92 protein-coding genes (2 of these 92 cut by a window edge) are annotated in these 115,343 nt (G+C 65.3%); 37 read left to right on the forward strand and 55 right to left on the reverse strand.

Features of this window, described 5'->3' with window-relative positions:
* The 7 genes from N0B28_RS24105 to bioB form a co-directional block, all read right to left on the reverse strand.
* A protein-coding gene (locus tag N0B28_RS24105; protein WP_043863684.1) for a phenylacyl-CoA dehydrogenase crosses the window boundary here: on the reverse strand, positions 1-1,341 show its 5' portion. The gene continues 465 nt to the left of window position 1, outside the view; only the first 1,341 of its 1,806 coding nucleotides appear in the window; its start codon is at positions 1,339-1,341; the stop codon falls past the left edge of the window.
* 268 nt (positions 1,342-1,609) lie between these two features.
* Entirely contained in the window at positions 1,610-1,906 is a 297-nt protein-coding gene (locus N0B28_RS24110) for a hypothetical protein (RefSeq protein WP_043863683.1), read from the reverse strand.
* Between the two features lie 119 nt (positions 1,907-2,025).
* Complete coding sequence (bioD, locus tag N0B28_RS24115; RefSeq protein WP_275729249.1) at positions 2,026-2,706, reverse strand: dethiobiotin synthase; 681 nt, start codon at positions 2,704-2,706, stop codon at positions 2,026-2,028.
* Position 2,707: 1 nt separating this feature from the next.
* The gene (gene bioC, locus N0B28_RS24120; protein ID WP_078480862.1) at positions 2,708-3,532 is read right to left on the reverse strand and encodes a malonyl-ACP O-methyltransferase BioC; all 825 of its coding nucleotides are present in this window, start codon (positions 3,530-3,532) and stop codon (positions 2,708-2,710) included.
* A complete protein-coding gene (locus N0B28_RS24125; protein WP_213606426.1) occupies positions 3,525-4,256 on the reverse strand; it encodes an alpha/beta fold hydrolase in 732 nt (243 codons plus the stop codon). The genes bioC and N0B28_RS24125 overlap by 8 nt, the downstream gene beginning before the upstream one ends.
* On the reverse strand, positions 4,249-5,421 hold the full coding sequence (bioF, locus tag N0B28_RS24130) for an 8-amino-7-oxononanoate synthase (RefSeq protein WP_275729257.1): 1,173 nt from the start codon (positions 5,419-5,421) through the stop codon (positions 4,249-4,251). Before bioF ends, N0B28_RS24125 begins: the two co-directional genes overlap by 8 nt.
* A 7-nt stretch (positions 5,422-5,428) precedes the next feature.
* Entirely contained in the window at positions 5,429-6,487 is a 1,059-nt protein-coding gene (gene bioB / locus N0B28_RS24135) for a biotin synthase BioB (protein WP_043863678.1), read from the reverse strand.
* Positions 6,488-6,576: 89 nt separating this feature from the next.
* Between bioB and N0B28_RS24140 the strand changes: the two genes are divergently transcribed.
* The 4 genes from N0B28_RS24140 to rarD all read left to right on the forward strand — a co-directional run bounded on the left by N0B28_RS24140 (position 6,577) and on the right by rarD (position 10,221).
* Positions 6,577-7,314, forward strand: a complete 738-nt coding sequence (locus tag N0B28_RS24140) for a ComF family protein (protein ID WP_058541819.1) — start codon at positions 6,577-6,579, stop codon at positions 7,312-7,314.
* 59 nt (positions 7,315-7,373) lie between these two features.
* Positions 7,374-8,129: a TOBE domain-containing protein gene (locus tag N0B28_RS24145; protein ID WP_043863676.1), complete on the forward strand. Its 756-nt coding sequence runs from the start codon at positions 7,374-7,376 to the stop codon at positions 8,127-8,129.
* Between the two features lie 166 nt (positions 8,130-8,295).
* A complete protein-coding gene (locus N0B28_RS24150; RefSeq protein WP_100634789.1) occupies positions 8,296-9,270 on the forward strand; it encodes a serine/threonine protein kinase in 975 nt (324 codons plus the stop codon).
* A 63-nt stretch (positions 9,271-9,333) separates the two neighbouring features.
* Positions 9,334-10,221, forward strand: coding sequence for an EamA family transporter RarD (gene rarD / locus N0B28_RS24155; RefSeq protein WP_054915981.1), 888 nt, complete (start codon positions 9,334-9,336; stop codon positions 10,219-10,221).
* A gap of 15 nt (positions 10,222-10,236) precedes the next feature.
* On the opposite strand, the gene N0B28_RS24160 is transcribed toward rarD, so the two are convergent.
* The gene (locus N0B28_RS24160) at positions 10,237-10,761 is read right to left on the reverse strand and encodes an ACT domain-containing protein (RefSeq protein ID WP_058541817.1); all 525 of its coding nucleotides are present in this window, start codon (positions 10,759-10,761) and stop codon (positions 10,237-10,239) included.
* A gap of 302 nt (positions 10,762-11,063) precedes the next feature.
* Here N0B28_RS24160 and N0B28_RS24165 point away from each other — a divergent pair, with 302 nt between their 5' ends.
* Positions 11,064-13,241, forward strand: coding sequence for a malate synthase G (locus N0B28_RS24165; protein WP_043863672.1), 2,178 nt, complete (start codon positions 11,064-11,066; stop codon positions 13,239-13,241).
* Positions 13,242-13,295: 54 nt separating this feature from the next.
* Here N0B28_RS24165 and N0B28_RS24170 read toward each other — a convergent pair whose 3' ends face one another.
* On the reverse strand, positions 13,296-13,748 hold the full coding sequence (locus tag N0B28_RS24170) for a response regulator (RefSeq protein WP_054915983.1): 453 nt from the start codon (positions 13,746-13,748) through the stop codon (positions 13,296-13,298).
* Positions 13,749-13,950: 202 nt separating this feature from the next.
* On the opposite strand from N0B28_RS24170, the gene N0B28_RS24175 reads away from it, so the two are divergent.
* From N0B28_RS24175 to N0B28_RS24205, 7 genes are all read left to right on the forward strand, one after another.
* Entirely contained in the window at positions 13,951-15,885 is a 1,935-nt protein-coding gene (locus N0B28_RS24175) for a DUF294 nucleotidyltransferase-like domain-containing protein (protein ID WP_258660269.1), read from the forward strand.
* Between the two features lie 10 nt (positions 15,886-15,895).
* Positions 15,896-16,606: a 3'-5' exonuclease gene (locus N0B28_RS24180; protein ID WP_275729276.1), complete on the forward strand. Its 711-nt coding sequence runs from the start codon at positions 15,896-15,898 to the stop codon at positions 16,604-16,606.
* 108 nt (positions 16,607-16,714) lie between these two features.
* Positions 16,715-17,233, forward strand: coding sequence for an RNA polymerase sigma factor (locus N0B28_RS24185; protein ID WP_043863668.1), 519 nt, complete (start codon positions 16,715-16,717; stop codon positions 17,231-17,233).
* Complete coding sequence (locus N0B28_RS24190; RefSeq protein ID WP_275729279.1) at positions 17,230-18,198, forward strand: FecR family protein; 969 nt, start codon at positions 17,230-17,232, stop codon at positions 18,196-18,198. The genes N0B28_RS24185 and N0B28_RS24190 overlap by 4 nt, the downstream gene beginning before the upstream one ends.
* A gap of 144 nt (positions 18,199-18,342) precedes the next feature.
* On the forward strand, positions 18,343-20,778 hold the full coding sequence (locus tag N0B28_RS24195; RefSeq protein WP_213606433.1) for a TonB-dependent siderophore receptor: 2,436 nt from the start codon (positions 18,343-18,345) through the stop codon (positions 20,776-20,778).
* Between the two features lie 8 nt (positions 20,779-20,786).
* The gene (locus N0B28_RS24200) at positions 20,787-21,890 is read left to right on the forward strand and encodes a PepSY-associated TM helix domain-containing protein (protein ID WP_054915987.1); all 1,104 of its coding nucleotides are present in this window, start codon (positions 20,787-20,789) and stop codon (positions 21,888-21,890) included.
* Positions 21,877-22,059, forward strand: coding sequence for a hypothetical protein (locus tag N0B28_RS24205; protein ID WP_088514279.1), 183 nt, complete (start codon positions 21,877-21,879; stop codon positions 22,057-22,059). The genes N0B28_RS24200 and N0B28_RS24205 overlap by 14 nt, the downstream gene beginning before the upstream one ends.
* A gap of 75 nt (positions 22,060-22,134) precedes the next feature.
* Here N0B28_RS24205 and N0B28_RS24210 read toward each other — a convergent pair whose 3' ends face one another.
* The 8 genes from N0B28_RS24210 to glnE all read right to left on the reverse strand — a co-directional run bounded on the left by N0B28_RS24210 (position 22,135) and on the right by glnE (position 32,196).
* Positions 22,135-23,577: a lipopolysaccharide kinase InaA family protein gene (locus tag N0B28_RS24210; protein WP_275729287.1), complete on the reverse strand. Its 1,443-nt coding sequence runs from the start codon at positions 23,575-23,577 to the stop codon at positions 22,135-22,137.
* Positions 23,577-24,329, reverse strand: a complete 753-nt coding sequence (locus N0B28_RS24215) for a lipopolysaccharide kinase InaA family protein (RefSeq protein ID WP_275729290.1) — start codon at positions 24,327-24,329, stop codon at positions 23,577-23,579. The genes N0B28_RS24210 and N0B28_RS24215 overlap by 1 nt, the downstream gene beginning before the upstream one ends.
* Positions 24,326-25,060, reverse strand: a complete 735-nt coding sequence (locus N0B28_RS24220) for a lipopolysaccharide kinase InaA family protein (protein ID WP_043863661.1) — start codon at positions 25,058-25,060, stop codon at positions 24,326-24,328. Before N0B28_RS24220 ends, N0B28_RS24215 begins: the two co-directional genes overlap by 4 nt.
* Positions 25,060-25,866: a lipopolysaccharide core heptose(I) kinase RfaP gene (gene rfaP / locus N0B28_RS24225; protein WP_043863660.1), complete on the reverse strand. Its 807-nt coding sequence runs from the start codon at positions 25,864-25,866 to the stop codon at positions 25,060-25,062. The genes N0B28_RS24220 and rfaP overlap by 1 nt, the downstream gene beginning before the upstream one ends.
* Entirely contained in the window at positions 25,863-26,987 is a 1,125-nt protein-coding gene (locus N0B28_RS24230) for a glycosyltransferase family 4 protein (protein ID WP_058541814.1), read from the reverse strand. The genes rfaP and N0B28_RS24230 overlap by 4 nt, the downstream gene beginning before the upstream one ends.
* A complete protein-coding gene (gene waaC / locus N0B28_RS24235; RefSeq protein ID WP_054915991.1) occupies positions 26,987-28,045 on the reverse strand; it encodes a lipopolysaccharide heptosyltransferase I in 1,059 nt (352 codons plus the stop codon). Before waaC ends, N0B28_RS24230 begins: the two co-directional genes overlap by 1 nt.
* Before the next feature lies 1 nt (position 28,046).
* The gene (gene waaF, locus N0B28_RS24240; protein WP_043863657.1) at positions 28,047-29,096 is read right to left on the reverse strand and encodes a lipopolysaccharide heptosyltransferase II; all 1,050 of its coding nucleotides are present in this window, start codon (positions 29,094-29,096) and stop codon (positions 28,047-28,049) included.
* A gap of 163 nt (positions 29,097-29,259) precedes the next feature.
* On the reverse strand, positions 29,260-32,196 hold the full coding sequence (glnE, locus tag N0B28_RS24245) for a bifunctional [glutamate--ammonia ligase]-adenylyl-L-tyrosine phosphorylase/[glutamate--ammonia-ligase] adenylyltransferase (RefSeq protein WP_229588945.1): 2,937 nt from the start codon (positions 32,194-32,196) through the stop codon (positions 29,260-29,262).
* Positions 32,197-32,579: 383 nt separating this feature from the next.
* Between glnE and aceE the strand changes: the two genes are divergently transcribed.
* The 5 genes from aceE to N0B28_RS24270 all read left to right on the forward strand — a co-directional run bounded on the left by aceE (position 32,580) and on the right by N0B28_RS24270 (position 41,264).
* Positions 32,580-35,225, forward strand: a complete 2,646-nt coding sequence (aceE, locus tag N0B28_RS24250) for a pyruvate dehydrogenase (acetyl-transferring), homodimeric type (protein ID WP_043863655.1) — start codon at positions 32,580-32,582, stop codon at positions 35,223-35,225.
* A 13-nt stretch (positions 35,226-35,238) separates the two neighbouring features.
* The gene (aceF, locus tag N0B28_RS24255; protein WP_275729303.1) at positions 35,239-36,876 is read left to right on the forward strand and encodes a dihydrolipoyllysine-residue acetyltransferase; all 1,638 of its coding nucleotides are present in this window, start codon (positions 35,239-35,241) and stop codon (positions 36,874-36,876) included.
* A 317-nt stretch (positions 36,877-37,193) separates the two neighbouring features.
* On the forward strand, positions 37,194-39,887 hold the full coding sequence (locus N0B28_RS24260) for a GGDEF and EAL domain-containing protein (RefSeq protein ID WP_043863653.1): 2,694 nt from the start codon (positions 37,194-37,196) through the stop codon (positions 39,885-39,887).
* 69 nt (positions 39,888-39,956) lie between these two features.
* On the forward strand, positions 39,957-40,622 hold the full coding sequence (msrA, locus tag N0B28_RS24265; protein WP_043863652.1) for a peptide-methionine (S)-S-oxide reductase MsrA: 666 nt from the start codon (positions 39,957-39,959) through the stop codon (positions 40,620-40,622).
* Between the two features lie 9 nt (positions 40,623-40,631).
* The gene (locus tag N0B28_RS24270) at positions 40,632-41,264 is read left to right on the forward strand and encodes a glutathione S-transferase (protein WP_054915994.1); all 633 of its coding nucleotides are present in this window, start codon (positions 40,632-40,634) and stop codon (positions 41,262-41,264) included.
* Between the two features lie 179 nt (positions 41,265-41,443).
* Here N0B28_RS24270 and creD read toward each other — a convergent pair whose 3' ends face one another.
* The 4 genes from creD to N0B28_RS24290 form a co-directional block, all read right to left on the reverse strand.
* Positions 41,444-42,778: a cell envelope integrity protein CreD gene (gene creD, locus N0B28_RS24275; protein ID WP_054915995.1), complete on the reverse strand. Its 1,335-nt coding sequence runs from the start codon at positions 42,776-42,778 to the stop codon at positions 41,444-41,446.
* Between the two features lie 94 nt (positions 42,779-42,872).
* On the reverse strand, positions 42,873-44,306 hold the full coding sequence (creC, locus tag N0B28_RS24280) for a two-component system sensor histidine kinase CreC (RefSeq protein WP_043863649.1): 1,434 nt from the start codon (positions 44,304-44,306) through the stop codon (positions 42,873-42,875).
* Positions 44,306-44,986, reverse strand: coding sequence for a two-component system response regulator CreB (gene creB, locus N0B28_RS24285; protein ID WP_123753443.1), 681 nt, complete (start codon positions 44,984-44,986; stop codon positions 44,306-44,308). The genes creC and creB overlap by 1 nt, the downstream gene beginning before the upstream one ends.
* 141 nt (positions 44,987-45,127) lie before the next feature.
* Complete coding sequence (locus N0B28_RS24290; protein WP_043863647.1) at positions 45,128-45,628, reverse strand: ATP-dependent zinc protease; 501 nt, start codon at positions 45,626-45,628, stop codon at positions 45,128-45,130.
* 180 nt (positions 45,629-45,808) lie between these two features.
* Here N0B28_RS24290 and N0B28_RS24295 point away from each other — a divergent pair, with 180 nt between their 5' ends.
* A complete protein-coding gene (locus N0B28_RS24295; protein WP_043863646.1) occupies positions 45,809-46,699 on the forward strand; it encodes an acyltransferase in 891 nt (296 codons plus the stop codon).
* On the opposite strand, the gene N0B28_RS24300 is transcribed toward N0B28_RS24295, so the two are convergent.
* The 12 genes from N0B28_RS24300 to glyA all read right to left on the reverse strand — a co-directional run bounded on the left by N0B28_RS24300 (position 46,696) and on the right by glyA (position 61,181).
* Positions 46,696-47,853: a glutathionylspermidine synthase family protein gene (locus tag N0B28_RS24300; RefSeq protein WP_043863645.1), complete on the reverse strand. Its 1,158-nt coding sequence runs from the start codon at positions 47,851-47,853 to the stop codon at positions 46,696-46,698. The genes N0B28_RS24295 and N0B28_RS24300 overlap by 4 nt on opposite strands.
* A gap of 9 nt (positions 47,854-47,862) precedes the next feature.
* Positions 47,863-48,558: a DUF1190 domain-containing protein gene (locus tag N0B28_RS24305; protein WP_275729313.1), complete on the reverse strand. Its 696-nt coding sequence runs from the start codon at positions 48,556-48,558 to the stop codon at positions 47,863-47,865.
* Positions 48,559-48,573: 15 nt separating this feature from the next.
* Positions 48,574-49,002, reverse strand: coding sequence for a DUF350 domain-containing protein (locus N0B28_RS24310; protein ID WP_043863643.1), 429 nt, complete (start codon positions 49,000-49,002; stop codon positions 48,574-48,576).
* 71 nt (positions 49,003-49,073) lie between these two features.
* Positions 49,074-49,640, reverse strand: coding sequence for a DUF2780 domain-containing protein (locus N0B28_RS24315; RefSeq protein ID WP_043863642.1), 567 nt, complete (start codon positions 49,638-49,640; stop codon positions 49,074-49,076).
* A gap of 173 nt (positions 49,641-49,813) precedes the next feature.
* Entirely contained in the window at positions 49,814-52,168 is a 2,355-nt protein-coding gene (locus tag N0B28_RS24320; protein WP_058541809.1) for a glucose/quinate/shikimate family membrane-bound PQQ-dependent dehydrogenase, read from the reverse strand.
* Positions 52,169-52,363: 195 nt separating this feature from the next.
* Positions 52,364-53,563 (reverse strand): formaldehyde dehydrogenase, glutathione-independent, encoded by a 1,200-nt coding sequence (gene fdhA / locus N0B28_RS24325; RefSeq protein WP_043863640.1) that lies wholly within the window; start codon positions 53,561-53,563, stop codon positions 52,364-52,366.
* Between the two features lie 124 nt (positions 53,564-53,687).
* Positions 53,688-54,545, reverse strand: a complete 858-nt coding sequence (gene purU / locus N0B28_RS24330; RefSeq protein ID WP_043863639.1) for a formyltetrahydrofolate deformylase — start codon at positions 54,543-54,545, stop codon at positions 53,688-53,690.
* Positions 54,542-55,174: a sarcosine oxidase subunit gamma family protein gene (gene soxG / locus N0B28_RS24335; protein ID WP_043863638.1), complete on the reverse strand. Its 633-nt coding sequence runs from the start codon at positions 55,172-55,174 to the stop codon at positions 54,542-54,544. Before soxG ends, purU begins: the two co-directional genes overlap by 4 nt.
* A 130-nt stretch (positions 55,175-55,304) precedes the next feature.
* Positions 55,305-58,322, reverse strand: coding sequence for a sarcosine oxidase subunit alpha (locus tag N0B28_RS24340; RefSeq protein WP_275729322.1), 3,018 nt, complete (start codon positions 58,320-58,322; stop codon positions 55,305-55,307).
* Complete coding sequence (locus N0B28_RS24345; RefSeq protein WP_043863636.1) at positions 58,319-58,648, reverse strand: sarcosine oxidase subunit delta; 330 nt, start codon at positions 58,646-58,648, stop codon at positions 58,319-58,321. The genes N0B28_RS24340 and N0B28_RS24345 overlap by 4 nt, the downstream gene beginning before the upstream one ends.
* 13 nt (positions 58,649-58,661) lie before the next feature.
* Complete coding sequence (locus tag N0B28_RS24350) at positions 58,662-59,912, reverse strand: sarcosine oxidase subunit beta family protein (RefSeq protein ID WP_043863635.1); 1,251 nt, start codon at positions 59,910-59,912, stop codon at positions 58,662-58,664.
* Positions 59,913-59,927: 15 nt separating this feature from the next.
* Positions 59,928-61,181 (reverse strand): serine hydroxymethyltransferase, encoded by a 1,254-nt coding sequence (gene glyA / locus N0B28_RS24355; RefSeq protein WP_054916001.1) that lies wholly within the window; start codon positions 61,179-61,181, stop codon positions 59,928-59,930.
* A 177-nt stretch (positions 61,182-61,358) separates the two neighbouring features.
* Here glyA and N0B28_RS24360 point away from each other — a divergent pair, with 177 nt between their 5' ends.
* The gene (locus N0B28_RS24360) at positions 61,359-62,402 is read left to right on the forward strand and encodes a low specificity L-threonine aldolase (protein ID WP_043863633.1); all 1,044 of its coding nucleotides are present in this window, start codon (positions 61,359-61,361) and stop codon (positions 62,400-62,402) included.
* Between the two features lie 84 nt (positions 62,403-62,486).
* Here N0B28_RS24360 and N0B28_RS24365 read toward each other — a convergent pair whose 3' ends face one another.
* The 3 genes from N0B28_RS24365 to N0B28_RS24375 form a co-directional block, all read right to left on the reverse strand.
* On the reverse strand, positions 62,487-64,424 hold the full coding sequence (locus tag N0B28_RS24365; RefSeq protein WP_275729329.1) for a methyl-accepting chemotaxis protein: 1,938 nt from the start codon (positions 64,422-64,424) through the stop codon (positions 62,487-62,489).
* Between the two features lie 159 nt (positions 64,425-64,583).
* Positions 64,584-64,886, reverse strand: a complete 303-nt coding sequence (locus tag N0B28_RS24370; RefSeq protein ID WP_043863631.1) for a cell division protein ZapA — start codon at positions 64,884-64,886, stop codon at positions 64,584-64,586.
* The gene (locus tag N0B28_RS24375) at positions 64,883-65,113 is read right to left on the reverse strand and encodes a hypothetical protein (RefSeq protein WP_043863630.1); all 231 of its coding nucleotides are present in this window, start codon (positions 65,111-65,113) and stop codon (positions 64,883-64,885) included. Before N0B28_RS24375 ends, N0B28_RS24370 begins: the two co-directional genes overlap by 4 nt.
* 278 nt (positions 65,114-65,391) lie before the next feature.
* Between N0B28_RS24375 and N0B28_RS24380 the strand changes: the two genes are divergently transcribed.
* The 3 genes from N0B28_RS24380 to N0B28_RS24390 all read left to right on the forward strand — a co-directional run bounded on the left by N0B28_RS24380 (position 65,392) and on the right by N0B28_RS24390 (position 69,663).
* The gene (locus N0B28_RS24380) at positions 65,392-67,017 is read left to right on the forward strand and encodes a methyl-accepting chemotaxis protein (RefSeq protein ID WP_043863629.1); all 1,626 of its coding nucleotides are present in this window, start codon (positions 65,392-65,394) and stop codon (positions 67,015-67,017) included.
* A gap of 382 nt (positions 67,018-67,399) precedes the next feature.
* Positions 67,400-68,821 (forward strand): cytosine permease, encoded by a 1,422-nt coding sequence (locus N0B28_RS24385; protein ID WP_275729335.1) that lies wholly within the window; start codon positions 67,400-67,402, stop codon positions 68,819-68,821.
* Positions 68,818-69,663, forward strand: a complete 846-nt coding sequence (locus N0B28_RS24390; RefSeq protein ID WP_078480831.1) for a nitrilase-related carbon-nitrogen hydrolase — start codon at positions 68,818-68,820, stop codon at positions 69,661-69,663. Before N0B28_RS24385 ends, N0B28_RS24390 begins: the two co-directional genes overlap by 4 nt.
* Here the strand turns inward: N0B28_RS24390 and gbcB are convergent.
* Positions 69,660-70,760: a glycine-betaine demethylase subunit GbcB gene (gene gbcB, locus N0B28_RS24395; RefSeq protein WP_043863626.1), complete on the reverse strand. Its 1,101-nt coding sequence runs from the start codon at positions 70,758-70,760 to the stop codon at positions 69,660-69,662. The two genes, N0B28_RS24390 and gbcB, sit on opposite strands and share 4 nt — an antisense overlap.
* A gap of 282 nt (positions 70,761-71,042) precedes the next feature.
* Between gbcB and gbcA the strand changes: the two genes are divergently transcribed.
* Positions 71,043-72,335: a glycine-betaine demethylase subunit GbcA gene (gbcA, locus tag N0B28_RS24400; RefSeq protein WP_043863625.1), complete on the forward strand. Its 1,293-nt coding sequence runs from the start codon at positions 71,043-71,045 to the stop codon at positions 72,333-72,335.
* A gap of 684 nt (positions 72,336-73,019) precedes the next feature.
* Here the strand turns inward: gbcA and N0B28_RS24405 are convergent.
* The 6 genes from N0B28_RS24405 to N0B28_RS24430 form a co-directional block, all read right to left on the reverse strand.
* The gene (locus N0B28_RS24405) at positions 73,020-73,790 is read right to left on the reverse strand and encodes an electron transfer flavoprotein subunit beta (protein WP_258660289.1); all 771 of its coding nucleotides are present in this window, start codon (positions 73,788-73,790) and stop codon (positions 73,020-73,022) included.
* A gap of 10 nt (positions 73,791-73,800) precedes the next feature.
* The gene (locus N0B28_RS24410; protein WP_054916006.1) at positions 73,801-75,021 is read right to left on the reverse strand and encodes an electron transfer flavoprotein subunit alpha/FixB family protein; all 1,221 of its coding nucleotides are present in this window, start codon (positions 75,019-75,021) and stop codon (positions 73,801-73,803) included.
* Complete coding sequence (gene dgcB, locus N0B28_RS24415; RefSeq protein ID WP_275729345.1) at positions 75,018-76,967, reverse strand: dimethylglycine demethylation protein DgcB; 1,950 nt, start codon at positions 76,965-76,967, stop codon at positions 75,018-75,020. Before dgcB ends, N0B28_RS24410 begins: the two co-directional genes overlap by 4 nt.
* Positions 76,968-77,125: 158 nt before the next feature.
* Complete coding sequence (gene dgcA / locus N0B28_RS24420) at positions 77,126-79,186, reverse strand: dimethylglycine demethylation protein DgcA (RefSeq protein WP_043860357.1); 2,061 nt, start codon at positions 79,184-79,186, stop codon at positions 77,126-77,128.
* 15 nt (positions 79,187-79,201) lie between these two features.
* On the reverse strand, positions 79,202-79,732 hold the full coding sequence (locus N0B28_RS24425; RefSeq protein ID WP_100634823.1) for a 4-vinyl reductase: 531 nt from the start codon (positions 79,730-79,732) through the stop codon (positions 79,202-79,204).
* Positions 79,733-79,783: 51 nt separating this feature from the next.
* Complete coding sequence (locus N0B28_RS24430; RefSeq protein WP_043860376.1) at positions 79,784-80,761, reverse strand: dipeptidase; 978 nt, start codon at positions 80,759-80,761, stop codon at positions 79,784-79,786.
* A 266-nt stretch (positions 80,762-81,027) separates the two neighbouring features.
* On the opposite strand from N0B28_RS24430, the gene N0B28_RS24435 reads away from it, so the two are divergent.
* From N0B28_RS24435 to N0B28_RS24445, 3 genes are all read left to right on the forward strand, one after another.
* Entirely contained in the window at positions 81,028-81,438 is a 411-nt protein-coding gene (locus tag N0B28_RS24435) for a lysozyme inhibitor LprI family protein (RefSeq protein WP_043860359.1), read from the forward strand.
* An 8-nt stretch (positions 81,439-81,446) separates the two neighbouring features.
* Positions 81,447-81,866: a DUF3010 family protein gene (locus N0B28_RS24440; protein WP_043860360.1), complete on the forward strand. Its 420-nt coding sequence runs from the start codon at positions 81,447-81,449 to the stop codon at positions 81,864-81,866.
* A gap of 130 nt (positions 81,867-81,996) precedes the next feature.
* Positions 81,997-82,257 carry a hypothetical protein gene (locus tag N0B28_RS24445; RefSeq protein WP_043860361.1) on the forward strand — a complete coding sequence of 87 codons (261 nt, stop codon included), beginning with the start codon at positions 81,997-81,999 and terminating at the stop codon, positions 82,255-82,257.
* A gap of 102 nt (positions 82,258-82,359) precedes the next feature.
* On the opposite strand, the gene N0B28_RS24450 is transcribed toward N0B28_RS24445, so the two are convergent.
* Both N0B28_RS24450 and N0B28_RS24455 read right to left on the reverse strand, forming a co-directional pair.
* Positions 82,360-83,463: a GlxA family transcriptional regulator gene (locus tag N0B28_RS24450; protein WP_043860362.1), complete on the reverse strand. Its 1,104-nt coding sequence runs from the start codon at positions 83,461-83,463 to the stop codon at positions 82,360-82,362.
* A gap of 393 nt (positions 83,464-83,856) precedes the next feature.
* Entirely contained in the window at positions 83,857-85,233 is a 1,377-nt protein-coding gene (locus tag N0B28_RS24455; RefSeq protein WP_275729352.1) for an L-serine ammonia-lyase, read from the reverse strand.
* A gap of 350 nt (positions 85,234-85,583) precedes the next feature.
* On the opposite strand from N0B28_RS24455, the gene N0B28_RS24460 reads away from it, so the two are divergent.
* The 3 genes from N0B28_RS24460 (at position 85,584) to choV (ending at position 88,625) form a co-directional block, all read left to right on the forward strand.
* The gene (locus tag N0B28_RS24460) at positions 85,584-86,531 is read left to right on the forward strand and encodes a choline ABC transporter substrate-binding protein (protein ID WP_043860364.1); all 948 of its coding nucleotides are present in this window, start codon (positions 85,584-85,586) and stop codon (positions 86,529-86,531) included.
* A 70-nt stretch (positions 86,532-86,601) separates the two neighbouring features.
* A complete protein-coding gene (gene choW / locus N0B28_RS24465; protein ID WP_275732114.1) occupies positions 86,602-87,450 on the forward strand; it encodes a choline ABC transporter permease subunit in 849 nt (282 codons plus the stop codon).
* Complete coding sequence (gene choV / locus N0B28_RS24470; protein ID WP_043860366.1) at positions 87,447-88,625, forward strand: choline ABC transporter ATP-binding protein; 1,179 nt, start codon at positions 87,447-87,449, stop codon at positions 88,623-88,625. Before choW ends, choV begins: the two co-directional genes overlap by 4 nt.
* A gap of 143 nt (positions 88,626-88,768) precedes the next feature.
* On the opposite strand, the gene N0B28_RS24475 is transcribed toward choV, so the two are convergent.
* Positions 88,769-90,715 carry a BCCT family transporter gene (locus N0B28_RS24475; RefSeq protein ID WP_229589013.1) on the reverse strand — a complete coding sequence of 649 codons (1,947 nt, stop codon included), beginning with the start codon at positions 90,713-90,715 and terminating at the stop codon, positions 88,769-88,771.
* Positions 90,716-91,195: 480 nt separating this feature from the next.
* On the opposite strand from N0B28_RS24475, the gene betI reads away from it, so the two are divergent.
* The 6 genes from betI (at position 91,196) to N0B28_RS24505 (ending at position 101,971) form a co-directional block, all read left to right on the forward strand.
* Entirely contained in the window at positions 91,196-91,861 is a 666-nt protein-coding gene (gene betI, locus N0B28_RS24480) for a transcriptional regulator BetI (protein ID WP_043860369.1), read from the forward strand.
* A 29-nt stretch (positions 91,862-91,890) separates the two neighbouring features.
* Positions 91,891-93,363, forward strand: a complete 1,473-nt coding sequence (gene betB, locus N0B28_RS24485; RefSeq protein ID WP_043860370.1) for a betaine-aldehyde dehydrogenase — start codon at positions 91,891-91,893, stop codon at positions 93,361-93,363.
* An 81-nt stretch (positions 93,364-93,444) separates the two neighbouring features.
* Positions 93,445-95,142, forward strand: a complete 1,698-nt coding sequence (betA, locus tag N0B28_RS24490; protein ID WP_043860371.1) for a choline dehydrogenase — start codon at positions 93,445-93,447, stop codon at positions 95,140-95,142.
* A 260-nt stretch (positions 95,143-95,402) separates the two neighbouring features.
* The gene (locus tag N0B28_RS24495; protein WP_043860372.1) at positions 95,403-97,145 is read left to right on the forward strand and encodes a potassium/proton antiporter; all 1,743 of its coding nucleotides are present in this window, start codon (positions 95,403-95,405) and stop codon (positions 97,143-97,145) included.
* A gap of 36 nt (positions 97,146-97,181) precedes the next feature.
* Complete coding sequence (mscK, locus tag N0B28_RS24500; protein ID WP_043860373.1) at positions 97,182-100,514, forward strand: mechanosensitive channel MscK; 3,333 nt, start codon at positions 97,182-97,184, stop codon at positions 100,512-100,514.
* A complete protein-coding gene (locus N0B28_RS24505) occupies positions 100,511-101,971 on the forward strand; it encodes a protein adenylyltransferase SelO (protein WP_275729357.1) in 1,461 nt (486 codons plus the stop codon). Before mscK ends, N0B28_RS24505 begins: the two co-directional genes overlap by 4 nt.
* Before the next feature lie 87 nt (positions 101,972-102,058).
* Here N0B28_RS24505 and N0B28_RS24510 read toward each other — a convergent pair whose 3' ends face one another.
* The gene (locus N0B28_RS24510) at positions 102,059-102,538 is read right to left on the reverse strand and encodes a DUF4265 domain-containing protein (protein ID WP_229588960.1); all 480 of its coding nucleotides are present in this window, start codon (positions 102,536-102,538) and stop codon (positions 102,059-102,061) included.
* A gap of 155 nt (positions 102,539-102,693) precedes the next feature.
* Here N0B28_RS24510 and trxC point away from each other — a divergent pair, with 155 nt between their 5' ends.
* Positions 102,694-103,128: a thioredoxin TrxC gene (gene trxC / locus N0B28_RS24515; protein ID WP_054915555.1), complete on the forward strand. Its 435-nt coding sequence runs from the start codon at positions 102,694-102,696 to the stop codon at positions 103,126-103,128.
* On the opposite strand, the gene N0B28_RS24520 is transcribed toward trxC, so the two are convergent.
* The gene (locus N0B28_RS24520) at positions 103,125-103,895 is read right to left on the reverse strand and encodes a ParA family protein (protein WP_043859929.1); all 771 of its coding nucleotides are present in this window, start codon (positions 103,893-103,895) and stop codon (positions 103,125-103,127) included. The genes trxC and N0B28_RS24520 overlap by 4 nt on opposite strands.
* Before the next feature lie 66 nt (positions 103,896-103,961).
* Positions 103,962-104,861 carry a LysR family transcriptional regulator gene (locus N0B28_RS24525; RefSeq protein WP_253086233.1) on the reverse strand — a complete coding sequence of 300 codons (900 nt, stop codon included), beginning with the start codon at positions 104,859-104,861 and terminating at the stop codon, positions 103,962-103,964.
* A 215-nt stretch (positions 104,862-105,076) separates the two neighbouring features.
* Between N0B28_RS24525 and N0B28_RS24530 the strand changes: the two genes are divergently transcribed.
* The gene (locus tag N0B28_RS24530; RefSeq protein ID WP_168186837.1) at positions 105,077-106,246 is read left to right on the forward strand and encodes an MFS transporter; all 1,170 of its coding nucleotides are present in this window, start codon (positions 105,077-105,079) and stop codon (positions 106,244-106,246) included.
* Between the two features lie 57 nt (positions 106,247-106,303).
* On the opposite strand, the gene N0B28_RS24535 is transcribed toward N0B28_RS24530, so the two are convergent.
* The 6 genes from N0B28_RS24535 to N0B28_RS24560 all read right to left on the reverse strand — a co-directional run.
* Positions 106,304-106,651 carry a NirD/YgiW/YdeI family stress tolerance protein gene (locus tag N0B28_RS24535; protein WP_043859932.1) on the reverse strand — a complete coding sequence of 116 codons (348 nt, stop codon included), beginning with the start codon at positions 106,649-106,651 and terminating at the stop codon, positions 106,304-106,306.
* A gap of 87 nt (positions 106,652-106,738) precedes the next feature.
* Positions 106,739-107,239 (reverse strand): hypothetical protein, encoded by a 501-nt coding sequence (locus N0B28_RS24540; RefSeq protein WP_116052377.1) that lies wholly within the window; start codon positions 107,237-107,239, stop codon positions 106,739-106,741.
* A 147-nt stretch (positions 107,240-107,386) separates the two neighbouring features.
* Complete coding sequence (gene hemE / locus N0B28_RS24545; RefSeq protein WP_043859934.1) at positions 107,387-108,451, reverse strand: uroporphyrinogen decarboxylase; 1,065 nt, start codon at positions 108,449-108,451, stop codon at positions 107,387-107,389.
* Positions 108,452-108,631: 180 nt separating this feature from the next.
* Complete coding sequence (locus N0B28_RS24550) at positions 108,632-110,050, reverse strand: FAD-dependent oxidoreductase (RefSeq protein ID WP_043859935.1); 1,419 nt, start codon at positions 110,048-110,050, stop codon at positions 108,632-108,634.
* A gap of 33 nt (positions 110,051-110,083) precedes the next feature.
* The gene (gltB, locus tag N0B28_RS24555; protein ID WP_275729362.1) at positions 110,084-114,529 is read right to left on the reverse strand and encodes a glutamate synthase large subunit; all 4,446 of its coding nucleotides are present in this window, start codon (positions 114,527-114,529) and stop codon (positions 110,084-110,086) included.
* Between the two features lie 367 nt (positions 114,530-114,896).
* Positions 114,897-115,343, reverse strand: the 3' portion of a protein-coding gene (locus N0B28_RS24560; protein WP_043859937.1) for an AAA family ATPase. 1,149 nt of this gene lie beyond the right edge of the window; 447 of the gene's 1,596 nt are visible here — the last part of the coding sequence; its start codon lies beyond the right edge, outside the window; the stop codon is at positions 114,897-114,899.

Genomic DNA, 115,343 nt, shown 5'->3' on the forward strand with positions numbered 1-115,343 from the left:
CTGGATGCCGGTGGTGCCTTCGTACAGCATCGAGATGCGGCTGTCGCGAACGTTCTGCTCCATGCCCCACTCGGCGATGAAGCCGTGGCCGCCGTAGATCTGCACGCCGTGGTTGGCCGACTCGAAGCCGACTTCGGTCATGAACGCCTTGGCGATCGGGGTCATGAAGGCCAGCAGTGCGTCGGCCTTCTTCTTCTCTTCTTCGTCCTGGCTGTACTTGACGATGTCGACCTGCTTGGCGGTGAAGTACACCATCGCGCGGTTGCCTTCGGCGAAGGCTTTCATGGTCAGCAGCATGCGACGCACGTCCGGGTGGACGATGATCGGGTCAGCCGCCTTGTCCGGCGCCTTGGGGCCGGTCAGCGAACGCATCTGCAGGCGGTCGCGGGCATACTTCAGGCCACCCTGGAACGCCACTTCGGCGTGGGCCAGGCCTTGCAGCGCGGTACCCAGGCGAGCGGTGTTCATGAAGGTGAACATGCAGTTCAGGCCCTTGTTGGCCGGGCCGATCAGGTAGCCGGTGGCGGCGTCGAAGTTCATCACGCAGGTGGCGTTGCCGTGGATGCCCATCTTGTGTTCGATGGAGCCACAGGAAACGGCGTTGCGCTCGCCCACACCGCCTTCGGCGGTCGGCAGGAACTTGGGCACGATGAACAGCGAGATGCCTTTGGTGCCGGCCGGTGCATCGGGCAGGCGCGCCAGCACGATGTGCACGATGTTGTCGGCCATGTCGTGTTCACCGGCCGAGATGAAGATCTTGGTGCCGGTGACCTTGTAGGAACCGTCGGCCTGAGGTTCGGCCTTGGTGCGCAGCATGCCCAGGTCGGTACCGCAATGCGGTTCGGTCAGGCACATGGTGCCGGTCCATTCGCCGGATACCAGCTTGGTCAGGTAGGTGTTCTGCTGCTCGGCGGTGCCGTGCTCGGAGATGGTGTTCATCGCGCCGTGCGACAGGCCCGGGTACATGCCCCACGACCAGTTCGACTCGCCGACCATTTCGCTGACCGCCAGGCCCAGCGACTCGGGCAGACCCTGGCCGCCGTGATCGACGTCATGGGCCAGGCTCGGCCAGCCGCCTTCGACGAACTGCTTGTAGGCTTCCTTGAAGCCGGTGGGGGTCTTAACGCCCGACTCGCTCCAGGTGCAGCCTTCCAGGTCGCCCACACGGTTCAGCGGGGCCAGTACCTGTTCACAAAACTTGGCGCCTTCCTCGAGGATCGCATCGACCATGTCGGGGGTGGCGTCCTGGCAAGCCGGCAGGCTCTGATAGTGCGCTTCGTAGCCCAGCAGTTCATCGCGAACGAAACGAATATCACGCAAGGGGGCTTTGTAATCAGGCATAGCGATGAACCTCTGCTGATGGATCCTTGAATAGGGAGACCGCGACATACACCGACCAGCTCTAGGCGGCTTTCGGTCAAACAGTTGTTTGAAACATACGTTTACGCTGAAACCTTGTCAAGCACCCCCATGAGGGCATTTCTGCCATGGCAGGCTACGCTCCGGCCCCGCTCGCCAGAACGCAGGCACGACAAGGCGCCCGGCCTTGGGCCAGGGCGTCGAGTCAGGATGTAGGGGTAAAACCGGGAAGATGCGAGGGCCGGCTGGCTCAGGCGTAGGTATCGATCAGCGTGCCGAGCATTTCGTCGGAGGCCTTGGCCACTTTGACACCCAGCTCGACCTGATGCTTGCCCAGGGCAAGTTCGACGGTGCTGGTGGCCAGGTCCATCTGCTGGCTGCGGTCGACCGAGCGCAGGCGTTCGGCCTGGTAGTCGCTGGACTGGCTGGTGGCAGCACGTTCGACAGTGGTGTTGGCGATCTGGCTGGCGGCCTGATCGACGCGGTTCTGGCCGCTCTGAATGGCGCCCAGGCCGGCATAGAATGCGGAACTGCCCGAGATTTCCATTTCAAACTCTCCAGGTGACGGAAGGCACAGATGATATCAACGGCCCCTATTGAAGCAGACAACCCGGCAAAAGGCCCGTCAAAAACACTAATGGCACAGTGCCCTTCAATAGACTCAGCCTAGTCGAACAAATCCAGCTGCAGGTATGCGGCCACCGCCTCGGCACTGGCCACCTTGAGTTTTGGCACCCGGCCCAGGCAGGGGGCCGGCAGGCGTTCGGCAAGCGAAGCCAGGTTCTCCTCCAGGCGCGAGGTGCGCGGCTCGATGATGTTCGCCACCCAGCCGGCCAGTTGCAGGCCATCGCGGGCAATCGCCTCGGCACTGAGCAGCGCATGGTTGATGCAACCCAGGCGCACGCCTACCACCAGGATCACCGGCAGCTTGAGCGCAATCGCCAGGTCCGACAGATTGGCCTGATCGGACAACGGCACCCGCCAGCCACCCGCCCCTTCGATCAGGGTGAAATCGGCGTTGTGCGCCAGCACCGCGCGCATCGGCGCCAGCAACGCCTGCACGCTCAGCGCAACACCCGCCTCGCGGGCCGCCAGGTGCGGGGCGATGGCGGGCTCGAAGGCAAACGGGTTGAGCTGCGCATAGGGCAGCGTGAGGCTGCTTTGCGCGATCAGGGCCAGTGCATCGGCGTTGCGCAGGCCCTTGGGGGTCACCTCGCAGCCCGACGCTACAGGCTTGGCCCCAAGGGTACTCAGGCCGGCAAGACGTGCCGCATGCAGCAGGCCGGCGGCAATGGTGGTCTTGCCCACATCGGTATCGGTGCCGGCGATGAAATAGGCAGCATGCATCTCAATCCCCCTGGTGCTGCGGCTTGTGCAGTACCGCATAGACTACCTGATAGGTGGCGGGCAGTCCCTGCGGCTGGCGAAAGCGCTCGTAGGCCTGCAGCAGGCCCTGCATGCGTGCCCTGCCGGTCAGGCCGGCGGGGCGACCGGGGTTGAGGTTGTGTGCGCCCAGCGCCTTGAGCTCATGGGTCAGGCTGCGCACATCGGGGTAATGCAGTACATGGGGCCGGGCCTCCAGCCCGAGCACCTGCAGCCCGCTGTCGGCACACAGACGCTGGTAGTCCGCCAGAGGGCGGAAGCGATTGACGTGCACCAGCCCGTCCACCGCCTGCCAGCTTTCACGCAACTCGAACAGCGTGCCCACGCACAGGCTGGCGAACGCCAGCACGCCCCCAGGCTGCAGAACCCGCTGCGCTTCACGCAGCACCGCAGCCAGGTCGGCGCACCACTGCACCGCCAGGCTGGAGAAGATCAGCCCGGCGCTGCCATCACGCAGCGGCAGACGCTCGGCATCGCCCGCCACATGGTAATGCGCGCCCCCCAGCTCACGGGCATGCAGCAGCATGCCTTCGGCGATATCCACCGCTACACCCAGCCCTTGTGGATAACGTTGCTGCAAGTGCCGGCTGAAATGCCCGGTGCCACTGCCCAGATCGATCCAGCAACGCGGTTGCAAATCGGCGGGCAGCTGCGCCAGCAGATGAGCGCCCACCGCCCGCTGCAACGCGGCGACACTGTCGTAGCTGGCTGCAGCACGGGAAAACGAGGCCGCCACCTGGCGCTTGTCGGGCAAGGCGCCGGGCAGCCTGGGCAGGGAAAGATCAGTCATCGCCACTCTCGTGCAGGAAGGTCTTGATAAAGGTCGCCAACGCCTGGGCGTGCTCCAGCAGGAAGGCGTGGGCGCTGTCCTCGACAATGCCCACCTCGACGTCCTGCAGCAGTTCGAACAGCGCCTTGGCCGCCTCGACCGGCACCAGCGCGTCGCTGCCTGCGAACAGGTGCAACTGCGGGCCGCCGAAGTTGCTCAGCGCAGCCCGGGTATCGAGTTTCCGCAATACCTCCAGGCCCGTGGCCAGGTACAGCGGGTCGGTTGCCGGCACCCCCACCTCCAGCAACCGCGCCAGGCTGCGCGGCGCCTGGGCGCCCTGGCTGCACAGCGACTTGAAGCGCTTGAGCGTCACTTGCGTATGGCTACGGCAACCGTCGAGAAAGGTATTGAAGGTGTCGGTCGGCATGCCATGGGGCCAGTCCGCACGGGCCACGAAGCTGGCGTTGCTGCCCATCGTCACCAGCCCGCAGCAGTGATCGCCGCGTCGCGCCGCCAGCTCGGCGGCGAGCATGCCGCCCAGCGACCAGCCTCCCAGCCAGGTGTCGGTAGGCAGCGTGCGGTCCAGGTGATCCAGCCATACAGGCACGTCACTGCCATCCAGCTCCGGCAGAGGCATCAGCTCCACGTGCAGCTTGGCATCCAGGGCGCGCAAGCTCGCGGCCAGCGGCTCCAGTGCAGCGGTACCCAGGCCCCAGCCCGGCAACAGAATCAGTCGATCACGCATCAGCAGGCTCCAGCAGCGAATGACACTCGGCCAATGCATTCAACAATAGCTGTACCTGCGAGGCGCTGTGGGCGGCGGTCAGGGTCACGCGCAGCCGGGCACTGCCGGCCGGCACCGTCGGTGGACGGATCGCCGTGACCATCAGCCCGCGTTCGCGCAACATCGCCGACAGCCGCATGGCCCTTGCGGCATCGCCGATCAGAATCGGCTGGATCGGCGTGAAACTGTCCATCAGGTGCAGGCCGATCTGCTCGGCGCCCTGACGGAACTGGCGGATCAGCGCAGCCAGGTGCTCGCGGCGCCAGTGCTCGTCACGCAGCAGTTGCAGGCTCCTGAGCGTGGCGCAGGCCAGGGCCGGTGGCTGGCTGGTGGTATAGATGTACGGGCGGGCGAACTGGATCAGGCACTCGATCAATTCCTCACTGCCGGCGACGAACGCACCGGCGGTACCGAAGGCCTTGCCCAGGGTGCCGACCAGCACCGGTACCTGCCCCATGTCCAGGCCGAAATGCTCCACCACGCCACCGCCGTGGCGGCCCAGGGTGCCGAAGCCGTGGGCATCGTCGACCATCACCCAGGCGCCCCTGGCCTGCGCCTGGGCAGCCAGTGCCGGCAGGTCGGCGATGTCGCCGTCCATGCTGAACACGCCATCGGTGACCACCAGCGCATTGCCGGTGGCCTTGTCCAGGCGCTTGCCGAGGCTGTCGGCATCGTTGTGCAGGTAGCGGCTGAAGCGCGCGCCACTGAGCAACCCGCCATCCAGCAGCGAAGCATGGTTGAGGCGATCCTGCAGCACGCTGTCGCCCTGCCCCACCAGCGCGGTCAACGCACCCAGGTTGGCCAGGTAGCCGGTGGTGAACAGCAGCGCGCGCGGGCGACCGGTAAACTCGGCCAGGGCCAGTTCCAGTTCATGGTGCGGCGAGCTGTGGCCGATCACCAGGTGCGACGCCCCGCCGCCCACGCCCCAACGCTCAGCGCCGGCACGCCAGGCGTCGATCACCTCGGGGTGGTTGGCCAGGCCCAGGTAGTCGTTGCTGCAAAACGCCAGCAACGGCGTGCCGTCCACCATCACCTGCGGCCCCTGCGGGCTCTGCAGCAGGGGGCGCTGGCGATACAGCGCCGCAGCGCGCCGTTGTTCCAGGCGCGCACTCAGATCAAAGCTCATGGCGACCTCAGGCGGAGGCGGCGTCGTAGAACAGCTCGCTGCTCTTCTGCTCGATCAGCGCCTGCTCGATGGCCGCCTGGTGCACCTCGTCGGCGTGCTCTTCGCGCGCTTCAGGCTGGATGCCCAGGCGCGCGAACAGTTGCATGTCCTTGTCGGCCTGCGGGTTGGCGGTGGTCAGCAGCTTCTCGCCGTAGAAGATCGAGTTGGCCCCGGCGAAGAAGGCCAGTGCCTGCATCTGTTCGTTCATCGCCTCGCGCCCGGCCGACAGGCGCACATGGGACTGCGGCATGAGGATACGCGCCACTGCCAGCATGCGGATGAAGTCGAACGGGTCGACGTCTTCGGCATTTTCGAGCGGCGTGCCCGCCACCTTCACCAGCATGTTGATCGGTACCGATTCGGGGTGCTCCGGGAGGTTGGCCAGCTGGATCAGCAGCCCGGCGCGGTCGTCCAGCGATTCGCCCATGCCCAGGATCCCCCCCGAACAGATCTTCATCCCGGCATCGCGCACATAAGCCAGGGTCTGCAGGCGCTCGCCGTAGGTGCGGGTGGTGATGATGCTGCCGTAGAACTCCGGCGAGGTGTCCAGGTTGTGGTTGTAGTAGTCCAGGCCGGCCTGGGCCAGGGCCACGGTCTGCTCCTGGTCGAGCTTGCCCAGGGTCATGCAGGTTTCCAGGCCCAGGGCCTTGACCCCTTTGACCATCTGCAGCACGTAGGGCATGTCCTTGGCCGACGGGTGCTTCCATGCCGCGCCCATGCAGAATCGCGTGGAGCCGATGGCCTTGGCCCGGGCGGCCTCCTCCAGCACCTTCTGCACCTCCATCAGCTTCTGTTTTTCCAGGCCGGTGTTGTAGTGGCCGGACTGCGGACAATATTTGCAATCTTCCGGGCAGGCGCCGGTCTTGATCGACAGCAGGGTCGAGACCTGAACGCGGTTGGCGTCGAAATGCGCGCGGTGAACGGTCTGCGCCTGAAACAGCAGGTCGTTGAACGGTAGCTGGAACAGTGCTTTGACTTCGGCCAGGGACCAGTCGTGACGAAGCGTTGCAGTTGTGCTGGCGCTCATGGGTGTTTCCTTGTTTAGGCTTGTACTGGCGCCGGGACAGGAAAGCCCGCCAGCGCATCACGGATAGCTCGCATAGTTAAGGAAGCGCCATGCACTGTCAACCACACCTTAAACAACTGGTTTACAACTGGCTAAATATCAACCAAACGTGTTTGCTGTGCGATGAACCTGCCCAGCAGTCACACCCCATTTGCGTGGCCTGCGAGGCCGAACTGCCCTGGCTGGAAGAATGCTGTCGAACCTGCGCGTTGCCCTTGCCGATGCGGGGCCTGACTTGCGGCCAGTGCAGCCGCCGCCCACCCGCCTTCACCCGGGTCGAGGCGCCCTGGCACTACGGCTTCCCCGTGGATGCACTGATCACCCGCTTCAAGCACCAGCGCCAGTGGCCGCTGGGCCGATTGCTGGCGCAACTGCTGGGCAACTGGCTTGCCTACCGCTTTGCCGAAGACCTGCCCCGGCCCGGCCTGCTGTTGCCGGTACCGCTGGCGCGCCGGCGCCTGCGCGAACGCGGCTTCAACCAGGCTGCGATGCTTGCCCAGTGGCTGGCCGGGCAGTTGGAGATAGCCTGCGAGCCACGTCTACTCCAACGCCCGCAAGAAACAGCGGCCCAGCAGGGGCTGACGGCCAAGGCGCGCAAGCGCAACCTGCGCCACGCCTTTGCCCTGGCCGATTCGGCGGCGATCAGGGGGCAGCATGTGGCGATCGTCGACGATGTGCTCACCACCGGCGCCACTGCGCAGGCGTTGGCCAGCCTGTTGCGGGCGGCGGGTGCCACGCGGGTGGACGTATACTGCCTGGCACGCACGCCCAAGCCCGGCGGCGCTTGACTTGCGCCGGGGCGGCGGGCACTTTCTGGGCCATCCCTGCCCCGACTGCGTGCCCGCCCATGTCCCTGCCTGCCCTGTTGACCCAACATATCGTCCGTCGCCCGCAACGCATCGCCCTGCTTGCCCACATCGCCGAGCAGGGGTCGATCACCCGGGCGGCCAAGAGCGCCGGCATCAGCTACAAGGCCGCGTGGGATGCCATCGACGAGCTCAACAACCTGGCCGCCAGCCCGCTGGTGGAACGCAGCGTGGGCGGGCGCGGGGGCGGTGGGGCGAAACTGTCGCTGGAGGGGCAGCGGGTATTGCGCCTGTACCAGAAGCTGCAACTGTTGCAGGCGCAGGTACTGGAAGCGGCCGAAGACTCCGACGATCTCGACCTGCTCGGGCGCCTGATGCTGCGCACCAGTGCGCGCAATCAGCTGCATGGGCGGGTCAGCGCCATTCGCGCGCAGGGCCGCATCGACACCGTGGAGCTGACCCTGGCCGGGGGGCTGCGCATCGAGGCGCAGATCACCCATGACAGCACCTTGCGCCTGGAGCTGGAACCGGGCACGCCGGTGGTGGCGCTGATCAAGGCCGGCTGGCTGGAGGTGGCGATGCCCGGGCCGGCGCAGGTCAACCAGTTGAGCGCCGTGGTACAGGAACTGATCGATGACCCGCAAGGGACTACCGAGGTGCGCCTGAGCCTGAGCAACGGCCAGACGCTGTGCGCATTTGCCGAGCCGCAGTGGCTGCTGGACAATCGGGTGGCGGTAGGCAGTGAAGTGGCAGTGCGGTTCTCGCCGGCGTATGTGCTGCTGGGTACGCCGCTCTAGATTATTGGGGCTGCAGCACAGCCCATCGCGGGTCAAGCCCGCTCCCACAGGTTCAGCGATTTCCTTGTGGGAGCGGGCTTGACCCGCGATGGGGCATGCAGCGTCCCCGGGGTGCTGTACCATGGCTCTCATACGCCCGGCCACCCGTCGCGCTGCAGGAGTTCCCATGTCACACCCCTTCGATACCCTTACCCCCGACCTGGTCCTGGACGCTGTCGAAAGCATCGGCTTTCTCAGCGACGCTCGTGTTCTGGCACTCAACAGCTACGAGAACCGTGTCTACCAGGTGGGCATCGAAGACGCCGAACCGCTGATCGCCAAGTTCTATCGCCCCGGCCGCTGGAGCAACGCGGCGATTCTCGAGGAGCACGCCTTCACCGCCGAACTGGCCGACTGCGAAGTCCCCGTGGTCGCCCCGCTGGTGCACAACGACCAGAGCCTGTTCGAGCATGCAGGCTTTCGCTTCACACTGTTCCCGCGCCGTGGCGGCCGCGCGCCGGAGCCGGGCAACCTCGACCAGCTGTACCGCCTCGGCCAGTTGCTCGGTCGCCTGCACGCGGTCGGCGCCACGCGCCCGTTCGAACACCGTGAAGCGCTGGGCGTGGCCAACTTCGGTCACGCCTCCCTCGCCACCCTGCTCGAAGGCAACTTCGTGCCGCGCAGCCTGCTGCCGGCCTACGAGTCGGTGGCCCGCGACCTGCTCAAGCGCGTGGAGGACGCCTACGCCCGCACCCCGTACAAGAGCATCCGCCTGCACGGCGACTGCCACCCCGGCAACATGATGTGCCGCGACGAGGTGTTCCACATCGTCGACCTGGACGACTGCCGCATGGGCCCCGCCGTGCAGGACCTGTGGATGATGCTCGCCGGCGATCGTCACGAGCGCCTGGGCCAGCTGGCCGAACTGATGGATGGCTACAACGAGTTCCATGATTTCGACCCCCGCGAACTGGCCCTGATCGAACCGCTGCGCGCCCTGCGCCAGTTGCACTACAGCGCCTGGCTGGCGCGCCGCTGGGACGACCCGGCGTTCCCGCGCAGCTTCCCGTGGTTTGGCAGCGAACGCTACTGGGGCGACCAGGTCCTGGCCCTGCGTGAGCAGACCGCCGCACTGGCCGAAGAGCCGCTGAAATTGTTCTAGAACCTGCTGCCAGTCTGTCTACAATAGCCGGGTTTTAGATAGCTGCCTAAGCAAGGAATCAGCATGCAAGCCGCCAACCCGCGCCGCGGGTACATACTGGGCCTGACCGCCTACATCATCTGGGGCTTGTTCCCCATCTATTTCAAAGCCCTGCAGAACGTGCCCGCCGTGGAAATCATCGTGCATCGGGTGCTGTGGTCGGCCCTGTTCGGCTCGATCCTGCTGCTGTTCTGGAAGCACCCGGGCTGGTGGCGCGAACTGCGCGACAACCCGCGGCGCCTGGCAATCCTGGCCCTGAGCGGATCGCTGATCGCGGGCAACTGGCTGACCTATGTGTGGTCGGTGAACAACGGGCGCATGCTCGAGGCGAGCCTGGGTTACTACATCAACCCGCTGGTCAACGTGCTGCTGGGCATGTTGCTGCTGGGCGAGCGTCTGCGCCGCCTGCAGTGGGTGGCGGTAGGCCTGGCGGCAGTGGGGGTGGCGCAGCAGGTGTGGCAGGTGGGCAGCCTGCCATGGGTGTCGCTGGTACTGGCGCTGAGCTTCGGCTTCTACGGGCTGATCCGCAAGCAGGCGCCAGTGGCGGCGTTGCCGGGACTGGTGGTGGAAACCTGGATGCTGGTACCGCTGGCCATCGGCTGGCTGCTGCTCAACCCCATGGCCCACAGCGCCCAGGCCAGCTTCTACAGCACCAGCGACGCGCTGTGGCTGGCCGCCGCCGGGCCCGTCACGCTGATACCGCTGGTGTGCTTCAACGCCGCCGCGCGGCATCTGCCTTACACCACTCTGGGCTTTCTGCAGTACCTGGCGCCGACCCTGGTGCTGCTGCAGGCGGTGCTGCTGTTCGACGAACATCTGTCGAGCAGCACACTGGTGGCGTTCATGTTCATCTGGGCCGGCCTGGCACTGTACAGCGTGGATGCCTGGCTGAGCATTCGCCGGCGCACCTGAGCGCTACGCCACCCCCTACGCCGACTCTTCGGGGCGCAGCTTGAGCTCCACCATCAGGTCGTCGGCCAGGGCCTCCAGGCGCTTTTGCAGGTCATCCAGCGACAGCGTCAGCGGCAGGGCCAGCAGCGCATCGGCGTGAAACAGCGGCTCGCTGCTCATCGGCGCGGGCCGCACGTCGGTACTGAAGCGCTCCAGGTTCACCCCCTGTTCGGCCAGCAGCCGGGTGATGTCGCGCACGATGCCGGGGCGATCGTTGCCCACCAGCTCCATCGCGATCGGCTTCCAGGTGCACGACGGCTCGATGCCGCTTTCGGCGATCAGCACGCGAATCCCGTGCTTGCCCAGCGCCTGCAACGCCTCCACCAGTTCGTCATAGGATTCGGCCGGTACCGCGACGCGCAGGATGCCGGCGAATTGCCCTGCCATGCGCGACATGCGACTCTCCAGCCAGTTGCCGTTATGCTCGGCGATGCATTCGGCCACCCGCTCCACCTGGCCGGCGCGGTCAGGGGCAATCACGGTCAAGACAAGATGATCCACGCGCCAGTCCTCTCTCCAGCCCCCGAATACCGGGGGCGCCGATCAAGTATAGGCAAGGCGCGGCAACCTGCCGCAGCGGGCTCGAACAACAAATCGTGTACTGTTTTTAGATTTATCTGGAACAATTCACTCGATTTTTGAGAACATGCCCGCTCCCAGAACGACGTTTTGCGACCAAATGGTCGCAAAACGGCGTATTTAGTCTGATTTTCCCAAGCGCAGCGCTTCATGTAGTATGCCGCGACGCGCACTACAAAAATGTTGAAACAAGAGCTGAATAGCTGAGCAGAGTGAGGCAAGCAATGACTGAACACGTTCAAGTCGGTGGCCTTCAGGTCGCCAAAGTCCTGTTCGACTTCGTGAACAACGAAGCCATTCCCGGAACCGGCGTCAACGCCGAGCAGTTCTGGATCGGGGCAGAGAAGATCATCAACGACCTCGCTCCAAAGAACAAAGCCCTGCTGGCCAAGCGTGACACCCTGCAGGCGCAGATCGACGCCTGGCACCAGGCGCGCAAGGGCCAGGCCCACGATGCTCCGGCTTACAAGGCCTTCCTCCAGGAGATCGGCTACCTGCTGCCAGAAGCGGCGGACTTCCAGGCCTCCACCCAGAATGTCGATGACGAGATCGCTCGCATGGCCGGCCCGCAGCTGGTAGTGCCGGTGATGAACGCACGCTTCGCCCTCAACGCCTCCAACGCCCGCTGGGGCTCGCTGTACGACGCGCTGTACGGCACCGACGCCATCAGCGAAGCCGGTGGCGCCGAGAAGGGCAAGGGCTACAACAAGGTACGCGGCGACAAGGTCATCGCCTTCGCCCGCGCCTTCCTCGACGAGTCTGCGCCACTGGCGGCCGGCTCCCACGTCGATGCCACCCGTTACAGCATTGCCGATGGCAAGCTGGTGGTCACCCTCAAGGGTGGCAGCAACAGCGGCCTGCGCGACGACGCGCAACTGGTCGGCTACCAGGGTGATGCCACGGCCCCTGTCGCCGTGCTGCTGAAAAACAACGGCCTGCACTTCGAAATCCAGATCGATGCCAGCACCCCGGTCGGCCAGACCGACGCCGCTGGGGTCAAGGACGTGCTGATGGAAGCCGCCCTGACCACCATCATGGACTGCGAAGACTCCGTGGCCGCGGTGGATGCCGACGACAAGGTGGTGATCTACCGCAACTGGCTGGGCCTGATGAAGGGCGACCTGGCCGAAAGCGTGAGCAAGGCCGGCCAGACCTTCACCCGCACCATGAACCCGGACCGCGAGTACACCGCGCCCAATGGCGGCTCGCTGAGCCTGCATGGCCGTTCGCTGCTGTTCGTGCGCAACGTCGGTCACCTGATGACCATCGACGCGATCCTCGACAAGGATGGCAACGAAGTGCCCGAAGGCATCCTCGATGCGCTGGTCACCAACCTGGCTGCGGTGCACAACCTCAATGGCAACACCACCCGCAAGAACAGCCGCACCGGCTCGGTGTACATCGTCAAGCCGAAGATGCACGGCCCTGAAGAAGCCGCCTTCACCAACGAGCTGTTCGGTCGCGTCGAAGACGTGCTGGGCCTCAAGCGCAACACCCTGAAGGTCGGCATCATGGACGAGGAGCGCCGTACCACGGTCAACCTCAAGGCTTGCATCCAGGCCGCCAGCGAGCGCGTGGTGTTCATCAACACCGGCTTCCTCGACCGTACCGGCGACGAGATCCACACCTCCATGGAAGCGGGCGCCGTGGTGCGCAAGGGCGCCATGAAAACCCAGAAGTGGATCGGTGCCTACGAGAACAACAACGTCGACGTGGGCCTTGCCACCGGCCTGCAGGGCCGCGCGCAGATCGGCAAGGGCATGTGGGCCATGCCTGATCTGATGGCCGACATGCTCGAGCAGAAGATCGCCCACCCACTGGCCGGTGCCAACACCGCCTGGGTGCCGTCGCCGACCGCCGCCGCGCTGCACGCGCTGCACTATCACAAGGTCGACGTGTTCGCCCGCCAGGCGGAGCTTGCCAAGCGTGCGCCGGCCTCGGTCGACGATATCCTGACCATTCCGCTGGCCACCGACACCAACTGGTCGGACGAAGAGATCCGCAACGAACTGGACAACAATGCCCAGGGCATTCTTGGCTATGTAGTGCGCTGGATCGACCAGGGCGTGGGTTGCTCGAAAGTGCCGGACATCAACGATGTGGGCCTGATGGAAGACCGCGCCACCCTGCGGATTTCCGCGCAGTTGCTGGCCAATTGGCTGCGTCACGGCATCATCAGCGAGGCGCAGGTGATCGAAGGCCTCAAGCGCATGGCGCCGGTGGTCGACAAGCAGAACGCCAACGACCCGCTGTACCGCCCGATGGCACCGGACTTCGACAGCAACATCGCCTTCCAGGCGGCGGTCGAGCTGGTGATCGAGGGTGCGAAGCAGCCGAACGGTTATACCGAGCCGGTACTGCATCGCCGTCGTCGCGAGTTCAAGGCGCGCAACGGGCTGTAAGCTCGTTACAGCGCTGCCTGACGCACCCCTTCGCTGGCAAGCCAGCGAAGGGGTTCAGCCGATGCCCAGCTCATGCCTCACCAGCTTCACCAGCTTTTCCAGCTTCTCCTGGTCGAGCGGCTTGAGCAGAAAGTCGACCACGCTCAGGTGCATTGCCGCAATCGCGTCCTGCACCTTGGCATCGCCCGACACGATGATGATCGGCAACGCGGCCTGGTCCGACTCACGAATCTGCTCGATGAACTCGATGCCCCCCACCGGCTGCATGCGCAGGTCGGTAATCAGCAGCCCGATCCTGGGTTCGCGCTTGAGGTAGTCGAACGCCACCGTGGTGTTTTCTGCGGCAAGGCAACGAATGCCATGGGCCTTCAAGTAACTCGCCAGCGCTTCGCGCGACCCTTTGTCGTCTTCGACGATCAGCACCTTGGGCAGCGCGGTCCCGCGCGCAGTCACGCTCGCCAGCGCCTTGCGCTCGGCTTCGCTCAGTATGTCGTCGGCTTCGGGCATGGCTGTTCCATCGTAAAAATATCCGTTGAATCAAGTTCAGACCGCAAACGCATGTGCCGCAACCCGCCTTTCGTCGGATAATTGACGCTTACCCACTTTAGACAAACGTCCAATGGGCACTGCGCACCCCGCGGCCGACCATGCAGCACGATAAAAACAAATGCTCGGCCCTCGGCGCCGACGCACAGATGCGGTAAAGCTCATGAGCAAGATGGACGCCTTCGACCAGGCCGGCAAAACCGCAGTACTGCAGAATATTCACGGCACCATGCAGTTCCTGCAACGCTTTCCTCCCTTCAACCAGATGGAAAACGCCCACCTGGCGTACCTGGTGGAACAATGCCAGCTGCGCTTCTACGCCAGCGGTGAGAGCATCATCAAGCCTGCCGACGGACCCGTCGAGCACTTCTACATCGTCAAGCAGGGACGCGTGGTGGGCGAGCGCAACCATGCCGCCACCGGCACCGAGACCACCTTCGAGATCACCGGAGGCGAGTGCTTCCCGCTGGCCGCCCTGCTGGGCGAGCGCGCCACCCGTACCGAACACCTGGCCGCCGAAGACACCTTCTGCCTGCAACTGAACAAGGCGGCGTTCATCCGCCTGTTCGCACTCTCAGAAGTGTTTCGGGATTTTGCCCTGCGGGGTGTCAGCAGCCTGCTCGACCAGGTCAACCAGCAGGTCCAGCGCCGCGCAGTTGAAACCCTTGGCAACCAGTATTCGCTCAATACCCGCCTGGGTGAGCTGGCCATGCGTCATCCGGTCACCTGCGCCCCAGATACGCCCGTACGCGAGGCCGTACGCCTGATGCACGAGCAGCAGGTGGGCAGCATCGTGATCGTCGACGAGCAGCGCGCACCGGTCGGCATCTTCACCCTGCGCGACCTGCGCCAGGTGGTGGCCGATGCCAGTGCCGACTTCGCCGCGCCGATCGCCGCGCACATGACCGCCGCGCCTTTCTACCTCAGCCCCCAGGCCAGCGCCTTCGACGCCGCCATCGCGATGACCGAGCGCCATATCGCCCATGTGTGCCTGGTACAGGACCAGCGTCTGTGCGGGGTGGTCTCCGAGCGCGACCTGTTCTCGCTGCAGCGGGTCGACCTGGTACACCTGGCACGCACCATCCGTCACGCCGCGCGGGTCGAGAACCTGGTGTCGCTGCGCGGCGAGATCGGCCAGCTGGTCGAGCGCATGCTCGCCCATGGCGCCTCGTCCACCCAGATCACCCACATCATCACCCTGCTCAACGACCACACCGTGTGCCGGGTGATCGAACTGGCGATCCAGGACAAGGGCAACCCCGGCGTGCCGTTCAGCTGGCTGTGCTTCGGCAGCGAAGGCCGCCGCGAACAGACCCTGCACACCGACCAGGACAACGGCATCCTGTTCGAGGCACGCGACGCGGCCCAGGCTGCCGAAATTCGCGCCCGCCTGCTGCCGCTGGCGCAGCACATCAACCAGGGCCTGGCGCAGTGCGGCTTCACCCTGTGCAAGGGCAACATCATGGCCGGCAACCCCGAGCTGTGTCTGTCGAGGGCCGAGTGGGCACGGCGCTTTGCCGCGTTCATCCGCGAAGCCACCCCCGAGAACCTGCTGGCCTCGAGCATCTATTTCGACCTGCGCGTGGTGTGGGGCGACGAACAGGCGTGCGAACAACTGCGCCAGGGCATCCTCGACCAGGTCGCCGACAACCGCCTGTTCCAGCGCATGATGGCCGCCAACGCCCTGCGCCAGCGCCCGCCCGTGGGGCGCTTTCGCGAGTTCGTGCTGACCCGCAGCGGCAACGACAAGGCCGCCACCCTCGACCTCAAGGTGCAAGGCCTCACGCCCTTCGTCGACGGCGCGCGCCTGCTGGCGCTGGCCAATGGCGTGCACGCCAACAACACCCTGGAGCGCCTGCGCCAGCTGGTAGGCAAGGAAGTGATCGACCCGCTCGATGGCGGCGCCTATGAAGAGGCCTACCACTTCATCCAGCAGACCCGCATGCAGCAGCACCAGTTGCAGACCCGCCAGAACCTGCCCTACTCCAACCGCGTCGACCCCGACAGCCTCAACGACCTGGACCGGCGCATCCTGCGCGAATCGCTGCGCCAGGCCCAGCGTCTGCAAAGCAGCCTGGCCCTGCGCTACCAACTATGAGCGACCTGTCATGAGCCTGTTCGCCTGGCTGCGCCCCAGCCAACCCCCACTGGACGCCGCCCAGCAGCAGCGTCTGGCCCAACTGCCCGGCCCCGCCCCGCTACAGGACCACACCCTGCGCGCCCAGCGCTGGGTGGTGCTGGACCTGGAAACCACCGGCCTGAACCTGAACCGCGACCAGGTGCTGTCGATTGGCGCGGTGGTGATCGAGGACGGCGCCATCGACTTCAGCCAGCAGTTCGAGCGCACCCTGCACCGGCATGACCACAAGCCAGGCCCCAGCGTGCTGATCCATGGCCTGGGGCCCAGTGCGATTGCCGCCGGCTGCGTGCCGGCCGATGCACTGCTCGACCTCATGGCGTTCATCGGCGACAGCCCGCTGCTGGCGTTTCACGCCGGCTTCGACCAGCGCATGCTCAGCCGCGCCCTGAAGGACAGCCTGGGCTACCGCCTGCAGCACCCGTTCATCGACGTGGCCGAGCTGGCCCCGCTGCTCAACCCCGACGTGGTGTTGCGCGACGCCGGGCTCGACGACTGGACCGCGCACTTCGGCCTGCAGGCCGGTGAACGCCACCACGCCAGCGCCGATGCACAGGTCACTGCCGAACTGGCACTGATCCTGTTCAGCCAGGCGCGACGCCAGCACATCGACAGCCCGCTGCTGCTGGAGCATCGCCTGCAAGGCTGGCGCCGGCGACGGCAACACAGCCACGGCTTCTGACCAGCCCCCGGATACGACATCCGATGAGCGTTAATTGCACAGTGCCAGCGGCTCTGACACAATCGCGAATAATTCTCGTTAGTTAACGCATCTATTCCGGGGAACACCTTGTCGTCAGTGCAAAGCCCACACGGTGAGCTGGTTGGTGCGCTGTACCGTGACCATCGCGGCTGGCTGCTGGGCTGGCTGCGGCGCAACGTCGCCTGTGCCGAGCGCGCCGAAGACCTGAGCCAGGACACCTTCGTGCGCCTGCTCGGGCGCGAGCAGCTGCCCGCACCACGCGAGCCGCGGGCGTTCCTGGCCGCGGTGGCGCGCGGCCTGCTGTTCGACCATTTTCGCCGGGCGGCACTGGAGCAGGCATACCTCGCCGAACTGATGCTGATCCCCGAAGCCGAGCAGCCGTCACCGGAAGAACAGCACCTGATCCTCGAAGACCTCAAGGCCATCGACCGCCTGCTGGGCAAGCTGTCGAGCAAGGCGCGCGCCGCGTTCCTGTACAACCGCCTCGACGGCATGGGCCATGCCGAGATCGCCGAGCGCCTGGGCGTGTCGGTGTCGCGGGTGCGCCAGTACCTGGCCCAGGGCATGCGCCAGTGCTATGTGGCGCTGTACGGCGAGCCGACATGAACGGCTTCAGTAGCAGGCCGGTATCGGCCAAGGTGCTTGATGCCGCCATCGCCTGGCAGCTGTGCCTGGATGCGGGCAGCGCCGAGGAACGTGCCGATTTCGAGCGCTGGCACGCGGCAGACGAAGAACATGCGCGGGCCTGGATGCAGCTGGGCATGCTCAACCAGCGCTTCGCCGCAGCGGCCGGCCCGGCGCGCAAGGCCCTGGGCGAAACCCGGGCCGGCCTGCGCCAGCGCGTGCGCAAGCTGGGCAGCGGGCTGGCCAGCATCCTGCTGGTGGGCGGCCTGCTCGGCTGGCTGAGTACCCACCAGAGCCTGGACTACTGGCTGGCCGACCAGCGCACGGCCACCGGCGAGCAGCGCAGCCTGCGCCTGGAGGACGGCACCCTGCTCAGCCTCAACACCCATTCGGCGGTGGATGTTCGCTTCGATGGCCAGCAGCGCCTGATCGTGCTGCGCGAAGGCGAGATTTCCATCGAGACCGGGCACAAGGATGACCGTCCGTTCATCGTCGCCACGGCCGACGGGCGCCTGCGTGCACTGGGCACACGCTTCCTGGTGCGCCTGGAAGACCAGGGCACGCGCCTGAGCGTGTTGCAGTCGGCGGTGGCAGCCAAGCCGCAGGACAGCGGCGACGAGCAGATCGTGCGCGAAGGCCAGCAGGTGATGATGAGTCACGACCAGCTGGGCAGCATCGATCCGCTGGCCCTGGGCGCCGACGCCTGGACCCACGGCATGCTGGTGGTCGACAACGTGCGCCTGGATGCGCTGGTGCAGGAGCTGGGGCGTTACCGCAGCGGCTACCTGGGGGTGTCGCCGGAGGTGGCCGGGTTGCGCATTACCGGCAGCTTCCCGCTGCACGATACCGACCTTGCGCTGCAGTCGCTGCTGCCGACCTTGCCGGTGCAGGTGCAAAAGCGCACGCCATGGTGGGTGACGATCGTGGCCAAGGGCGAGACCCCGTAAAACGCCTTCGCCTGCAACGCCCTCCTGCAGGAGCGGGCGTTGCCGGCGAAGGCCTCAACATTATTTTTTACCCACCCCCTGACACTTTTCCCTTTTCACTCGGCATGGAAGCTAGTTAGCACTATTGCGCCGAGGAACCGCTGCATGTCCCGTCCCCTTGAAAAGCTGTTGCGTCATTGCCTGCTGACCCTGGCCCTGACCAGCACCGCCGCCATCGCCGCCGAATCGAGCGCCGCGCGCAGCTACAGCCTGCCCGCCGGGCCGTTGTCGACCACCCTCAACCTGATCGCCAGCCAGGCCGGCATTGCCCTGACCCTGGACCCGAGCCTGGCCAGCGGACGCACCTCGGCGCCGGTCAGCGGCCAGTACGACGGCCTCGGCGCCCTGCAGGCCGCCCTGCGCGGCACCGGCCTGCAACTGCAGCAGAGCAGCGCCGGCACCTACAGCCTGATCGCCGCCCCCGAAGGCAGCCTGGCCCTGCCGGAAACCAGCATCAACGCCGCCGGCGACTACGAGAGCGCCTGGGGCCCGGCCACCGGCTACGTCGCCACCCGCACCGCCGCCGGCACCAAGACCGACACTCCGATCGTCGAGGCGCCACGCTCGATGTCGGTGATCACCCGCGAACAGCTCGACCAGCGCCAGGTGCTCAACCTCAACGACGCGCTGCGTTACACCGCGGGCGTGCAAAGCAGCGGCTATGGCTCGGACTCGCGCGCCGACTGGCTGCGCGTGCGCGGCTTCGACCCCACCCAGTTTCTCGACGGCCTGCCGCTGCCCAAGGGTTCGTTCGCCAACCCCAAGGTCGAACCCTGGAACCTGGAACGCATCACCGTACTGCGCGGCCCGGCCTCTTCGGTGTATGGCCAGACCCCGCCCGGCGGCATGCTCGACATGCTCAGCCGACGCCCGCAGGCCGAAAGCGTGCACCAGATCGAAGCCCAGGTCGGCAGCAACGAACACCGCCAGATCAACTTCGACAGCACCGGCAAGATCGACGACGCCGGCCAGTTTCTGTACCGCGTCAGCGGCGTGGTACGCGACAGCAACGCACCGGTCGACCATATTCCCGACAAGCGCTACAACCTCGCCCCCAGCCTGACCTGGAACGTCGACGACGACACCAGCCTGACCTTCATCTCGCAGTTCACCCGCGACGATACCGGCATCACCGGGCAGTTCCTGCCCTTGCAGGGCACCCGGCTGGCCTCGCCTGCCGGGGCAAAGATTTCCCACCACAAGAACCTCGGTGAGCCGGGCTGGGATTTCTACGACCGCACCTACTACGCCCTGGGCTACGCCTTCGAGCACCGCCTCGACGACGTATGGCAGCTGCGCCAGAACCTGCGCTACACCAAGAGCGACCTGTCGTTTCGCGCGGTCAACGTGGCCACCTTCAACACCGTAGAACCCGACGGCACGGTCAACCGCGAGGCCGGCATCGTCAACGAAGACATCAGCCAGTTCGCCGTCGACAACAACCTGCAGGCCAACTTCAGCACCGGCGCGCTGGAGCACACCCTGCTGCTGGGCCTGGACCACCAGCGCTCCAACACCAACTACCAGTGGCTGTATGGCGGCTCGTACAACTACGACGCCAACGGCAACATCAGCGGTATCAACGTGCCGCCGATCAGCGTGATCCGGCCGGTGTATGGCGCCGACATGTCCAACGTGAACTATTTCGCGCTGCAGGACTACGGCCAGAAAACCCGCCAGACCGGCGTCTACGTGCAGGACCAGATCGCCCTGGACAACTGGCGCCTGACCCTGGGCGGGCGTGAGGACTGGATTCACACCGGCACCACCTTCCACAACAAGGGCGACGCCACCAGCACCCAGCGCGACAAGGCCTTCACCGGCAACGTGGGCCTGAGCTACGTGTTCGACAACGGCCTCACCCCGTACCTGTCCTATACCGAGTCGTTCCAGCCGACCACCGGCGCCAACGTGGATGCGGCGCAGTCGTTCAAGCCCACCGAAGGCCGCCAGTACGAAGTGGGCGTCAAGTTCCAGCCGGTGGGCAGCAACACCCTGCTGACCGCTGCCGCCTACGACCTGCGCCAGAGCAACGTGAAGGTCACCGAAGGCAGCATCTCTCGCAGTGTCGGTGAATTGCAGGTGCGCGGCATCGAGCTGGAAGCCACCAGCGCCGTCACCGACAACCTCAAACTGGTCGGCTCCTACACCTACACCGATACCGAGATCCGCAAGGGCGTGCCTGGCGAAGTCGGCAACCGCATGGCGCTGATCCCGCGCAACCAGGCCACCCTGTGGGCCGACTACACCTGGCACGCCGGCCCGCTGGACGGCTTCGGCATGGGCGCCGGGGTTCGCTATGTCGGCGATACCTACGGCAACACCGCCAACACCGAGGTGGCGCATGTAGGCTCCTACACCGTGTACGACGCTGCCGTGCACTACGACCTGGGTCGCCTGGACAGCAGCATGAAGGGGCTGAGCGTGGCGGTGGAAGCCAAGAACCTGTTCAACAAGGACTACCTGGCCAACTGCGACGGGTTCTGGTGCTACTACGGCGACCAGCGCAACGTGGTCGCCAGCGTGAACTACACGTTCTAGGGCCAACGATGAAGAGCCAAACCATACGTCGCTGGTCGTGGGTGCATACCTGGAGCAGCCTGGTGTGCACGCTGTTTCTGCTGTTGCTGGCGCTGACCGGGCTGCCGCTGATCTTCCACCACGAGATCGACCACCTGCTGGGCGATGCGCCCGAGCTCAAGGTAATGCCCGCCGACACACCCAGACTCGACCTGCAGGCCCTGGTGCTCAAGGCCCAGGCCCATCGCCCGGGCGAGGTGATGCAGTACTTCGGCTGGGACGAGGACGACAGCAACGGCGTGATCGCGATCATGGCCGCCACCGCCGGTACCGAGCCCAACTCGTCGCACACCTTCATGCTCGACGGGCGTACTGGCGAGGTGGTGGAGATGCCCTCGGCCAACGGCGGCTTCATGCTGACCATGCTGCGCCTGCATGTGGACATGTTCGCCGGCTTGCCGGGCAAGCTGCTGCTGGCCTTCATGGGCCTGCTGTTCGTGGTGGCGATCATCTCCGGGGTGGTGCTGTACGCGCCATTCATGCGCAGGCTGAAGTTCGCCACGGTACGCCACGACAAATCGCGGCGCCTGCGCTGGCTCGACCTGCACAACCTGATCGGCATCGTGACCCTGACCTGGGCGCTGGTGGTGGGCGTGACCGGGGTGATCAGCGCGCTGTCCGACCTGGTCATCGCGGCCTGGCGCAACGACAGCCTCAGCGCGATGATCGCACCGTACCGCGATGCACCGCCGCTGACCGCACTGGCCCCGGCCAGCCGTCTGCTGGACATTGCCGCCGAGGCGGCGCCGGGCATGCAGCCGGACTTCATCGCCTTCCCCGGCACGCGCTTTTCCAGCGAGCACCACTATGCGGTGTTCATGAAGGGCAGCACCCACCTGACCGCTCACCTGCTGACCCCGGTACTGATCGATGCCAGCACCTTGCAGGTGACGGCGATTGGCGAGCGGCCGTGGTACATGGACGCGATGGGCCTGTCGCAGCCGCTGCACTTTGGCGACTACGGCGGCCGGCCGATGCAGATTCTATGGGCGCTGCTGGATGTGCTGACGATCATCGTGCTCGGCAGCGGCGTGTATTTGTGGTGGGTGCGCAGGCGACGTGATGAAGCGTGAATCGAGGTTCTGGAAGGTGTTCGGCATGCCGGGCCTGATTGCCCTGCTGGGCGCAGTGGGGCTGTTCGCGGCGCTACTGGGGGATGGCCCGTGGGATGTGCTGGCGTGGGTGGGGCTGGCCCTGCCGGTGGGGTACAGCCTGCGAGGTTTTTGGCCGGCCGCGCGATAGTCTTGGCCGGCAAGGCCGGCGCCTGCAAGGTTTCACGTCGTCTACAGGAGCCGGCCTTGTCGGCGAAGGCGCAGGTCAGTCAGCCAGTTTCGGCAGGCACTCATCCAGCCGCTGGTGCAACGCACTGTCCGCCGGCCAGTTGCGCAACAACCGCGCCCGGTCACGGGCGAAGGCCTTGGCGAAACTGAGCTGGGTGGCGTGCTGGCACATCGCATCAAGGTCGATCAGCGACCATTGACCGTCCTGCCAGAACAGGTTGTGGCCCTTCAGGTCGCCGTGGCTGATGCGTTCGCCCATCAGCTGCTGCAACAGGGTCTGCAGCGCTTGCAGTTGCTCCTCTGGCACCTCGGCGCTGTCGACGTAGGGCGCAAAGCTCTCGATCAGGTCCGGCCCGTCGGCGTACTCGGTCACCAGGTACGCACGGCTGCGCAGCCCCAGCACGCGCTGCTCCAGCACCGCCACCGGCCTGGGCGTGGCGATGCCGAGGAACTCCAGGCGATGCCCTTCGATCCACGAATGCCAGGCCCGGCTGGGGCGCCAGAAGCGCTTGAACCAGTGGGCGGTGTTCTTGATGTTGTAGCGCTTGAGCACCAGGCTGCGACCGCCCGCCTCGACCCGTGCCACGCTCGCCGCGCCGCCAGTCTTGTACAGGTGGCCCTGGTCGATCAGCGCGTCGGCCTGCTCCAGCACCGGCAGCATGGCCGCCACCTCCGATCGACGGATCGCGCGCAGGCCCGAGGCCCCGCGCTGCACGCTGAACAGCGTGCACTCGCGACCAGCCTTGTCCAGGTAGTCCTTCAGACGCCAGCTGCGCACCTTGTCGATCTGCTTCTGCAAGGCTTCCAGCGGCAGCGCATGCTCGCCGTTGACCAGCACGTAGTGCACCAGCAGTTCCTCGACGAAGGGCTCCAGGCGCTTGGGCAACTGCGCAAAGAATACCCCCAGGTTCTGCAGCACCTGCTGACGCGACAGCGGCTGGCCCGGGGTTTCGGCCTTCACCCCCGCGCCATCGATCAGGTACAGCTCCCCGCCATGGCGCAGCAGGTTGTCCAAGTGCAGGTCAGCCTGCCACAGGCCCTTGGCATGCATCTGCGCCACGGCGCGCAGGGCTTCGCCCAGCACTTCCTGCTGGGCATCGGCAAGCACCGGCAGGCCCTCGACCGCCGCCCAGGCATCCGCCAGGCTGTGGGCGTGCTCAAGAAATTCGAACAGCAGCCAGCCGCCCTCGCCTTCACGCAGGCCGTCGGCCAGCAGCAACGGCGTGGTCAGCCCCTGGCTGGCCAGCAGGCGCGCACCGTCCAGTTCGCGCTGGAAGTGGCGGGCGGCGCTGCTGCCCACCAGCAGCTTGGCCAGCACCGGCTTGCCACGCCAGATCCCGGCACCGACATACCGCTGCCCCGGCAGCACCCGCAGCAGGCTGAGCAGTTGCAGCTCGGCCGGCCCGGCGGCGTCGGCCAGGGCAATGCTCAATGGCAGTTGCGGGCTGCGCCCGGCGTCCTTGAGTTCAGACAAACGCATCAGCGGGCCTCTTTTTCACGACGGCGATGCAGCAGGCGCTGCAGCCAGGTATCCACCAGCGTACTGTCGGCCGGTTGCTCCAGGTAGGCGGCCAGCATCAGCCGTACATCGCTCTCGCTCCATGCGCCGGCACGACGCAGCAGCGGCTCCAGGTCCTTGAGGCGATCACGCTGGCCCAGCAGCAGCGGCCGGGTTTTCTCCAGGTCGATCAACTGCGCCTGCCAGCCTTCGCTGCGCTCGCGCAAAAAGATGTGCTTGGGGTAGAAGCAGCCATGCACCTGCCCCGCCGCGTGCACCGTGCGGGCCAGTTCGCCACAGGCGCGCAGGATGCCCTGGCGTTGCTCCAGGGCCAGTTGCGGCCACTGCCCGAGCAGGTGGTCAAGATCGCTCCAGTCATCCAGCGCACGGGTCATCAGGATCGCGCGGCGCTCGCCGTCGACCCTGCGCTCGGCGTAGAACAACGCCTGCAAGGCCGGGATCTGCAGCTTCTGGTAGCGCTTGATGTTGCGAAACTCGCGGGCGAAGGTCGGCTCGCCGAAGGGGCTGTGCAGGGTGCGCGTGAGGTAGTCGCTCTGGCGCTTGAGGTAGAACCCCTTGCCCTCCAGCTCCAGGCGGTACACGCGGCTCCAGCCGCCGCGCCCGGTGTTGGGCTCGTCCACGGCGTCCAGCTGCAGCGCCCACAGCGCCTCGAAGCTGTTCAGGCCGTGGCGTTCAAGCAGTGCAGCTTCGGCACTGGCCAGGAAATCACTCATTCGCGCCCCTCGAAAAACGTCACGACGTGCCGCACGCGGCGCTTGTCCGACGCGTTCAGGCGATCGCGACGGCGATATTGCAGGTAGAACCGCAGGCGCTGGGTGGCCGACAGGTGATACTTGGCCACCTTGTCCAGGCAGGCCAGATCCTTGGTGATGCGATAGCGCAGCATGAAGCCGACCCAGAACGCACCGGTCGGGCAGTCGATGAAGAACAGCATGCCCTTGTCATCGACCAGCAGGTTGCGCCACTTGAGGTCGTTGTGGGTGAAGTGATGGTCGTGCATCACCCGCGTGTGGCGGGCCAGCTGTCGGCTGACATGGTCGACCCAGCCGGCATCTGCCAGGCGCGGGTCGTTGCGCTTGGCCAGCGCCGAGAGGTCCTCGGTGCGCGGCAGCTCGCGGGTGATCATGGCGCCCCGGTGGAAGGCGAAGCCGCGCCGTTCCAGGCCGCAGGCCACCACCTCGGCGGTGGGGATGTCCCACTTGGCGAACTGCTTGAGGTTCTGCCACTCGGCCTTGATCCGCGGGCGCCCCAGGTAGCGGCGCAGGCCCTTGCCGGCGCCGGTGTAACGCTTGACGTAGTAGTTCACCCCGCCGCGCTCCACGCGAATCACTTCGCTGAGCGGGTCGTGGGTGAGGCGTTCGCCCTTGAGCGCGAACACCGCGTCGATGCTGCCGAAATCCTGTGCCAGGGCCGCGTAGGCCGGCTCCAGTGTCCAACCCGCCATCAGAGCGCGTCCCCATACCGTTGTTTACGCTCGTAGAGCTTGTTTGCCTTGCCCTCCAGCCAGCGCAGCAAGGTTGCGTGCTCGGCCAGGATCTGGCGCAGCGGCTGCTGGAAGTAGCCGCGCAGAAAGCGCAGCTTGTCGCGTCGGGTCAGGCCGATGTCCAGCGCCGAGAAGTACAGCGCGGCCAGGTCCTTGTCGCGCCAGCGTCGGGAAATGCTGGCGCGGGTCTGGGCCCGGTGCAGGTCGATCACCGACAGCCTGAAGTCGTCCGGGGTTACCGGGCGGTCGGTGTGCAGCAGAAAGTGGCAGATGTAGCAGTCGCGGTGGTTGACCCCGGCGCGGTGCATCATGCCGGTCATGCGCGCCACCTCGGCGATCAGCGCACGCTTGAGACGCGGCGCCGGCGGCGTCCTGACCCAGTCGAGGCTGAAGTCCTCGAGGCTGACGGTGGGCGCCAGCTCCTCGGTGACGATGAACGAATGCTGGGTCGCCGGGTTGCTGCCGCGTTCGCCGTAGGCCACCGCGGTCATGGTCGGCACCCCGACTTGGTGCAGGCGCTGGATGGCCTGCCATTCCTGGCCGGCACCGAGCACCGGCAGCTTGGCGGTGAACAGGTTCTTGAAGATCTCGCCCCAGCCGATGCCGCGGTGGATCTTGACGAAATAACCGTTGCCCTCGACCTCGGTGCGCAGCGTGCGCCGGCCTTCCAGCTCGCGGTACACCTCGCCTTGCAGGGCCTCGACGGCGTCGAAGGCATCGCGCCCGGCCCACAGGCGCTTGAAGGGTTCAGCCAGTATCAGTTTCATGCGCGCTCCTGCGCCAGGATCACGTCGGCCGCATGCTGCGGCATGCTGTACAGGTCGGCGGTGTCGGCGAATGCCAGGCCGTTGCGGCCCCAGTCGGCACGCGCCGCATCGTCTTCGAGCATACGTTGCAGGTAGCGGTTGAGTTGCTCCTGCTCGAACGGCTCGTCGAGCACCAGGCCGGCATCGGCCTCAGCGATGTAATGGGCATAGCCGCACACTGCCGAAACCAGTACCGGCAACCCGGCCACCACGGCTTCGAGCAGCACGGTGCCGGTGTTCTCGTTGTAGGCCGGGTGGATCAGTGCGTCGGCCCCGAGCAGAAAGCGCGGGATATCGCTGCGGCCCTTGAGGAACTGCACCTGCTCGGTCAGCCCCAGGGTCGCGCTCTGCAGCTGGAACACCTTGGGGTCGTCCTGGCCGATGACCATCAGCCGGGTGCGCTTGCGCAGGCTGTTGGGCAAGGCGGCCAGCGCCTTGAGGCTGCGGTCCACGCCCTTGGTCTTGAAGCCCGAGCCGATCTGCACCAGCAGGCGCTCGTCGTCCGCCAGGTTGAACTCGCGGCGAAACTCGGCGCGGATCTCGGCGGCATTGGCCGGCGCCCGGCGGTCCTGGCTGATGCCCGGAGGCAGCAGGTGGAAGCGCTCGGCGGGGGTGCCGTAGTGCTTGACGAACAGCGGCTGCTGGACCTCGGAGATCATCAGGATCTGGGTCTTGGCGTCCTTGCCGAACACCGCACGCTCGTACTCGGCAAAGTGGCGGTAGCGGCCCCAGCGGCGGTACAGCGAGTGGCGCAGGTTCTGCGCCTTGTCCTCGAAGCAGCCGTCGGCGGCGTAGTACACGTCCAGCCCCGGCATCTTGTTGAAGCCGATCAGGCGGTCGACCGGGCGCCTGGCCAGGTCGGCCTGCATCCAGTCGGTGAGCTTCTCGTTGCGCCGATGGTTGAACAGCGCCTTGACCGGCGCCACCAGCACTTCGAAGCCCTCGGGCACGTCGCCCTCCCAGATCAGGGTATACACCCGGATCTGGTGGCCACGGCGCTGGCACTCCAGGGCGATGCGCATGAAGTCACGCTGCAGTCCGCCGAAGGGGAAATACTTGTAGAGCACAAAGGCCAGTTGCATCAACGCACATCCTCTGCCCGCAGCAACGCGCTCAACTGGCTCGCCACACGCTCGGGGTTCAGGCGAGTGAAGCACAGCGGCCACTCGCGTTTGAGATCGAACCGGCGCCGGTCGTCGGCGCTCGGCTTGTAGGTGCACTTCTTCTGCAGGCACGGGGCGCAGGGGAAGTCACTGCCCAGGTGCACCTGGGCCTTGCCGTAGGCCCCGGTCAGGCCCGGGTTGGTAGGGCCGAACAGCGACAGGGTAGGCACATCGAGTGCCGCCGCCAGGTGCCCAAGGCCGGTGTCGACGGCCACGCAGGCCTTGGCGGCAGCCAGCACCCGGGCGACCCCGGCCAGGTTCAGCCTGGGCAGCACCTGGGCGTTCTTCAGGCCCTGGGCGATGCGCTCGGCGCGGGCCTTTTCGGCCGGGTTGCCCCATGGCAGGCAGATATGCAGGCCGGCACGCCCCAGGCGTTCGGCCAACTGGCGCCAGTACAGTTCGGGCCAGTGCTTGGTGTCCCAGGTGGTGCCATGCAGGAACACCACGTAGGGCTTGGTGGGTATCTCTTCCAGGCGCGAGCGATCCAGGCCGTAGTCACCCAGCCCCGAGGGCAGGTCGTAGCCCAGCGCCAGGGCGAACAGCTGGCGCACCCGCTCCACCGCATGCTGCCCGCGGGCCACCGACAGGCGCCGGTCGTAGAAGCGGCTGGCCAGCCCCTCGCGTGCCGAGTAGCGGTCCAGCCCGGCCACCGGCGCCTTGACGTAGCGGGTCAGCCAGGCGCTTTTCACCAGGCCCTGGGCGTCGATCACCAGGTCGTACTTGCGCTCGCGCAGGCGCTTCTTGAACTGGCGCCATTCGCCGTTCTTCAAGGTTTGCCAGAGGTTCTTGCGCCAGCGACGGATGGCCACCGGGATCACGTGATCGACCGCAGGGTGCCAGGTGGGGATTTCGGCGAAGCCTTCCTCGACCACCCAGTCGAAGCGGATGCCGGGAATGGCGTGCGCCGCGTCGGTCAGTGCCGGCAGCGCGTGGATGACATCCCCCAGCGAGGAGGTCTTGATCAGCAGTACCCGCAACTTAATCGACCTCGACCGTGACGTCGACCAGCGACGGACCGTTGAGCCGCTGCAACGCCGAGGCCACCGCCTCCGGTTCCAGCAGACGCAGGCAATTGTAGTGGCCGAAGCGGCAGGTGCGGTCGAAGCACGGGCTGCATTCCAGCCCCAGGCGCACCACCTCGACCTGGTCGGCCAACGGTGGGGTGAAGCCCGGCGAGGTCGACCCGTACACCGCCACCAGCGGGCGATTGAGCGCTGCGGCCACGTGCATCAGCCCCGAATCGTTGGACACCACCGCATCGCTGCACGACAGCAGGTCGATCGCCTCGGCGAGCGAGGTCTCGCCGCTGAGGTTCACCGACTCTTCACGCAGGCCCGGGATCAGCCACTCGCGGATCGATTCACCCACCGCATGGTCGTTTTTGGAGCCGAACAGCCACACCTGCCAGCCTTCGCGAATCTTGATTTCCGCGACCTTGGCGTAATGCTCCGAGGGCCAGCGCTTGGCCTCGCCGAACTCGGCGCCGGGGCACAGCGCCAGCACCGGGCGGTCCAGGCTCAGGCCGAACTTGGCCAGCGCCGCATCGCGGCTGGCGGTCTCGATCTGCAGGCTGGGGCGCGGGTAGGGTTTGGGCAGCTCGGCACCGGCGGGGTAGCCCAGGGCCATGAAGCGCTCGATCATCAGCGGGTAGCGCGCCTTGTCGAGGGTGCGCACATCGTTGAGCAGGCCGTAGCGCAGCTCGCCACGCCAGCCGGTGCGCTGCGCGATACCGGCAAAGAACGGCACCAGCGCAGACTTGAGCGAATTGGGCAGCAGGATCGCCTGGTCGTACTGACCGGCCAGCGACTTGCCGATGCGCCGGCGCGTGGCCAGTTCCAGCGCGCCGTGGCCGAGCGGGAAGCTCAAGGCCTGGCGCACTTCGGGCATGCGCTCGAGGATCGGGCGGCTCCATTCGGGTGCCAGCACATCGATCACGCACGCAGGGTGACGCTGCTTCAGCACATGGAACAGCGTCTGCGCCATTACCATGTCGCCCACCCAACTGGGCCCAATGATCAAAATTCTCATGCTTTATCCAGAAACGATCAGGGAGGCTACAGCCTGTTTTCCAACAGCCTGGCCTCCCCTCTTTATAATCAGGCGTGGTGCGACCAGTGTACGCCACTCAGTGTAGGACGTGGTCGCCGCCGCTTCATTGCGCCGTATCGCCTGGTGGCTGTTCAGCCCGCGTTCAGGTCAACCCCAGCTCGCCCCAGATGCGCCGTACCTGCCGGCGCTCGTCGACGAACTGCCCGGCGTCGATCACCCCGGCCTGCTTCTGCAAGGCCTGGCGGTGCGCGGCGGAGCGGAAGGCCTTGTACACTTCACGCAACAAAATTGCATCGCTGGCCGGCATCAGCCCGACCTCCTCCAGCCCTTCGAGAATGCGGATGTTGTCGGTGTAGCGCAGCAGTGCCGGGTGCGTGTGGGACCAGGCCAGGGCCGCGTATTGCACCATAAATTCAATATCGACGATACCACCGGCATCCTGCTTGATATCGAAGGCAACCCCGCTGTCGAAGGCGTTGGGCCCAAGCCCGGCCTGGGTCGCCCGGGTGCCGAGGTTGTCGCGCATCTTGGCGCGCATGTCGCTGACTTCGGCCCGCAGCTTGTCCAGGTCGCGGGCCTGTCCCAGCACCTGCGCCCGCACCCCCTCGAAGGCCGCCCCCACCTGCGGGCAGCCCACCAGCACCCGCGCACGCACCAGTGCCTGGTGTTCCCAGGTCCAGGCCTCGTTGCGCTGGTAGCGCTCGAAGGCGCCCAGCGAACTCACCAGCAAACCCGAAGCGCCGGACGGGCGCAGGCGCATGTCCACGTCATACAGCTGGCCGGAGTTGGTCTGGGTGGTCAGCAGGTGAATGATGCGCTGACCCAGGCGGGTGAAGAACTGCGCACTGTCGATGGGCTTGGCGCCATCGGTCTCGGCCTGGGGGTCACCGTCGTGGATGAACACCAGGTCCAGGTCCGAGCCGTGGCCCAGCTCGATGCCGCCGACCTTGCCGTAGCCGACGATGATGAAGCCGGGGTCGCACAGGCTGCCATCGCTGCGCCTTGGCTGGCCATGACGCGCCACGGTCTGGCGCCAGGCCAGGGCCAGCACCTGGTTGAGAATGGCTTCGGCCAGCCAGGTCAGGTAGTCGCTGACCTTCATCAGCGGCAGGTTGCCGGCGATTTCCGAGGCGGCCACGCGCAGGCTGTGGGCCAGCTTGAAGTGACGCAGCGCTTCCATCTGCTGTTCAAGGTCATCCTCGGGGATGCGCGTGAGACGCTCGCGCAGCTCGGCGGCCAGCTCCGGTGCTTGGGGCGGGCTGAACAGGCGGCCTTCGTTGAGCAGTTCATCGAGCAGCAGCGGGAAGCGCGTGATCTGCTCGGCGATCCACGGGCTGGCGGCGCACAGGGTCAGCAGGCGGCGCAACGCACCGGGGTTTTCGGTCAGCAGCACCAGGTAGGCCGAGCGCCGCGCCACGGCCTCCACCAGCGGCAGCACGCGTTCGAGCACCAGGTCCGGGTCGGCGTGCTCCACCGCCTGCGCCAGCAGGCGCGGTATAAAGGCATCGAGGCGTTCGCGGCCCAGGCGCTGCATGGCACGCAACTGCGGGCTGGCGCGCAGGCTGGCCAGCTGCTTGAGCGCCCTGGCCGCATCGGCGAAGCCGGCGTCGGTCAACTGGCGGCAGGCGGCCTCTTCGTCCTGGGCTTCTTCCCACAGCGGCAGCCACTCGCCACCGACCACCACTTCGCCCTCTTCGCCTTCCTCTTCATCGGGGTCGGCGATCACCTGGCGGAAGTGCCAGTCGATGCGCCCGCGCCAGTGCATCAGTTGCGCGTGGAAGCTCGCCCAGTCGGCAAAACCGAGCATGAAGGCGATACGTGCGCGGTCCAGTTCGTCGTCGGGCAGCATCTGGGTCTGGCGGTCGGCGATGGCCTGGATGGCGTGTTCGGTATAACGCAGGAACTCATAGCCCTCGCGCAGCTCGCTCACCACCGCCGGCGGCAGGTAGCCCTGGCCTTCGAGCGTCGCCAGCACCTTGAGCAGCGGTCGCTGCTGCAGGCTCAGGTCGCGCCCGCCGTGGATCAGCTGGAACGCCTGGGCGATGAACTCCACCTCGCGGATGCCACCGGCGCCCAGCTTGATGTTCTCGGCCATGCCCTTGCGCCGCACCTCCTGCTGGATCAGCTGCTTCATGGTGCGCAGCGCCTCGATCGCCGAGAAGTCCAGGTAGCGCCGGTACACGAACGGGCGCAGCAGGTCCTGCAGCTGCGCGCCGGCCTGCTGGTCGCCGGCCACCACACGGGCCTTGATCATGGCGTAGCGTTCCCAGTCGCGGCCCTGGTCCTGGTAGTACTGCTCCAGTGCATTGAAGCTGAGCACCAGCGCGCCGGACGAGCCGTAGGGGCGCAGGCGCATGTCGACGCGGAACACGAAGCCGTCGACGGTGATCGGGTCCAGTGCCTTGATCAGGCGCTGGCCCAGCCGGGTGAAGAACTCCTGGTTGTCCAGCGGGCGCTTCACGCCCACGGTTTCGCCGCCCTCGGGGTAGGCGAAGATCAGGTCGATGTCCGACGACAGGTTCAGTTCCACCGCCCCCAGCTTGCCCATGCCCAGCACCACCATCTGCTGGGGCAGGCCGCTGCGATTGCCGGTGGGGGTCCCGAACTGCGCACACAGGCGCGGGTACAGCCATTGATACGCCTGGTCGATGGCGGCATCGGCCAGGTCGGACAGGTCGCGGCAGGTCTGCACCAGGTCGGCCTGGCGGGTCAGGTCGCGCCAGATGATGCGCACCTGCTGGCGGGTGCGCTGGCGGCGCAGGTTGCGCGCCAGTTCGTCTTCGCTGCCGGCGGCCTGCGCCGCACCGGCCACCTGGGCACACAACTCGCCGGCGGCGAAGGCGCGGTCGAGCTCGCCGCTGGCGGCCAGGGCCAGCAGCATCGCCGGGTCGCGCACGCTCTGTTCAAGCACGAAATCGCTGGCCGCCGCCACGCGGGCGAACTCGGTCCAGCGCTGCTCGTTCCAGTCGTCCAGGCTCAGCCCGTCGACGGCCGCGACGGCGTTGCGCAAAGAGGTGGCATTACGGCTGACCAGCGGTTGCAGGGCAGCGGGCAGTTCGGCCAGCAGGGGCAGGCTCATGGTCTATCCTTGATCGGCGTGAAAGGGTTGGTGGCACTTGGGCAAGGGAACTCGGCGTACGGTTCGACTGTCGTACAAAGGTCATAAATAGCTGAAAAACGTAATTCTTTGATAGAAATCATCGCAAACAACCGCATGCCGACCAGTTTTTAACCACCGGTATCGTTTTATCCCACAACCCGAACAGGGGCCACGAGCCTTATCCGTGTAGTTTTACTACTGCTTTTTTACTGTCAACGCATGTAATGAGGATCGATTTGTAGTAAAACTACACGCCGCCGGTACAACGCCCGGTAATCCAAGAATTTCATGTCGTCTGCCCAAAAGGCCAGTCGCAAACTCAGGCAACCGATTCTGGAAGCCTTTCCGCCCTGGAGCAAGCCATGCAAGACCTCGATCCCGTCGAAACCCAGGAATGGCTGGACGCCCTGGAGTCGGTTCTCGACAAAGAAGGCGAAGACCGCGCTCACTATCTGATGACCCGTATGGGCGAGCTGGCCACCCGTAGTGGCTCCCAGCTGCCGTATGCCATCACCACGCCATACCGCAACACGATTCCCGTCACCCACGAAGCACGCATGCCTGGCGACCTGTTCATGGAACGCCGCATTCGCTCGTTGGTCCGCTGGAACGCGCTGGCCATGGTAATGCGCACCAACCTGAAAGACTCGGACCTGGGCGGCCACATCTCCAGCTTCGCCTCCAGCGCCACGCTGTACGACATCGGCTTCAACTACTTCTTCCAGGCCCCGACCGACGAGCACGGCGGCGACCTGATCTACTTCCAGGGCCATGCCTCGCCGGGCGTCTACGCCCGTGCCTTCATGGAAGGCCGCATCAGCGAAGACCAGATGAACAACTTCCGTCAGGAAGTCGATGGTCAAGGCCTGTCGTCCTACCCGCACCCGTGGCTGATGCCTGACTTCTGGCAGTTCCCGACCGTGTCGATGGGCCTGGGCCCGATCCAGGCGATCTACCAGGCACGTTTCATGAAGTACATGGAAAGCCGCGGCTACATCCCTGCCGGCAAGCAGAAGATCTGGTGCTTCATGGGCGACGGCGAGTGCGACGAGCCGGAATCCCTGGGTGCGATCTCCCTGGCAGGCCGCGAGAAGCTGGACAACCTGATCTTCGTCATCAACTGCAACCTGCAGCGCCTCGACGGCCCGGTTCGCGGCAACGGCAAGATCATCCAGGAACTCGAAGGCGTGTTCCGTGGTGGTGGCTGGAACGTCAACAAGGTGGTCTGGGGCCGTTTCTGGGACCCACTGCTGGCCAAGGACGTCGACGGCATCCTGCAGCGGCGCATGGACGAAGTCATCGACGGCGAGTACCAGAACTACAAGGCCAAGGACGGCGCGTTCGTCCGTGAGCACTTCTTCAACACCCCGGAACTCAAGGCCATGGTCGCCGACCTGTCCGACGACGAGATCTGGAAGCTCAACCGTGGTGGCCACGACCCGTACAAGGTCTATGCAGCCTACCACCAGGCGGTCAACCACAAGGACCAGCCTACGGTCATCCTGGCCAAGACCATCAAGGGTTACGGCACCGGTGCTGGCGAAGCCAAGAACACCGCGCACAACACCAAGAAGGTCGACGTCGACAGCCTGCGTCACTTCCGCGATCGTTTCGACATCCCGGTCAAGGACGAAGACCTGGAGAACCTGCCGTTCTTCAAGCCTGAAGAAGGCAGCGCCGAAGCCCGTTACCTGAGCGAGCGCCGTTCTGCCCTGGGCGGTTTCGTGCCACAGCGCCGGGCCAAGAGCTTCAGCATCCCGACCCCGCCACTGGAAACCCTCAAGGCGATCCTGGACGGCTCGGGCGACCGTGAAATCTCCACCACCATGGCCTTCGTGCGCATCCTCGCGCAGCTGGTCAAGGACAAGGAAATCGGCCAGCGCATCGTCCCGATCATCCCGGACGAAGCGCGTACCTTCGGTATGGAAGGCATGTTCCGCCAGCTGGGCATCTACTCGTCCGTCGGTCAGCTCTACGAGCCCGTCGACAAGGACCAGGTGATGTTCTACCGCGAGGACAAGAAGGGCCAGATCCTCGAGGAAGGCATCAACGAAGCCGGCGCCATGTCGTCGTTCATCGCCGCCGGTACCTCGTACTCGAACCACAACCAGCCGATGCTGCCGTTCTACATCTTCTACTCGATGTTCGGCTTCCAGCGTATCGGCGACCTGGCCTGGGCCGCTGGCGACAGCCGCACCCGTGGCTTCCTGATCGGCGGTACTGCCGGGCGTACCACCCTCAACGGTGAAGGCCTGCAGCACGAAGACGGTCACAGCCACATGCTGGCCGCGACCATCCCGAACTGCCGCACCTATGATCCGACCTACGGCTACGAGCTGGCGGTGATCATCCAGGACGGCATGAAGAAGATGACCGAAGAGCAACAGGACGTCTTCTACTACATCACCGTGATGAACGAGTCCTACCAGCAGCCTGCCATTCCGGCCGGTGTCGAGGAAGGCATCATCAAGGGCATGTACCTGCTCGAGGAAGATACCAAGGACGCAGCGCACCACGTCCAGCTGATGGGCTCCGGCACCATCCTGCGCGAAGTGCGTGAAGCGGCGAAGATCCTGCGTGAAGAGTTCAACGTCGGTGCCGACGTGTGGAGCGTCACCAGCTTCAACGAACTGCGTCGCGACGGCCTGGCCGTGGAGCGCAGCAACCGCCTGCACCCTGGCCAGAAGCCCAAGCAGACCTACATCGAGGAGTGCCTGGGCGGCCGCAAGGGCCCGGTCATCGCCTCTACCGACTACATGAAGCTGTTCGCCGAGCAGATTCGTCAGTGGGTACCGAGCAAGGAATTCAAGGTCCTGGGTACCGATGGCTTCGGTCGCAGCGACAGCCGCAAGAAGCTGCGTCACTTCTTCGAAGTCGACCGTCACTTCGTGGTGCTGGCTGCCCTGGAAGCCCTGGCTGACCGTGGCGAGATCGAACCGAAGGTCGTGGCCGATGCCATCACCAAGTTCGGCATCGACCCGGACAAGCGCAACCCACTGGACTGCTGAGGAGTATTTTTAAGTGAGCGAACTCATTCGCGTACCTGACATCGGCAGCGGTGAAGGTGAAATCATCGAGCTGTTCGTCAAAGTCGGCGACCGTATCGAAGCCGACCAGAGCCTGCTGACCCTGGAGTCGGACAAGGCCTCCATGGAGATCCCGGCCCCCAAGGCCGGTGTGATCAAGGCCCTGAAGGTCAAGCTGGGCGACCGCCTGAAAGAAGGCGACGAACTGCTGGAACTGGAAGTCGAGGGCGCCGCTGCGGCGCCCCAGGCACCGGCTGACGCTGCGCCTGCCGCCGAACAAAAGCCTGCTGCCGCCCCGGCTGCAGAGGCTGCCCCGGCACCGGCCGCTGCACCTGCGGCTGCCACTGTGCAGGACATCCACGTGCCGGACATCGGCTCGTCGGGCAAGGCCAAGATCATCGAGCTGCTGGTCAAGGTCGGCGACAGCGTCGAAGCCGACCAGTCGCTGATTACCCTGGAGTCCGACAAGGCCTCGATGGAAATCCCGTCGCCGGCTGCCGGCGTGGTGGAAAGCATCGGCGTCAAGCTCGAAGACGAAGTCGGCACTGGCGACTTCATCCTCAAGCTCAAGGTCCAGGGCGCCGCCGCGCCAGCAGCGCCTGCCGCTGCTGCACCGGCTGCCAAGGCTGAAGCGGCCCCGGCTGCTGCGCCTGCCGCCGCACCGGCTGCCAAGGCCGAAGCCGCACCGGCCCCGGCCGCTGCGCCAGCGCCAAGCGGTGCCAAGGTTCACGCCGGCCCTGCCGTGCGTCAGCTGGCCCGCGAGTTCGGCGTCGAGCTGAGCGCCGTGGCTGCCAGCGGCCCGCACGGCCGCGTGCTCAAGGAAGACGTGCAGGTGTACGTCAAGGCCATGATGCAGAAGGCCAAGGAAGCACCGGCTGCCGGCGCGACCGGTGGTGCGGGCATCCCGCCGATCCCGGCAGTCGACTTCAGCCGCTTCGGTGAAACCGAAGAAGTGCCGATGACCCGCCTGATGCAGGCTGGCGCCACCAACCTGCACCGCAGCTGGCTGAACGTGCCGCACGTGACCCAGTTCGACAGCGCCGACATCACCGAGCTGGAAGCCTTCCGCGTTGCGCAGAAGGCCGTGGCCGAGAAAGCCGGCGTCAAGCTGACCGTGCTGCCCTTGCTGCTCAAGGCCTGTGCGCACCTGCTCAAGGAACTGCCGGACTTCAACGCGTCGCTGGCCCCTAGCGGCAAGGCGATCATTCGCAAGAAGTACGTCAACGTCGGTTTCGCCGTGGATACGCCAGACGGCCTGCTGGTCCCCGTGATCAAGAACGTCGACCAGAAGAGCCTGCTGCAGCTGGCTGCAGAAGCGGCGGCCCTGGCTGAAAAGGCCCGCACCAAGAAGCTTTCTGCCGACGACATGCAGGGCGCCTGCTTCACCATCTCCAGCCTCGGTCACATTGGCGGCACCGGCTTCACGCCGATCGTCAACGCACCGGAAGTGGCGATCCTGGGTGTATCCAAGGCCACCATCCAGCCGGTGTGGGATGGCAAGGCGTTCCAGCCCAAGCTGATGCTGCCGCTGTCGCTGTCGTACGATCACCGCGTGATCAACGGTGCCGCTGCCGCGCGCTTCACCAAGCGCCTGGGCGAGCTGCTGACCGACATCCGCACCATGCTGCTGTAACTGCTGCCCGCCGTGCTCCCCTGCCGGGGAGCACGGACACTGTTTTCGAGCTGCCACGCTCGTACCTCAACCCCGCCATCTGGCGGGGCTTTTTTTGCCTGCGATTCATGCCGTGCCGCTCAACGCCCCACCTTGAGCGGCACCGCCAGACGCAATCCGTCGCGGCATTACTGAAGAATTTGTACCTGTCAGCCGATACAGATCAAGCCAGGCCACTCTATTGCTTGTCAGCCTCAAGCACATGATGCAACCTTGCTCAAACGCGTAGCAGCACTTCGCCCAGCCCGCGCCAACAGCCTTCTTGAAGCGAGCTTCCCATGAAAAGCCAACCTGATGCCGCCAGCCGTACGGTGGCCGAGGTAGTGACGCAGTTGCCGGTGCCTTCGCGGCTCGGCATGCTGCGTTTCGAGCGGCTGAATGAGGCCAGCTGGGCCATGCTGTTCCTCGACCCGGGCTGCGAGCGTCAGTTCGGCCAGGCGGCCGTCGACCTGTGTGCGCTGATCGGCTCGCCCTATGCCAGCCTGATGGAGCCCGAGGCACGCTACAAGCTGCACGACACCATCGAGCTGCAACTGGCGCAGCGTCCGTACTACCTGGTGCGTTATACCCTGCACACCAGCCTGGGCCCGCTCAATATGCTGGAGCTGGGCGAAGCTTACCGGCAGCACAACCGCCAGTTGCTGCGCGGCTATCTGCTGGTGCTCGATGCCCAGCCCAACGACACACCCGACCTTTCGGCGGCAGAACTCGAAACCCGCAACAACCGCCTGCAGATCGCCCTGCAGCTCAACCAGCAGGCGCAGCAGGAACAGCTCGAGCACCTGGAGCGGGTACGCGCCCAGCAGGACCTGATCCTGCGCCTGGCGCGCCAGCGCTACAGCGCCGACAACTCGCTGCAGGAAGCCGCCGAGCTGATCACCCGCAGTGCCTGCGAAATCTACAGCATCGACTGCGCCAGCATCTGGTACCTGGAAGGCCAGCAACTGGAACCGATCTCGGCGTTCTACCGCGCCACCCAGGAGTACCGCCTGCCCGAGGCGATCGATGCCGGGCGATTTCCCGACTACCTCGAGGCGCTGCACACCAGCCGCGCCATCGATGCGCACAACGCGGCGCGCGACCCACGCACCCGCGAAATCTCCGAGAGCCTGCGCCAGCGCGGTATCCACGCCATGCTCGATGCCAGCATCCGCATCGACGGCCAGGTGGTCGGCGTGCTCTGCCTGGAACACAGCGGCTCGACCCGGGCCTGGCAATCGGATGAAATCGCCTTTGCCGGTGAGCTGGCCGACCAGTTCGCCCAGGTCATCAACAACCACAACCGGCGCACCGCCACCAGCGCCCTGCACCTGTTCCAGCGCGCGGTGGAACAAAGCGCCAACGCCTTTCTGCTGGTCAACCGCGATGGCGTGGTGGAATACGTCAACCCCAGCTTCACCGAGATCACCCAGTACACACCCGAAGAGGTGCATGGCCACCGCCTGTCCGAGCTCACCGCACTGGAGAACCTCAGCGAGCTGCTGTTCGACTCGCCGTCGAGCCTGGCCATGGGCAACAGCTGGCAGGGCGAATTCAAGAGCCGGCGCAAGAACCTCGAGCCCTACTGGGGCCAACTGTCGATCTCCAAGGTGTATGGCGACAACCGCGAGTTGACCCACTACATCGGCATCTACGAAGACATCACCCAGAGCAAGCTGGCCCAGCAGCGCATCGAACGCCTGGCCTACACCGACAACCTCACCAGCCTGGGCAACCGCCCGGCGTTCATCCGCAGCCTCGACGAGCGCTTCGAGCGCGACAGCGACAGCCCCATCTGCCTGCTGCTGGTGGACATCGACAACTTCAAGCGCATCAACGACAGCCTCGGCCACCAGACCGGCGACAAGCTGCTGATCAGCCTGGCCCGGCGCCTGCGCAACAGCCTGAGCCCCGGTGGCAGCCTGGCGCGTTTTGCCAGCAACGAGTTCGCCGTGCTGCTGGAGGACAGCAGCCTGGATGCCGGCCAGCAGGTGGCCCAGCAGTTGCTCAACACCCTCGACAAGCCGATGTTCGTCGACAACCAGCTGATCAGCGTGACCGGCTCGGTGGGCCTGGCGTGTGCGCCGCTGCACGGGCGCGACCCGCAGACCCTGATGAAGAACGCCGGCCTGGCCCTGCACAAGGCCAAGGCCAACGGCAAGCACCAGGTGCAGGTGTTCACCGAGGCGCTCAACGCCGAGGCCAGCTACAAGCTGTTCGTGGAAAACAACCTGCGCCGCGCCCTGACCCAGAACGAACTGGACGTGTTCTACCAGCCCAAGCTGTGCCTGCGCAGCGGTCGCCTGCTCGGCCTGGAGGCCCTGCTACGCTGGAACCACCCGGAGCGGGGCATGATCCGCCCCGACCAGTTCATCAGCGTGGCCGAGGAAACCGGGCTGATCATCCCCATCGGCAAGTGGATCGCGCGCCAGGCCTGCCGCATGAGCCAGCTGCTGAGCACCGAGGGCATGGGCAACCTGCAGGTGGCGATCAACCTGTCGCCCAAGCAGTTCTCCGACCCGGAGCTGGTCAGCTCGATCGCCAACATCCTCAAGGAAGAAGCCCTGCCGCCACACCTGCTGGAACTGGAACTGACCGAGGGCCTGCTGCTCGAAGCCACCGAGGATACCCACCGCCAGCTCGACGAGCTCAAGCAACTGGGCCTGACCCTGGCCATGGACGACTTCGGCACCGGCTACTCCTCGCTCAGCTACCTGAAGAAATTCCCGATCGACATCATCAAGATCGACCGCAGCTTCATCCACGAGATCCCGGACAACCAAGACGATATGGAAATCACCTCGGCAGTGGTGGCCATGGCTCACAACCTCAAGCTCAAGGTGGTGGCCGAAGGCATCGAGACCGCCGAACAGCTGGCGTTCCTGCGCCGCCACCGCTGCGACGTCGGCCAGGGCTACCTGTTCGACCGGCCGATCCCCGGCAGCGAGCTGATCGAAAAACTCAAGCGCTATCCGCGTGGCCCAATCGCCTGACAGCGGCGAAACACTCGGGCACACTACGGGTCTACCCCCTACACATCCTGCCTTGAAGAGGAACCGCCCATGGTCCTGCGCTCGGAGATTCTGGTGAACAAAAACGTACTGCCTGCCGCCGAACAGGCGCTGCCGGGTCGCGAGACCCCGATGACGCTGCCCGAGAAGCATTTCGTGTTCGAAGACACCCCGCTGCTGGGCCCGTTCTTCGAAGACGTCGATTTCGCGATCTTTGGCCTGGGCTGCTTCTGGGGTGCCGAGCGACGCTTCTGGCAGCGTGAAGGTGTGGTCAGCACCGTGGTCGGCTACGCCGGCGGTTTCACCCCCAACCCCACCTACGAAGAAGTCTGCTCGGGCCTGACCGGCCACACCGAAGTGGTGCTGGTGGTGTTCGACAAGGCCAAGGTCAGCTACCAGGACCTGCTGACCATGTTCTGGGAGCTGCACAACCCCACCCAGGGCATGCGCCAGGGCAACGACGTCGGCACCCAGTACCGTTCGGCCATCTACTGCACCAGCCCCGAACAGCTGGAACTGGCCGAGGCCAGCAGGCAGGCCTACCAGGCCGAGCTGAACAAGGCCGGTTTCGGCCAGATCACCACCGAGATCGCCCAGGCACCGACCGTGTACTTCGCCGAGGCCTATCACCAGCAGTACCTGGCCAAGAACCCGAATGGCTACTGCGGCATCGGCGGCACTGGCGTGTGCCTGCCACCCAGCCTGCAAGGCAACTGAGGCCACGCCATGAGCACACCGAGCATGACCCTGTTCCATGCCGCCGCCTCGCCGTTCGTGCGCAAGGTTCGCGTGCTGCTGCACGAAACCGGGCAGGCCGAGCGGGTAGCCCTGCATCCCGTCGACCTGAGCCCGATCAAGACCGATGCCGAGCTGAACCTGGGCAACCCGGCGGGCAAGATCCCGGCGTTGCGCCTGGAGGACGGCACGGTGCTGCATGACAGCCGCGTGATCGTCGAGTTTCTCGACCATCAGCATGTGGGCAACCCGCTGATCCCGCGCGAGGGCCCGGCGCGCTGGCGGCGCCTGACCCTGGCGTCGCTGGCCGATGCGATCATGGACGCGGCGGTGGTGGCGCGCTACGAGACCTTCCTGCGCCCTGAGGACAAGCGCTGGACGCCGTGGGTCGACGCCCAGCAGGACAAGATCCGGCGCGCGCTGGCGCACCTGGAAGACGAGCACCTGGCCGAACTGGCCTCGGTGTTCGACGTAGCGGCAATCGGGGTGGCCTGCGCGCTGGGCTACATCGACCTGCGCCTGCCGGACCTTGGCTGGCGCGAGCGCCAGCCGAACCTGGCAGCCTGGTATGCCGAGGTGAGTCAGCGCGAATCGATGCTAAAGACCGCCCCTTCTGTGGCCTGATCGGGCCTCATCACGGGTCAAGCTCACCCCCACAGATCTGCTGCTGCCCTTGAGGCTTGTACCGGACCTGTGGGAGCGGGCTTGACCCGCGATGAAGTCGACGCTGATCTCGGCAGCCCAGATCAACCTGATTTCCCCCACCATCACAGCCCCCAGCGTGCGTTCCTCTCTCAATCCGCTCATTTCAAGATCCCCTGCCCAACCTGATACCAGTCCAGGCGGCGTGTCAGCACCATGAACACCCCAAGCAGGCCGAACAGCAGCAACGAGCCCATCAGCAGCGCGTAGTCCTCGGCGCCCAGCAGCCCGTAGAGCATCGCGTACAGCACCAGCAAGCCCGCCGCAAACCCCAGCCCGCGCGCCAGGCTGCGCAGCACGTGGCACAGGTAGAAGCCGATCAGCAGCACGCAGCCGCCCGCCGACAGCGCATACGCCAACCCGAACCCCAGGTGCTCCGACAACGACAGCAACAGCAGGTAGAAGAACGCCAGGGCCACACCCACCAGCGCGTACTGGATCGGGTGCACGCTGAGGTTCTTGAGAATCTCGAACAGGAAGAACCCGGCAAAGGTCAGCGCAATGAACAGCAGCGCATACTTGATCGCCCGCTCGCTCTTGAGGTACTGGTCCACCGGGTCGACGAAGCTCACGCCGAAACTGCGCCCGTGAAAGTCGTCGCAGGCGTTGTTGACCACGCACTGGGTCAGCGCATCCTCCAGGTTGGTGGAGAAGAACGAGGTCTGCCAGCGCGCGCTGAAGCCGTGGGCGTCGATCTCGCGGCTGATGGGCAGGTAGTTGCCGATGAAGCTTGGATGCGGCCAGTTCGCCGCCATGTTCACCGTGGTGCTGCGCCCTACCGGCAGCACATGCAGGCGCCCGGTGCCCTGCAGGCTCAGGTCGAAGGCGTAGTCCAGGCGGGTCTCGGCGCGGCCGTCGAGGTCGGGCAGCGCCACGTGCACACCGCCGCCCAGCCAGCCCAGCCCCGTGCCCGCGGCGAAGGCCAGCGACTGGCCATTCACGTTCAGTTCCAGGCTCTTCTCGATACCGCGGATATCGCTGATGCCCACGGCCAGAAACGCCGGGTCGAAGCGGTAATCGTCGAAGTCTTCGGTGATGCCCCACTGCGCCGGCACCTTGAATTGCCCGCTGATGCGGTTGTCGGCGTGGAACAGGCGCGCCTGGTAGATGCCCCGCGAACGCAACTCGGTGTCGACCTTGGCGTCGACCTCCAGGGTTTCGGGCAGAAAGTACAGATGCCCGGCCACCGTGCTGGTCTGCTGCTGGGTGCTGCCATCCACGGTTTTCCAGGTGCGCTGGATCTTGCGGTACGGCACCACCAGCAGCGGCCCGCTGATCTGCTGGCTGTAGCTGGAGCTCTGGGCGATGTCCTCGACCACACTGTCGCGCTGCTGCTGGCGGTCCTGGATCAGGCCGCCGATCATCAGCAGGGGTATCAGCAGCAACACGATCAGAAAGGCGATGGCGCCCAGTTTGATGCTCAGGGTTCGGTTCATGGGCAATGGCTCCGGTTTCGATGGAGCCAGTCTGCCCGCCGTACATGGAGGGGGTTGGGCGCTTGTGTGGAGTTATGTGGAGAGTGCGTGGAGCTCAGCCCAGCCGCTCGTTGGGCAGCCACAGGCGCACCCGCACGCCGTCCTCGACGTTGGCCACCTCCAGCGAGCCGCCATGCAGCTGCATCACTTCCTCGACGAAGTTCAGCCCAAGGCCTGTGCTCTTGCGCCCCGTGCCCGGGCGCGGCAGCGAGTAGAAGCGCTCGCTGAGCCGGCCCAGGGCATAGTCCGGGATCGCCGCCCCCTGGTTGTACAGGCTCAGCGCCAGCCGTGGGCCCCGTGTCTCCAGGTCGACCACCAGCAGGCCGCCCGGCGGGGTGAAGTCCAGGGCGTTCTCCAGCAGGTTGCCGATGGCCTGGCGCAGCAGAAACGGCTCGCACAGCAGCCGCACGCTGGCCGGTACCCGCTGGCGCACCTGCAGGCCGGCGCTTTCGATGCGCGCGCTCTGGGCCAGCAGCACCTCGTCCACCAGCGCCGCCAGCGGCACCTGCTGCTGGTCTTCCAGGCCCTGGCGCTGCTCGACCTGGGCCAGGTCCAGCAGCCGCTCGATCAACTGCTGCATGCGCGCGCTCTCGCTTTCGATATTGCTGGCAAAGCGTTGACGCTGCTCGTCGCTCATCGGCCCCTGCAGCAGCTCGCTGGCCCCGCGAATCGCCGCCAGCGGGCTTTTCAGCTCGTGGGTCAGGGTATGCACGTAGCGCTCCACATACGCCCTGCCCTCCAGCTGCGTGCGCATGCGCTCCACCGCACCGGCCAGTTGCGCCAGCTCGCCGCCGCGGTAATGCGGCAAGGCCACGCGTTCACCCTCGCTGACCGCCTGTGCATAGCGCGTCAGCCGACGTAGCGAGCGCGCCAGCCACCACGACAGCCCGGCGCCCACCAGCAGGCCCAGCACGATCAGGCCAAGGCCCAGGTTGAACAGGCGCCGCTCGGAGCGATCGATATACGGCTGCAACGACTTGTTCGGCTTGGCCACGGTGACCACGCCGATGATCTTGCCGGCATCGATGATCGGCGCCGCCACGTGCATCACCGACGACTCCGGGTCGTCCGGATCGCTGCGGGTGGAGCGGGCGCCATACTCGCCGCGCAGGGTCAGGTACACGTCGTTCCAGCGCGAATAGTCCTGGCCCAGGGCTTCGCCGCTGGAGTCGAGCAACACCTTGCCGTTGGCGTCGGTGACGTAGATGCGGTGGTTGACCTCGTTCTTGGCCAGGCCCCAGATATCGGCCCTGGGCTGGCGCTTGCCGTAAGCCTTGAGCAGCTCGGGCAGCCGGCCCTGGCCGAGGGTGCCGGCCTTGACCTCGTCGCGCAGAATCTCGGCCAGCAGGTTGGCGGTGTCCACCAGGGTTTCCTCGGTGGACTGGCGCACACCCGGGCGCACCTGTTCGCGCACGGTGTTGAGGATGAAGTAGCCGGTCAGCCCGACGAACAGGAAGTACACCAGGAAGATGCGGATGCCCAGGCGCATCAGCTGTGCCCGGGGCTGTAGCTGTAGCCCAGGCCGCGGTGGGTCTGGATAGGTTCGGCGTCGGCCTGCACGGTGCGCAGCTTGGCGCGCAGGCTCTTGATGTGGCTGTCGACGTTGCGCTCGTAGCCGGCCTCGGCCGGCACGCCGGTGGCATCCAGCAGTTGTTCGCGGCTGAACACCCGTTCGGGTTGTTCGAGCAGGCATTGCAGCAGGCGAAATTCGTGCCGGGTGAGGTTGAGCGATTGACCGCGATAGCTGATCTGCAGGCGCTGGGAGTCGATGCTGAAGGGCGTTTCGGGGGCCTCGGGTTCGCTGCGCGGGGTCATGCGCTTGAGGATGGCGCGTACCCGCGCCGCCACTTCACGCGGGCTGAAGGGTTTGACCACATAGTCGTCGGCACCGATCTCCAGGCCCACCACGCGGTCGATCTCCCCATCGCGGGCGCTGAGGAACATCACCGGCACCTCGCTGAAGCGGCGCAGCTGGCGGCAGGTTTCGAAGCCGTTGATATCCGGCAGGCCGATATCGAGAATGATCAGGTCAGCCGGGCGCTGACGCTGCTGTTCCAGCGCGGCGCTGCCCAGGGTCACCCATTCGGTGCTGTGACCGTCGCCTTGCAGGGCAAAGATCAGGGTGTCGGCGATGGCCGCTTCGTCTTCGACAATCAGTATGTGGGGCATGAGCGGTGCAGGCCTGGCAGGTTTGGGTGCACTTGTAGGGGATTATCCCTCGACTGACAAGGCCCTGTCGCGGCTCAAGCCCGCTCCCACGGGAGAACGACGGCCCTTGTGGGAGCGGGCTTGAGCCGCGATGGATTCAACTCAGCATTCAGGCTTGCCCGCCGTAAACCGGCGCGCCGGGTTCACCGCCGCGCCGAACTCGCGCAGCGCCTTGGCCCCGATCAGCAGCGGGTAGTTGAAGCTGCTGCGGTCGGTCAGGTTGACCTCCACCGTGCGCTTGACGTCGCCCAGGCACAACTCCAGCTCCACCACCGGACGCTTGGCCGGGTCGGGTGCTTCGCCGTCCTCGTCTTCATCGGCGCGGCTCTTGATCTTGCTGATGCGCGCCACCTTGTGTTCATACACCTTGCCGTCGGCATCCTTGGTCGCCAGGCGGAACCGCACCCAGTCCTCACCATCACGCTTGAAGCGCTCGATGTCCTTGGCCGACAGCGACGCGGTCAGCGCGCCGGTGTCCATCTTGGCCTTGAACGTCTGGTCGAGGTCCGCCACGCCAATGTATTCATAACGGCCATACAGGGTCGGCTCGGCGGCCATCACCGGCAAGGCCAGCAGGGAAAGCAGTGCAAGTACGGATTTCACCGGGTCAGCTTCCTTGAGAAAAGTCTGTGTTTAGACTGCCGCAGCAGCATAGGTTCGTCGCCTTAGGGTATTCAACACAATGTGAAACATTTGTCCGCGCCGTGGGCTGCCCAGAATTTGGCCTGAACCGAATCCCTGCTTATCATGGCCGACCGCCTAACCGAAAATCAGAGTTTTCTTATGCGCCGCCTGCTTACCGGCAGTCTTGTGACCCTGCTGCTCTTGCTCAACACCCTGGTGCTGATCGGCCCGTTGCTGGTCTTCGCCCTGCTCAAGCTGGTACTGCCCGGCCGCTACCGCGACTACGCCTCGTGGGCGGTGATGTGGATCGCCGAGACCTGGGCCGAGATCGACAAGCTGATCTTCGCCCTGTGCATCCCCACCCGCTGGGACGTGCGCGGCGCCGCCGACCTGCGCCTGGACACCTCCTACCTGATGGTCAGCAACCACCAGAGCTGGGTGGATATTCCCGCGCTGATCCAGGTGTTCAACCGGCGCATTCCGTTCTTCAAGTTCTTCCTGAAAAAGGAACTGATCTGGGTGCCGTTCCTGGGCCTGGCCTGGTGGGCGCTGGACTACCCGTTCATGAAGCGCTACAGCAAGGCCTTCCTCGAACGCCACCCGCACCTCAAGGGCCAGGACCTGGAGATCACCAAGGCCGCCTGCGAGCTGTTCAAGCGCCAGCCGGTGACCGTGGTCAACTACCTCGAAGGTACCCGCTTCACCCCGGCCAAGCGCGATGCCCAGGGCTCGCCGTTCCGTCACCTGCTAAAGCCCAAGGCCGGCGGCGTGGCGTTCGTGCTCGCCGCGCTGGGCGAACAGCTCGACGCCCTGCTCGACGTGACCCTGGTGTACCCCGGCGACACCGCGCCGGGGTTCTGGGACCTGGTCAGCGGTGCAGTGCCGCGGGTGATCGTGGACATCCAGGTGCGCGCACTGGACCCGGCCCTGTGGCGCGGCGACTACGAGAACGACCCGCAATTCCGGCGCAGCGTACAGGACTGGGTCAACCAGCTGTGGCACGACAAGGACGCGCGCATCGAGCAACTGCGCCAGGAGCTGCGCCGCTAGCCGATGATCGCGTGGGGCACGAAGCGGCTGCTGTCCTTGGTGATCAGCGAGTTGTCCTCGCGAATGCCGATGCCTGCCGGCTGATCGCCAACCACCCAGCTGCCGATCACCGTGTGGCTGCCGGCAAACCGTGGCAAGGCATGAAACTGCTGGATCACGTGGGGGCCACTGCCATACGGCCCCTCCTCCTTCACCCGCTGCCCGTCAGGGGTATGAATCTCCACATTCGCCCCCTCCCGCGAGAAGAACGGCTTGCGCACCCACCCCGGCGCCAGCGGCCGTTCGGGCGTGGCGTCGATGAATGCGGGCAGCAGGTTCGGGTGCCCTTCGTGCTGCTCCCACAGCAGCGCCAGCATGCCCTTGTTCGACAGCAGCGCCTTCCAGGGCGGCTCGACGAACAGCGTGCCGCTGCCGGCAATCGCCGGGCCGTAGCGGTCGTGGAACATGTCTTCCCACGGGTAGAGCTTGAACAGGCTGGGGATCGGCGCCCCACTGCGGTCGATGAAACGCCCGGCCGGGTTCAGGCCGATGTCTTCCACATCGATCAGGCGTGTATCGAGCCCGGCAGCGGTGGCAATGTCGCACAGGTACTGCACCGTGCCACGATCCTCCAGCGAGTCCCTGACCGAGGCAAAGTAGAACGGCGTGGCAAAGGTGTTGGCGCCGAACACCTGGCCGAGTTTCTCTTCAAGGCTGTTGAACTGGTCGGCATCGGCCGGCAGTACGCCGCGCTGCATCTGCTGCTCAAGCCACAGGTACTGGAAGAAGCCGGCCTCGTACAGCGAGGTGGGTGTGTCGTAGTTGGCTTCCAGCAGCTTGGCCGGGCCATGGCCGTCGTAGCTCAGGTCCATGCGCCCGTAGAAATGCGGGTGCCCGTCGCGCCATGAGCGGCGGATCAGGTCGCGGTAGTCACGCGGGATGGCCAGGCGGTCGAGCAGCTCTTCGCTGTCCACTGCCCGCGCCACCAGGTCCATGCACAGCTCGTGCAACTGGCGGGTGGGTTCTTCGAGGTCGTCCTCGATCTGGCGCAGGGTGAACTGGTAGCACGCCGACTCGTCCCAGTACGGCTCGTCGCCGAAGGTGTGGAACCTGAAGCCGTAGTGTTCGGCGGTGGCTTTCCAGTCCGCGCGCGGGGTGCAGGCAATACGTTTCATCGCCCGCCCTCAGGAACCGAAACCGAAGCCGCCACGGCCTGGTACATGGGCCGCGAAGCCGGGGTGGCTGCCCACCGTCCAGGGCCGTGCCGAGGCCATGAAGCGCGCCGGCAGCACCGACGCATGGGCATCGGCACCAGCCCCGCCGTTGAAACGGCTGGATGGCGCGTGGTCCTCGACCAGCCCGGCATACTGGTTGCCGCTGTTGACCTGGTCGGTCAGCGAGCTGGCCCTGAACCCTTCGCGACCTTCACGCTCGTGGTAGATCGCCTCCGACAGGTAGCGCGGCTCGACATTGACGTAGTCGTAGCGGCCACCGCCGCCGCCATACGCGGCCGACGAGGTGGTGCTGGAGGTCTGGTTCAGCCCGTCGTCATACACCTGGCGCTCGGTGGTCAGAGCGAAGCCTTGCATGCGCGGCATGTGAAAGCTCGCGCCCTGACCTGGCTCGCACTGCTCGAAGCTGGCCAGGCAGTCTTCCAGGCGGGTGAAGCGTGGGGCGTTGGCATCGTGGTGCTGGCGGGCGACGTTCCAGGCGTTGTCGCACACCGAACGGCTTACCCCGGCCAGGGCGCAGCTGTCGACGTCCTGGTAACGCTTGACCTCGCTGACCACGCGGGTGGCGCTGCGATCACTGTCACAGGCGGCCAGCGCCAGCGGCAGGCTGCCCAGGGCAATCAGCCGAATGCTCGTGCTGCGTTTCATGGCTGTGCTCCGCTGTCAGGCCGCTGGGGTCATGCACGCGGCATTGAGCATGCCGATGCCGATGGCCACGGCGGCCAGCAAGATGGCGGCCGCGTTTTCCTGACGGCGGATACGCTCGTCCATGCCCTTGACCACCACGCTGACCACCACGAACGCGAGCAACTGCACGGCGCCGGCGATCACCGACCACAGCAGGAAGTCGAGCAGCGAGATCGAATGGGAGATGGCCCCGGACACGGGGATGGCGAAACCCAGCAGCGCACCGCCCAGGGCGATGGCGGCAGCGCTGTTGCCTTCGCGGATCAGGGCAAATTCGTTGTAGGGGGTCAGGCGGGTATAGATGAACGCATAGAGCGCGAACAGCACGGCGGCGCCGGCCATGTAGAACAGAAAACCCAGCACGGCATCGGCCGGCAGGGACATCTTCAGGGCATCCATGAACATCGGGGTCGCACTTCCTTGCTTGAACGGGGCGGGACATATACCACACCGCCCCGCCTCGGCAAACCGCCGGCTTACACCGAAGGCACGGCGGCCGGGGTGCCCCAGATGCCGCCCAGGCTCTGCAGCAGCGAACCGGCCACGCCCTGCTGGCCCAGGTACTGCAGGATCAGCGGGGCGAACTGGGCGATCATGCCGGTGTTCATGCCCAGGGCGCCGAAGGCGTTGTTCAGGTCGTCGGTGTCCTTGACGTTGCCCAGTGCGTTGCTCAGGGCCGAGGAATTGCCGCTCTTGCCGAGCAACTCGCCCAGGCCGCTGAGGCCGCCCAGGGCATTGTCGCCGGATAGCAGGTCAAGGCCGGGCACGGCCTTGCTCAGTTGCGAGTAGTCGCTGCTGCTGAGCTGATGCCTGGCCAGGCCCAGCAGCGCGCCGGTGCCGCCAATGGCCTGTTCGGGGGTGATATCGAGTTGGTCGCCCAGGGTATTGAGCAGGTTGGCCGAGGGGGCCGGGGCTTGAACGGCAGCGTCCTGCTGTTTGTTGCCTTGCATGGCAGACACGGCGTTGGCGGCATCGTTGAGATTGAAGGCCAGGGCCGAGGTGGTGGCGAGTGCCAGCAGGGAGAGCAGTGCGAAACGTTTCATGGGGCGGACCTCGTAGGAAAGCGAGGTTTCGACCCGTATCTGCGGCGAATGTTCCGCCGTCATCGCCTGTAGGAGCCGGCCTTGCCGGCGAAAGCAGCACCGCGATATCCAGAGGTACGCGGTGGCCGCTTTCGCCAGCAAGGCTGGCTCCTGCAACAGAATGGCAACCCGCCCTACGGCAAGGCGTACGCAATCACGTAATCACCCCGATCCGGCGACTGACGCGCACCGCCAGCACTGATCAGGATGTATTGCTTGCCGGTCTTGGGCGACACGTAGGTCATCGGCCCCGACTGGCTGCCCACCGGCAGACGCGCCTTCCAGATCTCGTTGCCGTTGCCCGAGTCGAACGCACGCAGGTAGAAGTCCTGGGTGCCGGCAAAGAACAGCAGGCCCGACTGGGTCGACAGCGAAGCGCCCAGGGTCGGCATGCCGATCGGGATCGGCAGGTGCATGCGGATGCCCAGCGGCCCGGTGTCCTGCACGGTACCGACCGGCACCTGCCACATCAGTTTCCTGGTCTTCAGGTCGATGGCCGACATGGTGCCGAACGGCGGCTTCTGGCACGGAATACCGGCCGCGGACAGGAAGCGCTGGCGCATTGCGCCATACGGCGTACCGTCCTGCGGCACCACACCCATCTCGATGCCGCTGGCACCTTTGGGAATGTCTGCACGCGGGATCATGTAGTTGGCCAGGCCCAGACGCATGTCGTTGACGAACATGTAGTTGCTGGTCGGGTCGACCGACACGCTACCCCAGTTCATGCCACCCAGCGACCCGGGGAACTGCAACGCCGGGTCCAGCCCTGGCGGGGTGTACACACCCTCGTGGCGCATGCCCTTGAACGAGATGCGGCACAGCAGTTGGTCGAACGGGGTCGCGCCCCACATGTCCGACTCTTTCAGGGTCTGGTTGCCGATCGACGGCATCTCTACCGAGAACGGCTGGGTCGGCGAATAACGCTCGCCCGGCACGTTGCCCTGGGGCACCGGCTTCTCTTCGACCTTGGCAATCGGCACGCCGGTTTCACGGTTGATCACGAAGATCTCGCCCTGCTTGGTCACCTGGGCCAGCGCCGGTTGCACGCCACCCTTGTCATCCGGGATGTCGTACAGCAGCGGCTGGGCCGGCAGGTCGAAGTCCCACAGGTCGTGGTGGGTGGTCTGGAAGTGCCAGCGCACCTGGCCGTTCTTCACGTCCAGCGCCACGATCGAGGAGCTGTACTTGTCGTCCAGTTCGGTACGGGTGCCGGCGAAGAAGTCCGGGGTGGCGTTGCCGGTCGGCAGGTACACCAGGCCCAGCTTGGCGTCATAGGACATCGCCGACCACACGTTGGGCGTGCCACGGGTGTAGGTCTGGCCTTCGGGCGGACGCTTGGTGATGTTCGGGTTGCCCGGGTCCCAGGCCCAGGCCAGCTCGCCGGTACGCACGTCATAGGCACGCACCACGCCCGGCGGTTCGCCGGTGGAGAAGTTGTCGGCCACGCGGCCACCGACGATCACCACATCGCCGGCCACCAGCGGGGTGGAGGTCTGCTGGTAATAGCCCGGCTTGATCTCGCCCATGTCGACGCTCAGGTCGACCACGCCGTTATCGCCAAAGTCGGCACATGCTTCGCCGTTTTCGGCGTTGATCGCGATCAGGCGGGCATCGCCGGTGGGCAGGAACAGGCGCTTGGCGCAGGCCTGCGGGCCGGCATCGGCGGCCAGCGGGGTTTCGGAGTAGCCCAGGCCACGGCAACGCTGCCAGTTCGGCGCGCTGCCCTTGGGGTCGAACATCCAGCGCTGCTTGCCGGTGTCCACGTCCAGGGCGAAGACCTTGCCGTAGGCGGTGCAGGAATACAGGGTGTCGCCGATCTGCAGCGGCGTGTTCTGGTCTTCGGCACCGGCGCCGGTGCTTTGCGGCACGTCACCGGTATGGAAGGTCCAGGCCACCTGCAGCTTGTCGACGTTGCCCTTGTTGATCTGGTCCAGCGCGGCAAAGCGGTTGCCGGCGGTGGTGTTGCCCCAGTGCGCCCAGTCCTTCTGCTCGGTGCCCGGCTTGACCGGCTGCACCGCAGGCTCGCTGCTGGCGGTGACCACGTGGGTGGGCACGAACATGTAGCCCAGGGTGGCGACCACGCCAACGGCCAGCACACCGGCCACCGCGAACGCGCCACGCCCGGCCGCACGACCGTCGGCGCGTTGCAGGCTCGGGAACACCAGCGCGATGACCAGGCCGATCACGGCAAAGGTCAGTACCCGCGAGACCAGCGGCCAGAAGTCCAGGCCGGCATCCCACACCGCCCAGATCGCGGTGAGTACCAGGGCCACCGCGTACAGCCAGGCGCCCGACGGCTTGCGCCGCGCGATCAGCACACCGCTGACCAGCATCGCCAGGCCCATCAGAAGGAAGTACCAGCTACCACCGAGGCTGCTCAGGTACGCACCGCCCCCTGCCAGCACCAGGCCGATCAGGGCGATCAGGATGCCCAGACCTCCCAGCAGCCACTTTGCGGTGCCCGGAGCACCTGCCTGTTCGTTCATGTGATTACCGTCCTAAACGTAGTGAAAAACCACCGTCAACAGTTGGCCGACCCAATCCCGAGCATAGTCGGCGCATTTAGGTAGCTTGCTTGTTAACCAGTTAGTACGTTTAAGGGTAACAAAAAATTGCGGGCTACTGCGACAATTTGTCTGTCAGCCCGGCTTCAGGGGCCTGAAACCGGGTAGACATTGGTCTTACGCTGCGCTGAACAGCGTGTGCGGGTCGATCACGAATTTCTTCGGCACGCCGGCATCGAACTCGCCGTAGCCCTCGGGCGCCTGATCCAGGCTGATGACCTGCACGCCGACCACCTCGGCGATGTTGATGCGGTCCCACATGATGGCCTGCATCAGGGCGCGGTTGTACTTCATCACCGGGGTCTGCCCGGTGTGGAAGCTGTGGGACTTGGCCCAGCCCAGGCCGAAACGGATGCTCAGGCTGCCCATCTTGGCTGCGGCGTCCACCGCGCCCGGGTCTTCGGTCACGTACAGGCCGGGGATGCCGATCTTGCCGGCGACCCGCACCACCCCCATCAGCGAGTTGAGCACCGTGGCCGGCGCCTCGTGCTGGGCCCCGGCATGCCCGTGGCCACGGGCCTCGAAGCCCACCGCATCGACCGCACAGTCCACCTCCGGCTCTCCCAGCAGGTTGGCGATCTGTTCGTGCAGCGGGGTGTCCTGGGACAGGTCGGCGACCTCGAAGCCCTGGGCCTTGGCATGGGCCAGACGTACCGGGTTCACATCACCGATGATCACCACCGCCGCGCCCAGCAGCCGCGCCGAGGCGGCAGCGGCCAGGCCGACCGGGCCGGCACCGGCCACGTACACCGTGCTGCCGGGGCCGACACCTGCGGTGACCGCACCGTGGTAGCCGGTGGGCAGGATGTCGGAGAGGCAGGTCAGGTCGCGGATCTTCTCCATGGCCTTGTCGCGGTCGGGCAGCTTGAGCAGGTTGAAGTCGGCGTAGGGCACCAGCACATACTCGGCCTGCCCGCCGGTCCAGTCGCCCATGTCGACATAGCCGTAGGCGCCGCCGGCGCGGGCCGGGTTGACGCTCAGGCACACGCCGGTGTGTTGTTCCTTGCACGAGCGGCAGCGCCCGCAGGCCACGTTGAACGGCACCGAGACCAGGTCGCCCAGTTGCAGGTTCTCGACGTCACGGCCTTTCTCGATGACCTCGCCGGTGATTTCGTGCCCCAGCACCAGGCCGGTCTGGGCGGTGGTACGACCGCGCACCATGTGCTGGTCGGAGCCGCAGATATTGGTGGAGACCACCCGCAGGATCACGCCGTGTTCGATCTTGCGCCCACGTGGGTCCTGCATTTTGGGATAGGGGATTGTTTGCACCTCGACCTTGCCTGCGCCCAGGTACACCACACCACGATTGCCAGACATGCTTTCACCTCGCTCGATTGTTGTTATGTCGCGCTGAATGTTCTGTCCGTCTTTCGGGCCTCATCGCGGGTCAAGCCCGCTCCCACAGTCCCTGTGGGTGCGGGCTTGACCCGCGATACGCCCGCTACAGCACCACCGTGCGATTGGCGTTCAAAAACACCCGCCGCTCGATGTGATACCCCACCGCCCGCGCCAACGTCAGGCACTCGATATCGCGCCCGCGGGCAATCAGGTCTTCAGGGTAGTGGCTGTGATCCACGGCTTCCACGCCCTGGGCAATGATCGGGCCCTCGTCCAGGTCGTTGTTGATGTAATGCGCCGTGGCCCCCACCAGCTTCACGCCCTTGTTGTAGGCCTGGTGATACGGCTTGGCGCCCTTGAACCCCGGCAGCAGCGAGTGATGGATGTTGATCGCCCAGCCATCCAGGCGTCGGCACAGCTCCGGCGACAGCACCTGCATGTAGCGCGCAAGGATCACCAGCTCGGCGCCGGACGCCTCGATCACCTGCAGCACCTTGCGCTCCTGCGCCGGCTTGTCCTGCGGGTCGAGGGCAAAGTGGTAATAGGGGATGCGGTGCCAGTGCGCCAGCGGCTCCAGGTCCGGGTGGTTGGAAATCACCGCCACCACGTCCATCGCCAGCTGGCCGATGCGCTGGCGGTACAGCAGGTCGTTGAGGCAATGATCGGCCTTGGACACCATGATCACCACCTTGGGCCGGTGCCTGGGCGCAGTCAGCTCGAAGGTCATGCCGAACGCTTCGCCACGGGCGGCCAGGCCTGCGCGAAAAGCCTGCTCGTCGAATGCCTCGGGCTGGCGAAACTCCACCCGTATGAAGAACCGCGCCGACAGCCGGTCATCGAACGAATGATGCTCGGTGACGTAGCACTGCTGCTCGTACAAGTAGCGCGTCACCGCGTCCACCGTACCCAGCAGGCTGGGGCAGTCGGCGGTAAGGATCCAGGTGTCCGGCGCACGGCTCATGAGGCGATGCTCAGGCCATGTTCGGCGCAGGCATCCTGCAGCCACAGCCACCAGTAGTCGCTGAAGCTGCGCCGGATCAGCAGCTCCCAGGTGTCCTCGCCGGTGCGCCGGATCACCAGCTGGGACTTGGCGAACACCGTGCCCACCGCCTTGCCCACCGGGAAGTTGTTGGGGTGCACGTCGTAGCTGGTGGACTTCATCAGCACCTCGCGCACCCTGGGCCCGCTCAGTTCGAGCAGGGTCTGTCCGCCGCTGACGTTGACCACCTGGATGTGTTGCCCGTCGAGGGCTTCGCGCAGCTTCTGCTCGGCGGCCAGCTCCTCGCCACCGGGCACGATCAGCAGCCACTCGTCGGGGCCCATCCACTGCAGCGAGGTCTCGCCGCTGGCGACCACGGTGAGTGCGACCGGCAGTTCCAGGCCCAACGCCTGTTGCACGCCGCTGACGAAAGCCGGGTCGTGGGCGTTGCCGCGCAGGGTCAGGTGGCCGAGGAACTTCTTCTCGCGCAGGGTCACGCCGGGGTTCTTGCGGCCCTTGCCGACCAGGCTGGGCAGGTCGGCGTGATGCAGGGGTGATTCGGCCCTGGCGTCAGTCTCGGGGCGTTGCGGGTAGACGTTGATTGCGCTCATTACATACCTGCCTTGAATTCAGTAGTGCTGTGATCTCTTTGTAGGAGCCGGCCTTGCCGGCGAAGCCCGCGACCCGGTTGCAACCCGGTGCGCGGTGGTCGCTTCGCCAGCAAGGCTGCTCCTGCAACCATCAGATGTTCTGCCGCTCACCCTTCGGATCAAAGAACACCGAGGCGCAGATCTCGGCCTCGATCACGCTGCCATCGGCCTGCGGCGAAAACACCCGCTCGCCCATGCGTTTGAGCCCGCCCTTGACCACCCCCATGGCAAACGAATAGCCCAGCGAGTTGCTCGCGTAGCTCGAGGTCACGTGCCCCACCATGTCCATCGGAATCGGCTGTTTGGGGTCCAGCACCAGCTGCGCGCCCTCGGGCAACCACTGGCTCGGGTCCACCGGCTTGAGCCCCACCAGCTGCTTGCGGTTCTCGCGCACGCAGTCTTCCCGGTTCATGCCGCGCCAGCCGATCCACGAGAACGGCTTGGTGCGCCCCACGCACCAACCCATGTTCAGGTCGTCCGGGGTCATCGAGCCGTCGGTGTCCTGGCCGACAATGATGAAACCCTTCTCGGCGCGCAGCACGTGCATGGTCTCGGTGCCATAGGGGGTGAGGTTGTACGGCTTGCCGGCGGCGACGATCTGCTCCAGCACGCCCATCGCGTAATTGGCCTGCACGTTCACTTCATACGACAGCTCGCCGGTGAACGAGATGCGGAACACCCGCGCCGGCACCCCGCCCACCAGGCCCTCCTTCCAGCTCATGAACGGGAAGGCGTCCCTGTCCAGGTCGATGTCAGTCACTTCAGCCAGCAGCTTGCGGCTGTTGGGCCCCGACAGGGTCAGCGTGGCCCAGTGGTCGGTGACGGAGGTGAAGTACACCTTCAGCTCTGGCCATTCGGTCTGCTGGTAGATCTCCAGCCATTGCAGCACCCGCGCCGCGCCGCCGGTGGTGGTGGTCATCAGGAAGTGGTTGTCGCCCAGGCACGCGGTCACGCCATCGTCGAAGACCATGCCGTCTTCCTTGCACATCAGGCCGTAGCGCGCCTTGCCCACGTCGAGCTTGGTCCAGGCGTTGGTGTAGATGCGGTTGAGGAACTCACGGGCGTCCGGGCCCTGGATGTCGATCTTGCCCAGGGTCGAGGCATCCAGCAGGCCGACGCTGTCGCGCACCGCCTTGCATTCGCGGGCCACCGCCGCCTGCAGGTCTTCGCCGCCGCGGGGGAAATACCACGGGCGCTTCCACTGGCCGACGTCCTCGAACTCGGCGCCGTTCTTCACATGCCAGGCATGCAGCGCGGTGAAGCGCACCGGCTCGAACAGGTGGCCGCAATGGCGCCCGGCCACCGCGCCGAAGGTCACCGGCGTGTAGTTGGGGCGAAACATGGTGGTGCCCATCTGCGCAATGCCGATGCCCAGCGAGCGTGCGGCGATCGCCAGCCCGTTGATGTTGCCCAGCTTGCCCTGGTCGGTGCCGAACCCCAGCGCGGTGTAGCGCTTGACGTGCTCCACCGACTCGAAGCCTTCGCGGGTGGCCAGTTCGATGGCGGCCGCAGTCACATCGTTCTGTTGGTCGACGAACTGCTTGGGTGCCCGCGCGGTGTTGCGGTCATGGGGTACCTGGAACAGCGCCACGGTGGGCTCCTCCGGACGCACCAGCACCTTGGGCAGGACGCCCTCCACTGCCTTGAAACCGGCCTCGGTGGCCGCACGCACGCCGCCTTCGAAACCGTCGGCCAGCGCATCGCCCAGGGCGAACACGCCATTGACGCCACCCACGCACACGCGCTTCTGCGGCGCGTCGCCGGGCACGAAGCCGAGAATGTCGTCGCGCCACAGCGGCTTGCCGCCCAGGTGCGAAGCCAGGTGCACCACCGGGCTGTAGCCGCCCGATGTCGTCACCAGGTCGCAGTCCAGCCATTCGCCGGGGCTGGTGACCTGGTGTGCGGCCACGTCGATGGCCGCCACCCGCGCTGCCGTCACATGCTTGCTGCCGCGCGCCTCGATCACCGCGCTGGAGGTGAGGATGCGAATGCCCTTGGCACGTGCCTCCTCCACCAGCGAGCCACGGGGGTTGTGCCGCGCATCGGCGACCGCGACCACCTTGAGCCCGGCGTCGTGCCAGTCCAGCACCACGCGATAGGCGTGATCGTTGTTGGTCGACAGCACCAGCTTGCGCCCCGGCGCCACGCCATAACGGCGCACGTAGGTAGATACCGCGCCGGCGAGCATGTTGCCCGGCACATCGTTGTTGCCGTACACCAGCGGCCGCTCGTGGGCGCCGGTGGCCAGCACCACACGCCCGGCGCGCACACGGTGCATGCGCTGGCGCACCTGGCCGATGGGTGCGCGGTCGCCCAGGTGATCGGTGAGGCGCTGGTGGATCGTGAGGAAGTTGTGGTCGTGGTAGCCGTTGACCGTGGCCCGCGCCAGCAAGGTGACCTCGGGCATGCCCTGCAGCTCGTCGATCACCTTGGCCACCCACTCGGCGGCGGGCTGGCCGTCGAGGGTTTCGCGGGTATCGAGCAGGCTGCCGCCGAACTCCTCCTGCTCGTCGGCCAGGATCACCCGCGCCCCGCTGCGCCCGGCTGCCAGTGCCGCAGCCAGCCCGGCGGGGCCTGCGCCCACCACCAGCACATCGCAGTGGTGGTTCATGTAGTCGTAGCTGTCCGGGTCGTTTTCCAGCGGCGAACGGCCCAGGCCCGCAGCCTTGCGGATGTACTTCTCGTAGGTCATCCAGAACGACTGCGGGTACATGAACGTCTTGTAGTAGAACCCCGGCGGCATCAGCTTGCCGCCGACCTTGCCGAGGATGCCCATCACGTCGGTGTTCACGCTGGGCCAGCCGTTGGTGCTGGTGGCCACCAGGCCGGCGTACAGCGCCTGCTGGGTAGCGCGCACGTTGGGTACCTGGGTGGCCTCGCTGGCACCGATCTGCAGGATCGCGTTGGGCTCTTCGCTGCCGGCGGCGATGATGCCGCGTGGGCGCGAGTACTTGAAGCTGCGCCCCACGATGTCGACGCCATTGGCCAGCAGCGCGGCGGCCAGGGTGTCGCCCTGGTAGCCCTGGTAGCGCTGGCCGTTGAAGGTGAAGTCGAGGACCTGGCTGCGGTCGATACGACCGCCGTTGGGCAGACGATAGCGCTGGCTCATACCTTTTCTCCCTGGCCGGTGACAGCCAGCTGCGGGACGTTTTCCTGGGCGCGCGCCTGGGGCCTGGCACCAATCGGATAGGTTTCGAGAATCTCGTAGGTCACGGTGTCGCGGGTGGCGTTGAAGTACTGGCGGCAGCCCGCGGCATGGATCCACAGCTCGTGGTGCAGGCCGCGCGGGTTGTCACGAAAGAACAGGTAGTCGCCCCACTGCTCGTCGGTGCAGGCATTCGGGTCCAGCGGGCGCGGAATGTGGGCCTGGCCGGCGGCATGGAATTCTTCCTCGGAGCGCAGTTCGCCGCAGTGGGGACAGAAGATGTGCAACATGGAGTGTCTCCTGTTAGTGGGCGACAGCGGCAGCGCCGTGCTCGTCGATCAGGGCGCCGTTATGGAAACGGTCGATGGAAAACGGCTTGGCCAGTGCATGCATCTCGCCGGTGGCCAGGCTCGCGGCGAACACGTGGCCCGAGCCAGGCGTGGCCTTGAAACCGCCGGTACCCCAGCCGCAGTTGAAGAACATGTTCGCCACCGGGGTCTTGGAGATGATCGGGCAGGCGTCCGGGGTGGTGTCGACGATGCCGCCCCACTGGCGGTTCATGCGCACCCGCGACAGGATCGGGAACATCTCGACGATGGCCTGCAGGGTATGTTCGATCACCGGGTACGAACCGCGCTGGCCGTAACCCACCCAGCCGTCGATGCCGGCGCCGATCACCAGGTCGCCCTTGTCCGACTGGCTGATGTAGCCGTGCACCGCGTTGGACATGATCACGCTGTCGATGATCGGCTTGAGCGGCTCGGACACCAGTGCCTGCAGCGGGTGCGACTCGATGGGCAGGCGAAAGCCGGCCAGCCTGGCCATGTGCCCGGAGTTGCCGGCGGTGACCACGCCCACGCGCCGCGCACCGATGAAGCCCTTGTTGGTCTCGACGCCGACCACCGCGCCGTTTTCCTTGCGAAAGCCGATCACCTCGGTCTGCTGGATCAGGTCCACGCCCAGGGCATCGGCGGCACGCGCATACCCCCAGGCCACGGCATCGTGACGCGCCACGCCGCCGCGCCGCTGCACGGTGGCGCCGAGCACCGGATAACGGGTGTTCCTGGAGCAGTCCAGATGCGGAATCTCGTCGGCCACCTGCTTGCTGTTCAGCAGTTCCCCGTCCACGCCGTTGAGCCGGTTGGCGCTGACCCGGCGCTCGGAGTCGCGCATGTCCTGCAGGGTGTGGCACAGGTTGTAGACCCCGCGCTGGGAGAACATGACGTTGTAGTTGATGTCCTGGGACAACCCCTCCCAGAGCTTCATCGCGTGCTCATAGAGGTGCGCCGACTCGTCCCACAGGTAGTTGGAGCGCACGATGGTGGTGTTGCGCGCGGTGTTGCCGCCGCCCAGCCAGCCCTTCTCGACCACCGCCACATTGGTGATGCCGTGCACCTTGGCCAGGTAGTAGGCGGTGGCCAGGCCGTGCCCGCCGCCGCCGACGATGACCACGTCGTAGACCTTCTTCGGGGTGGGCGTGCGCCACATGCGCTGCCAGTTCTCGTGGTGGCTGAGCGAGTGCTTGAAAAGGCCGAAGCCCGAATAGCGTTGCATGGTCTGTTACTCCACTCAGCGGTAAACCGGAAAATCCGCACACAGTGCCGACACGCTCCTGGCCACGTCGGCCTCGACATCGGCATCGCCCAGGTGGTCGAGGATGTCGCAGATCCAGCCGGCCAGCTCCGTGCACTGGGCCACCTTGAAGCCACGGCTGGTGACGGCCGGGGTGCCGATGCGCAGGCCCGAGGTGACGAACGGCGACTGCGGGTCGTTGGGCACGGCGTTCTTGTTGACGGTGATGTGGGCGCGCCCCAGGGCGGCATCGGCGTCCTTGCCGGTCAGGCCCTGACGGATCAGGCTGACCAGGAACAGGTGGTTGTCGGTGCCACCGGACACCACGTCGAAACCACGCTCGATGAACACCGCAGCCATCGCCCGGGCGTTGTCGATCACCTGTTGCTGGTAGGCCTTGAAGCCGGGCTCCAGGGCCTCCTTGAAGCACACCGCCTTGGCCGCGATCACATGCATCAGCGGGCCGCCCTGCCCGCCGGGGAACACCGCGGCGTTGAGTTTCTTTTCCAGCGCTTCGTTGGCCCTGGCCAGGATCAGCCCGCCACGCGGGCCACGCAGGGTCTTGTGGGTGGTGGTGGTGACCACGTCGGCATAGGGCAGCGGGTTGGGATACAGGCCCGCCGCGACCAGCCCGGCGACGTGGGCCATGTCGACGAACAGGTAGGCGCCGACCTTGTCGGCGATCTGGCGAAAGCGTGGGAAATCGAGGGTTTTGCTGTAGGCCGAAAACCCGGCAATGATCATCTTCGGCTGGTGCTCGACGGCCAGGCGCTCGACCTCGTCGTAGTCGATCAGGCCGGTGCGGGTATCGATGCCGTATTGCACGGCGTTGTACAGCTTGCCGCTGAAACTGACCTTGGCACCGTGGGTGAGGTGGCCGCCGTGGGCCAGGCTCATGCCCAGCACGGTGTCGCCGGCCTGCAGCAGGGCCAGGTACACCGCGGCGTTGGCCTGGCTGCCGGAGTGCGGCTGGACGTTGGCATAGTCGGCGCCGAACAGCTGCCTGGCACGATCGATGGCCAGTTGCTCGACCTTGTCCACGTGCTCGCAGCCACCGTAGTAGCGCTTGCCCGGGTAGCCTTCGGCGTACTTGTTGGTCAGGCCGCTGCCCTGGGCCTGCATCACGCGCTTGCTGGTGTAGTTTTCCGAGGCGATCAGTTCGATGTGGTCTTCCTGGCGCTGTTCCTCGGCGTTGATCGCCGCCAGCAGTGCATCGTCGTAACCCTGGATCTGGTCGTGCTTGGTGAACATCGCATCTCTCCCGGCAGTGGCATGGACAGCGCCCTTTGGCTGCGATGGTAGGGCTGGCGCGGGCCGTCCAGATGCCTGCGCACGCCACGCAAAGGTGCGTTTACGACATGGCCCTTGTAGTCGGCGATTTGATAGTTGGTTTAGAGTGCTTGCCTGCGTCGACCACAGGACAGTGCAATGACAGAACAAAGCCAGCAATTTGCCAGCGACAACTATTCCGGCATCTGCCCCGAAGCCTGGGCGGCGATGGACAAGGCCAACCAGGGCCACGAACGCGCCTACGGCGACGACCAGTGGACCGCCAAGGCCTCCGACCACTTTCGCAAACTGTTCGAGACCGACTGCGAGGTGTTCTTCGCCTTCAACGGCACCGCCGCCAACTCCCTGGCCCTGTCGTCCCTGTGCCAGAGCTACCACAGCGTGATCTGCTCCGAGACCGCCCACGTCGAGACCGACGAATGCGGCGCGCCGGAGTTCTTCTCCAACGGCTCCAAGCTGCTCACCGCCCGCAGCGAAAACGGCAAGCTCACGCCGGAGTCCATCCGCGAAGTGGCGCTCAAGCGCCAGGACATCCACTACCCCAAGCCACGTGTGGTGACCATCACCCAGGCCACCGAAGTGGGCAGCGTGTATCGGCCCGAAGAGCTCAAGGCGATCAGCGCCACCTGCAAGGAACTGGGCCTTAACCTGCACATGGACGGCGCGCGCTTCAGCAATGCCTGCGCGTTCCTGGGCTGCTCGCCGGCCGAACTGACCTGGAAGGCCGGCATCGACGTGCTGTGCTTTGGCGGCACCAAGAACGGCATGGCGGTGGGCGAGGCGATCCTGTTCTTCAACCGCAAGCTGGCCGAAGATTTCGACTACCGCTGCAAGCAGGCCGGGCAGCTGGCGTCGAAGATGCGCTTTCTGTCGGCGCCGTGGGTGGGGTTGCTCGAAGACGGTGCGTGGCTGCGCCATGCGCAGCACGCCAACCACTGCGCGCAGTTGCTCAGCGGGCTGGTGGCGGACATCCCGGCGGTGCAGTTGATGTTCCCGGTAGAAGCCAACGGGGTGTTTCTGCAGATGCCGGAGCCGGCACTGGAAGCGCTGCGCGCCAAGGGCTGGCGGTTCTACACCTTCATCGGCAGCGGCGGCGCACGGTTCATGTGCTCGTGGGACACCGACGAGGCACGGGTGCGCGAGCTGGCGGCGGATATTCGTGCGGTAACGCTGGGTCGCTGATGGCCCCTTCGCCGGCAAGGCCGGCTCCTACAGACACCGCCAACCTGTAGGAGCCGGCCTTGCCGGCGAAGCAGTCACCCTGATCTAGAGCCTGAACCCACCCATCTGCCGCGCCAGGTCATCGGCCAGCCCGCGCAACGCCTGGCAATCCACCCGACACGCCTCCACCTGCGCCACCGTCTGGCGCGCCAGGTCGGAAATCCCCTGCACGTTGCGGTTGATCTCCTCGGTCACCGCCGACTGCTCCTCGGTGGCCGTGGCCACCTGCAGGTTCATGTCGGTGATGTGTTCCACCTGCCCGGTAATGGTGGTCAACGACGCTCCGGTCTGCTGGCTCGACGCCACGCCGGTGCCGGTCGCCGCCTGCCCCGCCTGCATCGACGCCACCGCGCTGCCCGCCCCCTGCTTGAGGCGCTGGATCATCTGCTGCACCTCGTCGGTGGACACCTGGGTTCGCTGGGCCAGGGTACGTACCTCGTCGGCCACCACAGCGAAGCCACGGCCCATCTCCCCGGCCCGCGCCGCCTCGATCGCCGCGTTCAACGCCAGCAGGTTGGTCTGCTCGGAAATGCTGCGGATCACCGCCAGCACCTCGTCGATGGACGCCACCTCCTGTGCCAGTTGGCCAACCGCACTGGCCGCCACGCCGATCTCGCCCGACATGCCTTCGATGTGCGCAATCGAGCGCTGCACCACCTCGCGCGCCTGCAACGCTTCGGTGCGCGCGGTCTGCGAGGCGTGCGCGGCCTGGCCGGCATTCTGCGCGATGTCCTGCACGGTGAGGCCCATCTGGTGCACGGCAGTGGCCACCATCTCGGTCATCTCCTGCTGGCGATGGGAGCGCGCGGCGGTGTCCTCCACCACCGCGCTCACCTGCCCCACGGCGCTGCGCAGGTGCTCGGTGGTGCGCAGCACCTCGCCGATCAGGTCGCGCTGGCTGTCCAGAAAACGGTTGAAACCCCGGGCCAGGTCGCCCAGTTCATCGGCCCGCGACTCGTCCAGGCGCTGGGTCAGGTCGCCACCGCCCTGGGCAATCGCGGTCAGCGCACCGGTCACCCGGCGCAGCGGGCGCACGATGCCGCGCGCCAGCCATACCACCAGCAGCAGCGACAGCAACGCCACCGCCGCGCCGATCAGGCTGGTGAGCCACACGGCCTGGTTCACCTGGGCGTAGATCTGCGCCTCGGGCACCTCGGCCACCAGGGTCCAGTTCAGGTCGCGCAGCGGCAGGCTCAGGGCCAGGTAGGTCTCGCCATCGCGCTCGAAGCGGCTCTGCTGCAGGCCCTCGTGCGGGGTCAACGCACGCTGGGCGGCGCCTTCGCCGATCTGCTCGGCCAACTGGCGCTTGCCGCTGAACTCGGACTGCGGGTGCACCTGGATCAGTCCATCGCCGCGCACCAGGAACACCCGGCCGCGCTCACCGAAACTGAAGTCGTGGATCAGTTGGGACAACTCGGTCATGCGCAGGCCCAGCCCGGCAATGCCCACCAGCTGGCCGGCTTTTTCCACCCGAAAGTCGATGAACAGCGCCAGGTCGCCACTGCTGATGTCCGTGTCGATATTGAGCAGGCGCGGCTTGCCACTGTCGATGAACCCGAAGAACCACGAGTCCTTCGGGTTGTCGCGGCTCAAGGTGCGGTCCAGCCCGCCCTGGTTGTAGTAGTGATTGCTGCCCGTGGCGGCGAACAGCGCGGTGAACGCCTGGTTGTGCACACGCACCGACTCCAGGTACTCGACGAACGCACCGGCCTGTTCGGGGGGCTCCCCCGCTGCCAGCCAGTCGCGCAACAGGGTGTTGTTGGCAATGTCGGCCGCCGCCGTCAGAGGCCGGCCCAACATGCGCTCGATATCGTTGCGCATGGCCTCGATGCTCGCCGGCAGCGCCGTCTCCACCAGGTAGCGCTCGGTCAGTCGATTGACCGCCACGGTGTAGATACCAACCACGATCAGAATGCTCGCCACCAGGGCCGCGCCCATGCTTGCGATCAATTGCCACTGGATACTGCGCCGCCAGAACTGCATGAATTTCCCCTGAGTTAAACCAGCCGTGTACCGCGAACACCAGGTCAATTGTATACAACAGAAAATACAATGCTAGCAGTCAGCCACACTCGGGCCGCTCACTGCCCCCAGGGGTCAGTGAGCCAGCACAGTAAAGAGGGAATGCACGCGAGGGGGAAATCAGCTGTTGCCGATTGTCCGGGCAATGACGTCGACCGTGGCGCTGACTTGCTCTTGATAACGGTCGAGGGCTTCCTGATGTGCCTGTTGCAGTTCGATCTGCTGCGAGCACAGGTTCAGGGCGGCCAGCACCAGCAACTTGTCGCCGATCAGCGACGGGTACTTGCGCTTGGTATCGGCCAGGGAGGCCTTGAGCATCTGCACCGCCTGCGCCAGGGTCTGCTCCTGACCTTCAGGGGCCTTGATCGAATAGTCATTGCCCATTATCGACACGACATTGATCGACTGCGCGGTGGTCTTCATGCGGTAACGGCGCCGCCACCGGCACGTTCAACCAGCGCCTGGATACGCGCGGCGGTTGCACCTTGCTTCTCTTCCTGCTCCATCAGGCTCAGTTGCAGGCTTTCGTTCTCGTCCTTGGCCTGGGCCAGTTCGTCGCTCAGCTGCGCGTTGCGCTCGGCCAGGTCGAGGTTCTTCTGCACCAGGTCGTTGACCAGTTGCTCCAGTTGACTCAGGGATGTTTCCAGCATGATTGCGTTCTCACGGTTTTTCAGGGGGCGCACACGATAAAGAAATCTCACCGCACTCGCCAGGGATATCGGGGCCAGAGCCTCGACCGGGTGCAGATTGACCCGTCGATCGGCAACCGGTTCCAGCGCTTGGTCGAATGCCGGGGTAAAAAAAATGACCGGTGGTTCACATTTAGTTACATGCCCCCTCAAGTCTGCCCTGCTTTGACCGATAGGCAATAAGAGTTGCCCCACGACGCATGGACCGCGCGCATTCCTATTCCCTGCCGGATAAAACCATGTCATTACGTAACATGAACATCGCCCCGCGCGCACTTCTGGGGTTTTCGCTGATCGGCGCCCTGATGCTTGCATTGGGCATCTTTGCCCTCAACCAGATGGGGCAGATACGCAAGGCCGGCGAAGCCATCGAACAGATCAGCGTGCCCAGCATCACCAACCTCGACCAGCTCACCCAACTCACCCTGCGCCTGCGCACGTTGTCCTACCGCCTGCTGCTCAACCGCGAAGCCGCCACCCTGCAGGACACCGTGCAACTGCTGGCCAAGCGCAATGCCCAGATCGACGAAGCGCGCCGGGCCTACGAGCCACTGATCGAAGGCGACGAGGAACGGGGCGCGTACAACCAGTACGTGCAGCTGCTCAACCAGTACCGCCAGCTCGAAAACCGCATGGTAAGCCTGTCGCAGGCCGGTGATGTGGAAGCACTGCGCAGCCTGATCAACCACGACCTGCTCGACAACTCCGAGCAGATCAGCGCAGTCACCGATCGCCTGGTCAAGATCAACACCGATCAGACCCGTGTGACCAACCAGACCGCCGCCACGCAATACGACACGGCCTTCACCCTGGTGATCGTGCTGCTGGTGGCCGCCACCGCACTGACCCTGCTGTGCGCGCTGCTGCTCACCCGCAGCATCGTCAAGCCGATCGACGAAGCGCTGCAGGCGGCCGAGCTGATCGCCGATGGCAACCTGACCAAACCGATCAACACCACCGGTACCGACGAAGCGGCGCGCCTGCTGCACGCCATGGGCAAGATGCAGCACAAGCTGCGCGACACCCTGCAGCAGATTGCCGGCTCCGCCACCCAGCTGGCCTCGGCTGCCGAAGAGCTGAATGCAGTCACCGACGAAAGCGCACGCGGCCTGCAGCAGCAGAACAACGAGATCCAGCAGGCCGCCACTGCCGTCACCGAGATGACCAGCGCGGTGGAAGAAGTGGCACGCAACGCGGTGAGCACATCCGAGGCGTCCAAGCAGGCCACCCGCTCGGCCGGCGACGGTCGCGACCTGGTCATGGAGACCGTCAGCGCCATCGAGCGCATGAGTGCCGACGTGCAGGGTACTGCCGAGCTGATCGGCAACCTGGCCGGCGAGTCGCGTGACATCGGCAAGGTGCTCGATGTGATCCGCGGCCTGGCCGACCAGACCAACCTGCTGGCCCTCAACGCCGCCATCGAGGCGGCGCGTGCCGGTGAAGCCGGGCGCGGCTTCGCCGTGGTCGCCGACGAAGTGCGCGCTCTGGCCCACCGGACCCAGCAGTCGACCAGCGAAATCGAGCGCATGATCGGCAGCATCCAGGGCGGTACCGAACAGGCGGTGAACTCGATGCGCCACAGCACCGAACGCGCCGAGTCGACCCTGAGCATCGCCCGCGGCGCCGGCCTGTCGCTGGAGACCATCACCACCGCGGTGGCCGAAATCAACGAACGCAACCTGGTGATCGCCAGCGCCGCCGAAGAGCAGGCCCAGGTGGCCCGCGAAGTGGACCGCAACCTGGTGAACATCAACGACCTGTCGGTGCAGTCGGCCACCGGGGCGCACCAGACCAGCGCCGCGAGTGCCGAACTGTCTCGCCTGGCGGTGGGCCTGAACGGTCTGGTCGCACGCTTCAGCGTGTAGGTCGCCACCGGGCCCCGGCGCAGTGCGCGCCGGGCGCCCGGTTTTTTTCGATCGGCCCCCGCTCGCCGTCGAAAACACTATCTCGTCAGACTTATCTAAAGTTGCTCACAAACTATTCCTAATATTAAGTAGGAATATTCACTGCACTTTAACTTCGGCATCAAAAACCTCACGCCGCACGATAACTTTTCGCAATAACCTCCCCGCATTGCAGACTGGCATAAATACCAGTTTACAAATCAGAATGGCTCTACATCGGACATTACAGACACTTTCAGGCAAGTACCTGCGCGCTCGCTGAAAGTGTGTCGTTGTTCCGTTAGTTGCAGCTTCATCTAACCTCATCAGCATTGAAACTTTCGCCCGAATGCCTGGGAACGCCATGAACAATGCGGCACCTGCACCTGAAACGTCAGGCCTGAAGATAGAAACCCGTACCATCCACCCGGTGCCCCTTGACGAGCGTCACGGCAAGGCCTGGCACCTGGGCCCCTTCTGGTTCACCGGCAACTTCGTACTCACCACCATGGTCACCGGCTTCGTCGGGCCCGCCCTGGGTCTGGCCGCCTGGCAGGCGGTGCTGGCGATCCTGCTCGGGGTGGCCCTGGGCACCCTGTGCATGGCCCTGCATGCCAACCAGGGCCCGCGCCTTGGCCTGCCACAGATGATCCAGTCCCGTGCCCAGTTCGGCCTGCGGGGCGCCGTGCTGCCGTTCATGGCGGTGGTGTGCGTGTACATCGGCTTCAACGTGTTCAACGTGATCCTGGCCACCGATGCACTGACCACTGTGCTGCCGGGTAGCGATGCCTTCTGGTACGCACTGCTGATCGCGGTGGCCGTGGTGATCGCCGTGGTCGGGCACGACCTGCTGCACACCGTGCAGCGCTGGCTCACCTACCTGCTGATCGGCGTGTTCGGCCTGCTCACCCTGGCAGCGCTGCTGTTGCTGGAGGCCGACACCGTTCAGCGCCAGCTGCAGTTTTCCTGGTCGGGCTTTCTCATCCAGCTGTCGGCCGCCGCAGGCTACCAGATCAGCTACTCGGTGTATGTCTCGGACTACTCGCGCTACCTGCCGCCCAGCACCTCGGCGCGCAAGGTGGTGCTATGGACCTATCTGGGCGCCGCAGGCTCTGCGGTGTGGCTAATGTCGCTGGGCGCACTGGTAGCCTCGGCAGTGGTGGCGCCCGAAGCCATCAGCAGCCTGCAACACCTGGGCAACCGCTTCCTGCCCGGCTTCGGCACCTTCGCGATCCTGATGGCGGTGCCGGCGCTGGTGGGCATCATGGCCGTCAACTGCTACGGCGCGCTGCTGACCGGCATCAGCGCGATCACCGCGTTTCGCCCGCTGGCGCCGGGGCTGGCCGGGCGTGCCCTGGGCCTGGGCGGCATTGGCGCGGTGGTGTACCTCACCGCCATCGCGTTGCCCGACAGCTACCTCGACAGCTTCAACCTGTTCCTGCAACTGATGCTGTATGTGCTGGTGCCCTGGAGCGCAATCAACCTCACCGACTACTACCTGTTGCGCAAAGGCAACTACGTGATCCCGGCCATGTTCGACCCGGCGGGCGAATACGGCCAGTGGGCCTGGGCCGGCATCCTGGCCTACCTGGGGGGGCTGCTGGCGATGCTGCCCTTCGTGTCGCTGGCCGGCGTGCAAGGGCCGGTGGCGGTGGCGTTGTCCGGCGCCGACCTGGCCTTCGTTCCCGGCTTCATCATTTCGGCCCTGCTGTACTGGCTCCTGATGCGCCACCTGCCCGGCACCCCGCCGCCCCCGGTCGCCGCCCCCAAGGCGCCGCAGCCATGACCCCATCCCCGCAAACCGTGCGTGTCGGGTGCTACCAGTTGGCGCCCACCATTGCCAATCCAAGCTACAACCTCGACCGTACCCGGGTGGCCATCGCCGAGGCCGCCGAGCGCGGCGCGCAACTGCTGGTACTGCCCGAGCTGGCGCAGAGCGGCTACGCGTTCTACGACCGCGAAGAGGCCCACGCGCTGTCCGAGCCCCGTGACGGGCCGACCCTCGAGGCCTGGGCCCGGCAGGCCGCCAAGTACCAGATCATCGTGGTGGGCGGCTTCTGCGAGCGCCTGCCCGACGGCCAGGTGGCCAACAGCTCGGTGCTGATCGAGCCCGACGGCCGACGCACCTTCTACCGCAAGGCCCACCTGTGGGACCGCGAAACGCAGATCTTCACCCCCGGCAGCGAGCCGCCGCCGGTGGTGGACACCCACCTTGGGCGCATCGGCATGATGATCTGCTACGACCTGGAGTTTCCCGAATGGGTGCGCCTGGCGGCGCTGCGCGGTGCTCAGCTGCTGTGCGCACCGGTGAACTGGCCGGACACCTCCCGGCCCGGCTTCCAGCGCCCGGCCGAGGTCATCCGGGTTCAGGCCAGCGCCTCGGTCAACCGGCTGTTCGTCATTGCCTGCGACCGCTGTGGCGAGGAGCGCGGGGTTGGCTGGGTGGGCGGTTCGACCCTCACCGATGCCGACGGCTATGTGCTCAAGGGCGGCAAGCGTGTCGGCAAGAAGCAGCTGCTGCTGGCCGACATCAGGCTGGGCCAGGCACTGGACAAGCAGATCAGCGACCACAACCACGTGCTGGCCGACCGGCGCCCTGCGCTGTACCACGAGCTGCTGCGCGACTAGAACTCGATGCGCACGTCACCGCGCGGCACGCTGCAGCACGACAGGATGTAACCTTCGGCCTCGTCGTCCTCGGTGATGCCGCCGTTGTGCTCCATGTCCACCTCGCCCCCCAGCTTGAGCACCTTGCAGGTGCCGCAGATGCCCATGCCGCAGGCCTTGGGGATCATCAGCCCGAGCTTGGCGGCTGCCGCATGCACCGTCTCGCCCGGCGCCACGCGGATACTCTTGCCGCTGGCGGTGAACTCCACCTGGTGCTGGTCGGCCACGTCCACTTCGGCGGCCTCGGCGGCCTGCTCGGCGTTCTCTACCGCATCGGCCTTGGCCTCGGGCGGCGTGGCGCCGAACGACTCCTCATGGTAGCGCTGCATGTCATAGCCGCTGGCTTCGAGCATGCGCTTGACCGCGTTCATGTAGGGCGTAGGCCCGCAGCAGAAGATCTCGCGTTCCAGGTAATCGGGCGCGATCAGCTCCATCAGCTTCTGGTTCAGGTAGCCGCGATAACCGGCCCATGCCTCGCCCAGGCCATGCTTCTCGCAGATGATGTGCAGGCTGAAGTTGTCGATCCGCGAGGCCATGTGCTCCAGCTCGCGGTGGTAGATGATGTCCTTGGGCGAACGCGCGCTGTGCACGAACACCATGTCGACATTGGCATTGGTGTCATAGAACCAGCGCGCCATGGACATCACCGGGGTGATGCCCACCCCGCCGCTCAGGTACAGCACCCTGGGGCTGGGGAAGTCCATCGCGTTGAACAACCCCACCGGCCCGTGCACGGCCAGCTCCTGGCCTTCATGCAGGGTGTCGTGCAGCCAGTTGGAAACCTTGCCGCCGGGTACGCGCTTGATGGTCACCGAAAAGCTGTAGGGCACCGAGGGCGAGCTGGAGATGGTGTACGAGCGCATGATCGGCTGACCGTCGATTTCCAGCTCCAGGGTCACGAACTGCCCCGGCTTGAAGAAGAACAGGATCGGCTGGTCGGCCATGAAGCAGAAGGTGCGCACATCCCAGGTTTCCTGAATGACCTTGACGCAGCGCACGGTATGCCGGCCGTTGGCCCAGGTCTGAGTGGTCACCGGGTTGAGGAAGTTGTTCGACATGCTCGTCTCCGCGGCCGATCGGGGCCTGTTATGGCGACGATGATGCGCAAGGTGCAGGCGGCGCACATTCCTGTTCGCGACATCGGCGTACTTATCGCGACCAGCCCCCGCCCACAAGGGCTCGCGCGTCGGGAACGGATCTGGCCATGTCGCCCATGGGCATGGTTGCCGGCGCGGGCGAACGCACACTCCATCGCACATCAACCTGCTGTCTGAGCCCTGCGTCGCCACACGAACGATTAGCCACTTTCGCGGCCCGCACGGGCCATGAGGACCTGAACGATGGACGTCACCGCAACCTTGAGCCTGGGCGACCCACTGGACGCTGCACGCAAGGCCACCGCCGACATGCTGCAGACCCGCGAGCGCACCTTTTCGCTGCCGCAACCCTTCTACACCGATGAGCGGTTGTTCCAGATCGACATGCAGGAGATTTTCCACAAGGAATGGCTGATTGCAGGCATGACCTGCGAGATCCCGGCCAAGGGCAACTACCTGACCCTGCAGATCGGCAAGAACCCGATCATCGTGATCCGCGGTGCCGAGGGCAAGGTGCATGCCTTCCACAACGTGTGCCGCCACCGTGGCTCGCGCCTGTGTACCAGCGACAAGGGCAAGGTGGCCAAGCTGGTGTGCCACTACCACCAGTGGACCTACGAGCTGGACGGGCGGCTGCTGTTCGCCGGCACCGAGATGGGCGACGACTTCGACATGCAGCAGTACGGTCTCAAGCCGGTGAACGTGAAGACCGCCGGTGGCTACATCTTCGTCAGCCTGGCCGACAACCCGCCGGCCATCGATGACTTCCTCGCCACCCTGGCCCATTACATGGAGCCCTACGACATGGAGAACACCAAGGTGGCGGTGCAGACCACCCTGATGGAAAAGGCCAACTGGAAGCTGGTGCTGGAGAACAATCGCGAGTGCTACCACTGCAACGCCTCGCACCCGGAGCTGCTCAAGACCCTGCTCGAATGGGACGACGTCACCGACCCGCGCGCCGACCAGGCGTTCAAGGATCACGTGGCGGCCAGCGCTGCGGCGTGGGACGCGGAGAAGATCCCCTATGCGCATGCCAGCTTCGGCCTGCGCAACCGTATCGTGCGCATGCCCCTGCTCAAGGGCACGCTGTCGATGACCCTGGACGGCAAGCTGGGCTGCCAGAAACTGATGGGGCGCATCCAGAACCCCGACCTGGGCTCGATGCGCATCCTGCACCTGCCGCATTCGTGGAACCACTGCATGGGTGATCACATCATCGTGTTCACGGTATGGCCGATCAGTGCCCAGGAGAGCATGGTCACCACCAAGTGGCTGGTGCACAAGGATGCGGTTGAGGGCGTGGACTACGACCCGGCGCGCATGCGCCAGGTGTGGGACGCAACCAACGACCAGGACCGGCGCCTGGCCGAAGAGAACCAGCGCGGCATCAACTCGACGGCGTATCAGCCGGGGCCGTATTCGAAAACCTACGAGTTTGGCGTGGTGAATTTCGTGGACTGGTACAGCGAGCGGATGCTGAGCAACCTGGGCGCGGCGCCGGCGCCTTACCTGAAGGGCGTGGCGGCGCAGTAGTCCCATTCGCCGGCAAGGCCGGCTCCTACGCATCAACTGTAGGAGCCGGCCTTGCCGGCGAAGAACCCCATAACCTGTACAAATTTTGACCAACCCCCGCAAACCCCAGCCCCTACTGCCCCATACCTACTCCACCAACACTTTATCCACAGCCACACCCACAGCAATTGTGGGCAACCCTTGTGGAAAACTTCCGCCCAGCGCCCTTCAATCCACAGCGTGCAATAGATCAAAAAGTGATCAAACCTCTGTAAGCCTTTGAATACGTGCCCACCAGCACTGCACGAACACCTTATCCACAAAGCCGCCAACAGACTTTGTGTGCAAGTATCCCTCTTTGCAAAACCCATGTGGATAAACCGCCGAAACCCCCGATTTTCGCTGCCGCGTGAGTATTTCGCGGTGGATTGACGAGGTTTTGTGCGTTTTTTGATCAAATAGCTGAACACCTTTAACCACGTGGCCTGCAGCCATGTCCGAACAGATTATCCACAGAGCCGCCAACAAGGATTGTGAGCAAAACTGCCGTCTCGCTGGACGACGGGCATGAAAAAACCGCGAAAAATTCGCGGCGTGTATTGATCACTATTTGAACAATAGCCTGCAGGCCACGGTTTACGTGGCCTGCAGCCATAGGCAAACACTTTATCCACAGAACCGCCAACAGACTTTGTGCACAACCCTTCAGCGCAGCACACCCTCCTCCACCAACAGCTTCAGGATCGCCTCGGCGCCTTCGCTCGGGGTCACGCCCTTGAGTACCTGTCCACCGCCGCCACTGGCCTTCGCCGTGGCGGCTTTCATGCGGTCGGCACCGCTCTTGGCCTTGATTACCTTGAGGCGTTTGGGCCGGGGTCTGGCCGGCTGCAATACAGCATCTGTGAATAACTCGTCCTCCACCACCGCCACCTTATGGGCCGCCAACAGCCCGCGTTGCGCCGGCCCATAGGCGCTCTGGCGCGGCACCGGCGCGGCGTTATCCACAGTGGCGAGCATCGGCAGGCGCACGCTCAGGCGACGCCGCTGCCCCCGTGGCAGGGCCTGCAGCACCTGGGCCACGCCATTGTGGATGGATTCCACCTGCGCCAGCCCCACCACCAGCGGCCAACCCAGGCGCTCGGCCAGCAGAAACGGCAGCATGCCCGAGCCTTCGCCGGTTTCGGCCTGGCTGCCGCTCAGCACCAACTGCGCCCCCGCCTCGCGCAGGTAGTCGCCGAGCACGCCCAGCACATCGGCTCCTGCGGGCTGCTGCAACACGTCCAGCTGCGCCAGCCCCATGCCCAGGTACGCGCGCAGCGCAGGCTCGTGCGGGTCGCCGGCATGCAGCACCTGCAGGTTATCCCCAGCCAGTTGCAACCCCAGCTCCACGGCCCGCGCATCCTGTTCGGCGCGGCGCATGCGCCCCGAGGTGGGGTGGGCGCCGATCGAGACCAGGCTGATGACCTTGATGTTCATGAATGCCCCCTCAGGCCGCATCGCGCCGGGCGCCGTTGCGATAGTTGTCCACAGCCTCGATCAGCGCCTGCAAAATCGCCGCGCTGTCGCCGATGACCGCCAGGTCGGCACGCTTGATCATGTCGCAGCCGGGGTCCAGGTTGATCGCCACCACCTTGTCGCAGGCACCGATGCCCTGCAGATGCTGGATCGCCCCGGAGATACCCACAGCCACATACACCCGCGCCGTGACCCAGGTACCGGTGGCCCCCACCTGGCGATTGCGCGGCATGAAGCCATCGTCCACCGCCACCCGCGAGGCCCCTTCGGTGGCCCCCAGCGCGGCGGTGGCCCTGTGGAAAAGTGCCCAGTCCTTGACCCCGTTGCCGCCCGACAGGATGAATTCGGCCTCCGCCATGGCGATGGTGGCCGGGTCCACCGGCACCGGGCCGAGGTCTTCGATACGCGCCAGGCTGCGCGCCGCGCCTGTGGACAACTCCACCGGCAGGGCTTCATGGCGGGTTTCGCTGACCGGCTCGGCACATTCGGCCGCCGCCAGGATCAGGCGCGCCAGCCCGCGTACCAGGTCCTGCTGGCCAGCCCCGGCGCGCCCGCTGCACAGTCCGTCCTTGACCTGCCACACCCGCGTGGCCGGGCGCTCGCCCAGCGCCGCGGCAAGGCGCCGGCCCAGCTCGCCGCCACCGCTGCGGCTGTCGGGCAGCAGCCAGTGGCGCGGGTTGAACTGGTTATCCACAGCCCGCAGGCCTTGCACCCGCTGCTCCGGTGCATAACCTGCGAACGCGTCACCGTCGATCTGCAGCAGGCGGTCGACGCCGAACGTGCCGAAGGCGGTTTCCTTGTGCTCGCCAAACACCACTGCCAGCACCGCGCCGTCGCTGCCGGCCAGGCCGTGGGCCAGCCCGAGCACATCCCGGTCGTGGCTGCTCAGGCGCCCGCCGACCATGTCCGGCACCACCACGATGTAGAACGCCGGCAACGGCACCTGATGCAGCGGCACCAGCACCTCGGCGGCGGCGCTGCGCTTGCTCGTAGCGCCCTGGCTGGCGCCGCTGCGATCGATGCGCTTGATCCCATTGGGGCCGATGAAACCCACCGCATGCGGGTTCTTGCGCAGCACGCCATTGGGCCCCATCCACTGCGTCTGTTGGGCCTGCATGGCTGCGTGCAGCGGGTGCAGGCGGTTGCGTGCAATCCACTCGGCACGCGGGTCACGCCGGATGATGTCGCTCATGGGTCCACCTGCGCAGGTTCTGGTTGGCTTGCTACCGGCGTGCTGGCAACCGTCGCTTCACGCAGCGCGTCGGCCACCAGCTCGGCCAGGTCCTTGATCTGCGGGCGTGGTTCGACCACGCCTTCGAGCATCGCGGTGCACTGCGGGCAGCCCACGGCCACCACCTCGGCGACGGTCTCGCGGATGTCCTGCATGCGCATGTCGGGAATGCGCTGCTTGCCCGGAATGTCGGTGATCGGCGCACCGCCGCCGCCGCCGCAGCAACGCGAGCGAAAGCCGGAGCGCGCCATCTCGCGCACCTCGATGCCCAGCGCGCGCAGCACCTGGCGCGGCGCCTCGTACTCGCCGTTGTAGCGGCCCAGGTAGCACGGGTCGTGATAGGTCACGCTGGCGCCCTTGTGCGGCGCCAGGTCAAGGCGGCCGGCGGCGATCAACTCGGCGATGAAGCTGCTGTGATGCTGCACCTGGTAGTGCCCGCCCAGCGCGCCGTATTCGTTCTTCAGTACATGGAAGCTGTGCGGGTCGCAGGTGACGATGCGCGTGAAGCGGTACTGCGCCAGGGTCCGGATATTGCGCCGGGCCAGTTGCTGGAAGGTGGCCTCGTCGCCCAGCCGGCGGGCCACGTCACCGCTGTCGCGTTCCTCCAGGCCAAGCACGGCAAAGCCTACATTGGCCGCCCTGAGCACCTTGACGAAGGCGCGCAGGGTGCGCTGGTTGCGCATGTCGAAGGCGCCGTCACCCACCCACAACAGCACGTCGGTGCCGTGCACCTCGCCCAGCACCTCGAGGTCGAGGTCGGCGGCCCAGTTCATGCGCCCGCCCGGGGCGAAGCCGCCGGGGTTGTCGGTGGCGATCAGGTTGTCCAGCACCTCGGCGCCCTTGTTCGGCGTGGCGCCTTTTTCCAGGGTCAGGTGGCGACGCATGTCGACGATCGCATCCACGTGCTCGATCATCATCGGGCACTCTTCCACGCACGCCCGACAAGTGGTGCACGACCATAGCGTGTCGGCATCCACCAGGCCGTCGACGATCGGCTGGTGCGGGTTGCCGCCGTGTTCGCCGAGCGGTTTGCCGGGGTACGGGCTGCCGGCAAACTTCGCATCGGTGCCACCCGCCAGGCCCACCACCATGTCCTGGATGAGTTTTTTCGGGTTCAGTGGCTGGCCGGCGGCGAACGCCGGGCACGCGGCCTCGCATTTGCCGCATTGCACGCAGGCGTCGAAGCCAAGCAACTGGTTCCAGGTGAAGTCCCTGGGTTTTTCCACACCCAGCGGTGCGCTCGGGTCTTGCAGATCCAGCGGCTTGAGCCCGGTGGAGCGTCCGCCGCCGAAGCGTTCGGCGCGCCGGTGCCAGGCCAGGTGCAGGGCACCGGCGAAGGCGTGCTTCATCGGCCCGCCCCAGGTCATGCCGAAGAACAGCTCGCTCACACCCCACAGCACGCCCAGCCCGAGCAAGGCCACCAGCACCCAGCCACCGGTACCTTCGGGCAGGATGCCGGCTACCGGCAGAGTGGCGATGAAGAAGCTGGCGGAAAACACCAGCAGGCTTTTCGGCAGGCGCATCCAGGGGCCTCTGGACAGGCGCGCGGGCGGGTTCAGCCGGCGCCTGTAGACGAACAGCGCACCGCCGAACATCAAGGCGGTGGCCACCAGCAGGGCGTAGCCGAGGAGGCGGTTGTGCAGGCCGAAACCGTGCACCAGGATCGCCAGTACGGCGGCCAGCACGAAGCCGCCGGCGGTGGCGACGTGGGTGTTGGCCATGTACCTGTCGCGGGCAACCACGTGGTGCAGGTCGACCATGTACCGGCGTGGCATGGCCAGCAGGCCCTTGAGCAGCTCGACCCGCGATGGCCGGCCTTGGCGCCACATCCGCACGCGCCGCAGCGCGCCGAGCACGGCCAGGCCGAGGGCAGCGAACAGCAGCAGGGGTAGCAGGGTGTTCAACATGGGAAGCTCCCACACTCGATATGATCGGTTGCACACACTGTGGGAGCGGGCTTGACCCGCGATGGCGGCACGCCTGACACACCGCAGTGCTTGCATCGCGGGTCAAGCCCGCTCCCACAAAAAGCCCGAGCGACCGGGACAATCGGTTCACAGAGCGATCAGAAATCCTTGCACAGGCGCAAGGCGTCGTAGATCGCCGCATGGGTGTTGCGCTGCGCCACGCAATCGCCGATCCGGTACAGCAGGTACCCCTCCCCCGGCTGGCTCAATATCGGCTGCGGCTCAATCGCGAACAGCGCCTCTACATCGATCTGGCCCTTGTTGCGCGAGCCCTCCTTGAGTGCGTAGTACAGGGTCTCGTCGGGGCGCACACCGTTCTCGATCACCACCTGGTCGACCACCCGCTCCTCCCGTGCCCCGGTGTATTCGTTCTCCAGCACTGCCACCAGCTTGTCGCCCTCGCGGTAGACCTTCTCCAGCATCAGGTCGCCGGTCATGATCACTTCCTTGGGGTACATGCTGCGGTAGTAGGTGGGGAACGAGGTGCCGCCAATCGCCACTCCCGGCTTGATGTCGTCGGTGACGATCTCCACCTGGCTGCCCTTGTCGGCCAGAAAATCCGCCACCGACATGCCGGTGAATTCGCAGATGGTGTCGTACACCAGCGCGGTCTTGCCCGGCGCCACCGTGCCGTCGAGCACGTCCCAGCTGCTGACCACCAGGCCCTCGGCCGCGCCCCAGTGCTCGTTCTGCTCGATGAACGGGTGCCCGCCCACCGCCAGCACCACCACGTCGGGGCGCAGGTCCATGAGGGTGTCGACATCCGCCGCCGTACCCAGGCGCAGGTCGACCTTCAGCCGCGCCAGCTCCAGCTGGTACCAGCGCGTGATGCCGGCGATCTGGTCGCGTTGCGGAGCCTTGGCGGCGATGCTGATCTGCCCGCCGATCGCCTCCTTCTTCTCGAACAGGGTCACGTCATGCCCGCGCTCGGCCGCCACCCGCGCCGCCTCCATGCCGGCCGGGCCGGCACCGACCACCACCACCTTGCGTCTGGGGCCGGTGGATTTCTCGATGATGTGCGGCACGCCCATGTATTCCCGCGAAGTGGCGGCGTTCTGGATGCACAGCACGTCCAGGCCCTGGTACTGGCGGTCGATGCAGTAGTTGGCGCCCACGCACTGCTTGATCTGGTCGATCTGGCCCATCTTGATCTTGGCGATCAGGTGCGGGTCGGCGATGTGCGCGCGAGTCATGCCGACCATGTCCACGTAGCCGCCCTCCAGAATGCGCGTGGCCTGGTTGGGGTCCTTGATGTTCTGCGCGTGCATCACCGGCACGCTCACCACCTCCTTGATGCCCGCCGCCAGGTGCAGGAACGGCTCGGGCGGGAAGCTCATGTTGGGGATCACGTTGGCCAGGGTGTTGTGGGTGTCGCAGCCCGAGCCGATCACGCCGAAGAAGTCCAGCATGCCGGTGGCGTCGTAGTACCTGGCGATCTCCTTCATGTCCTCGTGGCTGAGGCCGTCGGGGTGGAACTCGTCACCGCAGATGCGCATGCCCACGCAGAAGTCGGGGCCGACTTCCTCGCGCACCGCCTTGAGCACTTCCAGGCCGAAGCGCATGCGGTTCTCGAAGCTGCCGCCCCATTCATCGGTGCGCTTGTTGACCCGCGGGCTCCAGAACTGGTCGATCATGTGCTGGTGCACTGCCGACAGTTCCACCCCGTCCAGCCCGCCTTCCTTGGCGCGGCGCGCGGCCTGCGCGTAGTTGCCGATCACGCGCCAGATCTCCTCCGGCTCGATGGTCTTGCAGGTGGCGCGGTGCACCGGTTCGCGGATGCCCGAGGGCGACATCAGGGTCGGCCAGTGATAGCCGTCCCAGCGCGAGCGCCGGCCCATGTGGGTAATCTGGATCATGATCTTGGCGCCGTGCTTGTGCATGGCGTCGGCCAGGTTCTGGAAGTGCGGGATGATGCGGTCGGTGGCCAGGTTGACCGAGGCCCACCACTGCTGCGGGCTGTCGATGGCCACTACCGACGAACCGCCGCAGATGGCCAGACCGATGCCGCCCTTGGCCTTCTCTTCGTAGTACTTCACGTAGCGCTCGGTGGTCATGCCGCCGTCGGTGGCGTACACCTCGGCGTGTGCGGTGCTCAGTACCCGGTTGCGGATGGTCAGCTTGCCGATCTGCAGCGGCTGGAACATTGCTTCGAAAGCCATGGCGGGTTCCTCGACTTACAGGGGCTTGACGATGAACAGGCCGTCGTCGTGGCCGTGTTCCGAACCGCCGTAGACCTGCTCGGCGACCGTGCGAAGGGGGCTGCCGCGGGCCGCCAGGATCTGGTCCATGGCGCCGGCGAACCAGCCGGTGAACATGTAGTCGACCTTGCGCCCGACCTTGCCGTACACATAGACGAAGGCCGAGTGTTCGAGCCTGACGCTGGCGGTACCCCTGTCGAGGTCGATGGCCTGGATCGTGAACAGCCCCCAGCCGCGTTGCGACAGGCGCTTCATGTAGTGCTCGAACACCGCCACGCCCTGCAGGCCGTGGCATTCGGCCTCCTTCTCGCACCAGTGCCAGGCCGACTTGTAGCCGGCCTTGTACAGAATCTCGGCGTAGGCGTCGGCGCCCAGCACCTCTTCGATGCCCATGTGGTTGTTGACGAAGAAATGTCGCGGCACGTACAGCATCGGCAGCGCGTCGCTGGTCCACACACCGGTTTCGCTGTCGACTTCGATGGGCAATTGCGGGGCGATCTTGGCCATGGAAACTGAACTCCATAAAAGAAAAAGGATGCGGCTGGGTGAGGCGTGGGGTTACTCGCCCCAGACGTCTTTCAGGACATTGACCCAGTTCTCGCCCATGATCTTGCGCACCACCCGCTCGGGGTGGCCGCGCTTGAGCAGGGTTTCGGTGAGGTTGGGAAATTCGCCCACGGTGCGGATGCCCAGCGGGTTGATGATCTTGCCGAAGCTGGTGAGGCGGCGCGCATAGCCCTTGTCGTGGGTCAGGTACTCGAAGAAGTCCTGGCCGTGGCCCTGGGTGAAGTCGGTGCCGATGCCGATGGCGTCTTCACCCACCAGGTTCATGGTGTATTCGATGGCCTCGGCGTAGTCGTCGATGGTCGCGTCAATACCCTTGGCCAGAAACGGCGCGAACATGGTCACGCCGACAAAGCCGCCATGGTCGGCGATGAACTTCAATTCGGCATCGGACTTGTTGCGCGGGTGCTCCTTGAGCCCGGAGGGCAGGCAGTGGGAATAGCACACCGGCTTTTTCGATTCGAGGATGACTTCCTCGCTGGTTCGGGAGCCGACGTGGGACAGGTCGCACATGACCCCCACGCGATTCATCTCGGCGACGATTTCGCGACCGAAGCCGGACAACCCGCCGTCGCGCTCATAGCAGCCGGTACCCACCAGGTTCTGGGTGTTGTAGCACATCTGCACGATGCCCACGCCCAGCTGCTTGAAGATCTCCACGTAGCCGAGCTGGTCCTCGAAGGCATGGGCGTTCTGGAAGCCGAAGAGGATGCCGGTCTTGCCCTGCTCCTTGGCCTTGCGGATGTCGGCGGTAGTGCGTACCGGCAGTACCAGGTCGCTGTTTTCGCGAATCAGCTTCTGGCTGGCGACGATGCTGTTGATGGTGGCCTGAAAGCCCTCCCACACCGAGACAGTGCAGTTGGCGGCAGTGAGGCCGCCCTTGCGCATGTCCTCGAACAGCTCGCGGTTCCACTTGGCGATGATCAGCCCGTCGATAACGATGCTGTCTGCGTGCAATTCGGCCGGGCTCATCAGGCTGTCCCCTTGTATGACGTTGCGGCGCCGAATCGTCTGCCGGCGCTTTGGGGCCAGCATATGCCTAGGCGCCAGGTCGCCAGGATGCAAAAACGACAGGGGAATTGCCGAAAACGTCAAGGTGCGACAAAGGGCCCGGGCGGCACCCGTCGGGAAGGTGCCGAACAGTGCCGACCATTGCCCGCTCGCCATGCTGTTCTTTGCTACGGTGCTTTGCGAGAATCGCGGATCCTTTACGCGCACCCTGGTGGGAGACTCTGTAGATGAAATCGCTGGTATGGCTTGTGCTTGCGGCTGTGGCGCTGGGCGCACAGGCCGAGGAAAGTGACGCTCCCACCCCGTGCGACAACGTCGAGACGGCCCAGCAGAACTACGCCTGCGCCGCCTACAGCCGTACGGTTGCCGAACGCGAGCTGAACGCCGCCTTCGGCGACCTGCTCGAACGCATCAAGGAACAGTATGCCGGCCAGGGTGCGAAGATCACCGAACTGAGCAGCCGCCTGAACGCCGCCCAGAACCTGTGGAAGCAAGTACGCGACGCCGACTGCAAGGTCGAGACCTTCGACAGCACACCGGGCAAGGAGTACGACGCCGCACTGAACACCTGCCTGGCGCAACGCAGCGACGACCGCTCCGAATACCTGCAGTCCCTTGGCCTGCAAAACTCCGATTGAGGCAACCCATGAAAATCTGCGGCATCGAAATCAAGGGCAGCGAAGCCCTGCTGGCCGTGGCCAGCCTGGACGCCGGCCAGCCCGTGCACGTTGGCGTGGCCACCAAGAAGATCGGCCTGGAGGATGACGAGGATGCCGCCCAGGTAAAGGCATTCGCCGCACAGGTCAGAGCCTTTGTCAGCGAGCATGGCATCGGGCAACTGGCGATCAAGAAGCGCAGCAAGAAAGGCGACTTTGCCGGCGGCCCGACCACCTTCAAGATCGAGGGCGTGCTGCAGTTGCTGGACAACTGCACGGTGGAGCTGGTGTCGCCGCAGACCGTCAGCGCCCAGGCCAAGAAGCACAATCTCGAGCTGCCGGGAACGCTGAACAAGTATCAGCATGAGGCCTACAAGAGCGCCTGTGCGGCGCTGCTCAAGCGCGGCTGAGGGCGCCTGCGCACGTCACTGATCTAGCCAAAAACGACCTGTTCATAGGTATGCCGGCCATGCCCCTTGTCGCCACCGCGCAGCGCTCCCAGAATCGGGGCACCCTTCGCCTCGAACAAGGACAACCGCCATGATGCACGCCGATTTGATCGATCAGGACGACCTGCTGGGCCAACTGCGCGCCCTGGGCTTCGAGATGCCTGCCGGCGCCAGCGCCGAACAGGCCTGCGAATGTGCGGTACGCGGCTTGAGCGCAGAACGCGCCCGGGCCCTGCGCGGCCTGGTGGAGCAGTTGTACACCGGCAGCGCGACGATCCTCCCGGCGGTGCGCCAGGCGATCGACAAGCAGTTGCTGCCGGCGCTGGCGAACCACAAAAGCCTTCACGGTTGACCTCATCGCGGGCCAAGCCCGCTCCCACAGGCGCTTCACTGCCCTTCAGAGCAGCGATGTACCGGTGGGAGCGGGCTTGACCCGCGATGCGGTCGGCCTGGTCTACAGCCTCACACTGGCAAACGTCGACTCATTGCGCGCCTGACTCAGCGCCGACATCGGCCCGGCCAGCGGCGACAGCACCAGCGCCTGCGGCAGCGGCATCATCGCCACCTGCTGGGCCGTGTTCGAGCCTACCCGCTCATCACGCGGCGGTATCCCGAAGTATTCCCGGTAGCACTTGGAAAAGTGCGGCGTGGACACGAACCCGCACACCGATGCCACCTCGATGATCGACATCGGCGTCTGCTTGAGCAACTGCCGCGCACGAATCAGCCGCAGCTTCAGGTAATAGCGCGACGGCGAACAATGCAGGTACTTCTGGAACAACCGCTCCAGCTGGCGCCGCGACACCGCCACGTACACCGCCAGTTCGTCCAGGTCGATCGGCTCTTCGAGGTTGGCCTCCATCAGCGCCACGATTTCCTGCAGCTTGGGCTGGTTGGTACCGAGCATGTGCTTGAGCGGCACGCGCTGGTGGTCCTGCTCGTTGCGGATACGCTCGTACACGAACATCTCCGAGATCGCCGCCGACAGCTCGCGGCCATGATCGCGGCTGATCAGGTGCAGCATCATGTCCAGCGGCGCGGTGCCGCCCGAGCTGGTGAAGCGGTTGCGGTCCAGGGTAAACAGGCGCGTGCTCATGCTCACCCGCGGGAAGGCCTCCTGCATCGCGGCCAGGCACTCCCAGTGCACGCTGCAATCGAAGCCATCGAGCAGCCCCGCACAGGCCAGCGCCCAGCTGCCGGTACACACCGCCCCCAGCCGACGCGACTGGCGGGCCTGGCTCTGCAGCCAGGTCACGTGTTCACGGGTCACGGTGCGCTGGATGCCGATGCCGCCACACACGATCACGGTGTCCATCGCCGGCGCCGCATGCATCGCCGAATCAGGAGTGATCTGCAGGCCGTCGCTGGCCCACACCTGACCGCCATCCACGCTCAGTGTGCTCCAGCGATACAGCTCGCGACCCGACAACTGGTTGGCCATGCGCAGCGGCTCGACCGCGGAGGCCAGGGAGATCAGCGTGAAGTTGTCCAGCAGCAGGAAACCGATGGATTGGGGGGTGCGGTTCTGGTTTGGGGTTGCGGAGTTGTACGACGTCATCGCGATCTCTCCTCACACAATGCAGGGTGTGCCTCAGGCTCGGGCTTTTTGTCATGGCCCCGGTTCGATTGCAGGGGCTTTGCCAAACCCAACGCAAATGCCATGCCCAAACTTGAATACGCATTCAACAACACCTGAAAACGACATCGCGATGTGTCTAGTTCGCCCACGCCCGCAGGGTCGCTTTTAAACGCAAAAGGCCGGGCCAAAGCCTGTCTGTAGTCCCGTTGTGAAATTGGGTAGCACTTGTGGGAAGGATGCCCAGAAACGACAACGCGCGGTGTCACCGCGCGTGCTGGAAGGGGTGGCCTGGCCAGTGAATCGCCATCGGCCGGGGTGCGTCAAAACGCAGCGCTCGCTCAAGGTAGTGGACCAAAACGGCGCAGCCACGCCTCAGCATTCGATGGCGTTCACCGCCAGGCCGCCGCGAGAGGTTTCCTTGTACTTGTCGTGCATGTCGGCGCCGGTGTCGCGCATGGTGCGGATCACCCGGTCGAGGGAGATGAAGTGCTCGCCGTCACCGCGCAAGGCCATCTGCGCGGCGTTGATCGCCTTGACCGCGGCAATCGCGTTGCGCTCGATGCATGGCACCTGCACCAGCCCGCCAACCGGATCGCAGGTCAGCCCCAGGTTGTGTTCCAGGCCGATCTCGGCGGCGTTCTCAAGTTGCGCCGGGGTGGCCCCGAGCACTTCGGCCAGGCCCGCCGCCGCCATTGCGCAGGCCGAGCCGACCTCGCCCTGGCAGCCGACTTCGGCGCCGGAGATCGACGCGTTCTTCTTGCACAGGATGCCCACCGCCGCCGCGCCCAGAAAGAAGTCCACCACGCTGGCTTCGCTGACCTCGTCGCTGAAGCGCATGTAGTAGTGCAGCACCGCCGGGATGATGCCTGCCGCGCCGTTGGTGGGGGCGGTGACCATGCGCCCGCCTGCGGCGTTTTCCTCGTTGACCGCCAGCGCATACAGGTTGACCCACTCCATGGCACTGAGGGTGGAGCCGATCACGTTGGGCTTGCCCAGCTCCTGCAGGCTTCGGTGCAGGCGTGCCGCGCGGCGGCGCACATTGAGCCCGCCCGGCAGGATGCCCTCGTGGCGCAGGCCGTTTTCGACACAGGCCTGCATGGCCCGCCACAGGGTCATGAGCCCGGCACGGATTTCAGCCTCGCTGCGCCACACCTTTTCGTTCTCCAGCATCAGTTGCGACACGCGCAGGTCGTGCTGCCGGCACAAATCCAGCAGTTCCACGGCACTGTTGAAGTCGTAGGGCAGCACGGTGGTGTCGGCGTCCAGCACACCGCTGGCCGCCTGCGCCGCGTCCACCACGAAGCCGCCGCCCACCGAGTAGTAGGTATCGCGGTGCAGCTCGCCCTGCTCGCCCTCGGCGATCAGGGTCAGGGCGTTGGGGTGGTACGGCAGGTTCTCGTCCAGCAGGCGCATGTCGCGGGCCCAGACGAAGCCGACCGGCCAGCGTCCGTCCAGCAGCAGGCTGTCGGTTTCGCGCAGCGTGGCGATGCGCGGGGCGATCTGCGCCGGGTCGATGGCGTCCGGCCATTCGCCCATCAGGCCCATGATCACCGCGTTGTCACTGCCGTGACCGATGCCGGTGGCCGACAGCGAGCCGTACAGGCGCACCTCGATACGCCGCACCCGGGACAGCAGGTTGCGCTCGCGCAGCCCCTGCACGAACAGCGCCGCGGCGCGCATCGGGCCGACGGTGTGCGAGCTTGAAGGGCCGACACCGATCTTGAACAGGTCGAACACACTGATGGCCATGCCGCGTACCTCTGGCTGCTACGCTGAAAAGGCGGCAATCCGCCGGTTTCGCGCATCATCAGGCTTTTGTCAGCGACCACGACGTCTGCAACCGACGCGCTCTTGTCCAGCAGCGCCGCCCGTTGCCAGGGCAGGACCTGCGCCGTTTTTTTGCGGTGCACATGCGCCAGAACCGCGTTTTTCGAGGCCGACGACACTGTAAGCGACCTCATTGGCACTGGATGCGACCCTGCCTGTACTGGATACGACGCACCCGGTAGGCGTTTGATTTTCGCTGTTAGATGATCGGTACCGACTCGATTGCACGGCCCCTGTCCCGTGGGACATCCGAAAAAAACCAGGAGTCCACCATGAAAGGTTCACCCCCGCTGTTGCTGGCCGCGCTGCTGAGCCTGCCGGCGCTGGCCCAGGCCGTGGAGCCCGAGCAGTGCCACACCGTCAACTTCTCCGACGTCGGCTGGACCGACATCACCGTGACCACTGCAGTCACCAGTGCGGTGCTCCAAGCGCTCGGCTACAAGACCCGCACCACCATGATCTCGGTACCGGTGACCTACAAGTCGCTGGCCGACGGCAAGAACATGGACGTGTTCCTCGGCAACTGGATGCCGACCATGGAAAACGACATCAAGCCGTACCGCGATGCCGGCACCGTCGAGACCGTGCGTGCCAACCTGGAGAATGCCAAGTACACCCTGGCCGTGCCCCAGGCGCTGTATGACAAGGGCCTGAAGAACTTCGCCGACATCGCGAAATTCAAGAAGGAGCTGGACGGCAAGATCTACGGCATCGAGCCGGGCAACGACGGCAACCGCACCATCCAGAGCATGATCGACAAGAATGCCTTCGGCTTGAAGGACGCCGGCTTCAAGGTGGTGGAGTCGAGCGAGGCCGGCATGCTCGCGCAAGTCGACCGTGCCCAGCGCCGTGGCACCGACGTGGTATTCCTCGGCTGGGAACCGCACCCGATGAACACGCGCTTCAAGATGAAATACCTCGAAGGCGGCGACGACTTCTTCGGCCCCGACTACGGCAAGGCCACCGTGCTCACCAACACGCGCAAGGGCTACAGCCAGGAGTGCAGCAACGTCGGCCAGTTGCTCAAGAACCTCTCCTTCACCCTGGACATGGAAAGCACCCTGATGGGCAAGGTGCTCGACGACAAGGTCAAGCCCGACGCCGCCGCCAAGGCCTGGCTCAAGCAGAACCCGCAGGTGCTCGACACCTGGCTGGCCGGCGTGACCACCGTGGATGGCAAACCGGGCCTGGAGGCGGCCAAGGCCAAGCTGACGCAGTAAGCACGCCCCGCGCCGGGGGGCGATTGCCCGGCGCGGGTTGTTTCCAATCCCTTGCAGGTGGACGCTCGCTATCATGCTGATCGATCAAAAAATACCCCTGGGCCAGCACATCGCGGCCTTCGTCGAGTGGTTGACGCAACACGGCGCCAACTACTTCGACGCCTTCGCCGAGGCGCTGGAGTTCATGATTCACGGGGTGACCGGGGCGCTGACCTGGTTCAACCCATTCATCCTGATTGCCCTGGTGGCCCTGATCGCTCACCTGATCCAGCGCAAATGGGCGCTCACCGTATTCTGCGCGCTGTCGTTCCTGCTGATTCTCAACCTCGGCTACTGGCAGGAAACCATGGAAACCCTGGCCCAGGTGCTGTTCGCCACCTTCGTGTGCGTGGCCATCGGCGTGCCGCTGGGCATCCTGGCGGCGCACAAGCCGATGTTCTACACCGCCATGCGCCCGGTACTCGACCTGATGCAGACGGTGCCCACGTTCGTGTACCTGATCCCGACCCTGACCCTGTTCGGCCTGGGCGTGGTGCCGGGGCTGATCTCGACGGTGGTGTTCGCGATTGCCGCGCCCATCCGCCTGACCTACCTGGGCATCCGCGACGTGCCGCAGGAACTGCTGGATGCCGGCAAGGCGTTCGGCTGCTCGCGGCGCCAGCTGCTCTCGCGCATCGAGCTGCCGCATGCCATGCCCAGCATCGCGGCGGGGGTCACCCAGTGCATCATGCTGTCGCTGTCGATGGTGGTGATCGCCGCGCTGGTGGGCGCCGACGGTCTGGGCAAACCGGTGGTCAACGCACTCAACACCGCCGATATCGCGCTGGGCTTCGAGGCGGGGCTGGCGATCGTGCTGCTGGCGATCATGCTCGACCGTATCTGCAAGCAACCGGACGCACCGGCAAGGAGTGAAGCATGAGCATCATTCGCTTCGAAGAGGTCGACGTGATCTTCTCGCGCCACCCGCGTGAGGCGCTCAGCCTGCTGGACCAGGGCCTCACGCGTGAACAGATCCTGAAGAAGACCGGCCTGGTGGTCGGCGTCGAGAAAGCCAGCCTGGACATCAACAAGGGCGAGATCTGCGTGCTGATGGGCCTGTCGGGTTCAGGCAAGTCGAGCCTGCTGCGCTGCATCAACGGCCTGAACACGGTGAGCCGCGGCAAGCTGTTCGTCGAGCATGAAGGCGCACAGATCGACATTGCCCACTGCACCCCGGCCGAGCTGAAGATGATGCGCACCCAGCGTATCGCCATGGTGTTCCAGAAGTTCGCCCTGATGCCCTGGCTGACGGTACGCGAGAACATCAGTTTCGGCCTGGAGATGCAGGGCCGGCCCGAGAAGGAGCGGCGCAAGCTGGTGGACGAGAAGCTCGAGCTGGTGGGCCTGACCCAGTGGCGCAACAAGAAGCCCGACGAGCTGTCGGGCGGCATGCAGCAGCGCGTGGGCCTGGCCCGGGCGCTGGCGATGGACGCCGACATCCTGCTGATGGACGAACCGTTCTCGGCGCTCGACCCGCTGATCCGCCAGGGCCTGCAGGACGAGCTGCTTGAGCTGCAACGCAAGCTGGCCAAGACCATCGTGTTCGTCAGCCATGACCTGGACGAGGCCCTAAAGCTCGGCAGCCGCATCGCGATCATGAAGGACGGGCGCATCATCCAGTACAGCAAGCCCGAGGAGATCGTGCTCAACCCGGCGGACGAGTATGTGCGTACCTTTGTCGCGCATACCAACCCGCTCAACGTGCTGTGCGGGCGCAGCCTGATGCGCACGCTGGACAAGTGCAAGCGCATCAACGGTTCGGTATGCCTGGACCCGGGTGGTGATTCTTGGCTGGACCTGGCCGAGGGCAACACCATCAGGGGCGCGCGCCAGGGCGTCAACGGCATGGCCTTGCAGAACTGGGCGCCCGGCGAGGCGGTGGAGGGGCTGGAGCGCAAGCCGACGCTGGTGAATGCCAATATCGGTATGCGCGAGGCGTTGCAGATTCGGTATCAGACGGGGAACAAGCTGGTGTTGCAGGAAGGGAATCAGGTGGTGGGGATATTGGGCGACAGCGAGTTGTATCACGCGTTGTTGGGCAAGAATCTGGGGTGACCTCACGGGCCTCTTCGCTGGCAAGCCAGCTTCCACAGGGGTTTTGCGGGCGCTGGCCTTGCCGGCGAACGGGCCCACATAGCCCCTACAAAAAAAGGCCCTGCCGTCACCGGCAGGGCCCTTCTTCATTCAGCTATCTGCCATCAGCTGTACACACGCCCCAGCAACTGGCGATGACTCTCGAACTGATCCAGCACGTCGCGGGTGATCTGCTCGACGGTAAAGCCCATCAGGTCGTACTCCTGGCTGCCGTTGTGCAGGTACACCTCGGCCCGGTAGTAACGCTGGCGCACGTCGCCTTCACCCTGCGCCGGCGCTTCGCTCGGCGCCGCCAGGTAGCCGTCCAGGCTCACTTCGTAGACGAACGGGTTGCCCTCCTCCATCTCGATGCGCAAGCCCATCGCCTCGCGCGACTGGCCGACGCGGCTCTGCACCTGCAGGCCCATGCCCTGCAACTGCACCGCCGCCTCTTTCAGCGCCGGGCTCACCTGCTTGTCCATGAAGCGCTGCACCATCGCCTGGGTCGGCTGCAGGTCCAGCTGGGTGAGGCGCTCGCTGAAGCCGCGACGGCCACGCGCCGCCAGTTCGGCCTGCTCCTGCTCGACCTGGGTGTCCTGCTTCATGGCCTTGAACAGGCCGAACATGAACACCACCAGCACCACCGAGAACGGCAGCCCGGCCAGTACCACCATGGTCTGCATGGCCTGGAAGTTGCCCACCAGCAACAGCCCGATGGTCACCAGGGTGATGATCGCCGACCACAGGATACGCAGCCAGTGCGGCGCATCCTCGTCCACGTCGCCGCCCTTGCACGACAGGTTGGCCATCATCACCGCGCCCGAGTCAGCCGGGGTGAGGAACAGCACGAAGCCGACGAACACCGCCACACCAACCACGATCTTGGCCGCCGGGAAGTGCTCCAGCAGCTGGTAGATCGACATCGCCGGTTGTTCCACCGCCGTGCGCCCAAGCTCCACCGCACCGTGGTTGATCACCAGGTCCAGCGCGGTGTTGCCGAAGATCGACAGCCACGCCAGGGTAAAGCCCAGCGGAATCAGCAGCACGCCGGCCACCAGTTCGCGCACGGTGCGGCCACGGGAGATACGCGCGATGAACATGCCCACGAACGGGGCCCAGGAAATCCACCAGGCCCAGTAGAACAGGGTCCACAGGCCCAGCCAGCCTTCGGACCTGGCGTTGTTGCCTTCGTACACGTACAGGTCGAAGGTCTTGAGGATCACGCCGTTGAGGTAGTCGCCGATGTTCTGCACGAACCCGTTGAGCAGGTGCAGGGTGTCACCGAACAACAGCACGAACAGCAGCAAGCCGCTGAACAGCAGGATGTTCAGGTTGGACAGGCGGCGAATGCCGTTCTCCACGCCCGACACCGCCGCGATCGTGGCCACGGTGCTCATCACCAGGATCACCATCAGCAGGTTGGTGTTGCTGTGCTGCATGCCGAACAGGTACTCCAGGCCCGAGGACACCTGCATCGCACCGATGCCCAGGTTTGTCACCAGGCCCAGCAGGGTCACGAACATGCCGAAGATGTCCACGGTGTGTCCGGCAGCCCCCTTGACCCAGCGCTCACCCACCAGCGGGTACAGCGCCGAACGCAAGGCCAGTGGCTGGTTGTGGCGATAGGCGAAGTAGGCCACGGCCAGGCCCACCAGCGCATAGATCGCCCAGCCGTGCAGGCCCCAGTGCAGGAAGGTCAGCTGCATGCCCTGGCGTGCGGCCTCCAGGCTGGCCGGCGCACCGGCAGGCGGGTTGAAGTAGTGGTCCAGCGGTTCGGACGCGCCAAAGTACAGCAGCGAGATACCGATACCGGAGGAGAACAGCATGCCGGCCCAGGCACCGTAGCTGAAGTCGGGCTTGTCGTCCTTGCCGCCAAGCTTGAGCTTGCCGTAGGAGGAAAACGCCAGCCCGATGACGAACAGCAGGTAGCCGCCGATCACCAGCATGTAGTACCAGCCGAAGCTGCGCGACAGCCAGGCTTGGGCCTGGCCGAGAATTTGACCGGCCGTGTCCGGGGCGGCGATCAGCAAGGCAGTCAACAACAGGATCAGCAGCGCCGTGGTGTAGAACACCACGCTGTTGACCCGGACCCTCTCGGCAGGGGTCTTTATCAGGGAGGCAGAACTCATTGCACAGATGCTCCAGGCAGTGCGAGAGAAAACACGAAACGACCCGTCACCCGCGCAATTGGTGCAATAGCCCCACTGCGTCAGGTGTTATAAAAGCACCTTGAAAAACCGTGATCCCAAACCGATTGCGTTGAAAAAAACAGAAAAAGGGTCCCGATCCGAGGGCCCGCCGAACGGTGCGACACCGCTGGGCAATTCTGATCAACGTTTCGTTTAAACCCGTGCACGCCTTGCATTACGGGGGTTACACGTCTTTTTAGGGTGCCAATCGGCGTCAGTGACGGGCCACAAAAACCTGTCAATGGCGCGAATTGTCGCAGAGCTTATTCTTTGTTGATTGAACGTTCAATCAAAACAAAATAGACTGGTCTTCGCCGAGTCAGCCGCCTGTCGTCTGCCCGAAGGCCTGAGGAGATTTGCCAGATGCCCAAGGTCGGTATGCAACCCATTCGCCGCCAGCAGTTGATCGAAGCCACGTTGATGGCGGTAGACCAGGTCGGCATGGGGGACGCCAGCATTGCGCTGATCGCCCGTTTGGCCGGTGTGTCGAACGGCATCATCAGTCACTACTTCCAGGACAAGAACGGCCTGATCGCAGCGACCATGCGGTACTTGATGAACGTGCTGATCGACAACGTCGCGGCACGTCGCCAGGCGCTCACGGAGGACACCCCGCGCGCCCACCTGAAGGTGATCGTCGAGGGCAACTTCGACGCCAGTCAGGTCAACGGCCCGGCAATGAAAACCTGGTTGGCCTTCTGGGCCGCCAGCATGCACCAGCCGTCTTTGCACCGGTTGCAGCGGATCAACGATCACCGCTTGTATTCCAACCTGTGCTGCCAGTTCCGCCGTGTGTTGCCGCTGCCCGAAGCCCGCAGCGCGGCCCGAGGGCTGGCTGCCCTGATCGACGGGCTGTGGCTGCGCGGCGCGCTGTCGGGAGATGCCTTCGATACCGACCAGGCGCAGCAGATCGCTTACGAATACATGGATTCACAACTGGCTAAACAGAGCAGCCCGGCTCTACAGGACCCGGCCTCTGAACCACTGCGCGTCGCGAGTGCCAAACAAGCAGGAGCACAGCGCGGATAGCCGACACACACTGCACTTGCGAGGACACTATGGCCCGTTTCGAAACGCAAAAACTCTACATTGACGGTGGTTATGTCGACGCTTCCAGCGGCGCCACCTTCGACGCCATCAACCCGGCCAACGGCGAAGTCCTCGCCCAGGTGCAACGTGCCAACCAGGCCGACGTGGAGCGCGCAGTGGAAAGCGCCGAGCGCGGCCAGAAAGTCTGGGCGGCCATGACCGCCATGCAGCGTTCGCGCATCCTGCGCCGCGCCGTCGACATCCTGCGCGAGCGCAACGACGAGCTGGCTGCACTGGAAACCCTGGACACCGGCAAGTCCTACTCCGAAACCCGCTACGTCGACATCGTCACCGGTGCCGACGTGCTCGAATACTACGCAGGCCTGGTGCCGGCCATCGAAGGCGAGCAGATCCCGCTGCGCGACAGCTCGTTCGTGTACACCCGTCGCGAGCCGCTGGGCGTGACCGTGGGTATCGGCGCCTGGAACTACCCGATCCAGATCGCCCTGTGGAAATCCGCCCCGGCCCTGGCCGCCGGCAACGCGATGATCTTCAAGCCCTCGGAAGTCACCTCGCTGACCACCCTGAAACTGGCCGAGATCTACACCGAGGCCGGCCTGCCGGACGGCGTGTTCAACGTACTGACCGGCAGCGGCCGCGACGTCGGCACCTACCTCACCGAACACCCGCGCATCGAGAAGGTCTCGTTCACCGGCGGCACCGCCACCGGCAAGAAGGTCATGGCCAGCGCCTCGAGCTCCTCGCTCAAGGAAGTCACCATGGAGCTGGGCGGCAAGTCGCCGCTGATCATCTGTGAAGACGCCGACCTGGACCGCGCCGCCGACATCGCGATGATGGCCAACTTCTACAGCTCGGGCCAGGTGTGCACCAACGGCACCCGCGTGTTCATCCCGGCCTCGCTCAAAGCCGCCTTCGAAGCCAAGATCGCCGAGCGCGTGGCGCGCATCCGCATCGGCAACCCGCAGGACGAGAACACCAACTTCGGCCCGCTGGTCAGCTTCGCCCACATGGAAAGCGTGCTGGGCTACATCGCCAAGGGCAAGCAAGAAGGTGCCCGCGTACTGTGTGGCGGCGAGCGCCTGACCGACGGCGAGTTCGCCAAGGGCGCCTTCGTGGCCCCGACCGTCTTCACCGACTGCCGTGACGACATGACCATCGTCAAGGAAGAGATCTTCGGCCCGGTGATGAGCATCCTCTCCTACGAGACCGAAGAAGAAGTCATCCGTCGCGCCAACGACACCGACTACGGCCTGGCCGCCGGTGTCTGCACCAACGACATCAGCCGCGCGCACCGCATCATCCATCAGCTGGAAGCGGGCATCTGCTGGATCAACGCCTGGGGCGAATCGCCGGCCGAGATGCCGGTCGGTGGCTACAAGCAATCCGGTGTCGGCCGTGAAAACGGTGTCAGCTCGCTGGCCCAGTACACGCGGATCAAGTCGGTACAGGTCGAGCTGGGCAACTACGCCTCGGTGTTCTAAGCACCCGTGTAGCCGCGCCCGGGCCGCCAGGTCCGGGCGCCTCCCCCGCTCCCCTGCTCACTGCCTATGAGGGTACGCAACATGTCCCACGTTTTTGACTACATCATCGTCGGGGCCGGCTCGGCCGGTAACACCCTGGCGACCCGCCTGACCGAAGACGAAGGCGTCACCGTATTGCTGCTGGAAGCCGGCGGCCCGGACTACCGCTTCGACTTCCGCACCCAGATGCCGGCTGCACTGGCCTTCCCGCTGCAGGGCCGACGCTACAACTGGGCCTACGAGACCGACCCGGAGCCGCACATGGACGGCCGCCGCATGGAATGTGGCCGCGGCAAGGGCCTGGGCGGCTCCTCGCTGATCAACGGCATGTGCTACATCCGCGGCAACGCCATGGACTACGACGGCTGGGCCAAGCTGCCAGGCCTGGAAGACTGGTCGTACCTGGACTGCCTGCCGTATTTCCGCAAGGCCGAAACCCGTGACATCGGCCCCAACGACTACCATGGCGGCGAAGGCCCGGTGAGCGTCACCACGCCAAAAGCCGGCAACAACCCACTGTTCCACGCCATGGTCGAAGCCGGCGTGCAGGCCGGTTACCCGCGCACCGAAGACCTGAACGGCTATCAGCAGGAAGGCTTCGGCCCGATGGACCGCACCGTGACGCCCAAGGGCCGTCGCGCCAGCACCGCCCGCGGCTACCTGGACACCGCCAAAAAACGCTCGACCCTGACCATCGTCACCCATGCCCTGAGCGACCGCGTGCTGTTCGAAGGCAAGCGCGCCGTGGGCGTGACCTACCTGGTGGGCGCCAGCGAAGAGCGCGTCGAAGCCCGTGCCCGCAAGGAAGTCATCGTGTGCAGCGGCGCCATCGCCTCACCACAGTTGCTGCAGCGCTCCGGCGTGGGCCCGGCGGCCCTGCTCGAAAGCCTGAACATTCCGGTAGTGCACGACCTGCCGGGCGTGGGCGAGAACCTGCAGGATCACCTCGAACTGTACCTGCAGTACGCCTGCACCCAGCCGGTGTCGCTGTACCCGTCGCTGCTCTGGTACAACCAGCCGGCCATCGGTGCACAGTGGCTGTTCGCGGGCACCGGCATCGGCGCCAGCAACCAGTTCGAGGCCGGCGGCTTCATCCGCTCGCGCCCGGAATTCGAATGGCCGAACATCCAGTACCACTTCCTGCCGGTGGCGATCAATTACAACGGCAGCAACGGCGTGCAGGAACACGGCTTCCAGGCGCACATGGGCTCGATGCGCTCGCCTAGCCGCGGGCGTATCCAGCTCAAGTCCAAGGACCCGCGCCAGCACCCGAGCATCCTGTTCAACTACATGGCCACCGAGCAGGACTGGCAGGAGTTCCGTGACGGTATCCGCCTGACCCGCGAGATCATGGCGCAGCCGGCGCTGGACGCCTACCGTGGCCGCGAGATCAGCCCCGGTGCCGACGTGCAGACCGACGAGCAGCTGGACACATTCATCCGCGAGCACGCCGAGACCGCGTTCCACCCATCGTGCTCGTGCAAGATGGGCATCGACGAGATGGCGGTGGTCGACGGCCAGGGCCGCGTGCATGGCATGCAGGGCCTGCGCGTGGTGGATGCCTCGATCATGCCGATCATCACCACCGGCAACCTGAACGCGCCGACGATCATGATGGCCGAGAAGATCGCCGACAAGATCCGTGGCCGCCAGCCATTGCCGCGCAGCACGGCCAAGTACTATGTGGCCAATGGTGCACCGGTGAAGGGCAAGCCGATGCGTGAGGTGCCGCAGGCTTAAGACCCTGCTACCCCCATCGCGGGTCAAGCCCGCTCCCACAGAGACCAATGTGATCCTTGTGGGAGCGGGCTTGACCCGCGATGGGGGCGGTACATTCACAGTAGATCAAGCACCCCTGCGGTGCTTTTTTTGTGCCCGCGATAATCGCTTTACAGCCCGCCAACCTCACAGGTTAGAATCCTTGGCACGCGACCTGCTAGCTGAAGTCAGGCAAAAAGCAAGTCGCGCCTCTTTCTGCAATCCCCCCTGGAGTACTGCCTTTGGATGCGTCCACCATCAATAGCCTGTTCTTGATCGGCGCATTGCTGGTAGGTGCAAGTATCCTGGTCAGTTCACTCTCCTCGCGCCTGGGCATCCCGATCCTGGTGATCATCCTGGCAGTGGGCATGGTTGCCGGCGTCGACGGCGGCGGCATCATCTTCAACAACTACCCGACCGCCTACCTGGTGGGCAACCTGGCACTGGCCGTGATCCTGCTCGACGGCGGCCTGCGCACCCGCGTCTCGAGTTTTCGCGTGGCCCTGTGGCCGGCGCTGTCGCTGGCCACGGTGGGGGTGATGATCACCACCGGCCTCACCGGCCTGGCCGCCGCCTGGCTGTTCGACCTGAGCCTGATGCAGGGCCTGCTGATCGGCGCCATCGTCGGCTCCACCGACGCCGCCGCGGTGTTCTCGCTGCTGGGCGGCAAGGGCCTCAACGAGCGGGTGACGGCCACCCTGGAAATCGAGTCGGGCAGCAACGACCCGATGGCGGTGTTCCTCACCGTGACCCTGATCGAGATGATCGCCAGCGGCCAGAACGGCCTGCACTGGGGCCTGCTCGGCCACCTGGTGCGCGAATTCGGCATCGGCAGCCTGCTGGGCCTGGGCGGCGGCTGGCTGATGCTGCAGCTGGTCAACCGCATGAACCTGGCCGGTGGCCTGTACCCGATCCTGGTGATCAGCGGCGGCCTGGTGGTGTTCGCGCTCACCAACGCCCTGCACGGCAGCGGCTTCCTGGCCGTGTACCTGTGCGGCCTGGTGCTGGGCAACCGGCCGATCCGCAGCCGCCACGGCATCCTGCACATGCTCGACGGCATGGCCTGGCTGGCCCAGATCGGCATGTTCCTGGTGCTGGGCCTGCTGGTCACGCCCCACGACCTGCTACCCATCGCGCTGCCGGCCCTGGGCCTGGCGCTGTGGATGATCCTGTTCGCGCGGCCGCTGTCGGTGATGATCGGCCTGCTGCCATTCAAGGCCTTCCATGGCCGCGAAAAGGTGTTCATCTCGTGGGTCGGCCTGCGCGGCGCGGTGCCGATCATCCTTGCGGTGTTCCCGCTGATGGCCGGGCTGCCGCATGCCCAGCTGTACTTCAACCTGGCCTTCTTCATCGTACTGGTGTCGCTGCTGGTGCAGGGCACCAGCCTGCCGTGGGTGGCGCGCCTGCTCAAGGTGACCGTGCCGCCCGACCCGGCGCCAATCTCGCGCTCGGCCCTGGAAGTGCACATCACCAGCGAGTGGGAGCTGTTCGTGTATCGCCTGGGTGCGGAGAAGTGGTGCATCGGTGCCGCCCTGCGCGAGCTGAAAATGCCCGAAGGCACGCGTATCGCTGCCCTGTTTCGCGGCCAGCAACTGCTCCATCCGTCGGGAAGTACCACCCTCGAAGTCGGCGACCTGCTGTGCGTGATCGGCCACGAACACAACCTGCCGGCGCTGGGCAAGCTGTTCAGCCAGGCGCCGCAACGCGGCCTGGACCTGCGTTTCTTCGGCGACTTCGTGCTCGAAGGTGACGCAGAACTGGGGGCTGTAGCGGCGTTGTACGGTTTGCAGCTCGACGGCCAGGACCCGCACCAGCCGCTGGCGCACTTCATCGAGCAGAAGGTCGGCGGTGCACCGGTGGTGGGCGACCAGATCGAATGGAACAACACCCTGTGGACCGTTGCGCTGATGGAAGGGAACAAGATCCTCAAAGTGGGTATCAAATTCCCCGAAGGTTCTCGACCCGGCCCCGGGTTGTTCCTTTAAACTTCGATTCTCTGCCCGGTTCTACGACGTCTGCCTATGTCCCTGCGCACTGTTGTTAGCGCAGCCCTGCTCGGGCTGTGCCTGTCCCTCTCCTTCGCCCAGGCGGCGGAACCCCCCACCACGGCAAGCGTCCAGCACAGCCTGGACAAGATCGCCGAGCGCAAGCTGCCGGAGGCCGACCAGAAGGCCCTGCAGCAAGTGCTGGAGCAGACCCTTGGCCTGCTGGCCTCGCGCGACGACTACGACAAGCGCCTGGCCGCGCTCAAGCAGCAACTGGCCGACGCCCCGCGCCAGACCAGCGAAAACCAGCGCGAGCTGACCCGGCTCAAGGACACCAAGACCCTGCCCGTGGCGCAGCGCTACGCCAGCATGGGCGTGCCGCAGCTGGAGCAGTTGCTGTCCGAGCGCACCACCCAGCAGGGCGAGCTGCAGAAAGCGCTGTCCGAAGCCAACAGCCTGATCATCAACTCCCAGACCCGCCCCGAGCGCGCCCAGGCCGAGATCAGCAGCAACCAGACCCGCACCCAGCAGATCAACAGCATCCTCAAGCTGGGCAAGGACAACGGCAAGAGCCTCTCGGCCGACCAGCGCAACCAGCTCAATGCCGAACTCGCCTCGCTCAACGCGCTGACCCTGCTGCGCCGCCAGGAACTGGCCGGCAACAGCCTGCTGCAAGACCTGGGCAACAGCCAGCACGACCTGCTGATCGAGCGCGCCACACGCCTTGAGCAGGAGATCCAGGACCTGCAGACGCTGATCAACCAGAAGCGCCTGGCGCAGTCGCAGCAGACCGTCACCGAACAGTCCATCGAGGCACAGAAGGCCGGCGGCAGCAGCGTGCTGGCCACCGAAAGCGCCACCAACCTGAAGCTGTCCGACTACCTGCTGCGCAGCACCGACCGCCTCAACGAGCTGACCCAGCAGAACCTGCAGACCAAGCAGCAGCTCGACAGCCTGACCCAGGCCGACCAGGCACTGGACGAACAGATCAGCGTGCTCAAGGGCAGCCTGTTGCTGTCCAAGATCCTCTACAAGCAGAAGCAGGCCCTGCCGCACCTGAAGGTCGATCGCGACCTGGCCGACCAGATTGCCGACATTCGCCTGTACCAGTTCGAGGTCAACCAGCAGCGCGAGCAGATCAGCAGCCCCAGCAGCTACGTCGACAAGCTGCTGGCCACCCAGCCGCCCGACAGCGTCACCCCACAGTTGCGCAAGGCCCTGCTGGAGGTGGCGATCACCCGCAGCGATTTGCTGGAGCGGCTCAACCGCGAGCTGAGCGCCCTGCTCAACGAATCCATCACCCTGCAACTGAACCAGAAGCAGCTGCTGAGCACCGCACAGAACCTGCGCGGCACCCTCGACGAACAGATGTTCTGGATCCCCAGCAACAAGCCGCTGGACTTCGAATGGCTGCGCAGCGTGCCTGAACGCCTGCAAAAGCAGGTGGTGAGCCTGCCGTGGGGGTCGGGCATCAACGAACTGGCCGACGGCCTGACGCAGCGCCCGCTGCTGTTCCTGCCGCTGCTGTTGCTGATCGGCGCCCTGCTGTGGCGGCGTAAGTACCTGTATGCGCGGCTGAACAAGGTTCACCAGGATGTGGGCCACTTCAAGCGTGACAGCCAGTGGCACACGCCCCAGGCCATTCTGATCAATATCCTGCTGGCGATGCCGCTGAGCCTGGGCCTGGCGCTGTGCGGCTATGCGCTGCAGATCGACGCCCGCGGCCAGAACGCCAACCTGGGCGCCGCGCTGTGGCAGATCGCCCAGGCCTGGCTGGTGTTCTACACCGCCTACCGGATTCTGGCGCCCGGCGGCGTGGCCGAGCTGCACTTTCGCTGGGAAAAGGCCCAGGTCGAGTTCCTGCGCGGCTGGATCCGCCGCCTGGGCAGCGTGGTACTGGCGCTGGTCGGCGTGGTGGCGGTGGCCGAGCACCAGCCCTCGGCGCTGGCCGACGACGTGCTCGGCATCGGTGTGGTACTGACCTGTTACGCACTGATGGCCTGGCTGCTCAGCCGCCTGCTGCTGAGCAGCCCCGCGCACCGCAATACCTCGCTGTTTCGCAAGGCCGTGGGCGTGGCGTTCACGGCGCTTCCGGTGGCGCTGTTCATTGCCGTGTGCTTTGGCTACTACTACACCGCACTCAAGCTCACCGACCGCTTGATCGACACCCTGTACCTGCTGATGTTCTGGCTGGTGATCGAGGCCGCCTTCGTGCGCGGCCTGGCCGTGGCCGCCCGGCGCCTGGCCTACCAGCGCGCACTGAGCAAGCGCCAGGCCACCAAGGAGGGGCTCGATGGCGAGGTGATCGTCGAGGAGCCGACCCTGGACATCGAGCAGGTCAACCAGCAGTCGCTGCGCCTGATCCGCCTGGCCCTGCTGGGCGGCTTCATCGCCGCGCTGTACTGGGTGTGGGCCGACCTGATCAGCGTGTTCGCATACCTCGACAACATCACCCTGTACGAGTACACCAGCGGCACCGGCGCGGCCATGAGCATGGTGCCGATCAGCCTGGGCGACCTGCTCGGGGCACTGGTGATCATCGGCATCACCTTCGCCCTGGCCGGCAACCTGCCGGGGCTGCTCGAGGTGCTGGTGCTGTCACGCCTGAACCTGGCCCAGGGCAGCGCGTATGCGACCACCACGTTGCTGTCGTACGTGATTGCCGGGGTGGGCTTCGTCACCACGCTGTCGACCCTCGGTGTCAGCTGGGACAAGCTGCAATGGCTGGTGGCGGCGCTGTCGGTGGGCCTGGGCTTCGGCATGCAGGAGATCTTCGCCAACTTCATCTCCGGCATCATGATCCTGTTCGAGCGCCCGGTGCGCATCGGCGACACCATCACCATCGGCAACCTGTCGGGCACGGTGAGCAAGATCCGCATCCGCGCCACCACCATCACCGACTTCGACCGCAAGGACATCATCGTCCCCAACAAGACCTTCATCACCGGCCAGTTGATCAACTGGTCGCTGACCGACACCATCACCCGCGTCACCCTCAAGCTGGGCGTGGACTACGGCTCGGACCTGGACCTGGTACGCACCCTGCTGCTGCAGGCAGCCAACGAGAACCCGCGGGTGCTCAAGGAGCCGGCACCGATCGTGTACTTCCTGAACTTCGGCGAGAGTACCCTGGACCACGAACTGCGCATGCACGTGCGTGACCTGGGCGACCGCAACCCGGTACTGGACGAGATCAACCGCTACATCAACAAGGAATTCAAGCGCCAGCACATCAACATCTCGTTCCGCCAGATGGAGGTGTACCTGAAGAACATGCAGGGCCAGGAGTACAAGATGGTACCGGTCGAAGCGCCGAACAAGACCGTGCTGCCCGAGCCCCCCACCGATGCGCCAGGAGATGGCCGTTGAAATCCCTCGACGAACTGACCTTCGACAACCGCTTCGCCCGCCTGGGCGATGCGTTCTCCACCCACGTGCTGCCCGAGCCGATTGCCGAGCCGCGCCTGGTCGTGGCCAGCGACGCGGCCATGGCACTGCTCGACCTGGACCCTACCGAGGCGCATTCCCCGGTGTTCGCCGAGCTGTTCAGCGGACACAAGCTGTGGGCCGAGGCCGAGCCGCGGGCGATGGTGTATTCGGGGCATCAGTTCGGTTCGTACAACCCGCGCCTGGGTGACGGTCGCGGGCTGTTGCTGGGCGAGGTGTGCAACGATGCCGGCGAGCACTGGGACCTGCACCTCAAGGGTGCCGGGCAGACGCCGTATTCACGCATGGGCGATGGCCGTGCGGTGCTGCGCTCGTCGATCCGCGAGTTCCTCGCCTCCGAGGCCCTGCACGCGCTGGGCATCCCCAGCAGCCGCGCGCTGTGCGTGATCGGTTCGAGCACGCCGGTGTGGCGCGAAACCCAGGAGCGCGCGGCGATGGTGCTGCGCCTGGCGCCCAGCCATGTGCGCTTTGGCCACTTCGAATACTTCTACTACACCCGCCAACCCGAGCAGCAGCGCGAGCTGGCCGAGCACGTGCTCAACCTGCACTTTGCCGAGTGCCGCGAGCAACCCGAGCCGTACCTGGCGATGTTCCGTACCATCGTCGAACGCAATGCCGAGTTGATTGCGCGCTGGCAGGCCTATGGTTTCTGCCACGGGGTGATGAACACCGACAACATGTCGATTCTGGGCATCACCTTCGACTTCGGGCCGTTTGCCTTCCTCGACGACTTCGATGCCGGCTTAATCTGCAACCATTCCGACGACCAGGGGCGCTACAGCTTCAGCAACCAGGTGCCGATCGCACACTGGAACCTGAGCGCGCTGGCCCAGGCGCTGACGCCGTTCATCAGCGTCGAGGCGCTGAAGGAAACGCTGGGGCTGTTCCTGCCGTTGTACCAGGCCCATTACCTGGACCTGATGCGTCGACGCCTGGGGCTTACCGAAGCGCGCGATGACGATTCGGCGCTGGTCGAGCGCTTGCTGGGGCTGATGAACAAGGGCGCTGTGGACTACACGCTGTTCTTCCGCAAGCTGGGTGATCAGCCGGCGGCGCAGGCCGTGCGGGTGGTGCGCGACGATTTCGTCGACCTGGCCGGGTTCGATGCCTGGGCGGTGGAGTACCTGGCGCGCCTGGACCAGGAGCCGGGCAATGCCGAAGGCCGACGCGCGCGGATGCACGCGGTGAACCCGCTGTACATTCTGCGCAACTACCTGGCGCAGCGTGCCATCGAGGCGGCTGAAGGCGGGGATTACGAGGAAGTGCGACGCCTGCACCAGGTGCTGACACGGCCGTTCGAGGAACAGCCGGGGATGCAGGCCTATGCCGAACGCCCACCCGAGTGGGGCAAGCATCTGGAGATCAGTTGTTCATCCTGATGGGCCGGGGTTGACCGATTCGCCAGCAAGGCTGGCTCCTACAGGTTAGCGCCGTCCGTAGGAGCCAGCCTTGCTGGCGAAAAGACATCAGACCCACCAGTTCAGCAACGTCTCATCCTCGTCGTCATCGAGGTTCTGGTAGATGTTGGCGTAATACCACTGCACCCCCGTCGCCTCCCGAAACCGGTCGAACACCGGGCGAATCGCCTCGAACCCATTGCTCGCCGGCACTGCCAGCGTCAGGTTGCCTTTGTAGCGACCGTCCAGCGTGCCGCCCAGCAACGTCTGCACCTCGCTTTCCAGCGTATCGACGGCATCCTGGGGCAGCTCGTTGGCGTAGATATGAATGCAAAAATTGCCACCCCGGCGCACCACCTCGACATGCTGATCGGGGATGGCCGTGCAGATGATGTCGCCGCGCGCCATGTTCAGCGCCAGCCCCGGCGACGACAGCAGTTCATAGGTATGTTCGCCCACTTCGCGCACCGGCACGCTTTCGAACACCGGCTCGCCGTTCTTCTTTCTGTCGACGAATACGCGAATGTGCGGTGAATGCTGGCAATCCATCGGTCTGTCCCTGGCCTGTTCAGAAAGGCCGCATGCTAAACCATTACAGCCTCTTCGCCAGCATCGCTGGCTTATCTGGCAGGCTATGGCATCTTGCAATCCACCCTCATCACCTCCAGATACCCAACATCACCTGACGCATCCGGACTCCCACCATGACCGACCCCCTCCACATCCCCTGCCCCCACTGCAACGGCCTCAACCGCATCCCCGCCGCACGCCTGAGGGACGCACCCAAGTGCGGGCGCTGCAAGGGTGAGGTGCTGTTGCACAAGCCATTCGAATTGAAACAGGGCGACTACGCCAGCCAGATCAAGGGCGACCTGCCATTGCTGATCGATGTGTGGGCCGACTGGTGCGGGCCCTGCAAGGCGTTCGGCCCGGTCTTCGAACAGGCCGCCGGCCAACTGGCCGGACGCTGCCGCCTGGCCAAGCTCGACAGCGAAGCCAATCAGCAACTGGCCGGGCAACTGGGCATACGCTCCATCCCCAGCCTGATCCTGTTCAAGAACGGCCGCGAAGTGGCGCGCCAGAGCGGCGCCTTTCCACTCCAGCAACTGCTGGAATGGCTGCGCAGCCAGGGGGTCTAGGCGTTTTCCAGCAGCGTATGCAGTTCGACGAACTGCTGGGTCAGCTTGTGCCGCGGTTCCAGGTGAATCAGCGGCAGGCTGGCCTGGTGGGACTCGCGCATCTTCACCGAGCTGTTGAGGTACACCGGCAGCACCGGCAAGCCTTCGGCAATCAGTTCGTCGAGCATCTGCTGCGGCAGGCTGGCGCGCGCCTGGAACTGGTTGACCACGATGCCCTCGACTTCCAGGCCCTCGTTGTGGTCTTCCTTGAGCTCTTCGATCTCGGCCAGCAGGCCGTACAGCGCCTGACGCGAGAAGCTGTCGCAGTCGAAGGGGATCAATACGCGATCGGCGGCGATCAACGCTGAAACCGCATAGAAGTTCAACGCAGGCGGGGTGTCCAGGTAGATGCGGTCGTAATCGTCGGACAGCTCGTCCAGCAGCTTTCGCAGCTTGTTGATCTTGTGCTTGGCCTCGAGCTTGGGCTGCAGGTCGGCCAGCTCTGCCGTGGCGGTCACCACATGCAGGTTGTCGAACGGGGTTTCATAGATGTCGACCTTGTTCTTCTTGGCGAACGGCCCCGAGGACAGGGTCTGCTTGAAGAAGTCGGCAATGCCCATGGGAATGTCCTCGCCGGTCAGGCCGGTGAGGTACTGGGTCGAGTTGGCCTGGGCGTCCAGGTCGATCAACAGGGTTCGATAGCCTTCGTTGGCACTGACGGCCGCCAGGTTGCAGGCAATGCTCGACTTGCCCACGCCACCTTTCTGATTGAACACCACGCGCCGCATGAACAGACCTCCATGTGAAAGGAACTACCGAGTATGTGAGGGTTGCGCCGGTTTAGCCAGTGCCTTTCAGCCCTGCGCCTGGGCCTGGCGGATCAACAGTTCGGTGAACGCCCGGGCCATCGCCGACACGTCCTCGCGCCGCTGCGCCAGCCATACCGCTGTCACCGCGTCGGCGTCGAGCAAGGTGCGGTACGCCACCCCGTCGATGCGCATGCGCTTGAACGACGCCGGCAGCACCGACACCCCAAGCCCCGCCGATACCAGGCCGATGATGGTCATGGCCTCGCCTGCCTCCTGGGCAAAGTGCGGGCTGAAGCCGGCCGAGCGCGCCAGGCTGAGCAACTGCGCGTGCAGGCCGCTGCCGTAGCTGCGCGGGAAGAACACGAACGGCTCCTGGGCCAGGGCCGCCAGCGGCAGGCCCTGCTCGTTGCCCTGGGCCAGCGGGTGCGCGGCATTGAGCACCGCCACCAGCGGCTCGCGGAACAGTTCGGTGATCACCACGCCATCGGGCACGCTCATCGGGCGCATCAGGCCGACCTCGATGGACTCGTCGAGCAAGGCATCCACCACGTCGCGGCTGCTCATTTCCTTGAGGTTCAGGTGCACCGCCGGGAAGCGCTGGCGAAACGCATTGATGGCCTTGGGGATGCTGGAGTTGAACGGCGCCGAGGAGGTGAAGCCGATCTTCATCTCACCCAGCTCGCCGAGCTGGGCACGCCGCGCCACGTCGGCGGCCTTGTCGACCTGCGCCAGCACCTGGCGCGCCTCGTCGAGAAACAGCCGGCCGGCTTCGCTGAGTGCCACCCGTCGGTTGGTACGCTCGAACAGGCGTGCACCCAGCTCCTGCTCCAGGGCCTGGATCTGCTGGCTCAGCGGCGGTTGAGAGATGCCCAGTTGCTGTGCGGCACGGCCAAAATGCAGCTCTTCGGCCACGGCGATGAAGTAGCGAAGGTGGCGCAGTTCCATGGCAACTCCAATAGGTCGTAAAACCTCTTAAACAGGTCGAACAATATATTGGAAAAGATCAATAGCCAGCTATATGCTTTTTTCACTGCCTGCGAGGCCGTGCCCCTTTCGAGGTCCCCGTGAAAACTGCTGTTGCCCATGAGCTGCCCCCTGCCCCGGCGAACACCACCGCCCCCCTGAACGAAAGCTGGATCGAGAAAGGCACCCCTGCGTTCATGCGCACGGTGCTGGCATTGTTCTGTGGCGGCTTTGCCACCTTCGCCCTGCTGTACTGCGTGCAGCCGATGATGCCGCTGCTGTCCCACGAGTTCTCCATCAATGCCGCCCAGAGCAGCCTGGTGCTGTCGGTGTCGACCGGCCTGCTGGCGTTCGGGCTGCTGGTGACCGGGCCGATTTCCGACCGCGTCGGGCGCAAGCCGGTGATGGTGTTCGCCCTGTTCTGCGCCGCGCTGTGCACCATCGCCAGCGCATTGATGCCCAGCTGGCACGGCGTGCTGGCCATGCGTGCCCTGGTGGGCCTGTCGCTGAGCGGGCTGGCGGCGGTGGCCATGACCTACCTGAGCGAAGAGATTCATCCGCAGCACATCGGCCTGGCCATGGGGCTGTACATCGGCGGCAACGCGATCGGCGGCATGAGCGGGCGCCTGATCACCGGGGTACTGATCGACTTCGTCAGCTGGCACACCGCGATGCTGGTGATCGGCGGCCTGGCACTGGTCGCGGCGGCAGTGTTCTGGAGGATCCTGCCCGAGTCGCGCAACTTCAGTGCACGCTCGATGAACCCGCGCAGCCTGCTGAACGGCTTCACCCAGCACTTTCGCGACGCCGGGCTGCCGTGGCTGTTTCTGGAAGCGTTTCTGCTGATGGGCGCCTTCGTCACGCTGTTCAACTACATCGGCTACCGGCTGCTCGCCGAGCCGTACCACATGAGCCAGGCGCTGGTGGGGCTGCTGTCGGTGGTGTACCTGGCCGGCATCTACAGCTCGGCGCAGATCGGCGCACTGTCGGACAAGCTGGGGCGGCGCAAGGTGTTCTGGATGAGCATCCTGCTGATGTTCGGTGGGTTGCTGCTGACGCTGTTCTCGCCCCTGGTGCTGGTGATCGTCGGCATGCTGGTGTTCACCTTCGGCTTCTTTGGCGCGCATTCGGTGGCCAGCAGCTGGATCGGCCGGCGTGCGCTCACGGCCAAGGGGCAGGCCTCTTCGCTGTACCTTTTCAGCTACTACGCGGGGTCGAGCGTGGCGGGCACGGCAGGCGGGGTGTTCTGGCATTACGGTGGGTGGAACGGCATCGGGCTGTTCATCGGCAGCCTGCTGGTGATCGCACTGCTGGTGGCGTTGCACCTGAGCAAGCTGCCGGCGCTGCCGGGGAATGTGAAGGGCTGATACCCCTCGCCGGCAAGGCCGGCTCCTACCAGGAGCCGGCCTTGCCGGCGAAGCTGTTCAGTTGATGATTTCGACCAGGTCGACATCGATCTCGCGGGACATCAGGTTCTTCTCGACCTCACCGGTCAGCTTGACCTTGGTCTTGTCGTTGAAGGCCACCGCCGGCAAGTCTTCGTTGTCGATCTCGACGGTGATGGTGCCGCTGGCATCCTTGAATTCGTACTTGTCGTCGTTGTTGAGCTTCTTGACCACAAAGCCCTGCAGTACCACCGGAGTGTCGTCGGCGGCGTCGTTGGCTGCCGCGACCGTGGTGACCGGCTGGGCGCCAGGGCCGGTGTAGCCGGCGGCCATCGCGCCAGTGGTGAACAGCGGGGCAAGCAGCAGAGCCAGGTAACGAGTTTTCATGGTGGGCATTCCGTTTCAAGTGGGGATGCGCTCAGGTTAATCCCCACGCCTGAACTGAAGCTTAATGCGCGATGGTGGGAAACCCGATCAGGCCAGCAACGCGGTGAGGCTCAGAATCGGCATAAGGATGGCCAGCCCGATGAACAGCATCACACCGCCCGTCATCGCCAGCATCAATGGCTCAAACAGGCCCAGGGCTCGTTCAACCCTTACGTCCGACAGCAAACCGTGCCACCTCAGTCGACGCCGCAGTGCGTGCAACGCGAGCCGTGCGAACACGCCGGCGGCGACCAGCACACCGGCAAACGGCAGCGCAAAGCGCTGCCCGCTCTCGTTCAGCGCCATCGAAATGCGGATCGTGGCCGGCAACGCCTGCTGGTGATGGGCGAATATCTGCACGACATCAGGGATCACGACACCCAGCAGGAACGCGAAGATGGCCAGCACGGCGCACATCAGGATCGCCGGACACAGCAACGCCAGGCGGATGCCCTGACGCGTCAGTTGCTGGTTGTCACCGTGCTCGGCAAGCCGTTGGCAGGTTGCCGCCAGCAGGGGATGCTGTACTGCGCGGGTATCCTTGGGCACGGGTTCCTTCCTTGAATGGCACGGCTGTGCATCGAGGTCGGAATGGTAAGGGAGGGGGCTTGGACGGGCAGTAGGACGGATCGGCGGGGGAGCGTGAAAAGTCAGTGGCGGGGCCGCGATACGCGGCACCCGCCAGGCAGTTGCCCGTTACTGGTGGTACTGCGCCGACAGTTCGTGCACGGCGTGGATGAAGGCACCGGCATGTTCCGGATCGACTTCCGGGGTGATGCCATGGCCCAGGTTGAACACGTGGCCGGTACCGTGGCCATAGCTGGCCAGGATACGCCCGACTTCGGCGCGGATGGCCTCGGGCTTGGCGTAGAGCACGGTCGGGTCCATGTTGCCCTGCAGGGCCACCTTGCTGCCCACGCGCTGGCGCGCCTCACCGATGTCGCAGGTCCAGTCCAGGCCCAGCGCGTCGGCGCCGGCATCAGCAATGCTTTCCAGCCACAGGCCGCCGTTCTTGGTGAACAGGATCACCGGCACCTTGCGCCCTTCGTGCTCGCGGATCAGGCCGCTGACGATCTTGCGCATGTAGGCCAGGGAGAACTCCTGGTACGCCGCCGCCGACAGGTTGCCACCCCAGGTGTCGAAGATCTGCACGGCCTGTGCGCCGGCCAGGATCTGCCCGTTGAGGTAGCTGACCACCGACTGGGCGAGCTTGTCGAGCAGCAGGTGCATGGCCTGCGGGTTGTCGTAGAGCATGGCCTTGGTCTTGCGAAAGTCCTTGGACGAGCCGCCTTCGACCATGTAGGTGGCCAGGGTCCACGGGCTGCCGGAGAAGCCGATCAGCGGCACACGGCCGTTGAGCTCGCGGCGGATGGTGCTGACCGCATCCATCACGTAGCCCAGGTCCTTTTGCGGGTCGGGGATCGGCAGCGCCTCGATGTCGGCCAGGGTGCTGATGACTTTCTTGAAGCGCGGGCCTTCGCCGGTTTCGAAATACAGGCCCTGGCCCATGGCATCAGGGATGGTCAGGATGTCCGAGAACAGGATCGCGGCGTCCAGCGGGTAGCGGTCCAGCGGCTGCATCGTGACCTCGCAGGCGAACTGCGGGTTCATGCACAGGCTCATGAAGTCACCGGCCTTGGCGCGGCTGGCGCGGTACTCCGGCAGGTAGCGGCCGGCCTGGCGCATCATCCACACCGGGGTGACGTCTACGGGTTGCTTGAGCAGGGCGCGCAGAAAACGATCGTTCTTCAAGGCAGTCATGTCGGCATCCGGAAAAAAAGTGGGGGCATTTTCTCAGACACCAACGTAAAAGGCACGGTATGAACCGTGCCTTTTGTCTATCGACCTGTGGTAGGTCAATAGATTTAGTTAAAAGCTTCGCCGGCAAGGCCGGCTCCTACAGGTTTGGCAGGAGCCAGCCTTGCCGGCGAAGAGGCCCGATCAGACCTCCAGGTAGTCCAGAATCCCCTCGGCGGCATTGCGCCCCTCGAAGATAGCCGTCACCACTAGGTCCGAACCGCGCACCATGTCGCCACCGGCAAACACCTTGGGGTTGCTGGTCTGGTGCTTGAAGCGGTTCTGCTCCGGCGCCACCACACGGCCCTGGCTGTCGGTCTGGATGCTGAACTGCTCGAACCACGGCGCAGGGCTGGGGCGGAAACCGAAGGCGATGACCACAGCGTCCGCCGGGATGATCTCTTCGGAACCCGGAATCGGCTCCGGGCTGCGACGGCCACGGGCATCCGGCTCGCCGAGACGGGTCTCGACCACCTTCACGCCCTCGACCTTGTCTTCACCCACGATCGCGATCGGCTGGCGGTTGTAGAGGAACTTCACGCCCTCCTCCTTGGCGTTCTTCACCTCCTTGCGCGAGCCGGGCATGTTCGCCTCGTCACGCCGGTAGGCACAGGTCACGGCCTTGGCGCCCTGGCGGATGGAGGTGCGGTTGCAGTCCATCGCGGTGTCGCCGCCGCCCAGCACCACGACCTTCTTGTCCTTCATGTCGACGAAGTCTTGCGGGGACTTTTCAAAGCCCAGGTTGCGGTTGACGTTGGCGATCAGAAAATCCAGCGCGTCGTGCACACCCGGCAGGTCTTCGCCAGGGAAGCCACCCTTCATGTAGGTGTAGGTGCCCATGCCCATGAACACCGCATCGAACTCCTCGAGCAACTGGTCCATGGTGACGTCCTTGCCCACCTCGGTGTTCAGGCGGAACTCGATGCCCATGCCGGTGAAGACTTCGCGGCGGTTGCTGAGCACGGTCTTTTCCAGCTTGAACTCGGGGATGCCGAAGGTCAGCAGGCCGCCGATCTCGGGGTTCTTGTCGAACACCACCGGGGTTACCCCGCCGCGCACCAGCACGTCGGCACAACCCAGGCCCGCCGGGCCGGCACCGATCACCGCGACGCGCTTGCCGGTGGGCACCACCTTGGACATGTCCGGGCGCCAGCCCATGGCGAAGGCGGTGTCGGTGATGTACTTCTCCACCGAGCCGATGGTCACCGCGCCGAAGCCGTCGTTGAGGGTACAGGCACCCTCGCACAGGCGATCCTGCGGGCACACCCGGCCGCACACTTCGGGCAGGGTGTTGGTCTGGTGCGACAGCTCCGCAGCGGCGAGGATGTTGCCCTCCGACACCAGCTTGAGCCAGTTGGGAATGAAGTTGTGCACCGGGCACTTCCATTCGCAGTACGGGTTGCCACAGCCCAGGCAGCGGTGGGCCTGTTCGGCCGACTGCTGGGGTTTGAAGGGCTCGTAGATTTCCACGAACTCTTTCTTGCGTTGACGCAACAGTTTCTTCTTCGGATCCTTGCGCCCGACCTCGATGAACTGGAAGTCATTACTCAGACGTTCAGCCATGTTCAAAACCTCATCAAACTCTTCAGGCGCATATCACTGCGGGTTGGCACGGGTGCTGGACAGCAGGTTCTTCAGGTTGGCCGCCTTCGGCTTGACCAGCCAGAAGCGACGCACGTAGTCATCCAGGTTTTCCCAGAGCTCACGACCCCATTCGCTGTTGGTTTCTTCGACGTATTCACCCAGCACGCGCTGCAGGTGGCTGCGATAAGCCTCCATCGCCTCGCCGCTGATACGCTGGATCTCCACCAGTTCGTGGTTGACCTTGTCGACGAAGCTGTTGTCCTGGTCGAGCACGTAGGCAAAACCACCGGTCATCCCGGAACCGAAGTTGTAACCGGTCTTGCCCAATACGCAGACAAAGCCCCCGGTCATGTATTCACAGCAGTGATCGCCCGTGCCCTCGACGATGGCGTGGGCACCGGAGTTGCGCACCGCGAAGCGCTCACCCGCGGTACCGGCGGCGAACAGCTTGCCGCCCGTGGCGCCGTACAGACAGGTGTTGCCGACGATGGCGCTGTGCTGGGTTTCGAACGGGCTGCCCGCTGGCGGCACGATCACCAGTTTGCCGCCGGTCATGCCCTTGCCGACATAGTCGTTGGCATCACCTTCGAGGTACATGTTCAGGCCACCGGCGTTCCACACCCCGAAGCTCTGCCCGGCAGTGCCCTTGAAGCGGAAGGTCAGCGGCGCCTTGGCCATGCCCTGGTTGCCGTGCAGGCGGGCAATTTCACCGGAGATCCGCGCGCCGATGGAGCGGTCGCAGTTGCAGATATCCAGCTCGAACTCGCCGCCGGCCAGGTCACGGATCGCCGGCAGGGCGATCTGCACCATCTTCTCGGCCAGCACGCCCTTGTCGAACGGCGGGTTGCGGTCCACTTCGCAGAACTGCGGCTTGTCGGCCGGAACGTGCGGGCTGCCCAGCAAAGGGCTGAGGTCCAGGTGCTTCTGCTTCTCGGTTTCACCGGGGAGCATTTCCAGCAGGTCGGTACGCCCGATCAGCTCGCCCAGGCTGCGCACGCCCAGCCTGGCCAGCCATTCACGGGTTTCCTCGGCCACGTAGGTGAAGAAGTTGACCACCATGTCGACGGTGCCGATGTAGTGGTCCTTGCGCAGTTTTTCGTTCTGCGTGGCCACGCCGGTGGCGCAGTTGTTCAGGTGGCAGATGCGCAGGTACTTGCAGCCCAGGGCGATCATCGGTGCGGTGCCGAAGCCGAAGCTCTCGGCGCCGAGGATCGCGGCCTTGACCACGTCCAGGCCGGTTTTCAGGCCGCCATCGGTCTGTACCCGCACCTTGCCGCGCAGGTCGTTGCCGCGCAGGGTCTGGTGGGTTTCGGCCAGGCCCAGTTCCCACGGTGCACCGGCATACTTGATGGAGGTCAGCGGCGAGGCGCCGGTACCACCGTCGTAGCCGGAGATGGTGATCAGGTCGGCATAGGCCTTGGCCACGCCGGCGGCGATGGTGCCTACCCCGGCTTCGGCCACCAGCTTGACCGAGACCAGCGCCTGCGGGTTGACCTGCTTCAGGTCGAAGATCAGCTGCGAGAGGTCTTCGATCGAGTAGATGTCATGGTGCGGCGGTGGCGAGATCAGGGTCACGCCCGGCACCGCATAGCGCAGCCTGGCGATCAGGCCGTTGACCTTGCCGCCCGGCAGCTGGCCGCCCTCGCCCGGCTTGGCGCCCTGGGCCACCTTGATCTGCAGCACTTCGGCGTTGACCAGGTATTCGGGAGTGACGCCGAAGCGGCCGGTGGCCACCTGCTTGATCTTGGAACTGCGGATGGTGCCGTAGCGGGCCGGGTCTTCGCCGCCCTCGCCGGAGTTGGAGCGCGCGCCCAGGCGGTTCATCGCCTCGGCCAGGGCTTCGTGGGCCTCAGGCGACAGCGCGCCCAGGGAAATACCCGCCGAGTCGAAGCGCTTGAGGATGGCCTCCAGCGGCTCGACTTCGCTCAGGTCCAGCGGCTGCTCCAGGGTTTTCACCTTGAGCAGGTCGCGGATCATCGACACCGGACGCTTGTCGACCAGTGCGGTGTATTCCTTGAACTTGGCGTAGTCGCCCTGCTGCACGGCAGCTTGCAGGGTATTGACCACGTCCGGGTTGTAGGCGTGGTATTCGCCACCGTGCACGAACTTGAGCAGGCCGCCCTGCTGGATCGGCTTGCGCGGGCTCCAGGCTTCGGCGGCCAGCAGCTTCTGCTCGTTCTCGATGTCGACGAAGCGCGCGCCCTTGAGGCGGCTGGCCACGCCACGGAAGCTGAGGTTGACCACTTCCTCGGACAGGCCCACGGCTTCGAACAGCTGCGCGCCCCGGTAGGAACCGATGGTCGAGATGCCCATCTTGGAGAGGATCTTGAGCAGGCCCTTGGAGATGCCCTTGCGGTAGTACTTGAACACTTCGTCCAGGTCACCGAGCACTTCGCCGGTGCGGATCAGGTCGGCCAGCACTTCGTAGGCAAGATACGGGTACACCGCCGAGGCGCCGAACCCGATCAGCACCGCGTAGTGGTGTGGATCGCGGGCGGTGGCGGTCTCGACCAGGATGTTGCTGTCGCAGCGCAGGCCCAGTTCGGTCAGGCGATGGTGCACGGCGCCCACGGCCAGCGACGCATGCACCGGCAGCTTGCCGGGTGCGATATGACGGTCGCTCAGCACCAGCTGGGTCTTGCCGCTGCGCACGGCTTCTTCGGCCTGTTCGGTGATGTTGCGCACGGCCGCTTCCAGGCCGATGCTTTCCTCGTAGTTGAGGTCGATCACCTGGCGTTCGAAGCCCGGGCGGTCGAGGTTCATCAGCGAGCGCCACTTGGCCGGCGAAATCACCGGCGAGCTGAGAATCACCCGCGAGGCGTGCTCGGGGGACTCCTGGAAGATGTTGCGCTCGGCACCCAGGCAGATCTCCAGCGACATCACGATGGCTTCGCGCAGCGGGTCGATCGGCGGGTTGGTGACCTGCGCGAACTGCTGGCGGAAGTAGTCGTAGGTGGAACGCACGCGTTGCGACAGGATCGCCATCGGCGTGTCGTCGCCCATCGAGCCCACGGCTTCCTGGCCCTGCTCACCCAAGGGGCGCAGCACCTGGTCACGCTCCTCGAAGGTGACCTGGAACATCTTCATGTACTGCTTGAGCTGGTCGCCGTCGTAGCTGGCCACGCCCTGGTCGTCGCTCAGGTCGGCCTGGATGCGCAGGGCATTCTGGCGCAACCAGCGCTTGTACGGGTGGCGCGACTTGAGGCGGTTGTCGATCGCATCGGTGTCGAGGATCTGGCCGGTCTCGGTGTCGACCGCGAAAATCTGCCCCGGGCCCACGCGGCCCTTGGCGATGACGTCTTCGGGCTTGTAGTCCCACACGCCGATTTCCGACGCCAGGGTGATATAGCCGTTCTTGGTGGTGACCCAGCGCGCCGGGCGCAGGCCGTTGCGGTCGAGCAGGCACACGGCATGGCGGCCTTCGGTGAGCACGATGCCCGCCGGGCCGTCCCAGGCTTCCATGTGCATGGAGTTGTATTCATAGAACGCGCGCAGGTCGGGGTCCATGGTCTCGACGTTCTGCCAGGCCGGCGGTACCAGCATGCGCACGCCACGGAACAGGTCGATGCCACCGGTGACCATCAGCTCGAGCATGTTGTCCATCGACGAGGAGTCGGAGCCCACGCGGTTGACCAGCGGGCCGAGCTCTTCCAGATCCGGGATCAGGTCGTTGGCGAACTTGGTACGCCGCGCCTGGGCCCAGTTGCGGTTGCCGGTGATGGTATTGATCTCGCCGTTGTGGGCGAGGAAGCGAAATGGCTGGGCCAGCGGCCATTTGGGCAGGGTATTGGTGGAGAAGCGCTGGTGGAACACGCAGATCGCCGTCTGCAGGCGCTCGTCGCTCAGGTCCGGATAGAAGGCGGTGAGGTCCGCCGGCATCATCAGGCCTTTGTAGATGATGGTCTTGTGCGAAAAGCTGCAGATGTAGTGTTCGGCATCGGCGGCGTTGGCCACCGACGAGCGACGCCGGGCACTGAACAGCTTGATCGCGAATTCCTGATCGCTCAGGCCTTCGCCACCGACGAACACCTGCTCGATCTGCGGCAGGCGCTCCAGCGCCAGGCGACCGAGCACGCTGGTGTCGATCGGCACCTTGCGCCAGCCCACCAGGCTCAGGCCTGCAGCGAGGATCTCGCGGTTCATGTTGTCGCGCGCGGCTTCGGCCTTGGCGGTGTCCTGGTTGAAGAACACCATGCCGACCGCGTACTGGCGGGGCAGCTCGCTGCCGAACTGTTCCAGGGCCACGGCCCGCAGGAACCGATCGGGCTTCTGCATCAGCAGCCCGCAGCCGTCGCCGGTCTTGCCGTCGGCGTTGATCCCACCACGGTGGGTCATGCAGGTCAGGGCCTGGATAGCCGTTTGCAAAAGGTGGTGGCTGGGTTCGCCCGTCATATGGGCGATCAGGCCGAAACCACAGTTATCCTTGAATTCTTCGGGATGGTACAGACCTGTTTTCATAGACACTTTCTCACCAGGTTCGCCTCTCACCAAGGCAAATCTCTTTTTAATACAACCACTTACCATCCACGCCGAACGAACGTCAGCTTTGCGGGGGCAATACGGATGCCATTGTTGCACAGCGACAGTGAAGCCCACAAATTTACTGACGCATCAGTGAAAATCCATGTCGCATTTTTGAATGTTTTTATACAAGAATCCGTGGTAACGGAATTGCTTGAGTCTGAAGCGTTTCAGCCTGGACTGCAACAGGGGCTTGTGGCCGGCAGTCTGGGACAGAAAAGCCTGCCGCGTGTTACGCAGCAGGCTAGACCGGGGTTCAGGAGTCGCTCAGCAGGTGGCGGGGGTAGTGCCACCCGACCATGTATCAGCGGGTCGCAGCCAGTTCTTGTTGGACGCTGGCAACGGTACGAGGCCAAGGTTTACCAGCCTGGACCTTGGCTGGCAAGGTTTTGATTGCAGCGACGGCTGCATCGCGGCTGGAGAAGTTGCCGTAGGTGATCACGTACAGGGGTTTGCCCTGCAGGGTTTTCTTGAAGTAGCGATAGTCGCCACCCTCGGCCTTGACGAACGCCTGGGCCGATGCCTCGGAACTGGTGCCCAGGATCTGCACCACGTAGTTGCCTGGCGCCTGGCCGCTGTACCAGCTACCGCCCGCAGCGGGCTTGGCAGCGGGTTTTTCTGCAGGTTTGGGTGCTGGCTTGGCCGTGGCCACCTGCACGGGTGCAGGGGCGGGCTTGGCGGCAGGTGCAACCGGCTTGCTGGCCACTGGCGCGGCAGGCTGCTGCGCCGGTACAACCGGCTGGGCCATCGT

Origin of the sequence: Pseudomonas sp. SD17-1, assembly GCF_029201585.1 — a bacterium.
GTDB lineage: Bacteria > Pseudomonadota > Gammaproteobacteria > Pseudomonadales > Pseudomonadaceae > Aquipseudomonas > Aquipseudomonas palmensis.

Coding starts and splice junctions, on each gene's coding strand:
- N0B28_RS24110 (WP_043863683.1), bottom strand. CDS start 1,906: ATGGAAATCTCGGGCAGTTCCGCATTCTATGCCGGCCTGGGCGCCATT.
- bioD (WP_275729249.1), bottom strand. CDS start 2,706: ATGCATGCTGCCTATTTCATCGCCGGCACCGATACCGATGTGGGCAAG.
- bioC (WP_078480862.1), bottom strand. CDS start 3,532: ATGACTGATCTTTCCCTGCCCAGGCTGCCCGGCGCCTTGCCCGACAAG.
- N0B28_RS24125 (WP_213606426.1), bottom strand. CDS start 4,256: ATGCGTGATCGACTGATTCTGTTGCCGGGCTGGGGCCTGGGTACCGCT.
- bioF (WP_275729257.1), bottom strand. CDS start 5,421: ATGAGCTTTGATCTGAGTGCGCGCCTGGAACAACGGCGCGCTGCGGCG.
- bioB (WP_043863678.1), bottom strand. CDS start 6,487: ATGAGCGCCAGCACAACTGCAACGCTTCGTCACGACTGGTCCCTGGCC.
- N0B28_RS24140 (WP_058541819.1), top strand. CDS start 6,577: ATGCACTGTCAACCACACCTTAAACAACTGGTTTACAACTGGCTAAAT.
- N0B28_RS24145 (WP_043863676.1), top strand. CDS start 7,374: ATGTCCCTGCCTGCCCTGTTGACCCAACATATCGTCCGTCGCCCGCAA.
- N0B28_RS24150 (WP_100634789.1), top strand. CDS start 8,296: ATGTCACACCCCTTCGATACCCTTACCCCCGACCTGGTCCTGGACGCT.
- rarD (WP_054915981.1), top strand. CDS start 9,334: ATGCAAGCCGCCAACCCGCGCCGCGGGTACATACTGGGCCTGACCGCC.
- N0B28_RS24165 (WP_043863672.1), top strand. CDS start 11,064: ATGACTGAACACGTTCAAGTCGGTGGCCTTCAGGTCGCCAAAGTCCTG.
- N0B28_RS24170 (WP_054915983.1), bottom strand. CDS start 13,748: ATGCCCGAAGCCGACGACATACTGAGCGAAGCCGAGCGCAAGGCGCTG.
- N0B28_RS24175 (WP_258660269.1), top strand. CDS start 13,951: ATGAGCAAGATGGACGCCTTCGACCAGGCCGGCAAAACCGCAGTACTG.
- N0B28_RS24180 (WP_275729276.1), top strand. CDS start 15,896: ATGAGCCTGTTCGCCTGGCTGCGCCCCAGCCAACCCCCACTGGACGCC.
- N0B28_RS24190 (WP_275729279.1), top strand. CDS start 17,230: ATGAACGGCTTCAGTAGCAGGCCGGTATCGGCCAAGGTGCTTGATGCC.
- N0B28_RS24195 (WP_213606433.1), top strand. CDS start 18,343: ATGTCCCGTCCCCTTGAAAAGCTGTTGCGTCATTGCCTGCTGACCCTG.
- N0B28_RS24200 (WP_054915987.1), top strand. CDS start 20,787: ATGAAGAGCCAAACCATACGTCGCTGGTCGTGGGTGCATACCTGGAGC.
- N0B28_RS24210 (WP_275729287.1), bottom strand. CDS start 23,577: ATGCGTTTGTCTGAACTCAAGGACGCCGGGCGCAGCCCGCAACTGCCA.
- N0B28_RS24215 (WP_275729290.1), bottom strand. CDS start 24,329: ATGAGTGATTTCCTGGCCAGTGCCGAAGCTGCACTGCTTGAACGCCAC.
- N0B28_RS24220 (WP_043863661.1), bottom strand. CDS start 25,060: ATGGCGGGTTGGACACTGGAGCCGGCCTACGCGGCCCTGGCACAGGAT.
- rfaP (WP_043863660.1), bottom strand. CDS start 25,866: ATGAAACTGATACTGGCTGAACCCTTCAAGCGCCTGTGGGCCGGGCGC.
- N0B28_RS24230 (WP_058541814.1), bottom strand. CDS start 26,987: ATGCAACTGGCCTTTGTGCTCTACAAGTATTTCCCCTTCGGCGGACTG.
- waaF (WP_043863657.1), bottom strand. CDS start 29,096: ATGAGAATTTTGATCATTGGGCCCAGTTGGGTGGGCGACATGGTAATG.
- glnE (WP_229588945.1), bottom strand. CDS start 32,196: ATGAGCCTGCCCCTGCTGGCCGAACTGCCCGCTGCCCTGCAACCGCTG.
- aceE (WP_043863655.1), top strand. CDS start 32,580: ATGCAAGACCTCGATCCCGTCGAAACCCAGGAATGGCTGGACGCCCTG.
- N0B28_RS24260 (WP_043863653.1), top strand. CDS start 37,194: ATGAAAAGCCAACCTGATGCCGCCAGCCGTACGGTGGCCGAGGTAGTG.
- msrA (WP_043863652.1), top strand. CDS start 39,957: ATGGTCCTGCGCTCGGAGATTCTGGTGAACAAAAACGTACTGCCTGCC.
- N0B28_RS24270 (WP_054915994.1), top strand. CDS start 40,632: ATGAGCACACCGAGCATGACCCTGTTCCATGCCGCCGCCTCGCCGTTC.
- creD (WP_054915995.1), bottom strand. CDS start 42,778: ATGAACCGAACCCTGAGCATCAAACTGGGCGCCATCGCCTTTCTGATC.
- creC (WP_043863649.1), bottom strand. CDS start 44,306: ATGCGCCTGGGCATCCGCATCTTCCTGGTGTACTTCCTGTTCGTCGGG.
- creB (WP_123753443.1), bottom strand. CDS start 44,986: ATGCCCCACATACTGATTGTCGAAGACGAAGCGGCCATCGCCGACACC.
- N0B28_RS24295 (WP_043863646.1), top strand. CDS start 45,809: ATGCGCCGCCTGCTTACCGGCAGTCTTGTGACCCTGCTGCTCTTGCTC.
- N0B28_RS24300 (WP_043863645.1), bottom strand. CDS start 47,853: ATGAAACGTATTGCCTGCACCCCGCGCGCGGACTGGAAAGCCACCGCC.
- N0B28_RS24305 (WP_275729313.1), bottom strand. CDS start 48,558: ATGAAACGCAGCACGAGCATTCGGCTGATTGCCCTGGGCAGCCTGCCG.
- N0B28_RS24310 (WP_043863643.1), bottom strand. CDS start 49,002: ATGTTCATGGATGCCCTGAAGATGTCCCTGCCGGCCGATGCCGTGCTG.
- N0B28_RS24315 (WP_043863642.1), bottom strand. CDS start 49,640: ATGAAACGTTTCGCACTGCTCTCCCTGCTGGCACTCGCCACCACCTCG.
- N0B28_RS24320 (WP_058541809.1), bottom strand. CDS start 52,168: ATGAACGAACAGGCAGGTGCTCCGGGCACCGCAAAGTGGCTGCTGGGA.
- fdhA (WP_043863640.1), bottom strand. CDS start 53,563: ATGTCTGGCAATCGTGGTGTGGTGTACCTGGGCGCAGGCAAGGTCGAG.
- purU (WP_043863639.1), bottom strand. CDS start 54,545: ATGAGCCGTGCGCCGGACACCTGGATCCTTACCGCCGACTGCCCCAGC.
- soxG (WP_043863638.1), bottom strand. CDS start 55,174: ATGAGCGCAATCAACGTCTACCCGCAACGCCCCGAGACTGACGCCAGG.
- N0B28_RS24340 (WP_275729322.1), bottom strand. CDS start 58,322: ATGAGCCAGCGCTATCGTCTGCCCAACGGCGGTCGTATCGACCGCAGC.
- N0B28_RS24345 (WP_043863636.1), bottom strand. CDS start 58,648: ATGTTGCACATCTTCTGTCCCCACTGCGGCGAACTGCGCTCCGAGGAA.
- N0B28_RS24350 (WP_043863635.1), bottom strand. CDS start 59,912: ATGCAACGCTATTCGGGCTTCGGCCTTTTCAAGCACTCGCTCAGCCAC.
- glyA (WP_054916001.1), bottom strand. CDS start 61,181: ATGTTCACCAAGCACGACCAGATCCAGGGTTACGACGATGCACTGCTG.
- N0B28_RS24360 (WP_043863633.1), top strand. CDS start 61,359: ATGACAGAACAAAGCCAGCAATTTGCCAGCGACAACTATTCCGGCATC.
- N0B28_RS24365 (WP_275729329.1), bottom strand. CDS start 64,424: ATGCAGTTCTGGCGGCGCAGTATCCAGTGGCAATTGATCGCAAGCATG.
- N0B28_RS24370 (WP_043863631.1), bottom strand. CDS start 64,886: ATGAAGACCACCGCGCAGTCGATCAATGTCGTGTCGATAATGGGCAAT.
- N0B28_RS24375 (WP_043863630.1), bottom strand. CDS start 65,113: ATGCTGGAAACATCCCTGAGTCAACTGGAGCAACTGGTCAACGACCTG.
- N0B28_RS24380 (WP_043863629.1), top strand. CDS start 65,392: ATGTCATTACGTAACATGAACATCGCCCCGCGCGCACTTCTGGGGTTT.
- N0B28_RS24385 (WP_275729335.1), top strand. CDS start 67,400: ATGAACAATGCGGCACCTGCACCTGAAACGTCAGGCCTGAAGATAGAA.
- N0B28_RS24390 (WP_078480831.1), top strand. CDS start 68,818: ATGACCCCATCCCCGCAAACCGTGCGTGTCGGGTGCTACCAGTTGGCG.
- gbcB (WP_043863626.1), bottom strand. CDS start 70,760: ATGTCGAACAACTTCCTCAACCCGGTGACCACTCAGACCTGGGCCAAC.
- gbcA (WP_043863625.1), top strand. CDS start 71,043: ATGGACGTCACCGCAACCTTGAGCCTGGGCGACCCACTGGACGCTGCA.
- N0B28_RS24405 (WP_258660289.1), bottom strand. CDS start 73,790: ATGAACATCAAGGTCATCAGCCTGGTCTCGATCGGCGCCCACCCCACC.
- N0B28_RS24410 (WP_054916006.1), bottom strand. CDS start 75,021: ATGAGCGACATCATCCGGCGTGACCCGCGTGCCGAGTGGATTGCACGC.
- dgcB (WP_275729345.1), bottom strand. CDS start 76,967: ATGTTGAACACCCTGCTACCCCTGCTGCTGTTCGCTGCCCTCGGCCTG.
- dgcA (WP_043860357.1), bottom strand. CDS start 79,186: ATGGCTTTCGAAGCAATGTTCCAGCCGCTGCAGATCGGCAAGCTGACC.
- N0B28_RS24425 (WP_100634823.1), bottom strand. CDS start 79,732: ATGGCCAAGATCGCCCCGCAATTGCCCATCGAAGTCGACAGCGAAACC.
- N0B28_RS24430 (WP_043860376.1), bottom strand. CDS start 80,761: ATGAGCCCGGCCGAATTGCACGCAGACAGCATCGTTATCGACGGGCTG.
- N0B28_RS24435 (WP_043860359.1), top strand. CDS start 81,028: ATGAAATCGCTGGTATGGCTTGTGCTTGCGGCTGTGGCGCTGGGCGCA.
- N0B28_RS24440 (WP_043860360.1), top strand. CDS start 81,447: ATGAAAATCTGCGGCATCGAAATCAAGGGCAGCGAAGCCCTGCTGGCC.
- N0B28_RS24445 (WP_043860361.1), top strand. CDS start 81,997: ATGATGCACGCCGATTTGATCGATCAGGACGACCTGCTGGGCCAACTG.
- N0B28_RS24450 (WP_043860362.1), bottom strand. CDS start 83,463: ATGACGTCGTACAACTCCGCAACCCCAAACCAGAACCGCACCCCCCAA.
- N0B28_RS24455 (WP_275729352.1), bottom strand. CDS start 85,233: ATGGCCATCAGTGTGTTCGACCTGTTCAAGATCGGTGTCGGCCCTTCA.
- N0B28_RS24460 (WP_043860364.1), top strand. CDS start 85,584: ATGAAAGGTTCACCCCCGCTGTTGCTGGCCGCGCTGCTGAGCCTGCCG.
- choV (WP_043860366.1), top strand. CDS start 87,447: ATGAGCATCATTCGCTTCGAAGAGGTCGACGTGATCTTCTCGCGCCAC.
- betI (WP_043860369.1), top strand. CDS start 91,196: ATGCCCAAGGTCGGTATGCAACCCATTCGCCGCCAGCAGTTGATCGAA.
- betB (WP_043860370.1), top strand. CDS start 91,891: ATGGCCCGTTTCGAAACGCAAAAACTCTACATTGACGGTGGTTATGTC.
- betA (WP_043860371.1), top strand. CDS start 93,445: ATGTCCCACGTTTTTGACTACATCATCGTCGGGGCCGGCTCGGCCGGT.
- mscK (WP_043860373.1), top strand. CDS start 97,182: ATGTCCCTGCGCACTGTTGTTAGCGCAGCCCTGCTCGGGCTGTGCCTG.
- N0B28_RS24510 (WP_229588960.1), bottom strand. CDS start 102,538: ATGGATTGCCAGCATTCACCGCACATTCGCGTATTCGTCGACAGAAAG.
- trxC (WP_054915555.1), top strand. CDS start 102,694: ATGACCGACCCCCTCCACATCCCCTGCCCCCACTGCAACGGCCTCAAC.
- N0B28_RS24520 (WP_043859929.1), bottom strand. CDS start 103,895: ATGCGGCGCGTGGTGTTCAATCAGAAAGGTGGCGTGGGCAAGTCGAGC.
- N0B28_RS24525 (WP_253086233.1), bottom strand. CDS start 104,861: ATGGAACTGCGCCACCTTCGCTACTTCATCGCCGTGGCCGAAGAGCTG.
- N0B28_RS24530 (WP_168186837.1), top strand. CDS start 105,077: ATGCGCACGGTGCTGGCATTGTTCTGTGGCGGCTTTGCCACCTTCGCC.
- N0B28_RS24535 (WP_043859932.1), bottom strand. CDS start 106,651: ATGAAAACTCGTTACCTGGCTCTGCTGCTTGCCCCGCTGTTCACCACT.
- hemE (WP_043859934.1), bottom strand. CDS start 108,451: ATGACTGCCTTGAAGAACGATCGTTTTCTGCGCGCCCTGCTCAAGCAA.
- N0B28_RS24550 (WP_043859935.1), bottom strand. CDS start 110,050: ATGGCTGAACGTCTGAGTAATGACTTCCAGTTCATCGAGGTCGGGCGC.
- gltB (WP_275729362.1), bottom strand. CDS start 114,529: ATGAAAACAGGTCTGTACCATCCCGAAGAATTCAAGGATAACTGTGGT.